The sequence below is a fragment of the Mycobacterium saskatchewanense genome, assembly GCF_010729105.1.
Classification (GTDB): Bacteria; Actinomycetota; Actinomycetes; order Mycobacteriales; family Mycobacteriaceae; genus Mycobacterium; species Mycobacterium saskatchewanense.
This window is the reverse complement of the sequence record NZ_AP022573.1, coordinates 396,396-511,738: the sequence shown is the minus strand read 5'-3', so window position 1 is coordinate 511,738 and position 115,343 is coordinate 396,396. Positions and strand designations below refer to the sequence as shown.

The window sequence follows — 115,343 nt, the reverse complement described above, 5'->3', positions numbered from 1 at the left end:
CTGGAATTGGCCGCCGAATTGGCTGAGACCAGCCCCTTGCCGCTGATGCTCACCGGTGGGATCACCCGCCGGGCGACCGCCGAGACAGCGCTGGCCAACGGTGTGTCGGTGGTCGGCATGGGCACGGCGCTGGCGGTAACCCCTGACCTGCCGAACCGCTGGCGCGCGGGCAAGCAAGCGACCGGCCAGCTGCGGCCCGTGAATTGGACGGACAAAACGATGGCCTCGGCAGCCAGCATGGCGCTAGTCCGCCACCAGCTACGGCGCATCGCCCGCGGGCGGCAACCCGCGCTAGGTACCCGCCCCGCTTACGCCATGGTTCGCGACCAACTACGCCGACGCCGCGCGCTGCGCCGCTACCGCTCCTGGCTGGCGACCTCGCCGCCAAGCCCACCACATGCGGCAGGCCAGCCGATCCTGAGCGCGAGCGGTGCCGCTCCGGCGAGCGAGATCGGTGTGTCGAAGCCATGACGAACGCGCCGAATCGCAACGGGGCTCGCGTTGTGCGAGTCGCGATCATCGGATCCGGATTCGCCGGCCTGGGCGCGGCCATCCGCCTGCGCCAAGCCGGCATCGACGACATCGTCGTCCTCGAGCGCGCCGGCGCCGTGGGCGGCGTGTGGCGGGACAACGATTATCCCGGCGCCGCATGCGACGTCGAGAGCTACCTGTACTCCTTCTCCTTCGCCCCCAACGCACGATGGCAGCACATGTTCTCTCCGCAGCCGGAGATCTTCGGTTACCTGCAGCGGGTGGCCGACGACTTCGGGCTGACGCACTACATCCGACTGAACTGCCCCGCCGAGGAAGCCCGCTGGGACGCTTCAGCCGCGAGGTGGCGGTTGACGACGCCACAGGGCGCGGTGGAGGCCGAGCACATGGTGGTCGCGACCGGCGCCCTCGCGGATCCGGCCATGCCCCGCCTGCCTGGCATCGACCACTTCGCGGGAAAGGTGTTCCACTCCTCCCGCTGGGACCATTCGTTCGACCTGCGCGGCAAGCGGGTGGCCGCGATCGGCACGGGCGCCTCGGCGATCCAGTTCGTCCCCGCGATCCAGCCCCACGTCGCACAACTCACGTTGTTTCAGCGCAGCGCACCCTGGGTCATGCCGCGGCACGACCGCGCCATCGGCCCAACCGAACAGCGCCTGCTCGAGAAGGTGCCCGGACTGCACTGGCTCTATCGGGCCCGGATCTATGCCCGACGTGAGCTGAACGTGCTCGCCTTCCGGCATCCCGTCCTGATGAAGTCGGCCGAGCGGACCTCCCTCAAGCACCTCCGCGCCCAGGTGTCCGACCCCGAATTGCGGGCCAAGCTGACGCCGACTTACCGCCTCGGGTGCAAGCGCGTCCTGATCTCCAACGACTACTGGCGCTCGCTTGACCAGCCGAATGCCGACGTGGTCACGAGCGGCATCCGTGAGGTCACCCCTTCCGGGATCGTCGACAATGACGGGACACTGCACGAAGTCGACGCCATCATCTTCGGTACCGGCTTCAAGACCGACCACCTGCCGCTGACCGACCGCATCTATGGCGAGGACGGCGCCAGCATGGCGCAGTCCTGGGGCCGGAGCCCACGCGCTCACTTGGGCACCATGGTCGCCGGCTACCCCAACGTCTACCTCATGCACGGACCCAATATCGGCTTGGCCCACACCTCAGTGATTCACATGTTGGAGTCCCAGATGGATGTCGTGGTCGACGCGATCCTGTACGCCGCCCACCGCGGCGCCACAACCATCGAGCCGACGGCGCAGGCCCAGGCGCGGTTCGTGGAGGCGGTGGACGAACTCACCGAAGGCAGCGTTTGGACCGCGGGCGGCTGCGACAACTGGTACCGCGATGCCACCGGGCGCAACAGCCACTTATGGCCGAGCGCGACGTTCGACTATCGCAGGCGCGCCCGCCACTTCATGCCCGAGGACTACGTCGTACACACCGCCCGTCCCCCCGCCGATGTGTTGTCGTGAAGCGAAAACCGGGACGTTGCGCTTGCCGATCGCGGCCGTGCGCCTGTCGGACAGTCCGGTGGCCACCAGCAGGTCGTCGTACAGCGCCACGCCGGCGTTGTTGATGAGGACGGCAACGCGTCGCTTCAGCCGCCTGACTGCGCTGTCGAATTGACACGGCCGCCGTGGCGGCGGGCGAGCGTTGCGGCGGTCCGCGGGTCGGCGGGCAGAAACGCTTCCAGGCGCAGCTCCGACACACTGACGTCGAGGGCCGTGGCGAACGTCGCGATCGTCGCCACCAGCCGTACGTCACCGTCGGGGCAGCACAGGTGCAGCGGCACCGCGAAGCCCAGCGATTCGACGGGCCGGCCGCCCGGCGCCGGCAGGCCGTAACCCTCGAGTTCCTCCGTCAGCGCGTCGATGCGCGGGTGCGGGCCGCGTTCGCGCAGGCCGTGCAGGATGTGGCGCCGCCAGTCGTCGAGATTCACGATGCGCGGCGCCATGCCCTCCGGGTGCAACGCGACGCGCAGCACGTTGACCGGCGCCTCCAGCAGCGACCCGGCCACCCCGTCGGTCAGCACTCCCAGTGCAGCGTTGGCGGCGACCAACTCGCCGAAGCCGTCCATGACCAACGCCGGATACGGCAGGTGGCCGTCGAGAACATGCTGCAGCGCCTCGCGCACGGGCTGCAGCAGCGGCGCGTCGGGCGGTGATTCCGGATACGCCGGAGCGAAGCCCGCCGCCGACAACAGCGCGTTACGTTGCCGCAGTGTCAGCCCGAGTGAGTCGGCCAGTCGGCTGACGATCTCGCGCCGGGGCGCCGATCGGCCCTGCTCCAGAAAGCTCAGGTGCCGTTGGGTGGTGCCGGCGTCGTTGGCCAGGTCGATCTGGCTGAGCCGGCGCCGAATGCGCCAATCCCGTAGCACCGTGCCGAAGTCCGCCTGCGTCGCAATGGACATGCACACAGTCAACCCGCCCACGATTCTGGGCGCTATTCCTTGCAGGGAATTGCCGACCATCCGTACGGGCGACACGATCGCGATGTGAATCAGCCACTCCGCCTCGGTGTCATGCCGCCCCTGGCCGCCGAACCCTGGGCCGGTGCCGATCTGCGCCGGCTCCTCGACTTCGCCCGCGCAATCGAAGATCTCGGGTTCGACTCGGTGTGGGCAAACGACTCGTTGGTGCGGCCCCGCATCGAAGCGCTGACGTTTCTGTCGGCCGCGGCCGCGGTCACGGACCGCATAACCTTGGGCACCGCCGCCTTGCAGCCGGCGCTCCGCCGGCCGGTGCAGACCGCGCAGGTCCTCGCCTCCATCGACCGGCTGTCGGGCGGACGGTTAACCGTGGCGGTCGGCGCGGGCTTCCCGGGGCTGTCCGAGGTCGAATACGCCGCCTCGGAGGTGGCGTGGAGCCGACGGTTCGCGCGCCTCGACGACACCGTCGCCCTGTGGCGTCAGCTCTGGAAAGCCCAGGAGCCCAGCTTCTTTCACGGGGCCGTACTGCATCTCGACGAAATCCCGGCCGGCATCACGCCGTTCGACGCGTCCGGGCCGCCGGTGTGGCTGGCCGGCGACACACCGGGCGCCCGAGCCCGTGCCGGCAGGTTGTACGACGGGTGGCTCCCCTATCCGCCTGTGCCGGAAAGCTATCGGTCGGGTCTGAGCGAGGTGCGCGCCGCCGCCGATGGCACCGGCCGCGGGGCCGACGCCGTCGTGCCCGCGTTGTTTGTCACCGTCCTCGTGACGGAGGATGCCGATGGCGGCCGGGCCGCGCTGGACCACTTCGCCACCAACACCTATGGATTCGGCGTCGACACCGTCGAGCAGATCCAGACTTTCGCCGCGGGCACACCCGACGCTGTCACCGCGCGGCTGGCAGGTTTCATCGACGCCGGGGCTCGGCATATCGTCTGCCGGCCCGCGGTCCTCGGCCCTGACGGGTTCGTCGAGCAGCTGCACCAGCTGCGGGCCGTGAAGGAGGCGCTGCAGTGACCGCGACGTCGGCACGCCCGCACCACGATTCACGCCCGGGTGGAAGCTGACAGCATGAACACTGCAGATCGGACTGCCGGCATTCCGCACCTCCCGTTCGCTGACACGCTGCAGATCGGCGTTGAGAAGGTGACCGCCGCGCAAGTCACCGCCACGATGGCCTGGGCCGAGCATTTGTGCACCGCGGGTGGCATTCTGCACGGCGGGGCGCTCATGGCCTTCGCCGACACAGTGGGCGCCCTGTGCGCGGTCGCCAATCTGCCGGAGGGCGCGGGCACCTCCACCATCGAGTCGAAGACCAATTTCTTCCGCGCGGTCCGCGGCGGCATTGTGACTGCGACGTGCAACCCCTTGCACGTCGGCCGCAGCACCATCGTCGTCCAGACCGACTTGAGAGATGATCGCGGCAAGCGAGTCGCTCAAGTCACCCAAACCCAGGCCGTGTTGGGCAATCGAGGGCCTTGACCGGCCTGGCGGCCGCTGACCGTGTCGTGGGCTGGTGTCGGGCGCCCACCACGGCAGCATCACCATCTAGCCCGGGAGCCGATTGGACAGCAGCGGCGCCAGCACCGCCGGGCAATACGTGGCGATCGCGACGACCGTGAACGCACCGGCCGCGCTCTCGGACATCCCGGCGGCGTCGGCCGTGCTGGCGACCACCGCGTCGAACGAGCCCCCGGGCGCCACCAGCAGCGGGCAGACCCGTTGCCCCAGCGCCATCGTGGTGTCCGGCTGCGAGACCGGGACCCCGGCGTTCGTCAGCGCCCGCAGGAACGCGTTGCCCATCAGGTCGGCGTGGACCGGGGGCGCGAGCGCCGCGGTCACGCCGGCCGCCCACGCGGTCGCACCCAGCAGCCGCATCACCCGTGTCGCGGAAGTCACCGTGACTACCCTGGCCACCCACTGTCACGTCGAGGGCACGACGCGGTCACCGTTCGGGTGTGGCGTCAGACCTTTTCGACCCCGGCGATGTTGCGCTTGCCGCGGCGCAGCACCAGCCACCGGCCGTGCAGGAAGTCGGCGGGCTGCGGGGCCCATTCGTCGCTGTCGATGCGGGTGTTGTTGACCGACACGCCGCCCTCGCCGATCGTGCGGCGCGCGGCCTTGCGGCTGTCGGAAAGGCCCGTTGCCACCAGCAGGTCCACGATCGAGTCGGGTCCACCCGGCTTGAGCTCGGCGACCGACGTCTCGCGCAATGCGGCGGCGAGGGTGGCTTCGTCCAGGCGGTCGAGTTCACCCTGCCCGAACAGCGCCCGGCTCGCGTGCTCTACGGCCTCGGTGGCCGCCTCGCCGTGCACCAGCACCGTCAGCTCGCGGGCCAGCCTGCGCTGGGCGGCGCGTTGCTGCGGGCGCTCGGCCGTGGCCTGTTCCAGCTCGGCCAACTCGTCGGCGGACAGGAACGTGAACCACCGCAGGTACCGGATGACGTCCGCGTCGGCGGTGTTGACGAAGTACTGGTACCAGGCGTACGGCGTCGTCAGCTGCGGGTCGAGCCACAGGCTGCCGCCCCCGGTGGACTTGCCGAACTTGGTGCCGTCGGCGGCGGTGACCAGCGGCACCGTGAGCGCATGCACCGACGCGCCCAGCATCTGGCGGACCAGGCGGACGCCCGCGATGATGTTGCCCCACTGGTCGGAGCCGCCGATCTGCAGCGCGCAGCCGTGCCGGCGGTGCAGCTCGACGTAGTCGTTGGCCTGCAGCAGCATGTAGCTGAATTCGGTGTAGGAGATGCCTTCGCCCTCGAGCCGCCGCCGGACGGTGTCGCGGTCCAGCATCACGTTGACCGAGAAGTGCTTTCCGACGTCGCGCAGGAACTCGATCGCCGACAGCCGGCCCGTCCAGTCGAGGTTGTTGACGACGATCGCCCCGGTCGGCGATTCGTCGAAGTCGACGAAGCGTTCCAGCTGGCCGCGGATCTTCTCCGTCCAGTCGGCCACGGTCGCGGCCTCGTTGAGGCTGCGTTCCCCGACGTCGCGAGGGTCGCCGATCATGCCGGTGGCCCCGCCGGCCAGCACGATCGGCCGGTGCCCCGCGCGCTGAAACCGGCGCAGCGCGAGCAGCGGCACCAGGTGCCCGGCGTGCAGGCTGGGCGCGGTCGGGTCGAAGCCGGCGTAGACGGTCAGCGGGCCACGCCGGGCCTCGGCGGCCAGCGCGTCGAGGTCGGTGGACTGCGCGATCAACCCGCGCCAGCCGAGCTCGTCGAGAATCATGGCGTCGATCCTTCCAGAGCGGCGCCCCGCGCCGAGCGTCGACGTGTGGCGGGGATCGTCGGGGTTTTGCCGCCATGACTCGACGTTGGGCGCCACGGGGTCAGTCGCTGGCGCCCGGTACGGGCGCACGGGGACTGCGCCGGTATGCCGAGACCTCGGGTCGCCCCGCGAGCCACAACCGCCACGGCCGGTCGGCGGCCTGGCTGACCCCGACGCGCGGGCCGGCCGCTGCGGTCAGGGGTTCGTGCAGCTGCAGGGCCACCGGGCCGTCGGCGGCGAAAAGGTCAATGCCGTTGTCCTCCATCGTGATTCCCAGGGCCGAGCACAGGTTGCCGGGGCCGCGGGCGAGCGCCGCGGTGCGGACCAGCTCGCCGCGGCGGGCGCGGGCCACGTCGGTGCCGTCCTCGAGGGCCGCCGCCCGGAGCAACACGGCCGCGGCGGTCCCGTCGGGCCCGCACGAGACGTTGGCGCAGACGTGGATCCCGTGGCTGCGGTAGGTGTAGAGCCGCCCGGGCGGCCCGAACATGACCGCATTCCGGCCGCTGCGACCGCGGTACGAGTGCGCGGCGGCGTCCGGCCAGGGCCCGTCGGGCACCCCGCCGTAGGCCTCGACCTCCACGACGACGGCCCGCACCCCCCGGCCGGTGAGGGTGGCGCCGAGCAGCCGGCGCGCGGCCTCGACCGGGTCGACTAACAATTGCCCGGCCGTCACGCTTCGGTAACCTACCGGCACTGTTGGAAGGAGCTCACCCGATGCCTGCGATCGACCCCGCCGCTACCGCGTGGCTCCTGGCCAGCACCGCCCTGGTCCTGCTGATGACGCCCGGCCTGGCGATCTTCTACGGCGGCATGGTCCGCACCACCGGCGTCCTGAACATGATCATGATGAGCTTCATCTCCATACCGCTGGTCACGGTGGCCTGGCTGCTGGTCGGTTACACCCTGGCGTTCTCCGAGGACGGGGCGGGCGGCCTCATCGGCAATCTCAGCCATGTCGGGATGCTCGGCATCAACCCCGACACCCGCCACGGCGCGGTCCCCGAACTGCTGTACGCCACGTTCCAGCTGACGTTCGCGATCATCACCGCGGCGCTGGTCAGTGGCGCGATCGCCGACCGGGCCAAGTTCGCCGCCTGGATGGCGTTCGTGCCGGTGTGGGTCATAGTCGTGTATTCCGTTGTCGCGCATTGGGTATGGGGGCCAGGCGGTTGGCTCTCCAAGCTGGGCGTGCTCGACTACGCGGGCGGCCTGGTGGTCGAGATCGTGTCCGGCTCATCGGCCCTGGCCCTGGCGCTGGTCCTGGGGCCCCGCATCGGTTTCAAGAAGGACGCCATGCGGCCGCACAACCTGCCGCTCGTCCTGCTCGGTGTCGGGCTGCTGTGGTTCGGTTGGTTCGGGTTCAACGCCGGTTCCGCGCTGGCCGCCAACGGAACCGCCGCGGCCATCTTCCTCAACACGCTCGTCGCCGGCTGCCTCGGGATGCTCGGCTGGTTGTCGGTCGAACAGATCCGTGACGGTAGGCCCACGACGTTCGGCGCGGCCTCCGGGGTGGTGGCCGGCCTGGTCGCCATCACCCCGTCCTGCGGCACGGTCAACACACTCGGCGCGGCGGTGGTCGGGCTGGCCGCGGGAATCGTCTGCTCGTTCGCGGTGGCGGCGAAATTCCGCTTCGACTATGACGATTCGCTCGACGTGGTCGGCGTGCACTTCGTCGGCGGGGTGGTGGGCGTGTCGTTGATCGGGTTGCTCGCCACGGCGGCCATGACGGCCGGGCCGCGCGGGCTGTTCTACGGGGGCGGCTTCGCCCAGCTGGGCAAGCAGGCGCTCGCGGTCGTGGTGGTCGCCCTCTACGCGTTCACGGTGTCGTTTGCGCTCGCCAAGGTGATCGACCGGTTGATGGGCTTCCGGTTGAGCCCGGAGGACGAAACCACCGGCGTCGACTTCACCCAGCACGCCGAGACCGCCTACGCCGAAGGCGTCCAGGGACACCTGCCCGTGCGCCGCCCGGGCTTTGGCGCGCCCGACTAACGCGGGCGCCTGTCACAGGCGTCACAGCGGTCACCTCTTTCGGGCGCCGCCTGTGGCCCCCGGAAGCGCTAGCACCGGCGCTATCACTTGAGCCGCTTCAGCCGAGGGGCCAACCGGTCTCGCCCCCTTGACAATCGACGCCCGCCGGCGGATATTCATCACATGATGAGTTCATCGTGTGATGAATTATCGTCGCGCGCCGGACAGCCCGCCGTCGAGATCGAGCACCTGCGGGTGGTCCGCTTCAAAAGCCCTGCGCTGCACGACTTCTCGATACAGATCGGCCGCGGCACCATCACCGGCCTGCTCGGCCCGTCCGGGTGCGGGAAGACGACGCTGATGCGCAGCATCGTGGGGACCCAGATCGTGACGGCGGGGGACGTCACCGTGCTGGGCCACCGCGCGGGCAGCCCCACCCTGCGCAGCCGGGTGGGCTACATGCCGCAGGACCCCACCATCTACAACGACCTGCGGATCGTCGACAACGTCCGGTACTTCGCCGCGCTGTACGGGTATGACGGCCGCGCCGCCGACGCCGCGATCGAGCGCGTGGGGCTCACCGATCACCGCGCCGCCCCGTGCGGCAACCTTTCCGGCGGCCAGCGCACCCGGGTGTCGCTCGCCTGCGCGCTGGTCTGCCGGCCGGACCTGCTCGTCCTCGACGAACCGACCGTGGGACTGGACCCCGTCCTGCGCGCCGACCTCTGGGAACAGTTCACCGGCCTCGCCCGCGGCGGGACCACGCTGCTGGTCTCCAGCCACGTGCTGGACGAGGCCGACCACTGCGACGATCTGGTGCTCATGCGCGACGGCCGTTTGGTCGCGCACACCACCCCGACCCGACTACGAGAGGACACCGGATGCACGTCACTCGAGGAGGCGTTCCTGTCCATCATCAGGCGCAGCACCGCGCGGAACACCAGCCCCCAAGCCGGGTAGGGCTGAGCGCCTCACTGCAGCCCTACGCGGCGACCACCGTACGGATTCTGCGCCAGCTGGCCGCCGACCACCGCAGCGTCGCGTTGATCCTGCTGGTGCCCGTGCTGGTGATCACGTTGATCTACTTCATGTTCGAGAACGCACCGCACCGCCCGGGCGGCCCGACCCCGTTCAACGGCGCCTGCCTGATCCTGCTGGGCCTGTTCCCGCTCTTCGTGATGTTCATCATCACGTCGATCACCATGCAGCGGGAACGGGCGTCGGGCACGCTGGAGCGCATCCTGACCACTCCCCTGCGCCGGCTCGACCTGTTGGCCGCGTACGGCACCGCGTTCTCGATCGCCGCCGCGGTGCAGGCCGTCGTGGCGTGCGGCGTGTCGTTTTGGCTGCTCGGGCTCGACACCGCGGGCAGCCCGGCCTGGGTGTTCGTCATCGCGATCGCCAACGCCGTGCTCGGGGTCGGGCTGGGGCTGCTCTGTAGTGCGTTCGCGCGCACCGAGTTTCAAGCCGTTCAATTCATCCCGCTGGTGATGGTCCCGCAGTTCCTGCTGGCCGGGATCATCGTGCCCCGGGCCTCGATGGCGCACTGGCTGCAGTGGCTCAGCGACGTGATGCCGGCCAGTTACGCGCTGGAAGCGCTGCAACAGGTGGGAGCACACCCGGAACTGACTGGCGTCGCGGTGCGCGACATCGTCGTCGTCATGGGTTTCGCGCTCGCGGCGCTGTGCCTGGCCGCGGCCACGCTGCGGCGACGGACGCCTTAGGCTGACCTGGCGTGCCCCGAACCAACACCGGGCGCCGGCGCCCCGGGCGACCCGCCGGCACGTCCGACACCCGGGAACGCATCCTCGCCAACGCCCGAGAGTTGTTCGCGCGTAACGGGATTGCGAACACCTCAATCCGGTCCGTCGCCGCGGCGACCGGCGTCGACCCGGCGCTGGTCCACCACTACTTCGGCACCAAGGAGCAACTGTTCGCCGCGGCCGTCCGCATTCCGATCGACCCGATGGAAATCATCGGCCGGTTGCGGGAGGTGCCCGTCGAGCAACTCGGTCACACCCTGCCGTCGATCCTGTTGCCGCTGTGGGACTCCGAGATCGGGGCGGCGTTCGTCGCCGCACTGAGGTCGATGCTGGCCGGGTCGGAGATCAACCTGTTCCGGTCGTTCATCCAGGACGTGATCGGGGTCGAGATCGGCCCGCGCGTCGACCACCCCGCGGGCAGCGGCGTCGTCCGCATCCAGTTCGTCGCCTCACAGTTGGTGGGCGTGGTGATGGCCCGCTACATCCTGCAGCTGGAGCCGTTCGCCTCACTGCCGCCCGAGCGGATCGCGGCGACGATCGCGCCGAACCTGCAGCGCTACCTCACCGGGGATCTGCCGGACGGCCTTGCGCCATGATCCGGGCGTGCTCATGCTCGTCGACGTCGCGGGCCTCGTCGATCAGTAGCACCGGGATGCCGTCCTCGATGCGGTAGGCGCGGCGCAGCCGCGGGTTGTAAAGCAGCTCGTCGTCGAGGAGCACCAGCGGCCCGCGGTCGGCCGGGCAGACCAGAATGCTCAACAGGGAATCGTCAACCATTGTCGCGACCACTCAACTCAGCACGCACCCCGGAAGTCAAGCGATGGAACTCGTTGCTGCCCGCGTCGAAGTGCCACACCTGGCGTCCCGGCTTGGGGATGCCGGCCGCGCGCAGGGCGCTCACGGTCGGGCGGTAGGTCGCGCTGAACGTCATGTCCGGGCACACGTGCACGATGTCGGGGCCCAGCCCGACGGGAATCCGTGCGACGGCCTCGGTCAGGTCGGCCGCGGTGATGCTTGCCCCCGGCAGCAGCGTCACCGCCGACACCGCGACCTGCTCGTCCCCCACCGGCACGTTGTACGTCACCGCGAGGTCGACTCCGTTGATGCAGCCCAGCGCGTCGGTGACCGGCTCGGCGTACACCAGCCCGCGGGCGGTGCGGATCACCGTGCCGCGCCGGCCCATCAACCAATAATCGCCGTCGCTGTCCCGGCGGAACAGGTACTCCGTCGAGATCCAGGTGTCGCCCGCGGCGAATACCCCACGCTTCACCGAGGCGGTCGGGTCGATCGGACCGTTGGACGCGGCGAGCAGCACGCCGACCTGATTAGCCTCGGCGACCTGCACGAAGCCACGGTCGTTCTCCAGGATTCGGTCGTGCTCGACGTCATAGGCGCCCAGCTCGATGCGCCCCGCGCCCGGCAACGGACGGCCCTTGCTCCCGATCTTCGCCCCCGACACGTTGGCGAGCACGGCCTGGCCGTCCGCGGTGGCGAAGAATTCGACGACCCGGGCGGGCGAGAACGCGTCGATGACCCGCGCCCAGAGGCCGGTCGGCATGCCCGAGCCGATGAAGAGCCGCACCGGATGGTTCCCATGCAGCACGAACGCGGGATCGTCGACGATCTCCCGGAGCATGGCCCAGGTGTAGGACACCACGGTGACGCCGTACTGCCGGACCTCGCGGACGAACCGGTCCCGGTCCAGGCCCCGGGATAGGGCGATGCGGGTTCCGCCGACCACCGAGCCGCCCAGGCTGACCAGCAGCGCCGACTCGTGGTGCAGCGGCGTCAGGCAGTACACGGTGTCGCTGCGGTCCAGTGCGGCCGTCGAGGCCGTCCCGAAGGCCGACACCGCCCACCGGTAGTTGGTGATCTGCTTGGCCACCAGCTCGCCGCCGGCCGACGTGAAGGCGATGAACGCCAGATCGCGGGCCAGGCCCGGATTCGGCCGGTACCACGCCGGCAGCTCGACCGCGTCCGGGTCGATCTTTTCCATGTCGATGACGTCGGTGTCCTGGGGCAGGTGCAGGTCGCGCGCCTCGCCTCCGCCCAGCACCAGGGTCTGCACGGGCAGGTCCCGCGCCGCATCGAGGTTGGTGGGGTCGGTGAGGATCTCGGTCACCCCGCCGAGCCGCACGGACGCGACCAGGTCGGCGTCAGGCTTCATCACCACAGCGACCGCGCCCAGCCGGGACAGGGCGGCGATCGCTACCAGCGCGCTGGGCCGCGTCTCCATCAGGACGCCGACGCGGTCGCCCTGCCGCACCCCGACTTCGATGAGGCCGCGGACGACGTTGTTGATGCGCCGGTTGACGGCCTCGTAGGTGTGCACCCGCCCGTCGAACAACAGGAATTCGCCTTGCGGCGCGTCGTGCGCCTGCTCCTCGATGATGCGGCCGAGCGAGACGCGGGTGTGGTCGTTGATCTGCCCCAGCCGGACCAGCCGCGGCAGCGTCCGGATCGTCTCCACGGCCAGGGTGCGCATGGACTTGTTGGCCGCCACCACCGCGTCGGCGGTGCCGCGCACCAGCCCCAGCGCCGCCCCTGACACCTCCCCGATGCCGTGGACGAGCCGGGAGCTCAGGGCGACGCCGCTGTCCGTGTGCTCGGCCGGCTGATCGGCCATCAGGTCGATGCTGCCCGGCTTGTCGCCGCCGGTGGACAGCCACTTGACCCACTCCGCGACGGTGGGCCAGCTCTGCTGAGCGGCCTTTGACCCGACGACCAGGCCGAAATGTCCCGTGCGGATGTCACTTTCGTACACTTCCGCGTTCGGCGCCGCCCGCCGGATGCCGCGGACCGACGCCGGCTGGCCGATGTCGTCGACCTCGCCGACGAACGCCAGCACCGGGCAGGTGATGTCGGTGAGCGTGACCAGCTGCCCGTTGATCGCGAACCCGCCGGTCATCATGCGGTTGTGCGCGATGAACTGCTTCAGCAGCTCGGAGACGGCGGGCCCGGACCAGGCGATCCAACCCTCGCGCTCGAGGAACCGGCGCTGCTGCTCGCGCGGCAGGAGCGCTTCGCGGTCGTGCAGCTGCCGCACGAAGTCGACCCGCGCCTTGGCCGTCTTGAGTGGGTCGAGCAGCTGAAAGCCCGTGCGCGCCATCCAGCTTGGGATGTCCAGGTGGTTGAAGACGTGGTCGGCCATGAAGTTGGCGACCGGCGCCGCGAAGTTCGCGGGAATGCCCATCGGCAGGGCGGCCAGGGTGTCGACGGGCGAGCCGAACGTCACGATGCTGGCGAGGTTCTTGGACCGCCGGTAGGCGGCGACCTGATAGCACCACATCCCGCCCTGCGAGTAGCCGACGAGGTGGACGTCCTGGCCCGTGGTGTCCTTGACCGTGTCGATGGCCTGGTTGAGCGCGACGATGTGGTCGGCGAGGTTGCGGCGCATGCCGCCCTCCACCTTGTCCGGAGAGCCGAAGTCGATGACCCAGGGGTCCAGCCCGTGGGCGTGCAGGATGCCGACCGCGCCCTCCTGGCGGGTGACGTCCCACATGTCGGCCGACATCATCATCGGGTGCACCATCAACACGGGCGGACCCACCCGTGGCTTCCCGGGCCGGCTGTCCGGCGGGAAGTACCGCCGCAGCTTGTACATCGGGACGCTCTCGACGGTCTGGGACGGCGACGGGACGCTGCCGGTCTCCAAGCCCCCCAGTCGCAAGACCTCCAGCCCGTTCTGTGCCGTAGCGATCAGCCGCTCGACCGGTCGTGTGACCATCGCAAAATTGAGATCCACTGCTGCTCCCTGACTCTTGACAGCCTGGTCATCATGGCACACCGGGGAACGCGGCGGTTCTGGTCAGGGCGTTTGCCCGCCGGGCGGCGCGGGCGTGGCCCGACGGCGCACTCGTGCGGGTCATTCCCGGTTCGCGAGCGTGCGATCAGGGGCCCCGTCCGGGCACCGGGTCACGCGTGCGGGCAGAACATCCCGAGGATTTGCTGGCCGTTGTCCGTGGGGTAGTAGGCGTGGCATACCGACATGTCCCAGCCGCGGAACGGGTCGGTGACGTGCTTACCGGTCGGCGAGGCCGCCCGAGAGCAATGCCCCGGCGATGACTTTCTCGGAGGGTGCGGGTGGTGCGCATCGAGGTTCATTTCGCTGTGCGGGCCGAGGGTTATGGCCGGCGCCCTGCGAAATGTTTGCGTCACCGGGCGGCTGCCGATCCCAGGCAGCCCGGGAGCGAGGTTTAGATCCGGGCGCGGCTGGGTAGCACCCCTTATGTACGCCTCGCAATTGCACACAAGCCAGTACTCCGACGCCGGTCAGCGGCGCGAGAGGCGCGCGAAGGTCGCCAAGCGCACGGTCCGGGCCCTGGCACCGATGTTGATGGCCGGCCTGCCGTGGTATGGCGCCGCAATCGGCCACGCGGACACCAACCGCGAACGAGAGGCTTGTGCGCTGATGGACGATCACGCCACGGCGATCCGCCTGGGCTACTCCTCGACTCCGGTGCAATATGCGCTCGCGGTGCTGTCCACCGAGATGCCGCCGGAGGACGCGGGGCACGTCCTGCTTGCCGCCACCCAGGACGCCTGCCCGAACCACGCGGCCGACCTGCCGCCCGGCTGGCGCTAGGCGGGCGCCCACCCGTCATCGGCAAGGGCTCACCCGAAACGCAGAGCCACGTCGACCAGGCCCTGCTCACCCTCCAGTAGCCGCCGCGCTACCGTCGGGCAGGTGGCACACCTGCTGGGGGCCGAGGCCGTACACCTGCAATACCCGACGCAAGTCGTCTTCGAGTCGGTCACGCTCGGCGTGAACGACGGCGCGCGCGTCGGCATCGTCGGGCGCAACGGCGATGGCAAGTCCAGCCTGCTGGCCCTGCTGACCGGTCAGCTGCGACCGGACTCCGGGCGGGTCACCCGCCGCACCGGATTGCGGGTCGGCTCGCTCAGCCAGGCGGACACCCTGGACCCCGGTCGCACGGTGGGCTGGACGCTCGTCGGCGAGCAGCCCGAACACCAGTGGGCCGGTGACCCGCGCGTGCGCGACGTGGTCGGCGGGCTGGTGTCCGACATCGCCTGGGACGCGCCCGTCTCGACGCTCAGCGGGGGCCAGCGGCGGCGGGTGCAGCTGGCCCGGCTGCTGATCGGCGACTGGGACGTGATTGCCCTCGACGAGCCCACGAACCACCTCGATATCGAGGGCATCACCTGGCTGGCCGGCCACCTGCAGCAGCGCTGGCCCCGCAACACGGGCGGCCTGCTGCTGGTGACCCACGACCGCTGGTTTCTCGACGAGGTCGCGACCACGACGTGGGAGGTGCACGACGGGATCGTGGAGCCGTTCGAGGGCGGGTACGCGGCCTACGTGCTGCAGCGCGTGGAGCGCGACCGCATGGCGGCGGCGTCGGAGGCCAAACGGCAGAACCTCATGCGCAAGGAGCTGGCCTGGCTGCGCCGGGGCCCCCCGGCCCGGACGTCGAAGCCCAGGTTCCGCATCGAGGCCGCGAATCAGCTGATCGCCGACGTACCGCCGCTGCGCAACACCGTCGAGCTGGCCAAGCTGGCCTCCGCCCGGCTGGGAAAGGATGTCGTCGACCTGCTCGACGTGTCGGTCTCCTATGGCGGCCGGCCCGTGCTGCGCGACGTCGAATGGCGTATCGCGCCAGGTGAGCGCACCGGCATCGTCGGCGCCAACGGCGCCGGGAAGTCGACCCTGCTCGGCCTGATCGCCGGCACCGTCACGCCGGACTCCGGGCGTGTCAAGCGCGGCAAGACCGTGCGCCTGGCCGTGCTCGACCAGCAGGGCGAGCGGCTGGCGGCCTTCGCCGGCGACCGGATCGCCGATGTGATCGGCGGGCTGCGCGCCGGATACGAGGTCGAGGGCGGCGAGGTCACGCCGACCCAGTTGCTGGAACGGCTCGGGTTCGGCCGCGGGCAGCTGTCCGCCCGCGTCGGTGAGCTGTCGGGCGGCCAGCGCCGGCGGCTGCAGCTCATGCTCACGCTGCTCGACGAGCCGAACGTCCTGCTGCTCGACGAGCCCACCAACGACGTCGACACCGACACCCTGACCGCCATGGAGGACCTGCTCGACTCCTGGGCCGGCACCCTGATCGTCGTCTCCCACGACCGCTATCTGCTCGAGCGGGTCACCGACCAGCAGTACGCGATCCTCGACGGCCGGTTGCGGCACCTGCCCGGCGGGGTCGACGAGTACCTGCGGCTGGCCGCCCAGCGGGAACCCGCGGCCGGGCGGGTCGAGCCGGCCGCCCCCGCCGAGGGCATGTCGGGTGCGCAGCGACGCGCCGCCGAGAAGGAGCTGGCGTCCGTCGACCGCCAGCTCGGCCGCCTGGCCGACCGGATCAAGGCCAAGCATCGGGAGCTGGCCGAGCATGACCAGTCGGACCATGTCGGCATCACGCGGCTCACCGGCGAGCTGCGCGCGCTCGAGGACGAGGTCGCCAAGCAGGAGAGCCGCTGGTTGGAGCTGTCCGACCTGCTCTAATGATCCGTTGTGGTCGGCGGCCGAACCGAAACGGTGGCGTGCGTGGGTTCCAGCACCACCGCGTCCAGGGGAACCTACCGATGGATTCCCGAGTCCATCTCAACGCCCGGGGCGGCCGGATTCTGGTGGAAACCGCTCAGCGGTTCCTGGACTCCCCCGGCCGGCCGACCACGCCGGGGGGGAACCCGATGAGAGAAACCTCCAAGCCCGGGTTCTCGTAAAGGTCGCCGGCTCAGTGCCAGCGCAGCAACACCAGCTCGGAACAGAAGCCGGGTCCCATCGCCAGCATCAGGCCGGGACTTCCGCTCGGCGGCGGTTTGGCGATGGTGTCCCGCAGGATGTGCAGCACCGAGGCCGACGACAGGTTGGCGATCTCGCCCAGCGAGCGCCAGGTCAGCTCGAGCGCGTCCGGGGGTAGGTCGAGGCTCCTGGCGATGGCATTGATGACCTTCGGGCCCTCTGGGTGGCTCACCCATGCGCCGATGTCGTCCTTAGTCAGCCCGTGCGTGGCCAGGAACCCGGCGACGTCGTCGGCCAGGTACCGGTCGATGAGGTCGGGGAGTTCCGGTGACAGTACGAGCTGCAGCCCCGACGAGCCGACGTTCCAGCCCATGATGTGCAGCGATTCCGGGTAGAGGCGGCTGCGCGAGTCGAGGACGTCGGGACCGCCGGGCCGCAGCTGTTCGGCGCGGCGTTCGCCGACGGCCACCACCGCGGCGGCACCGTCCCCGAACAGCGCGCTGCCGACCAGGCCCGACACCGTCGGCTTCACCGCGGGATAGGTGAGCGAGCAGAGCTCCACCGAGATCAGGACCGCCACGTCGTCGGGCGCGCCGCGCAGGTAGTCGTTCAGCCTGGCCACGCCGGCCGCGCCGGCCACGCAACCGAGGCCGAACAGCGGCACCCGGCGCACGTCCGGTCGCAGCCCCAGCCGCCCGGCGATCCGGGCATCCAGCGACGGTACGGCAACACCGGTGACCGTGGTCGTCGCGATCATGTCGACGTCCTGCGGCTGCAGGCCCGCCTCTTCGAGTGCGCCGAGCAGCGCCGCGCAGCCGAGGTCCACGGCGGCTTCGATGAAGATCTCGTTGGCCTCGCCGAAGTCGGTCAGCGAGGGGTAACGCTCCAGCGGCAGGACGAAGTGGCGGCTGTTCACCTTCGCGGCGGCGTGCAGCCGCCGAACGATGTCCTCGTGCTCCTTCAGCCCCGGAAACTCGACAAACCGATCGGTGATCTCGCTTTGGCTGTACCGGTGCGGCGGCAACACCCCGAACACACCCGCAATGACGCTCATGGTCTTATCCTTCGGGGGGTCGTTACCGGGCGAACAAACGAAATTCGATCCGCGCCGCGGCCCGGTATGCCTGATCGAGGGAAGCTTAAAAGTTTCGGTTCCGCGAGGCAAAGCGAACGATATTCGACATCTGTACAATTATTGCGGCGGAATACGTCAGTTCGAACATGGGCGGCATCGTTTTTCATTCCGCATCATTCGCGTCGTCGCCGTTGAGCGCCAAGGCGATTAACGCGTCGGGGCTCAGCGAGTCGATGGCGTCGTCCCCGACAACCGGGTTGACAAATGACCCGTCTCGGCCGCCGCCCAGCAACAACAGTTTGTCGAGTAATCCGGTGTCCCGGAGATCACGTATGGGAATGCTCAACAGCAAATCGCGAATCTTCTCGTCGTCGGTCTCCGGCGCGCGGCCGTGCAGCAGTTGCTGCCCGAGATGCTCGGCCAGCGCCGTGGGATTCGGATAGTCGAAGATGACCGTCCGGGACAGGGTCAGCCCGGTCACGGCGGTTAGGCGGGTGCGCAGCTCGACCCCGGCCATCGAGTCGAACCCGAGGTCCTGGAACGCACGCCCGGCGTCCACGTTGCTGACGTCGGGGTGCCCGAGCACCGCCGCGGCGTGGGCGCGGACCAGCCCGATGAGGTGCCGCCGCCGTTCGTCGGGTTCGGCGTCGCGCAGGCGCCCCGCCAGGCCGGCGGCTTCGGGCGTCCCGGGATCCGGCTGGTCCCCCAGCCAAAAGCGTTGGCGCGCAAACCCGTATGTCGGCAGCGCGACCCGCTTTCCGCCTCCGAGGGCCGCGGCCCAGTCGATGTCGGCGCCGGCGACGAAGAGGCGCGCCGCCGCCGCGAGCACCGCCTCCGGCTCAGGCAGGTCGTTGGGCATCGCGGCCACCGCCACCGGCCCCGGCGCGGTCAGCGCCTGCTCCACGGCCGCACCGAGACCACCGCCCGGGCCGACTTCGAGGAACAGCCCGGCGCCCAACGACTCGGCGGCTCGAACGCCGTCGGCGAAGCGCACGGCGGCGCGCGCGTGCCGCGCCCAGTACCGCGCCGACCCGTAGTCCGGGCCCGCCGGGTCGCCGGAGACATTGGACATCAGCGGGATGCGCGGTCGGCCGGGCGTGATGTCGGCCGCCACCGCCGCGAAGTCGTCGATCATCGGCTCGACCAGCGCGGAATGAAAGGCGTGTGAAACGGCAAGCCGGTGCACCCGCCGGCCGCGCCGCGCCAAGCGCTCGGCGACGGCGCCCACGTCGGCCTCGGCGCCGGACAGCACCACCGCGTCCGGGCCGTTGACCGCCGCGATGCTCACTCCGTGCGGCAGCAGCGGGGTCACCTCGGCTTCACCGGCGGCCACCGCCACCATGGCGCCGCCGGCGGGCAGCCCGGCCATCAGTCGGCCCCGCGCCGCCACCAGCTGGGCCGCATCGGGCAGCGACAACACGCCGGCCACGTGCGCGGCGGTGAGCTCGCCGACCGAATGACCCAGCACCGCATCCGGGACCACACCCCAATGCCGCAGCAGCGCCGTCAGCGCCACCTCGACGGCGAACAGCGCCGGCTGGGCGAACTCGGTGTTGTCCAGCGCCGCCGCGTCGCCGGCCCACATCACGTCGCGGACGGGCCGACGCAGCTGGCCGTCCAGCGCCGCTGCGACTTCGTCGAAGGCGCGCGCGAATTCGGGGAAACGGGCGTACAGCCCGGCCCCCATCCCCAGCCTCTGCGCGCCCTGGCCGGGAAACACGAACACGGTCCTGCCCGCGTCGTGCGCCACGCCGATCGCCGAGTCCGCGGCCGGCCGCCCGGACGACAAATCCGCCAGCCCTCGTGCGAGTGTTTGCCGGTCGCGGCCCACCAGCACCGCGCGGTGATCGAACCGCGCGCGGGTGGTCGCCAGCGACCACGCCACGTCTCCGGCGCGCAGCGCCGCGTCGCCGGCCACCCGCTGCGCGAGGCGTTCGGCCTGGTTGGCCAGCGCCCGTTCGCAACTCGCCGTCACCACCCAGGCGATCGCGGGTTCCGAATCATCCTGCGCGGCGGGGGTTTCGGCTCGGGCGGGGGCATCAGCGACGATCACGTGCGCGTTGGTGCCGCCCATGCCGAACGAGGACACCCCCGCGCACCGGTGCGCATCGCCAGCCGGCCACGGCGCGAGCGCGGTGACGACCTCCAGGCCCGGGCCGTCGAGACCGGCCAGCGGGTCGGCGAAGTTGAGGGTCGGTGGGATGGCGGCGTTTTCGAGCGCGAGGACGGCTTTGAGCAGACCCGCGACTCCGGCTGCGCCCCCGGCGTGACCGATGTTGGTCTTGACCGACCCGAGCCGCAGGGGGCGACGTCGGCGCCCGACGAACACCCGCCCCAGCGCCTCGATTTCGGCCGGGTCACCGGCCCGGGTGCCGGTGCCGTGGGCCTCCACGTAGTCGACGGCGTCGCTGTCGATTCCGGCGTCGGACAGCGCGCGCCGGATGACGTCCGCCTGCCCGGAGACCGAGGGCGCGGTCTGCCCGCCCGCGTTGTGCCCGGCATTGCCGACGGCGCTGCCGCGGATGACCGCACGGATCCGGTCCCCGGCGTCGAGGGCGTCGCGCAGCGGCTTGAGGAGGACCAGGCCGCCTCCTTCGCCCCGCACGTAACCGTCCGCGCGCCGGTCGAATGCGAAGGTGTGACCGGACGACGACAACGCGCCGAATCGGCCTTCCAGCGCGGCGGTTTCGCCCGCGAGGTTCAGGTGCACGCCGCCCGCGATCGCCAGCGTCGACGTGCCCGCCCGCAGTCCCGCGCAGGCGAGGTGCACCGCGACCAGGGACGAGGATTGGCCGGAATCGACGGTCATGCTCGGGCCGTGCAGCCCGAAGGCATATGAGATCCGGTTGGCGATCATCGCCCGGCTGATGCCGGTGAACGAGTGATGGTCGAGGCCGTCGGGGTCACGCAGCGTCAGGACGGCATAGTCGTCGGTCATTGCTCCGAGGTGAACGGAAACCCGTTGTCCTCGAACAGTTTCCGGCAGCACGAAGGCGTCCTCCAGCAGTTCCCACGCCAGTTCGAGCGCCAGTCGCTGCCGGGGGTCCATCGCGCGGGCTTCGCGGGGCGACACGTTGAAGAAGTCGGCGTCGAACTCGGCCGGATCCACGGGCAGCCGCGACGCTTCGCGCCCATCGCGGATCAGCTGCCAGAACTCGCCGGGGCCGGCGGCGCCGGGAAACCTGCAGGCGATGCCGACGATGGCCACGTCCTCCGGTCGGACGTCGCTGGGCATCAGGGGCCGACTTCCTCGTCGAGCAGGGCGAACAGCTGGCTGTCCGTGGCGGTGGCGATGTCGTCGTCGAAGCCGTCCGGCGGTGGTTCCCGGGCAGGGACCGTCAGGGCGGTGAGCAGGGCCTGCAGCCGGGCGGTCAGCCGGCTCTTGTCGGCGGGTTCCCAGCCCGGTTCGTCGATGAGTGCCTGCAGATCGCGGGCGATGTCGTTGAACCGGGCCACGCGATCGGGGGGCTCGTCGGCGGTGGGCGACGTGGCCAATTGGGTGTCGATATGCCCGGCCAGCGCGGCGGGCGTCGGGTGGTCGAAGATCACGGTCGGCGACAGGGTGAGCCCGGTCGCGGCCTTGAGGCGGTTGCGCAGCTCGACAGCGGTAAGCGAGTCGAACCCGAGCTCCTGGAACGGCTGCTCGGCGTCGACGTCCAAAGAACTGTGGCCGAGGACGGTGGCGGCGTTACCGCACACGAGGTCGACGAGCTCGCGGTGACGCTGCTCGGCGGTGAGTCCCCGCAGGCGAGCCCGCAGGCCCGAGATCGAGGCCGCTCCGCCGGCGTCGGCCGCGGCACGCCGCACCCGGCGGCTCGCCAATTCCCTGAGCAGGGGCGGCAATTCGGGGGCATCGCCGGGCAGGCCCGCCGGGTTGAGCCGCGCGGCCACCAGCACCGGTCGGTCGGCCGGCAGCGCGTCGTCGAGGAGCGCGAGCGCCGCCGGGGTGGGCAGGGGCGCCAGCCCGACGCGGTTCATGCGGGCGCGGTCGGTCTCGCCGAGGTGCCGCGTCATGGCGCTGTCGTCTTCCCAGAGCCCCCAGGCCACCGACAGGCCCGGCAGCCCGCGGCCGCGCCGGTGCGCGGCCAGCCCGTCGAGGAAGCTGTTGGCCGCCGCATAGTTGCCCTGGCCCGGCGCGCCCACGAGGCCGGCCATCGACGAGAAGAGCACGAACGCGGCCAGATCCAGGTGCCTGGTCAGCTCGTCGAGGTGCCGGGCGCCGTCCACCTTGGCCCGCAGCACCGCGTCGACCCGGTCGGGGGTGAGCGACGCGATCAGCCCGTCGTCGAGCACGCCCGCGGCGTGGAACACGCCGCGCAGCGGATACCGCTCCGGGATCTCGGCCAGCAGGGCGGCCACCGCGTGCCGGTCGGCGATGTCACACGCGACAACCGTCACCGAGGCCCCCGCGTCGCGCAGTTCGGCGGCCAGATCCGCGGCGCCGCTGGCCTGCTCGCCGCTGCGGCTCACCAGAAGCACGCGCGGGACCCCGTACCGCCGCACCAGGTGACGGGCCAGCGCCGAGCCGGCCATGCCGGTGCCGCCCGTGATCAGCGAAGTACCGCCGGCGAGCCCACCCGGGCCGTCGGGCAGGGTGAGCACCACCTTGCCGATATGCCGGGCCTGGCTCACGAACCGGTAGGCCTCGACCGCGCGGCGCACGTCGAAAGCCTTCACCGGCAACGGCGTCAGCGCGCCGGAGGTGAAAAGCCCGGTCAGCTCACGCAGCATGTCGGCGATCCGGTCCGGCCCGGCCTCCATCAGATCGAACGCCCGGTACCGCACCCCCGGATGCTGTTCGGCGACGGCCTGCGGATAGCGCAGGTCTGTCTTGCCCATCTCGATGAAGCGGCCGCCGCGGGCCAGGAGCCGCAGCGACGCGTCGGTGAACTCCCCCGCCAGCGAGTTGAGGACGACGTCGACGCCGGCCCCGCCGGTGACCGCCAGGAACTTGCCCTCAAACTCCAGCGTGCGCGAGTCGGCGATGTGGTCGTCGTCGAATCCCATGGCCCGCAATGTCTCCCACTTGCCGCGGCTGGCGGTGGCGAACACCTCGGCACCCCAGCGCCGGGCCAGCTGCACCGCGGCCATACCCACGCCGCCGGTGGCCGCGTGCACCAGGACGCGCTCCCCGGCCCGCAGGCCCGCCAGGTCCGACAGCCCGTACAGCGCCGTCAAGAACACCACGGGCACCGCGGCGGCGTCACGCAGCGACCAACCCGGCGGCACGCGCGCCAGCAGCCGCTGATCGACGATCGCCTCGGAGCCCGCCAGGCCGAGGATCCCCAGCACCGCGTCCCCGACCGCCAGGCCCGTCACCCCGGGCCCCGTCTCGACCACCAGCCCGGCCCCCTCGGCGCCCAGTTCCGCCGCGCCCGGGTACATGCCCAGCGCCACCAGCACGTCCCGGAAGTTCACGCCGACGGCGGCCACCGCGACCCGCACCTCACCCGCGGCCGGCTCGCCCGGCGGACAGGGCTGCGCCGTCAGGTCCTCCAGCGTGCCCCCACCGCCCGCGGCTAACTGTCGTGACCTGACACGTTGTTGTCAGGCAGCGAGTCGGCTGATCGGTGGTTGTCCGCCGAGGGCGGAGTGGCCTCGTCGAGTGTTGTAGTGGCGAAGGAATTGGTCAAGGCCGCGTCTGCGCAGGGTGTTGTTGGTCCAGGGGCGGGCGTAGGCCCATTCGTTGAGCAGGGTGCGGTTGAAACGTTCTGCTTTGCCGTTGGTCCAGGGACAGCCGGGTTGGGTGAATCGGCGTTTGAGTTGCCAGGCCGAACAAACCCAGCCCCAGTCGGTGCCGCGTCGGTAGACCAATGCGTTGTCGGTCAGTAGCCGACGCACGCGCACGCCGTGGGCGGTGAACCAGGCCAGTGCCCGGTGGAGAAACCCAGCGCACGTCGGGTCCTTCTCATCGGGGAGCACTTCGCTGTAGGCCAGCCGGGTGTAGTCATCGATGGCAGTGTGGACGTAGTCGTAGCCGATCTTGGTCTTCTTGTGCCGGTGGGCTACTGAGACCGCGGCGTGGCGGCCGTGCAGCCGCCACCCACCACCGGGGGGGATGCGGCCGAGCTTTTTGACGTCGACATGAACCATGGCCCCCGGCGTGGGGTGTTCGTAGCGGTTGGGGCTGCGTCGAGAGCAGCGCACCGCCTCGCCGGTGATCGGGTCGATCGCACTCAGATGCGGCATCTGGTGGCGCGCCAGGATCCGCCCAACCGTCGAAGGAGTCAGACCGAGTTCGGCGGCCAGCACCACAGCGCCGCGCTTACGGCGTCGGCGGGCGGCGAGCACCTTCTGCTCGACCTGATAGCTCGTGCGGTTGGGCATCCGGATCGGCCGTGACGAACGGTCGGCCAACGCAGGATTGCCGCCCTGGGCATATCGGCGCAGCCACTTGTACACCGTTGCCCGCGAAATCCCCAGTTGCTCAGCCACACGCGCGGCCGGCCACCCAGCGGCGACACGCTCAACGATCAACCGACGAGCGAACACATTGGTACGGGCGTTAGCGTGAGACACAAGGACCTCCTACGGGTGAATGCCAGACACATCCACTCCGTCAGGAGGTCCTCCCACTTTCAAGCAGGCACGCCGTTAACAACCTCCCGGGTCACGACAGCTAACCGCCACACCGTCGGCCGGTCCGGCAGCCGCAGCATCGGATGCGGGCGCAACGGCCGCAGCCGGGCGCGGTGGGCGACGCCGTCGCGTACCACCACTTGCGGCTCGCCGCAGGCGATCACGGCGCGGAGGTCGACTGATCCGTCGGAGTCGACCAAGATCACCCGGCCGGGATGCTCGGCCTGCGCCGACCTCGCCAGCCCCCACACCGCCGCGCCCGCCGGGTCCGTGACGTCCTCGCCGGCCAATCCGGTGGCCCCGTGCGTCAGCACCACCAGTGGGCCGGCGCCACCCGCCGACAACCGGGACTGCAACACGCCCAGCGCCTCGTGCACGGCCGCGCGGACCGAACCGGCCGGCCCCAGCTCCCACACGTCCGGGTCCGCGCCGTCAGAAGCGCGGTCCGGCAACGCAACCGGCGACCACTCGACCTCGAACAGCCCGGCGCCCCCGTGGCCGACGGCCGCCGACAACTGCTCGGCCGACACCGGGCGCGTCACCAGCTCGCGCGCCGAGAGCACCGCCGACCCGGCCGGGTCGGCGATGTCCACCGACACCGCCCCCGCACCGGCCGGTGCCAGCCTCACCCGCACCCGCGTCGCGCCCGTCGCGTGTAGGCACACCCCCTGCCAGGAGAACGGCAACGCCGCCCCGGCCCCCTCGTCGACCACCCCCAGCGCGTGCAGCGCGGCGTCCAGCACCACCGGATGGATGCCGAACCCGGCGGTCGTCACGCCGGCGTTCCCGGGCACCTCCACCTCGGCGAAAACCTCGTCCCCACGGCGCCACACCGCCCGCAGGCCCCGGAACGCCGGGCCGTACCCGAAGCCCCGGTCCGCCAGCCCGTCGTAGGCACCGGTCAGGTCCACCGCCTCGGCGCCCGCCGGCGGCCACACCGACAAGTCGGCGCCCGGCGCCCCCGGGCCCGGGCGCAAGACGCCGACCGCGTGCAGCACCCATTCCGAATCCGATTGCGCCGCGGACGAGTACACCGACACCGGGCGCGACTGGTCCTCGCCCGCGCCGTCCACCACGACCTGCACCCGCACCGCACCCGACGCCGGCAGCACCAACGGCGCCGACAGCGTCAGCTCCTCGATCACCGCGCAGCCGACCTCGTCGCCGGCGCGCAGGACCAACTCCACGAATCCCGCCCCCGGGAAGAGCGCGGTCCCGGCGACGGCATGGTCCGCCAGCCACGGCTGGGCGGCCACCGACAGCCGGCCCGTCAGCACCACCCCGCCCGAATCGGGCCGCTCCACCACCGCGCCCAGCAGCCCGTGCGAGGCACCCGCCAGGCCGACGACGCCGACGTCGCGCAGGCCCACCGCCTCGGGCGGAAGCCAGTACCGGCGCCGCTGGAAGGCGTACGTCGGCAGATCCGCGCGTTTCGCGTCCAAGCCGGTGAACGTCGCGGCCCAGTCCACGCCGACGCCAGCGGCGAACACCTGCCCGGCGGCCAGCAGGACGGACTCGGCCTCGGGGCGGTCCTTGGCCATGGAGATCACCGCGGTCGTCTCGGCCGCCTCCCGGATCGACGCCGTCAGCGCCGCCCCGGGCCCGACCTCCACGAACAGCCCGGCTCCCATCGACCCGGCGGCCTGCACGCCGTCGAAGAAGCGCACGGGCCGGCGGACATGCTCGACCCAGTACGCCGGCGTCCCGTACCCGGGACCGGCCGCTTGCCCGGTCAGGTTGGACACCAGCTCGATTCGGGGTTCGCCGGCAGAAACCGCGGCCGCCGCGGCGGCGAACTCCTCGAGCATGGGGTCCATCAGCGGGGAATGAAACGCGTGGGAGACCGCCAACCGATGCACCCGGCGGCCCTGGTCCGCCAACCGGTCGGCCGCCGCGTTCACCGCGGAGCGTTCCCCGGACAACACCACGGCCCGCGGCCCGTTGACAGCCGCGAGGGCGACACCCTCGCCCAGCAGCGGCAGCACCTCGGCCTCGCCGGCGGCCACCGCCACCATCACGCCACCGTCCGGCAGCCCGGCCATCAGCCGGCCGCGCGCGGCGACCAGGCGCGCCGCGTCGGCCAGGGACAGCACCCCGGCGACGTGCGCCGCGGCGATCTCCCCCACCGAATGGCCCAGCACCACGTCGGGCACCACGCCCCAGGACCGCCACAACGCCGCCAGCGCGACTTCGATCGCGAACAACGCCGGCTGGGCAAACTCGGTGCTCTGCAACAGCTCCGGGTCGGTGCCCCACATCACCTCGCGCAGCGGCAAGCGCAGGTGCGGGTCCAGCTGCTCGGCGGCCTCGTCCAGCGCGCGGGCGAACGCGGGGAAGCGTTCGTACAGCGCCGCACCCATCCCCAGCCGCTGGGAGCCCTGGCCGGGGAACGCGAACACGATCTTGCCCGTCGGCCGCGCCCGCCCCAGCACCACGGCCCCGCCCGGCTCCCCGGCGGCCAGGCCGGCCAGCGTCGACGTCAGCGCGTCGGCGTCGGCGCCCACCAGCACCGCGCGGTGCTCGAACACCGCCCGGGTGGTCGCCAGCGACCAGCCCACATCGACGGGGTCCGGATTCGTTCCGAGGTGGGCCACCAGCCGCCCGGCCTGCGCGGCCAGCGCCTCGGCGGAGCGGCCCGACACCACCCAGGCCACGTCCGGCGCCGCGGTGCGGCGTTGTGGCACGGCGGCTTCCGGCTCCGAGGCGGTCTCCGGCGGGGCCTCCTCCACGATCACGTGCGCGTTGGTCCCGCTGATGCCGAACGACGACACCCCCGCGCGCCTCGGGCGCTCGCCGGTGGGCCACGGCCGGGCCGCGGTGAGCAGGCCCACCGCGCCCGCGGACCAATCCACGTGCGGCGAGGGCGAATCCACGTGCAGCGTCGCCGGCAGGACGCCGTGCCGCAGCGCCTGGACCATCTTGATGACGCCGGCCACCCCGGCGCCGGCGGAGGTGTGGCCGATGTTCGACTTGATCGATCCCAGCCACAGCGGCCGGTCCGCCGGCCGATCCTGACCGTAGGTGGCCAGCAGCGCCTGGGCCTCGATCGGGTCGCCCAGGACCGTCCCGGTGCCGTGTCCCTCCACCGCGTCGACGTCGGCCGCGCCGAGCCCCGCGCTGGCCAGCGCCGCCCTGATGACCCGTTGTTGGGACGGGCCATTGGGGGCGGTCAAGCCGTTGGAGGCGCCGTCCTGGTTCACCGCGGACCCGCGCAGCAGCGCCAGCACCGGGTGCCCGAGGCGCCGGGCGTCGGCCAATCGCTCCAGGACCAGCACTCCCGCGCCCTCCGACCACGACGTCCCGTCCGCGGCGGCGGCGTACACCTTGCAGCGACCGTCGGCGGCCAGCGCCCGCTGCCGGCTGAACTCGACGAATGCGGCGGGGGTGGCCATCACGGTCACACCGCCGGCCAGTGCCAGGTCGCACTCGCCGGAGCGCAGCGACTGCGCCGCCAAGTGCATCGCCACCAACGACGACGAGCAGGCCGTGTCGATCGACACCGCCGGGCCCTCCAGCCCCAGCACGTATGCCACCCGGCCGGACGCCACGCTCAGCGTGGAGCCCGTGAGGCCGTAGCCTTCCAGCTCGCCCTTGACCTCACCGCCGTAGCCGGCGTGGATGACCCCGGCGAACACGCCGGTCGCCGAGCCGCGCAATCGGGTCGGGTCGATTCCGGCCCGCTCCAACGCTTCCCAGCAGATCTCCAGCATCAGGCGCTGCTGCGGATCCATGGCCAGCGCCTCGCTGGGTCCGACGCCGAAGAAGCCGGCGTCGAAATCCCCGGCGTCCTGCACGAAGCTGCCGCGGCGGGTGTAGGTCTTGCCCGGGGCGTCGGGGTCGGGATCGAACAGCGCGTCGACGTCCCACCCGCGGTCGGCGGGGAAGTCCGATACCGCGTCGCGACCGTCGGCGACCATCCGCCACAGCGCTTCCGGAGAATCCACCCCGCCCGCGTAGCGGCAGCCCATGCCGACGATGGCCACCGGCGCGGATTGCCGGCCTTCGAGCTCCGACACGCGTCGCCGGGTGCGCCTGAGGTCGGCCGTAAGGCGCTTCAGGTAATCGAGATGCTTGTCGGTGCCCGGCATGTCAGGATCCCAGTTCCTCGTCGAGGATCGCGAAGAGTTCGCTTTCGGTGGCGGCCTGCAGGTCGTCGTCCAGGTGGTCGGCCGCCGGGGTCCCCAGGAGCTGCTGAACGCGCGCCCGGGCCGCCGCCTTTTCGGCCGGGTCCCAGCCGGGGCTGTCGAGCAGCGCGCCCAGTTCGGTTGCGACGTCGTTGAACCGGGCCATCGGGCCGGGCGCGGCGGCGGCATGGGCAAGGTGGGTGTCGAGGTGCCCGGCCAGGACGGACGGCGTCGGGTAATCGAAGATCAAGGTGGGCGAAAGGGTTAGTCCGGTGGCTGTTTTCAGCCGGTTGCGCAGCTCGACGGCGGTCAGCGAGTCGAAGCCCAGCTCCTGGAATGAGCGGCCGGGGTCGACGTCCGCGTCCGGCAGGCCCAATACGGTGGCGGCGTTGCCGCGGACCAGGTCGACCAGGTGCCGCTGCCGGGCGTCAGGGCTCATCGCGTGCAGGCGCGCGGCCAGGCCGGTTGTGGAGGCGGCGGCCGTGTCGGCGACGACCCGCCGGGCCGGGCGAGCTGACAGGTTCCGCAGCAGGGGCGGCAGCCCGTCGGCGTTGGCGGCGAGCGCCGCGCGGTCCAGGTGCGCGGCCACCAGCACGGGACGGTCCACCAACATTGCGGTGTCGAACGCGTCCAGCGCCTGCGCGGTGGTGAGGGGGGCGAGCCCGATCCGGCCCATCCGCGCCTTGTCGCGATCACCCAGGTGCGCAGTCATCGCCGACGCCTGTTCCCAAAGCCCCCACGCCAGCGACAAACCGGGCAGACCATGCGCGCGGCGGTGGGCGACGAGGCCGTCAAGGAAGCTGTTCGCCGCCGCGTAATTGGCCTGCCCCGCGGTGCCCACAGTCCCGGCCATCGACGAGAACACCACGAAGGCCGACAGATCGTGCTGCCGGGTCAGCTCGTGCAGATACCATGCGCCGTCGACTTTGGCCCGCAGCACCGCGTCCACCCGATCCGCGGTCAACGAGGAGATCAGCCCGTCGTCGAGGACACCCGCGGCGTGCACCACCGCCCGCAGGGGGTGCTCCGCCGGGATCCGGGCCAGCATCCCCGCCACCGCGTCGCGGTCGGCGACGTCGCAGGCCACCACCGACACCCGCGCCCCGGCATCGGTCAGCTCGGCCACCAGCTCGCTGACCCCGCGCGCGTCAGCGCCGGCCCGGCTGGCCAGCACCACGTGAGCCACCCCATACCGCTCGACGAGGTGGCGGGCCAGGGCCGAACCGGCCATGCCGGTGCCCCCGGTGATCACCGCGCTGCCCCCAACCAGGCCGCCACACCCGCTGAGCACACCGTCCGGGCCGTCCGGGAAGGTGAGCACGACCTTGCCGATATGCCGCGCCGAACCGACGTACCGATACGCCGCGGGCGCGCACCTGACGTCAAACGCCCTCAGAGGCAACGGTTTCAGTGCACCGTCGGCCATTAGCCGCAGCACCTCGGCAAGCATGTCCGCGGTCCGGTCGGGGCCGACCTCGATGAGATCGAACGCCCGGTACCGCGCGCCCCGGTACTGTTCGGCGACAGCCTGTGGGTCGCGGGGGTCGGTCTTGCCCATCTCGACGAAATGCCCGCCGGGGGCCAACAGCCGCAGCGACGCATCGGTGAACTCGCCGGCCAGCGAGTTGAGTACGACGTCGACGCCGGCCCCGCCGGTAACGGACCGGAACTTCTCCTCGAAATCCAGCGTGCGGGAGTCGCCAATGTGCTCCTCGTCGAAACCCATGGCGCGCAACGTGTCCCATTTGCCCCGGCTGGCCGTGGCGAATACTTCGGCGCCGCAATGCCGGGCCAGTTGCACCGCCGCCATGCCGACCCCGCCGGTCGCGGCGTGCACCAGCACGCGCTGCCCGGCGCGCAGGCCCGCCAGGACCGACAACCCGTAGAACGCCGTCAGGAACACCACCGGAACGCTCGCGGCCCGCGCCAACGACCACCCCGCAGGCACCGGCGCCAGCAGACGCGCGTCGACCACCGCCTCGGACCCGACCACCCCGAGCAGCCCCAGCACCGCGTCGCCCACGGCCAGCCCCGTCACGCCCGGCCCGACCTCGAGCACGCGTCCGGCGCCCTCGGCGCCCAGCTGACCGCCCCCGGGGTACATCCCCAACGCCACCAGCACATCACGGAAGTTGACGCCGACCGCGGCCACCGCGACCCGCACCTGCCCCGGCGCCAGTACGGCCCGCGGGCATCGGCGCACCACCAGGTCCTCGAACGTGCCCGCACCCCCGGGCCCCAACCGCCACTCCGGTGGCAACCTCAGCAGCGGCCGCGCCGCCAGGGGCGCCAGCCGGGCCGCGTACGCCGCGCCGTCGCGGATGATCACCTGGGGCTCGCCGGAGTCGAGGACCCCCGCCACATCCAGCGAGTCGTCGGAGTCGACCAGCACGACCCGGCCCGGATGCTCGGCCTGCGCGGAACGCACCAGCCCCCATACGGCCGCCCCCGCCAGGTCCGGGACGTCATCGCCGGCGAGCGCGACAGCCCCGCTGGTCCGCACCACCAGCACACCGGACGCCTCGCCGGTCAGCCAGGACTGCAGCACCTTCAACGCCTCGGTGGTCGCCGCGTGCACCGACCGCACCACGTCAGGTGCGGCGCTCGGCAATTCCCACACCACCACGCCGTCGCGAACATCGTTTTCCACCAATGGAATCGGGGCCCACTCCAGGCCCAGCAGGCCCGCCAGGTCGTCCCCGGACGTCGCGGCGCTTGGCAGCCGCCCGGACGCGAGGGGCCGCATCGCCAGCGACCGGACCGACAGCAGCGGCAGCCCGCGCGCGTCGGTCAGGTCGACCGACACCGCCCCGTCACCCGCGGGCGCGATGCGGACCCGCGCCCGCCGTGCGCCCGCCGCGTGCAGCGACACCCCTTGCCACGAGAACGGCAGGACCGTTTGCTGGTGTTCGCTCGCGACCCCGAGCGCGTGCAGTGCGGCGTCGAGCAGCACCGGGTGCACGCCGAAGCCGCCGCCCTGCACCCCGTCGTCGGGCACGGCGACCTCGGCGAAGACCTCGTCGCCGCGCCGCCACAGCGCCCGCAGGCCTCGGAACGCGTGGCCGTAGTCGTACCCTCGCTCCGCCAGCCGCTCGTAGGCCCCGATGACGTCGACCGGCGAGGCACCCACCGGCGGCCACACCGACAGGTCACCGGCCGGCGGCACGGGCGCCACGCTCAACGTCCCCTGCGCGTGCCGCGCCCAGGCCGAATCGTCGTGTGCGGCGCACGAATACACGGACACATCGCGGCGCCCCGATTCGTCGGGGCCCACCACCACCTGGATCCGCACCGAACCGGCCGCGGGCAGGACCAGCGGGGTCGCCAGCGTCAACTCCTCGATCGCCGCGCACCCGACCTCGTCGCCGGCCCGCACGGCCATCTCGACGAACGCCGCCCCCGGCAAGATCACGGTCCCGCTCACCGCGTGATCGGCCAGCCATGGCTGCGCGACCGTCGAGATCCGGCCCGTCAGCACCACCCCGCCCGAGTCCGGCCGCCGGAGGATTGCGCCCAGCAGTCCGTGCCCGGCGGCCGCCAGGCCCATGCCCGCGGCGTCGGAAGAACCCGCAAAACCGCCGGGAAGCCAGAACCGTTGCCGGGCAAAGGCATAGGTGGGCAGGTCAACGCGCCGCCCACCGAACCCCGCGAGGGCGGACCGCCAGTCGACACCCACCCCCGCCACGTGCGCCTGGCCGACCGACGCCCAGAAGCGTTGCAGCCCTCCGTCGTCGCGGCCCAACGACGGGATGACGACGGGCTCGTCGCCGCCCCGGCAGTCCGCCCAGATCTGCTCGATCCCGGCGGTCAGGATGGGGTGCGGGCTGCATTCGACGAACGCGCCGTACCCGGCGGCGCAGGCCGTGCGTACGGCGCGCTCGAACTGCACCGTCTCCCGGATGCTTTGGTACCAGTACGCGGCGGTCAGGCCGGCGCCGTCCATGCGCTCACCGGTCACGGTGGAGAAGAACGCTACCGACGACGACCGCGGCGCGAGGCCGGCCAGCGCATCGGCCAGTTCCGCGCCAATCGCCTCGACCTGTGCCGAATGTGATGCGTAGTCGACGTCGATGACCCGGGCCCGGACGCCTTCGGCCTCGCAGCGGCGCATCAGCTCCGCCAGGGCGTCCGTCGCCCCGGAGACGGCGACCGCCGAGACGCCGTTGACGGCCGCGACGTTGAGCCGATCGCCCCAGGGAGCGATCAGCTCCCGGGCCTGCTGCGCCCCGCACGCCAGCGACACCATGCCGCCCGCGCCCGATAATCGCAGCAGCAGCCGGCTCCTGAGCGCCACGACCCGGGCGGCGTCCTCCAGCGACAGCGCCCCGGCCACGCAGGCGGCGGCGATCTCGCCCTGCGAGTGCCCGATAACCGCGTCGGGTGTCACGCCCACCGACCGCCACAGTTCGGCCAGCGACACCATCACCGCCCACAGCGCCGGCTGCACCACGTCCACCCGGTCCAGGCCGGGCGCACCCGGCGATCCGCGGAGCACGTCCACCAGCGACCACTGCACGTGCTCGGCCAGCGCCTTCTCGCAGCGATGCAGGTGCTCGGCGAAAACCGATGACGCGTCGAGCAATTCGGCCCCCATGCCGGCCCACTGGGAGCCCTGGCCGGGAAACACGAAGACCGTCCTGCCGACCGCGCCCGCCCGGCCGACCACCACGCCCGCGCCGGGCTCACCGGCCGCGAGGCCCGCCAATTCGCCCTCGCGGTCCCCGCCGACCAGCACCGCGCGATGCTCGAACTGGGGTCGCGTCGACACCAGCGACCAACCCACGTCGACCGCGCGCGACTCCGGGTGGGCTTGCACGTGTTCCAGAAGCCGCTCGGCTTGGCGGGCCAGCGCGTCCGCCGATCGTGCCGACACCACCCACGGCACGGGCACGTCGTCGCCATCGGCGGCGGCAACGTCCGAGGGCGGCTCCTCCAGGATCACGTGCGCGTTGGTCCCGCTGATCCCGAACGACGACACGCCCGCGCGGCGCGGCCGGTCCCCCGCGGGCCAGGGTCGCGGTTCGGTCAGCAACGACACCGCCCCGGCCGACCAGTCGACGTGCGGCGTCGGCTCGTCCACGTGCAGGGTCTTCGGCATCAGCCCATGCCGCATGGCCTGCACCATCTTGATGACGCCGCCCGCGCCAGCCGCCGCCGAGGTGTGGCCCATGTTGGATTTGATCGAGCCCAACCACAGCGGCCGGTCGGCCGGTCGGCCCCGCCCGTACGTAGCCAGCAGCGCCTGGGCCTCGATGGGGTCGCCCAGCGTCGTCCCGGTCCCGTGCCCCTCGACCACGTCCACGTCGGCCGTGTTCAGGCGCGCGTTGGTCAGCGCCGCGCGGATCACCCGCTGCTGCGACGGCCCGTTGGGCGTCGCCAGCCCGTTGGAGGCGCCGTCCTGGTTGACCGCCGACCCCCGGAGCAGCGCCAGGACCTGATGCCCCGACCGCCGGGCGTCGGCCAGCCGCTCGAGGACCAGCACCCCGACGCCCTCGGAGAACCCCGTCCCGTCGGCGGCGCCCGCGTACGCCTTGCACCGGCCGTCGACGGCCAGCGCCCGCTGGCGGCTGAATTCGACGAACATGGCCGGGGTGGCCATCACGGTCACACCCCCGGCGAGCGCCAGGTCGCATTCTCCCGAGCGCAGCGACTGCGCCGCCAGGTGCAGGGCGACCAACGACGACGAGCACGCCGTGTCGACCGACACCGCCGGGCCCTCCAGCCCCAGCGCGTAGGCCACCCGGCCCGAGGCCACGCTCAGCGTCGAACCGCGCAGCCCGTACCTCTCCAGGTCCCCCGGCACGCGCCCCTGGCCGCCGTACGAGCCGTGAAAGATGCCGGCGAACACGCCCGTCTGTGAACCGCGCAACGCGAACGGGTCGATGCCGGCGCGCTCCAGCGCCTCCCACGACACCTCCAGCAGCAGGCGCTGCTGGGGATCCATCGCGAGCGCCTCACTGGGCGCGATGCCGAAGAACGCGGCATCGAAATCAGCGACGTCCGCCAGGAATCCTCCGCAACGGGTGTAGGACTTCCCCACCGCGTCGGGGTCGGGATCGAACAGCCCCGCCAGGTCCCAACCGCGGTCGGCCGGGAAGTCCGACACCACGTCGCGGCCGCGCACCACCATCTCCCACAGGGCCTTCGGCGAGTCCACGCCGCCGGGATAGCGGCAGGCCATCCCCACCACCGCGACCGGCTCCGGTGCGGCCTCCGCGATCACCGACAGGTACTGGCGGTTCTCCCGCTTCAGACGCTCGTTTTCCTTCAGCGTTTTGCGGAGCGCCTTGACGAGCTCATCGTGATTGCCGTTCACATCTTCAGGCCCAACAGGCGGCGCCTCACGGCCAGCGCAGCAAGACGAGTTCGGAGCAGAAGCCGGGTCCCATCGCGATCATCAGCCCGGGGCTGTCGGTGGGCGCCTTTTTGGCGATGGTGTCGCGCAGCACGTGCAGCACCGACGCCGACGACAGATTGCCGATCTCGCCCAGCGACCGCCACGTCAGCTCCAACGCCTGCGGAGACAGGTCCAGGCTCGCGTTGATGGCCTCGATCACCTTCGGACCGCCGGGGTGGCTGACCCAGGCGCCGATGTCGGTGGTGCTCAGGCCGTGCGCGGCCAGGAATCCGGTGACATCGTCGTGCAGGTATTGCTCCACGACGGCCGCAACGTCCTTCGACAGCACCAGCTCGAATCCGGTGGCGCCGACGTCGTAACCCATGGTGCGCAGCGAGTCGGGGTAGAGGTGGCTGCGCGAATCGACGATCCCGGGCCCGCGGGCGTCCACCTCCTCGGCGCGCCGATCGCCGACGGCCACCACCGCTCCGGCCCCGTCGGCGAACAGGGCGCTGCCGACGAGCCCCGCGAGCGACGGCTTGTAGCCGGGGTACGTGAGCGAGCACAGCTCTACCGACACCAGGGCGGCGGCGCCGTCGGGGGCCCCACGCAGGTAGTCGTGCAGGCGGGCCACCCCGGCCGCCCCGGCCACGCAGCCCAGGCCGAACAGCGGGACCCGGCGCACGTCGTCGCGCAGACCCAGCCGGCCTGCGATGCGCGCGTCCAGTGAAGGCACCGCCAGGCCGGTGACCGTCGTGGTGATCAGGACGTCCAGGTCCTGGGGCCGCAGCCCGGCCTCGTCGAGGGCGCCCGACAGCGCCTCGCAGCCGAGGTCCACGGCGTTGTCGATGAAGATCCGGTTGGCCATCCCGAAGTCGGTGAGCGCCGGATACCGCTCCAGCGGCAGCACCAGGTGGCGGCTGTTGACCTTGGCGCTGGCGTGCAGCTGCCGGACGATGTCCTCGTAACCCTCGAAGTCGGGAATGCTGATGAAGAAGTCGGTGAGCTCGCGCTGCGAGTAGCGATAGGGCGGTAATGCACCGAAGACTCCGGCGACGACGCTCATTCAGCCCACCCCTTGGCGACGAAGATCCGGACCGAAGGATTCTGCCGGACGCTCAGACCGGCTATTTTAGCCCGCTCAGGCCGCCCGGCACCCAGACCGCCGTCACGTGAGCCGTACCCGGAGCGCCTCGCCCCTGGCCAAGACCCCCTCGAGCTGCTCGGCGACCCGCTGCGGCGCGGTGCCGCCCCTGGCGTCCCGCGACGACACCGACCCCTCGATGGTCAGCACCTCCCTCACCCGCGGCGTCAGCGCGGGGCTGATCGCGGCCAGCTCGTCGTCGGTCAGCTCGTCGAGCCCGACGCCGCGCCCCTCCGCGGTGCGCACGGCGGCGCCGGCGGCCTCGTGCGCGGAACGGAACGGAACACCTTGCCGGACGAGCCATTCGGCGATGTCGGTGGCCAGCGTGTAGCCGGCCGGGGCGAGGGCCGCCATGCGTTCGGTGTCGAATGTCAGGCTGGCCACCAGGCCCGCCATCGCCGGCAGCAACAGCTCGAGCTGGGCCACCGAGTCGAACACCGGCTCCTTGTCCTCCTGCAGGTCGCGGTTGTAGGCCAACGGCTGGGCCTTCAGCGTGGCCAGCAGTCCGGCGAGGTTCCCGATCAGCCGGCCCGCCTTTCCGCGGGCCAGCTCGGCGATGTCCGGGTTCTTCTTCTGCGGCATGATCGAGCTGCCCGTCGACCAGGAGTCGTGCAGCCGGACATATCCGAATTCGGTCGAGCTCCACAGGATGATGTCCTCGGCCAGCCGGGACAGGTCGACGGCGATCATCGCAAAGACGAACGCGGCCTCGGCGGCGAAGTCGCGGGCGGCGGTCGCGTCGATCGAGTTGTCGGCGGCGGCGGCGAACCCCAGCTCCGCGGCGATGGCGTCCGGGTCGAGGCCGAGTGACGAGCCGGCCAGCGCGCCCGAACCGTACGGGGAGACCGCGGCCCGCTTGTCGAAGTCCAGGATGCGGTCGACGTCGCGCAGCAATGGGTGGGCGTGGGCGAGCAGGTGGTGGGCCAGCAGGACCGGCTGGGCCGACTGCAGGTGCGTCTTGCCGGGCATGATCGCGGCCGGGTGTGCGGCGGCCTGGGCGGCCAGCGCGCCGACGACGTCCAGCGCGCCGGCCGCGACCCGGCGGACCGCGTCGCGCAGCCACATCCGGAACAGGGTGGCGATCTGGTCGTTGCGGGACCGGCCCGCCCGCAGCCGCCCGCCCAGGTCGGTACCCACCCGGTCGATCAGCCCCCGCTCGAGCGCGGCGTGCACGTCCTCGTCGCTGGGCAGGGGGCCGAAGCTGCCGTCGGCGATGTCCGCCGCGAGGCTGTCCAGCCCGGCGAGCAGGCCGTCGCGCTGCTCCTCGGTGAGCAAGCCGGCCCGGTGCAGGATCACGGTGTGGGCCCGTGACGCCGTGATGTCGTAAGGCGCCAGCACCCAGTCGAAGTGGGTGGACTTGCTGAGCGCGGCCAGCGCGTCGGACGGGCCGTCGGCGAATCGCCCACCCCAGAGCGACCCCTCGCGGGTGCTCACTTTTTTAGGCCGAGCAGACACAAAAGCAGGTGTGCGCCCGGCGTGTCGTGTCCTTTTGCGTCTGGTCGCCGGGCCGGGCCCGGCGAACACCGCTGGACGAACGTCACTGGTGGTCCCGGCGGGCGGCGATCTTGGACGACAGCCCGTGCACGTAGACGAAGCCCTTGGCCGCCGACTGGTCGAAGTTGTCGCCCTCGTCGTAGGTGGCGAGGTTGAAGTCGTACAGGGATTCGGCGCTGCGCCGGCCGTTGACGGCGATGTGGCCGCCGTGCAGCACCAGGCGGATCTCGCCGGACACGTGCTCCTGCGTGGTGGCGACGAAGCTCTCCAGCGCCACCTTCAGCGGCGAATACCACAGCCCGTCGTAGACCAGCTCGGCCCAGCGCTGATCGGTGTGGCGCTTGAACCGGCCCAACTCCCGCTCGAGGGTGACGTGCTCGAGCTCGGTGTGCGCGGTGATGAGGACCATTGCGCCCGGCGCCTCGTAGATCTCGCGGCTCTTGATGCCGACCAGCCGGTCCTCGACCACGTCGAGGCGCCCGACGCCCTGCGCGCCGGCGCGGTGGTTGAGCTCCTCGATGGCCTGCAGCACGGACACTCCCCTGCCGTCGATGGACACCGGCACGCCGCGCTCGAACCCGATGATCACCTCGTCGGGGGTGCTCCAGTTGACGGTGGGGTCCTCGGTATAGGCGTAGATGTCCTTGGTGGGGGCGTTCCACAGGTGTTCCAGGAAGCCCGTTTCCACCGCACGGCCCCACACGTTCTGGTCGATGGAGAACGGCGAACGCTTGGTGACGTTGATGGGGATGCCGTTCTCCTCGGCGAACGCGATCGCCTTCTCGCGGGTCCAGGCGTAGTCACGGACGGGCGCGAGCACCTCGAGATCCGGTGCCAGGGAGGCGAATCCGACCTCGAACCGGACCTGGTCGTTGCCCTTGCCGGTGCAGCCGTGCGCGACGATGCCGCCGCCGTGCTCACGGGCGGCCGCGACCAGGTGCTTGGCGATGAGGGGCCGGCTGATCGCCGAGACCAGTGGGTAGCGGTCCATGTAGAGCGCGTTGTTCTGCACGGTGGGCAGGCAGTAGCCCTCGGCGAATTCGTCGCGGGCGTCGACGACGACGGCCTCCACGGCGCCGCAATCCAGGGCACGCTGGCGGACGACCTCCATGTCTTCGCCGCCCTGACCAAGATCGATCGCCACGGCCACCACCTCGCGGCCGGTCTCTTTGCCGATCCAGCTGATCGCCACCGAGGTGTCCAGGCCGCCGGAATACGCCAGGATGACGCGCTCTGACATCAACCAATCTCCTTCTTAGGTAAGGCTTTCGAGGGTGCGGGCCAGCTCTGCGCCGGTCATCGGGTCCCGGGCCGCGACGAAGACGGTGTCGTCACCGGCGATGGTGCCGACGACGTACGGTAGTGCCGCCCGGTCGATTGCGCTCGCCAAGTAGTTGGCACCACCGGGCGGGGTGCGCAGCACAGCGAGGTTCGCGCTCGCGTCGGCCGACACCAGCAGCTCGCCGAGCAGCCGGGACAACCGCGCGGTGCCACCCGATACGCCCCGCACCGGGCTGCCGTCCTCAGGTACGACGTAGACGCCGACCCCGCCGTCGGCGCCGCGCAGCTTCACCGCGCCCAGCTCTTCGAGGTCGCGGGACAGTGTGGCCTGGGTGACGTCGATGCCCTCGCCGGCCAGCCGGGCCGCCAGTTCACTCTGGCTGCTGATCGAGGCCGACGACAGGATCGCCACGATGCGGTCTTGCCGGCCGGCCCGCGTGATGTCGTGGGTGGTCTTCGCGCGGGTCATCGGCGCCGCTCCAGCAGCCACGCCAGCAGCGCCTTCTGGGCGTGCAGCCGGTTCTCGGCCTCGTCCCAGACGGCGCTGGCCGGCCCGTCCATCACCTCGTCGGTGATCTCTTCGCCGCGGTGTGCCGGAAGGCAGTGCAGCACAACGACTTCGGGGTCCGCTAGGCCCAGCAGCCGCTCGTTGACCTGGAACGGCCGGAACGGTTTGACGCGATCAAGCCCGTCGCCCTCCTGCCCCATCGAGGTCCAGGTGTCGGTGACCAGTACGTCGGCGCCGCGGGCGGCGGCATCCGGGTCGGCGGTGAGGGTGACCGAGCCGCCGGTGGTCTCGCCGCGCCGCTCGGCCGCGGCCACCAGCGCCCGGGCGGGCGCGAACCCGGTGGGAGCGGCGACGGTGACGTGGATGCCCGCGGTTACCCCGCCCAGCATCAGCGAGTGGGCCATGTTGTTGGCACCGTCGCCCAGGTAGGACATCCGAAGTCCCGCAAGCGAACCCTTGCGCTCGGTGAGGGTCTGCAGGTCGGCCAGCACCTGGCACGGATGGAACTCGTCGGACAGCGCGTTGACCACCGGAACCGTCGCCGTCTTAGCCATCGCCTGCAGCCGGTCCTGGCCGAACGTCCGCCACACGATCGCGTCGACGTATCGGGACAACACCCGCGCCGTGTCTTCCAGGGTCTCGTCGCGGCCCAGTTGGGTGCTGCGGGCGTCGACCACGACGGCGTGCCCGCCGAGCTGCGCGATGCCGAGCTCGAACGAGAACCGGGTGCGGGTCGAGTTCTTGTCGAACAGGACCGCGACGCCGCGCGGCCCCTCCAGCGGGCGAGCGCTGAACGGGTCCTTCTTCAATTCGGCGGCCAGCTGCAGGATCTCGGCCTGTTCGTCGGGCGACAGGTCGTCGTCGCGCAGCAAGTGCCTAGGCATCTGCGGCCTTACCCAGGATGCCCGGCAGCGCGTCGGCGAAGCCTTCGATCTGCGCTTCGGTGACGATGAGCGGGGGCGCCAACCGGATGACGTCGGGTGCGGCGGCGTTGATGAGGAATCCGGCCTCCCGTGCGGCCGCGTCGGCCTCCTTCGCTCGTGGCGCGCTCAGCACCACGCCCCAGAGCAGGCCCCGTCCGCGCACGTGGTCGATCAGCGGGTGGTTGAGCGCTTCGATGCTGTGACGCACCGACTTGCCCAACACCTCGGCGTGCCGGACCAGGTCTTCGGCGGCGATCGTGCGCAGCACCGCCAGCGCCGCCGCGGTGCAGATCGGGTTTCCGCCGAAGGTGCTGCCGTGCGACCCCGGCGTCAGCAAGTCGGCCGCCGGGCCGGTGGCCAGGCAGGCCCCGATCGGCAGCCCGCCGCCGAGCCCCTTGGCCAGCGTCACGACGTCCGGGGTGATCCCGTCATGCTGGTGCGCGAAAAAGGCGCCCGTGCGGCCCATTCCGGTCTGCACCTCGTCAAGGACCAGCAGGGCGCCGTGGCGCGTTGTGACTTCGCGGGCGGCGGCCAGGTACCCCTCTGGAGGGACGACGACCCCGCCTTCCCCCATGATCGGCTCGAGGAACACCGCGGCGGTGTCGTCGCCGACCGCGGCGGCCAAAGCATCGGTGTCACCGTACGGCACGAAAGTGACGTCGCCCGGCAGCGGTTCGAACGGCGCACGCTTGGCCGGCTGGCCGGTCAGCGCCAGCGATCCCATCGTTCGGCCATGGAAGGCCCCTTGTGCGGCAACCAGTTTCGTACGACCGGTGAGCCGGGACAGCTTGAACGCCGCCTCGTTGGCCTCGGCGCCGGAATTGCAGAAGAACACCCGCGTCGGCGTGTCGGCGGCCAGCAGGGCGACCAGCTCCTCGGCCAGCGCGATACCGGGTTCGGTCGCATACAGATTCGAGGTGTGGCCCAACGTCGCCATCTGGTGCGCGACGGCCTCGATGACCGCGGGATGCCGATGGCCGAGCACGTTGACCGCGATGCCCGCGAGCAGGTCGAGGTAGGTCTTGCCGTCGACGTCCGTGACCAGGGCGCCCTCGCCGCTGGCCAGCGCGACCGGCGGCGTGCCGTAGTTGTTCATCATCACGGCTTCCCACCGCCGCTGGAGGTCTTCCGTCGCCGTCACGCGCTCACCACCTTGGTGCCGGTGCCCGCGTGCGTGAAGAGCTCGACCAGGACGCAATGCTTGACCCGGCCGTCGATGACATGCGCGCTCGGCACCCCGCCGGTGACGGCACGCAGGCACGCTTCGACTTTGGGAATCATGCCCGCCTCCAGCGTGGGTAGCAGTTGGGACAGTGTGGCAGTGTCGATTTCGCTCACGAGCGAGTCCGTGTTGGGCCAGCTGGTGTACAGGCCTTCGACGTCGGTGAGCATCAACAGCTTCTCGGCTCGCAGCGCCTCGGCCAACGCCGCGGCCGCGGTGTCCGCGTTGATGTTGTAGACGACGCCTTCGGCATCGGGCGCGAGGGTCGACACCACGGGGATGCGGCCCGCGGCGATCAAGTCGAGAACCGCCGCGGTGTTGACCAGTTCGACGTCGCCGACCAGGCCGATGTCGGTGGCCACCCCGTCGACGATGACGCTGCGCCGGACGGCGGTGAACAGCTGCGCGTCCTCACCGGTGATACCCACGGCGTAGGGGCCGTGGGCGTTGATCAGATTTACCAGTTCGCGGCCCACGTGGCCGAACAGCACCATCCGCGCGACGTCGAGCACCTCGGGCGTCGTGACCCGGAAGCCGCCCTTGAAATCGCCCTCGATGCCCAGCCGGCGCAGCATCGCACTGATCTGCGGTCCGCCGCCGTGCACGACGACGGGATGGATGCCGCAGTTCCGCAGGAACGCCATGTCGGCCGCGAAGGCGTGTTTCAGCGTCTCGTCGGTCATGGCGTTACCGCCGTATTTGACGACGACGATCTTGCCGTGCAGCTGCTTGAGCCACGGCAGGGCCTCGGCCAGCACCTCGGCCTTGATCTGCGTCGGCAGGTCTTCGGTGGCGCGGGTCATGAGCTGTAGGCCGAGTTCTCTTCGACGTAGCCGTGCGACAGGTCGGTGGTGCGGATGGTGGCCGAGGCGGCGCCGACACCCAGGTCGACGGTGATGTCGACGTCGGCCGCCGACAGGTCCACGTCGCGGGCGCCGGGCGCCCCGGCCCCGTCGATGCACACTGGAAAGCCGTTGAAAGACACGGCGATTCGGTTGGGGTCGAGCGTAACGGGCGCCATCCCGACGGCGGCGAGGACGCGTCCCCAGTTGGGGTCCGAGCCGAACACGGCCGTCTTGACCAGGCTGTCGCGGGCGACCACCCGCGCGGCGGCCAGGGCGTCGTCCTCGGAGGCGGCGCCCGTCACGGTGACGGCGACCCGTTTGGTGACGCCCTCGGCGTCGGATTGCAGCTGGGCGCACAGGTCGTCGCACACGCGCAGTATGGCCTCGTCGAGGTCGGCCTGGGCAGGGGCGATCCCGCTGGCGCCGGACGCCAGCAGCAGCACGGTGTCGTTGGTCGAGCAGGCACCGTCGATGTCGAGCCGGTCGAAGGTGCGGGCGGCGGCGTGCCGCAACGCCCGGTCGAGGGCACCCGAGTCGGCGACCGCGTCGGTGGTCAGCACGCACAGCATGGTGGCCAGCGAGGGCGCGAGCATGCCGGCGCCCTTGGCCATCCCCCCGACGGTCCAGTCCCCGGGGTGGTGCAGCGCAACCTGTTTCGGCACCGTGTCGGTGGTCATGATCGCCTGGGCGGCCTCGTCTCCGCCGCTCAGTCCGCCGGCCATGTCCTGGACGATCTGCCGCACGCCGGCGAGCACCTTGTCCATCGGCAACCGGTCCCCGATCAGTCCGGTGGAACAGACCGCGACTTCGATGGCCCCGGTTTCGGTGCCCCAGTCCGACAATGCCGCCGCGACGGCCTCCGCGGTGGCATGGGCGTCCTGGAAGCCGCCGGGCCCGGTGCAGGCGTTGGCACCCCCGGAATTGAGGATCACCGCGCGCAACTCGCCGGTCGTCAGCACCTGCTGCGTCCACAGCACCGGCGCGGCCTTGACCTTGTTGCGGGTGAACACGCCGGCGGCCGCGTAGTCGGGTCCTTCATTCAAGACCAGGGACAAGTCGCGGGCCCCCGACGCCTTGATGCCCGCGGCGATGCCCGCGGCCCGGAACCCCGCCGGGGCGGTGACGCCCTGCTCGCGCACCAGGCGCATGGCGCTGGCCACTTCCGTCATGGCGCCACCCCGACGACCGAAAGTCCTTCCGTTTCAGGCCAGCCCAGCGCGAGGTTCATCGACTGGACGGCAGCACCGCCCGTGCCCTTGACCAGGTTGTCGATCGCGACGATCGCGACGAACGTCTCGGCCGCCTCGTCCACCGCGACCGCGATGTGCGCGGCGTTGCTGCCTATCACCGCACCGGTGCGGGGCAACTGCCCCTCGGGCATCAGATGGATGAAGGGCTCGGCGTGGTAAGCCTTCTCGTAAGCGCCGCGCAGCTGTGACAGCGGTGATCGGGTGCGCGCGGTGCAGGTCGCCAGGATGCCGCGCGAGGTGGGAATCAGCACCGGCGTGAACGACACCGTGACGTCGCGGTCCGTGACCATTTCCAAGCCCTGGGCGATCTCTGGAGTGTGCCGATGCGCTCCGCCGATGTTGTAGGCCCGCGCCGACCCGATGACCTCCGAGCCGAGGAGGTCGGTCTTGGGGGTGCGACCGGCTCCCGACGCGCCGCTGACGGCGACGACGGTGACGGCGGGCTCGATGAGGCCCTCCGCCATGGCGGGCCACAGGCCGAGCAGCGCCGCGGTCGGGTAACAGCCCGGCACCGCGATGCGGCGCGCGCCGCGCAGCCGCTCCCGGCCGGCGGGCAGCTCCGGAAGCCCGTAGGGCCAGCTACCCGCGTACGGGGACCCGTAGTACCGCTCCCACGCGGCGGCGTCGGTGAGCCGGAAGTCGGCGCCACAGTCGATGACCAGCGTTTCGTCGTCGAGCTGGTCGGCCAGGGCCGCCGAATGTCCGTGCGGCAACGCCAGAAAGACCACATCGTGACCGGCGAGCACGGACAGCTCCGTGGGCTCGAAGACCCGTTGCGCCAATGGCGTCAGGTGCGGGTGATGCTCCGCCAGCGTGCTGCCGGCGCTGGCCGCCGCGGTCACCGCACCGATCGTGATGCGGCCGTCGCCGTAGCGCGGATGCCCCAGCAGCAGTCGCAGGATCTCTCCACCCGCGTAGCCGCTCGCACCGGCGACTGCCACCCTTGTTTCGTCGGCCATTTCGACGATTCTGCATGCTTATGCAGAAGATTGCAAATCCATTCGACTGCGGCTCGTGCCTGGCATGACAGCGCCGCGGAGCGCCGTGTCGGTCGAGGTCTCGCTTGGGGACGAGACCGGCGCCGACAGGGCTCCGGGGCGCTGGGGCTTACCCGCGGATCAGGCGGCTATGCCGATGCCCAGGCTGGCGTTGATGGCGGCCTGGAGGGAGGCCCCCAGGTCGGTCAGCGCGGCTTCCAGGGAGGCCGTCAGACCACCAGTCGTCTGAGCCAGCCCGCCGACGGCGTCCTCGAGCCCGAGCGCGAGGGTCTCACCGGTCTGGAACAGACCCGGGAAGGCAACCCCGACGCTCGCCTCGAGGCCCGTGCCCAGGGCGTCCGCCACGGCCTGGGTGGTGTCCACCCAGATGGTGGCCAGCGTGCCACCGGTCTGCGCGAGACCGCCCAGTCCGGCGCCGAGGCTCGCCCCGAGGGTCTCGCCGGCGTTGACCAGGCCGGCCAGACCACCGGTGAGGCCGCCTGCCAGCGACCCAGTGGCATTCAGCAGGCCGTTCAGGGCCCCGCCGAGGCTGGCGCTCAGTGCCGCGTTGATCGTCAGCCCCAGGTTGGGGAGCGACAGGGTCGGCAGCGCGGCGAAGAAGTCGGCGGCCAGGTTCGCCCCCGTCTGGATCGCCGTGTTCAGGCCCGCCGTGATGTTGGTGGCCAGGTCACCCAGGCCGGTGACGAAGTTACCGGCCAGCGTCGCACCCGTCTGGATCAACCCGTTGAGATTGGCACCCAGGTTCAGGCTGCCGCCCAGCATCGCGTTCAGCGATGCACTCAGCCCGTTAAGCGAAGCGCTCAGTGAGCCGCTGATCCCGTTGAGCGCGGCGCTCAGCTCCACACCCAGGTTGCCCAGGTTCGGCAACGCGAACGGCGGGAGGGTGATCGGCGGCAGACCCGGCAGCGCCAGGTTCCCCGACAGCAGCGCGTTCAGGGCGGCGTTGATGTCAGCACCGATGTCCGGCAACGCAATCGGCGGCAACGCCGGGAACGTAATCGGCGGCAGACCCGGCAACGCCAGGTTCCCCGTCAACAACGCATTGAGCGCCGCATTGATGTCAGCACCGATGTCCGGCAACGCAATCGGCGGCAGCGCCGGGAACGTGATCGGCGGCAGGCCCGGCAACGCCAGGCTGCCCGACAACGCCGCGTTCAACGCCGCGTTCAGCGACGCACCCAACCCGTTCAGCGACGCACTGAGCGAACCACTGATCCCATTGAGCGCCGCACTGAGCTCAACACCCAGACTGCCCAGGTCCGGCAACGCCGGGAAGGTGATGGGCGGCAACGTGATCGGCGGGAAGCCCGGCAACGCCAAGTTACCGGTCAACACCGCATTAAGGGCCGCGTTGATGTCAGCACCGATGTCCGGCAACGTCAGCGGCGGCAGGGCCGGCAGCGTGATCGGCGGCAGACCCGGCAACGCCAGGCTGCCCGACAGCAACGTGTTAATCGCCGCATTGATGTCAGCACCGATGTCCGGCAACGCAATCGGCGGCAACGCCGGGAACGTGATCGGCGGCAGACCCGGCAACGCCAGGCTGCCCGACAACGCCGCATTCAACGCCGCGTTCAGCGACGCACCCAACCCGTTCAGCGACGCACTGAGCGAACCACTGATCCCATTGAGCGCCGCACTGAGCTCAACACCCAGATTGCCCAGGTCCGGCAACGTCAACGCCGGCAACGTGATCGGCGGCAAGCCCGGCAACGCCAAGCTCCCCGACAGCGCCGCGTTGATCGCCGCATTGAGGTCGGTACCGAGCGCCCCCAACGACAGGGTCAGCGACGGCAGGCCCGGCAGGGTGATCGGCGGCAAGCCCGGAATCGTCAAGCTGCCCGTCAACAACGCGTTGAGGGCGGCGTTGATGTCGGTACCGAGCGCACCCAGCGACAGGGTCAGCGACGGCAGGCCGGGCAGGGTGATCGGCGGGAAGCCGGGGATCGTCACGCTGCCCGTCAACAACGCGTTGAGGGCGGCGTTGATGTCAGCACCGATATTCGGCAGCGTCAACGGCGGCAGCGCCGGGAACGTGATCGGCGGCAGGCCCGGCAACGCCAGGCTGCCCGACAACGCCGCGTTCAACGCCGCGTTCAGCGACGCACCCAACCCGTTCAGCGACGCACTGAGCGAACCACTGATCCCATTGAGCGCCGCGCTCAGCTCAACACCCAGACTGCCCAGGTCCGGCAACGCCAACGGCGGCAAGGCCGGGAACGTGATCGGCGGGAAGCCCGGCAGCGCCAGGTTACCGGTCAACACCGCATTGATGGCGGCGTTGATGTCAGCACCGATGTTCGGCAACGAAATTGGCGGCAGGGCCGGGAACGTGATCGGCGGCAGACCCGGCAACGCCAGGTTGCCCGACAGCAGCGCGTTGAGCGCCGCGTTGATGTCAGCACCGATGTCCGGCAACGTCAGCGGCGGCAACGCCGGGAACGTGATCGGCGGCAGACCCGGCAACGCCAGGTTCCCCGTCAACAACGCATTGAGCGCCGCGTTGATGTCAGCACCGATGTCCGGCAACGCAATCGGCGGCAACGCCGGGAACGTGATCGGCGGCAGACCCGGCAACGCCAGGCTGCCCGACAACGCCGCGTTCAACGCCGCGTTCAGCGACGCACCCAACCCGTTCAGCGACGCACTGAGCGAACCACTGATCCCATTGAGCGCCGCACTGAGCTCAACACCCAGACTGCCCAGGTCCGGCAACGCCGGGAAGGTGATGGGCGGCAACGTGATCGGCGGGAAGCCCGGCAACGCCAAGTTACCGGTCAACACCGCATTAAGGGCCGCGTTGATGTCAGCACCGATGTCCGGCAACGAAATTGGCGGCAGGGCCGGCAGCGTGATCGGCGGCAGACCCGGCAACGCCAGGCTGCCCGACAGCAACGTGTTAATCGCCGCATTGATGTCAGCACCGATGTCCGGCAACGCAATCGGCGGCAACGCCGGGAACGTGATCGGCGGCAGACCCGGCAACGCCAGGTTCCCCGACAACAACGCGTTCAGGGCGGCGTTGATGTCAACACCGATGTCCGGCAACGCAATCGGCGGCAACGCCGGGAACGTGATCGGCGGCAGACCCGGCAACGCCAGGCTGCCCGACAACGCCGCATTCAGAGCCGCGTTCAGCGACGCACCCAACCCGTTCAGCGACGCACTGAGCGAACCACTGATCCCATTGAGCGCCGCACTGAGCTCAACACCCAGATTGCCCAGGCTCGGCAACGTCAACGCCGGCAACGTGATCGGCGGCAGACCCGGCAACGCCAAGCTCCCCGACAGCGCCGCGTTGATCGCCGCGTTGATGTCCGCGCCAAGTTGGGGCAGCGTCGGCAGGGTGAGCGGCGGCAGGCCTGGGAAGGTGAACGGCGGCAGGCCCGGCAGCGTCAGGCTGCCAGTGAGCAAGGCATTGAGCGCACCGCTGAGGTCAGTCCCGAGGGCGCCGAGCGACAGCGTGATCGGCGGGAGGCCGGGTAACGTGAAGGCCGGCAGCCCGGGGATCGTGATCGGCGGCAGACCTGGCAGCGCCAGGCTGCCCGACAGCGCCGCGTTGAGCGCCGCGTTGATGTCAGCTCCGATGTCCGGCAAGGAGATCGGCGGCAGGGCCGGGAACGTGATCGGCGGCAGACCCGGCAACGCCAGGCTGCCCGACAGCGCCGCATTCAGAGCCGCGTTCAGCGACGCACCCAACCCGTTCAGGGACGCACTCAGCGAGCCGCTGATGCCATTGAGTGCCGCGCTCAGCTCCACGCCCAGGTTGCCCAGGTTCGGCAACGCAATCGGCGGCAGCGCCGGGAACGTGATCGGCGGCAGACCCGGCAACGCCAGGTTGCCCGACAGCAGCGCGTTGAGCGCCGCGTTGATGTCAGCACCGATGTTCGGCAACGCAATCGGCGGCAACGCCGGGAACGTGATCGGCGGCAGACCCGGCAACGCCAGGTTGCCCGACAGCAGCGCGTTGAGCGCCGCGTTGATGTCAGCACCGATGTTCGGCAACGCAATCGGCGGCAACGCCGGGAACGTGATCGGCGGCAGACCCGGCAACGCCAGGTTGCCCGACAGCAGCGCGTTGAGCGCCGCGTTGATGTCAGCACCGATGTTCGGCAACGCAATCGGCGGCAACGCCGGGAACGTGATGGGCGGCAGGGCGGGCAATGCCAGGTTGCCGCTCAACAAGGCATTGAGCGCGCCGTTGAGGTTGGCCCCGAGGTTGCCGGCCAAGTTGGCGCCGGTCTGGAACAACCCGGCGAGACTGCCGTTCACGCCGGCGTTGAGTGCCGCGCTGATGTTGGCGGCGAAGTCTGCGTTGAGCAGCGCGGCCAGCGCGGCGTTGGCCTGGGCGACCAGCGGACCACCGAGGGCCGACAGGCTTGCGCCGGCGTTTTCCAGAGCGAGCCCGGCCTGCGTGATTGCATTGCCCGTCGCGACCAGACCGCCACCGATGCTCGACAAGATGAATCCGCCGGTCTGGGCGGCGACTCCGCCGATGCCGGCGCTGAGCAGCGTCCCGATGGTGGGCCCAAGGCTTGCCCCGAGGCTGGTGCTCAAGCCGCCCGACAGCGACGCGCCGAGCGAGGCGCCAAATCCGGACAGCGCGGCGCCGAGGTCCGCGGCCAGATTGCCGCTTCCGGAGAGGAACGCCGCCGAGTTGGCCACCTCGGCACTCGCATATGCGGCCGCGCCACCACCCAACGCGTTGACGAACGCGTTGTGGAACGCCCCGACTTGGGCGTTGAGGGCCTGGAATTCCTCACCGAAGTTTCCGAACAGCGAGGCGATCGCGGCCGACACCTCGTCGCCGGCCGCCGGCACCAGTCCGGTTGTCGGCGCGACGACCGCTTGCGCGACCTCATCCAGCGCCGAGCGGATGCCCGCCAGGTCCTGCGCTGCAATCTCGACTACATCTGGTACCGCGAATACGAATGACATGTCCATCTCCCCACGACAAATGAACGACTAGGGCCCGACGAGTCGAGGCAGACTTGAGGGTAATTACGCCGAGTGGAATTGATCCGAAAACCATAGTTTTCAGATACACCGGTTCGGACGCCTGCGTTCCGGAATGTCGCTGTGCGAGCGCATCCGTCGTGCTCTGTACGTGGGTTCGGTGCGGGGTCCCTCAGGACTGAAAATAGCGGTCCGCTGGCGAAATCGGAAGCCGTTCTTAGAGCTTTTTTGTACGAGCGTCTTGTTCCGCTCGTACAGGCCGCGATTCCGCTCCGCGGCCGCCGGCATACAGAAAAACGAAGCCGACGGGCACCGGCCGAAGGAACGACACCGAAATACGGTCGTATGACTAGAAGGTGAAGAGCGGCAGTGAAAGCAGGGGCGGCGGCGACGCGGGGGCGCCGATGGCCTGGGCCAGCTGTTGCGGCGCGTAGTTGATGAGGAAGGGCAGGAGGCCGCTGAACGGCGTCGTGCCCGCCCCGATGTTCACGTTGACGGGGCCGACGGCATTGCCGGGCACCGACAGCGTGGCGGTCACCGGGTAGTAGCCCGGCGGATGCAGCAAGCCGTCGAGCGGGAAGTTGCCGACCACACTGAGGTCCGCTATCTCACCGAGGTTGATCCCTGACGCTCCGGTCACACTTGACAGGCTCAGGGCGTAGGGGAAGGTCACCTGGCCGTTGAGGAAACCGTTGGCGATGACGGCGGGCGCGTCGAACAGGGCGGCAAAGGCGCCCGCGGGGTTGCCGGCCTGTACCGCCGCCATGAATGCGGACGCGCTGGAACCCGCCGCCTCGAGGGCCGCGACCGGGGGGCCCAGTACGCTCGCACCGAAGACCAGGGGCAGCCCGACCGCGTTCTGGATACCCAGACTCGGCGGGGGGAGCAGCTGTGACACGACCAGTGCGGACGTGATGTTCGTATTGGTGAGCGTCGCAAAGACATTGGTGAAGTTGTGCGCAATTTCACCGGGTATCGCGGCGACGGGTGCGAAGTTACCCGATTGCAGGGCGGCCCCGATTGTCTGCGCATAGCCGATTTGGTTGGCGACGAACTGGCGCAGGAACGGGAAGGGATCGGCCAACCAACCGGCGCCGAGGCTCTGCAGGTTGGTCCAGGTGTTGTAGAAGAGCGCTTCGTACGGCCCCCACAAACCGGTGAAGTACGGGCCCGCGCCGACTTGCATGTTGACCAGACCCGGAAGCAGCGAATTCACCACGCCCGTCAGCGAATTCTCAAGCCCCGAAAGAGCGCCGGACAGGCCGGGCACGCCGGAGAGGAGCGAGCCCAGGTTGCCTCCGAGCGAGTTCAGGCCGCCAAGTAGCCCACCGCCCCCGGTCAGACCCCCGAGAAGCCCGGTCAGGCCGCTCGTTCCGCCGGTCAGACCGCCGAGGAGGCCACCGAGATCAGTCGCGCCAGTGGTCAGACCCCCGAGGAGCCCGGTGCCGGAACCCAGGCTGGCCAGAATGCCGCCGACGCCGCTGCTTCCGGTGAGGCCCGTGAGGAGGCCACCGACACCGCTTCCGCCACCGGTGAGGCTGCTGATCAATGCGCCCCCCGACGTGCCGCTCCCGCCAAGGAGTCCCCCGAGGAAGCCGCCCGAGGCGGCCGAGGTCGCCGCGCCGCCTGAGCCGAGAGACGCCGCACCGCCGAACAGCGCCTGCGCCGGAGCACTGACCGCATTGGCCAGCGCCTGCTCGGCGTTGGTGACCTCGGCGCTGAGGTAGGCACCGGCGCCGGCGTTCATCAAGTTGACGAATTCGGCGTGGAACGCCTGCGCTTGCGAGCTGAGCGCCTGGAACTCTTGTCCGAAACTGCCGAACATCGATGCGATCGCGGCCGATACCTCGTCCGCCGCGGCCGGCACGACCCCGGTCGTGGGGCCGACGACGCTGGCCGCAGCCTCGGCGAGTGCGTCCTGTATTCCTGCCAGATCCTGTGCCGCGCCTTGAACCAGCTCCGGCACCGCGACGACAAACGACATGTCAGTCCCCTTTGACTGAGTTACGGCGATTCATCTAATGGTCATCCAGGCGATACACGAGCCTAATAGGGATTTACTTGCGTGCGGACAAAATCCGGCGGTTTGCCGTCCACCAAGCGAAAAAAGCCGCGCAATGCGAAACGCGCGGGCGGACGCCAAGGTTCGGTTGGTTCCCCCGACGGGTCAGCCCGTCAATGCGGTTGCCAGCAACTGGGGCACGTAGTTCAGTAATGCCGGAACCAGGCCACCCACAGGAGGCCCCGTCACAGTGACGGTATTCATCAGGGGCAGACCGGGACCGGTCGCGGTGGCCGTCCAGGGCTGAAGAGGTGCGAAGAGTCCGGTGAAGGGAACGTTGGCCGTCAGCGACAATCCTGGTAGCGGCAGGTTCACCGCGACGGTCTCCTGCCCGTTGAGTAGTCCGTTGGCGATGTTGGCCGGGGCATCGATGAGTGCGATGGCCGCGCCGACCGGGTTGCCTGCCTGCACCGCGCTAAAGAACGCCGCGCTGCTGGCCGCCGCCGCGGACGCTGCGTTCACTTGTGCTCCCAACGCATCGAAGGCCAACAGGGTCGGCAGCCCGAATCCGACCGCGATCGATGCACCCGACGGACTCAAAGACGTGAGCGACACGGATATCGGCGTGGTCAGCTGCTGCGCCAGGTTCGCGTAGCCGAGGCCGCTCTGCCCGGTCACATTCAACAGCGACGACAGGTTTCCGCTGCCGAATGCCGCAGCGATCCGTTGCGGGACGCTGACTTGGGTGGCGAACGCCTGCAGCAGTGCCGGCTCCGTAACATTCACCCACGTGTTGCCGATGCCGCTCAGGTTGGCTGCGGTGTTGGCGAACAGGCTCTCATACGCGCCGAGGACCGCGCCGAGCGAGCCGCCGATGTCGGTTGGTGCGGCCGCAGCCGCGTTGACCGCGTTCGACACCGCCTGCTGGGCGCTCGCGGCCTCGGTGCTGAGGTAGGCGGCCGCGGACCCCGCCAACTGGTTGACGAATTGCCCATGAAAGGCCGCGGCTTGAGCGCAAAGCGCTTGATAGTCCTGACCCAACCCCCCGAACACCGACGCGATCGCGGCCGATACCTCGTCCTCGGCCGCTGCCACCACCGCCGTGTTGGGACCTGCGGCCGCCGCAGCGGCTTCGCTGAGCGCCGAATGAATACCCGCCAAGTCCTGGGCAGCGGTCGTCACCAGATCCGGAATTACAACCACAAAAGACATATTCATCTCCCATTGCTGTCCCGAAGCCGCCCGATAGACATCGGCCGAAATTAGCGTAAGGGCAATTCAGCCGAGCACGAGGGAAAATGGTCGATTCGTTATGTTGGTTGGGTCGCTTCGGCCTAGGCCAGCTCAGATGCGCGCAGCCCCTGTGCCGATGTAGTCATTCAAGAAGGCGCGATGGACTGGCGTCATAGTCGCCCGACAAGCATCTCGCCGGGAATTACGACCCCGCTTATCGCATCAGCGAGTTGCACGGACCCGCTATAGAGGCCCGGAATCAGGCCGCCGAACTCGGTTCCCGCGAGCGGAATCGTCGTCGGAATACCAGCAACGACGGCAGTCGCGTTGACCGGTTGGAGCGAAACCAGAAGTCCCCCAAGCGGAACGGTCGCCGTCAATGAGGACGTGAAGGGAATCGGTGACAAAGACGTAGGCAATTCGAGCGTCAACGACTGTTCCCCGTTGAGGAAGCCATTGGCAACAACCGCGGGCGCGTCGATGAGGGCAGCCGCGGCGCCCAGCGCGTTGCCGGTCTGTACCGCTTCGGCAAAAGCATTCGCACTGCTCGCAAACGCGCTCAACGTTGTAACCGGCGCGCCAATGGCATCAAGAGCCAGGGCTAAAGGCAATCCGACCGAGAATGACGGCGGTAAGAAAGAAAACGAGATATTGGAGTCGGTAAGGGTTCCGACCACATTGCTGAAGTTCAACGCGACATCACCCGGAACGGCGGCAATGGGCAACAGGTCGCCCAGCGCACCCAGTACTGTCACGGTCCCATTGGTGTTGAACTCGAGACCCGAGAAAAATAAGTTGGCGAATCCCTTGCCGATGTCGGTGACCGCCCCGGTCGCGTCGCCCGTCAAGAGGGCTTGAAACGCGGCCTGGAAAGAAGATGGCAGGGCAACCACCCCGGCTGCGAAGCCGGTGGCCGCGTGCTGGAAAGAAGTGGCGACCAATTGTCCGTAGGCGATTTGGTTGTCGATGAACTGGCGCAATAGGGGCGCAGGGTTGGCGGACCATAGACCGCTGACGGCTTGCAGGTTGGCGGCCGTGTTGTTGTAAAGCGTCTGATACGGTCCCGCGATGTCGGGCACGCCCGGGCTCGTCCCGGCATTGAATAACTGTGGCAGCAGCGCACTTTCGAGCGACTGAAGGGTTGCCGGCAGCCCTGGGATGCCCCCTAACACATTCGGCGGGGCCGCCCCGGATAGGAACGAGAGGGGGTTGCCACTCTCGAGGGCGCTCACCACGCCGTTGATGCTCGCGCCCACCGATCCACCGCCGAGACCGCCCAGGAGCGAACCCCCGATTGTCCCCCCGCCAACGATTGGATCGAGGAGGGCCGCGGGCTGCGCGGCAGCGGCACCGAGGGCGGCGCCGTTTGCTGCTGCCGCCGCGCCGGCCTGCCCGAGGATTCCCTGGACGGGTGCGCTCACCGCGTTCATCAGACTTTGCTGCGCGTTGGCGACGTCGCTGCCGAGGTATGCGCCGGCGCCCGCGTTCAGCAGGCCGACGAACTGGTCGTGGAAGGCCTGGGCCTGGTTGTTGAGAACCTGATATTCCTGGCCGAAGGTGCCGAACATTGCGGCGACCGCCGCCGATACCTGGTCCTGGGCCGCCGCGACGACTCCGGTGGTGGGTCCCGCGATCGACGAACTGGCCTCTGCTATCGCTTCCCGGATGTTCGCCAGGTTCTGCGCCGCTCCTTGCACTTCATCCGGCACCGCGAAGACGAACGACATATCGATCTCCCATCGGCCAATACGACGGTTACCGGATGTTCACCCAGGCCATGTGAGCGTAATCACACGTCGCGACGGACGGCGGGAAATTTGGAGAATTGTTATTTTCGCCGGTCAGGCGCCTCAGCGATCGACCTGCGAACGCACGCGCTGCTGCGCCTCGGGCTGAATTTGCAGCCGAACCACGGCCGCACAGTCGGACGATCGCACTAGTCGTGCTAGAGCCGACGCGGCGGGACGCCTGCTCACCCAAACGCCCCGCCCGCCAGCACCTACTACATGGTGGACATGATTGCCGCCGCCAGTTGAGGCCCGAAGCCGATCAGGCCGGGGATGATTCCACCGACTCCGGTCCCACCGAGAAGCGGCAGCGGCGTGTCGGTCCCCAGGATGTTGATCACGAGAGTCGGAAGGGTTAGGGGAGTGAGGATCCCGCCGAAGGGGATCTCGACAGCCGAGCTGAGACCACCGCCGAGGTCGGCCGACGGCAACAACAGGTTCGTGGTGCCGTTGAGGAAGGCGTTCGTGACGTTCGCCGGAGCGTCGAGGAATGCGGTCAACGCGCCCGTCAGGTCACCGGTTTGCAGCGCGCTTCCCAGCGCCACCGCGGTGGAGTTGAATGCGCTCAGCCCGTTGATCGGTCCACCGATACCATCCAAAATCAACTGCAGCGGCAGCCCGAAGTTGATGTTCAATGCATTCAGGTCAAGCGTGGTACCGAAATTCGTGAATGCCTCGACCAGGTTCGTTGCGTTCTGTGCCATCATGTGCGGGACCGTCCCAAGGGGCAGCAAGTCGGCGAAACTTTGCGCGATCTGGCCGGGGATGTTGAATATCGGCGCCAGGTCTCCCAGGGGTCCCAGCGGCGTCACGCTCATAATCCCGGACGGCAGCGTGGCCAGGCTGAATCCCGGAAGGAAAGCGGTCTCGAGGGCGGAACTGAGGGCGGAGAATGCGGATGAGGGGTCACCTGCCAGCAGGGCCTGGAAGGCTGTCGCCAGGCCCGCGGGCAGGGTCTGGATGCCGGTGACGAGGTCTTGTGCGGCACTTTGCAATCCGGTGGCGATGGTTTGGGCGTAGCCGATCTGGGTGTTGATCAGCTGCTGCACGAACGCACCGGGGTTGAAGTTGGCGATCTGTTGGATGCCGGCCTGGATCGCCGCCGGCAGGTTGGCCAGCTCGGTGGGCAGGTTCTGAATGCCGGTCGCAAGCTGGGTGGCGATCGTCTGACCGTAGAAGATCTGGTTGTTGACCAGCTGATGCAGGAACGGGAACGGGTTGGACACCAAGGTGTTCCCGATCGAACCCAGGTTGTTGACGGTGTTGGTGAACAGGGCCTGATACGGGCCGGCCACCGTGGCGCCAAACGAACTCAACCCGTCGAGCACCCCCGCAGCCCCACCGGTCTGCAGGCCCCCCACCGTGAGCTGCGCACCGGCGATCGCATTCGAAATCGCCTGCGCCCCACTCTGCAGCTCACCACCCACAAATGCCCCGATGCTGCCATTACCCAGCGCCGTCACCGCACCATTGACACCCACACCCAGGTTCCCGGCCAACTGCCCGAGGGCCGCCTGACCACCCGACACGACCCCACCCAAACTCTGCCCCACCCCACCAAGCACGCCGCCATCAAGACCACCCAGAATCGTCTGCGCGGCGTTGGCCGCTTCCGCGCTCCCATACGCCCCCGCACCGGCATTCATCAACGACACGAACTGCGCGTGAAACGACTGCGCCTGAGCACTCAGCGCCTGAAACTCCTGCCCGAAATTGCCGAACAGCGATGCGATCGCAACCGATACCTCGTCCTGCGCCGCCGCGACGATGCCCGTGGTAGGACTGGCCGCAGTCGCCGCGGCCTCCGCCAACGACGAACGAATACCCGCCAAACTCTGAGCTGCACTCTCAACCAGGTCCGGCGTTGCGATCACAAACGACATTTCCAACCTTTCCTCGCGCCGCTAAAGCGGTGACCGGCGGCCGCCACTATTCAACATGAGTACAATAAGGCCTCGCGCACGATTTGCGCGAGGCCCCCTCGTACTCCCCTAGCTCCCGGTTACCGACCGGGAACTTACCCCAGAGTAACCAAGACTGACATGAGCCTAATAACGAACCTCCAAAGAACAAAATGACCACGCGCGTTTTCACAGGTTTCGCTTAAGTCCGACGCACATCGCTATGTGTGGTGCAGACGGACCCCGGCCGTTTGCGCAACGGCAGGTGCGAATCCGGGACCTGTGCGAAGTCCGCGAGCGTAACGGGGTTGCGATTCTTGAGCCGTATTTTCGCAGTGCGGTTACGCTCGCGGCTCGGGACCGTCGCCTAGGCGCGCAGCTCGGCGCCGACCACTTCGGCGGCGCGTTGCACCGCAGCGTCGCGAGCGGCGCTGGCGTCGTCCTCGGTGAGGGTGCGGTCGGGCGCGCGGAACCGCAATGCGAACGTCAGCGACTTGCGGTGCTCCCCGATCTGCGGGCCGGTGAAGACGTCGAACAACTGGATGTCCTCGAGCAGTTCGCCGGCGCCCTCGCGAACCGCGTCGGCCACCGCCTGAGCCGGCACGTCCGCGGACACCACCAGGCTGACGTCCTGAAAGACGGCGGGGTATGGCGAGACCCGTGGCGCCGGAAGCAGATCGGTGAGAGGGATCGCGTCGAGGTTGAGCTCCATCGCGCACGTGTCTCTGGGCAGGCCAGAGCGTTCGATCACCGCGGGATGCAGTTGACCTGCGTGACCGACGGTGGTCTCGCCGACCAGCACTTCGGCGCACCGGCCGGGATGCCAGGGCAGGTATTGCGCCGCGCGGAGCTGCACCTCGACTCCGCTGGCACGGGCGACGATTCGCACCGCCTCGAACGCATCGGCGGCTTCGAAGCGGCGGCCGGGTCCCCACGGACCACGCCGTTCACTCAAGCCCGCCATTACCGCGGCGACGTGCTGGGGTTGCCGAGGCAAGGACGCGTCGAGCAGGGCGATCTCGTCGTCGGTCGGGCGGCGGTGCACGGGAATCAGCTCGACGCCCCCGGTTTCCTCGGTCGGCTGCACCACCTGCGCCAGCGAATACAGCGCGACGTCGACGAGGCCGCGGGATACGTTGCGTGTCAGCGCTTCCAACAAGGCGGGCAGCAGCGTGGTGGCCAGGTGCGGGCGGTCGGCTTCCAGCGGGTTGAGCACGTGAGTCGTGCGGCGTCGCGAGTCATCGGCGGGCAGGCCCCACAGCTCGAACACCCCGGCCGGCAAGAACGGAGTGGGCAGGATCTCGACGAACCCGGACTGGGCCAGCGACTTGCCGACGGCGCGGCGGCGCTTCTGCACCGCGGTGAGCCCCCGGCCCGCGGGCGCGGACGGCAGCACCGAAGGGATCGCCTCGAGCCCCTCCAGCCGCAGCACCTCCTCGACGAGGTCGGCTGGCTGCGACAAATCCGGTCGCCAGCTCGGCGGCGTCACGGTCAGCGTGTCACCCTCGCCGGCCACCAGGACCCCGATCTGCGCCAGCCGCTTGGCGGTCGTGCCCGGGGCGTACGCGATGCCGGCGAAGCGGTCCGGCAGGTCGGCGGCGATGCGGATCGGCGGAAAGGCCCAATCGTCACGCGGCGGGTCGCCCCGCCAGTCGGTGAGTTTGTCCGACACCGCTCCCCCGGCGATGTCGACGAGCAGTGTGGCACAACGGTTCAGCGCGGCCACCGAGATGGCCGGATCCACGCCACGCTCATACCGCCGGGCTGCCTCGCTGGGCAGGTGCAGCCTGCGCTGGGTGCGCGATACCGCAGCCGGGTCCCACACGGCGGCCTCCAGCAGCACGTCAGTGGAATCGGCGCGCACCTCGGTGCTCGCCGCCCCCATCACGCCGCCGATCGCGGCGGTCGCCGCGTCGTCGACGATGAGGACGTCGGCCGGATCGAGCTTGCGCTCGATGTCGTCGAGGGTGACGACGGTCTCGCCGGGCCGGGCGAACCGCACCTCGAGACCGCCGGTGATGCGGTTGGCGTCGTGGGCGTGCATGGGGTGGCCCAGTTCCAGCATCACGTAGTTCGTGACGTCCACTGCCGGCGACGTCGCCCGAATTCCGCAGAGCAGCAACCGGCGTTGCAACCACCATGGCGACACGGCGTCGGGGTCGATCCCGGTGACCGGCCGCAGGGAAAACCGGCGCACACCGGTGTCGGCGTGCACGGTCAGTGGCCAGGCTTCGCCGTCGGCCGGCAGGGGCTTGACGTCCGCAGGGTCGACGAAATTCAGGTCGTAGGCACAGGCGATCTCGCGCGCCAAGCCGCGCACCGACATGCAATACCCGCGATCGGGGGTGATCGCCAGGTGGAAGACGACGTCGTCGAGTCCGAGCACCGCGGCTGCATCCGCCCCGGGTTCGGCGGTCCCGGGCGGTAGCACCAAGATCCCCGAATGGTCTGCACCCAAGCCGAGTTCGGCCGCCGAGCAAATCATCCCGTCGGATTGACGCCCATAGGTCTTACGTGCGGCAATAGCGAATCCGCCAGGCAATATGGTCCCGGGTAGCGCCGCCACTATCAGATCGCCGACGGCGAAATTCGTCGCACCACAGATGATCTCGCGCTGCTCTTCCGCGCCGACGTCGACGAGGCAGGCGCGGATCGGCTTCTTGAAGCCGGTGAGCTCCTCGATGTCGGTGACGCGTCCCACCGTTAGCGGGCCGTCGACCGGGCCGAGGGTCTGGACCTCCTCGACTTCGTGGCCGATCCGCACGAGCGCCTGCTCGAGGTCCTTTGGTGCGACATCCCAATCCGGGGCGCCCGCCGCGACGACTTCCCGCAGCCAGCTGTACGGAACGCGCATCAGGCACCCACCCCGAACGGCAGCGAGAACCGGACGTCGCCCTCGACCATGTCGCGCATGTCCGGAATCCCGTTGCGGAACTGCAGGGTTCGCTCCAGGCCCATCCCGAACGCGAAGCCCGAGTAAACGTCCGGGTTGATCCCGGCCGCTCGCAACACATTCGGATGCACCATCCCGCAGCCGCCCCACTCCACCCAGTCGGCGCCGCCCTTCTTGTTGGCGAACCAGACGTCGACCTCGGCCGACGGCTCGGTGAACGGGAAGAAGTGCGGCCGGATCCGCGTGCGCGCGGAGGGCCCGAACTCGGCGCGCGCGAACGCGTCCAGCGTTCCCCGCAGGTGCGCCATCGACAGGCCGCGGTCCACCGCCAACCCTTCCACCTGGTGGAAGACCGGCGTGTGGGTGGCGTCGAGCTCGTCAGTACGGAACGTCCGGCCGATCGAGATGATGTAGACGGGCAATTCGTGCGCCAGCAGGGTGCGCACCTGCACCGGTGAGGTGTGCGTGCGCAGCAGTTGACGGGAATTCTCCGGCGCGATGTAGAAGGTGTCCTGTTCACTGCGCGCGGGGTGGTCGGCGGGAAAGTTGAGGGCGTCGAAGTTGAACTGCTCGGTTTCTACCTCCGGGCCCTCCGCAAGCTCCCATCCCATCGCGACGAAAGTATCGGCGATGTGCTCGGCCAAGATCGTGATTGGGTGCCGAGCCCCGGCCGGATGCCGCGTCGACGGCAGGGTGACGTCTATGCCTTCGGCGACCAGGACCGCTGCGTCGCGCTCGGCGCGCAGTGTGGCCAGCCGTTCGTCGTAACTGCGTTGGACCTCCGAGCGTGCGACGTTGACCCGCTTGCCGGCATCGGCGCGCTCGTCTTTCGGCAAGGCGCCCAGCGCTTGGCGCGCCAGGGCCAGCGGCGAGCGGTCGCCCAAATGCTCGGTTTTGACGCGCGCCAGGGCGTCAAGGTCCGCGGCCTGTTCGATGGCCTGCTGGGCGGCGGTGACGGCTCGGGCCAAGGCGTCGGGCGACAGGTCGACGGGTTGATCACCCACGCGGCGGCATTCTCCTTGCTGACGATTCTGGACGGCTCGACGTGCCGATCATAGTGACCCGCGGCGCGCCGCTGACCGCGCGCTTCATTTGGGTGGGCGCACCCGTCCGTCCGGACGGGTTAGCCGACGACGACCGCTTGGGGATTGGCCGGCGCGTCGTCTTCCGCAGGCAACTGTGGGCCCGCTTTGCGCGCTGCGACGAACTGGACGGTCGTGTAGGCGACCAGCGCGCCCAGCAGACCGAATACCGGCGCCGCGGCCATCGTGATCCAGTGGTGCGCTAGCACCAGGAATCCGAATCCCGAGGACGCCACGAGCATCAGGCGGCGCACCCATGTCCAGTGGATCGGTTGCTGGAATCTTGCCGATACCAGCACGCCCAACACCACGGCGACGGTATGACCGGCGTCGGTGAAGTCCCCACCGATGATGGCCGCCGCCAGCCCCGCCGACACCCACCAGCCGACCCAGGCCGCCCGCCAGCGCGGGGGAATCACCGCCGTCATCGCCCCGAGCACCGCGAGGGCGCCGTAGCTCATCCCCACGTCGCTGACCCGGGTAATGGACACCGGCAGCCAACCGACTTCGACCGCCGCGGCTAGCGCCGCGGCAACCAGCAGCGTGGCGCCGATGTGGCCGACGACGAACGCGATCATCAGCCGGATCGTGCGTAGGTGCAGCTCAGCGAGCGCGAGCAGGCACGTCAGGAAGGGCAGCCAGAAGTAGAGCGGGCCGGCGTCGACCACCAGGGCGCTGCCGATCAGGGTGCCCAGGTGGCCGTGCGCTAGGTTGTGCAGGTTCGTGCTGGCCCGCTCGACGATGACGTCGTGTGCGTGCGGACCCAACGCCAGGATGACGCAGCTGATGGCCAGAAGAACCGCGGCGTATGCCAGCGTGAACTGGACCCGGGCAAGCCGGGAAAATATGCCCCCCATCATTGCCATCCATTATGGCTGGGACTGTGTTTCGGCCGTGTCATCGGAGGCTGTCAACTCCCTATGAGTCTTGAGGCGGTAAATCGCCAGGTCCGCGGGAATGCCGGCGCTCTTGTGTGGGAACACCGGCTTGCGTGCACGCTTGGCGACGATGCCCATTGCGTCCAATTCGCTCTGCGATATCAGATCTAACGTCGAACTCGACACCATGATTCCACCCTTGGTGGCCCGTTCCATCACCCGCGCGGCGACGTTGACGTCAACACCGAGCCAGTCGGCGGCCAGTCGCTGCGGGCGCCCGGTGTGGATTCCGACCCGCATGCGGGGGGTGTAGCCGGCCACCTCGACCGATTTCAACGCCGCTTTGGCTTCCAGCACCGCACGCACGGCGACCGTCGGATCGCGGAACACCGCCATGATCCCGTCGCCCATCCGCTTGACGATGTGCCCACCGGCGTCGAGCAGGGGCGGTTCGACCGCGCGCGCCACCTGCCGCAGCAGCGAGAGGGCCGCCTCGTCACCCGCGTTCAGGGACCAGGTGGAGAACCCCACCAGATCGGTGAAAACGAGGGTGACCTCTGTGTTTGCCGGCCTTCGGGACACCGCTTCGGTAAGCGCCTGCCACACCTGCAACACGCCCAGACTGACTTCCCGTGACACCGCGTCGCGGTCCCCCAGCAGCCGGTCGGCGGCGCGCGCCGCGGCCCTCGGACCACCATCACCCGCGGTGGACAGCGGGTCCCCGAACTCCGGATCGCCCGGCAAGAGCCGCCGCGCGCGGCGCAGAAAGGCCACCGCGCCGGGGTTGTGGTTCCTGCCCTTCAACCACTGCGTCGCGGTGTGCACCGACGCGGGTGGCAGCCGGCGCGGGGTTGGCTGCGCCTGCGTTTGCACCGCGTCGTCGGGCTCGCCGGAATCCGGATCGCGACGCGCCACCTCCACCTTCGCCAGGTTAGGTGGTCTTCGCAGAGCCCGGCAATTACGGCCGGGCCCGATGTGTCACATCTCGCAGCAAAGGGCCTGATCACGGCGCCGCCACGCGCGGGTCGACGCCCGGTAACACTCTTCGCGCCGCGGCGCCGAAGTCGTAGACAACGTACGTTGTCAAAGTTATCGTGAGCTCAGTCACAGTAGGAGGCCGCGATGACTGCCACGGGGACTTATGGCACTCCTTCCGAGGATCCGCTCGGGCCCGATTCGCTCACGTGGAAGTACTTCGGGGACCTGCGCACCGGAATGATGGGGATCTGGATCGGCGCCATCCAGAACATGTATCCCGAGCTGGGCGCCGGCGTCGAGGAGCACTCGATCCTGCTTCGCGAGCCCCTGCAGCGGGTGGCACGGTCGGTGTACCCCATCATGGGCGTCGTCTACGACGGCGACCGGGCCGCCGAGACCGGCCGGCAGATCAAGAGCTACCACCACACGATCAAGGGGACGGACGCGACCGGGCGCCGCTATCACGCGCTCAACCCGGAAACCTTCTACTGGGCGCACGCCACCTTCTTCATGCTGATCATCAAGGTGGCCGAATACTTCTGTGGGGGCCTGACCGAGGCCGAGAAGCGGCAGCTGTTCGACGAACACGTGCGGTGGTACCGCATGTACGGCATGAGCATGCGGCCGGTGCCCGAGTCCTGGGAGGACTTCCGAAAGTACTGGGACCGGGTCTGCCGCGAGGAGCTGGAGATCAACCAAGCGACGCTCGACATCTTCCGGATCCGCATCCCCAAGCCCAGTTTCGTCCTCATGCCGACTCCGCTCTGGGATCAGTTGTTCAGGCCGCTGGTGGCCGGCCAGCGCTGGATCGCGGCGGGCCTATTCGACCCCGCGGTGCGCGAGAAGGCCGGAATGCGGTGGACCCTTGGTGACGAGGTCCTGCTGCGCCTATTCGGCAAGCTGGTCGAGCTGGCGTTCCTGGCCGTTCCCGACGAGATTCGGCTGCACCCGCGCGCCCTGGCCGCCTACCGCCGCGCGGAGGGGCGGGCCCCGGTCGACGCGCCGCTGGTCGAGGCTCCGGCGTTCATGGCACCCCCGCGCGACCGCCGCGGGCTGCCGATGCATTACTTTCCGCCGCGCCCACGTTCCGCGCTGGACCCGGCCCTCCAACCCGCGCGAGCCATCATGGAACGTGCCGGCTCGATCGTGCACACCACGCTCTCCCTGGCCGGATTGCGGCCGGCGAGGGGCCGCGGCAGAAACGCCGCTTGACGAGGCGTGCCGCCAAGGCCCGCTCAGCTCAGGATGCCCAGGGCCTGTGCGCTTTGGTAGAGGCAGATCGCCGCCGCCGCGGCCACGTTCAGGCTCTCGGCCCCGCCGGACATCGGAATGCGCACCCGATGGTCCGCAGCATCGGCGAGTTCCGCCGCCAAGCCGTGCGCCTCGGGACCCAGCACCCACGCCGTCGGCGCGGCGAGGTCGGCCGTGTCGAGGCGCGTCTCGCCGTCCACCGTGGTGGCCAGCACCTGCAGGCCGGCGGCGCGCACCGCGGCGACGGCCGCCGGGGCATCGGGCGCGGTGACCACGGGGATCGAGAAGATGCTGCCGGTCGAGGCGCGCAGGCACTTGCCGTTGTACGGGTCGACGCTGTGACCGCCCAGGATCACCGCGCCCGCCCCCATGGCGTCGGCGATCCGAATCAACGTGCCCGCGTTGCCCGGCTCGCTGATCTCGACGGCCACCACGATCAGCCGCGGCGACCCCGCCAGGACGTCCTGTAGGCGGGTCTCCGCCATGTCGCACACCGCTACCAGCCCCGTCGGGGTGACGGTATCGGAGAGGGCCTTGGCGGCCCGCTCGGTGACCGGATGGACGGGACACCGCAGCGTGGCCAGTAACGACGCCTGGCGCTCGGCCGCGAGCTCGGTGACGAACACCTCCCGGACCAGCCCCCGGGCGGAGGCGGCCTCGACCAGGTTCGGCCCTTCGGCGAGGAATTGTCGCGCCCGCCGACGGCCGACGTGACGATGCAGCTTGACCGCCGCCGCCACCCGGGCTGAGCGCTCGGTGAGCACGAACCCGCCGGGTTAGGCGGCCTCTCCGGAGTCCGACGGCGCGTTGACGTCCTCGGGCAGGGCGGCGCGGGCCACCTCGACGAGCGCGGTGAAAGCGGCCGGGTCGGTGATCGCGATGTCGGCGAGGTTCTTGCGGTCCACCTCGACGCCCGCGGCCTTGAGGCCCTGGATCAGCCGGTTGTAGGTGATGTCGTTGGCGCGGGCGGCCGCGTTGATCCGCGAGATCCACAACTTCCGGAACTCCCCCTTGCGCGCACGGCGGTCACGGAAGGCGTAGTTCAGTGAGTGCAGCTGCTGCTCTTTGGCTTTCCGGTACAGCCGGGACCGCTGGCCGCGATAGCCCTTCGAGGCCTTGAGGACGGTGCGCCTCTTCTTCTGGGCGTTGACTGCCCGCTTCACGCGTGCCATGGATGTTCCTACTCTCGTTCAGGCAGTGAATGGTTCTGCAAGTCTGGAGCCGGGACCGAACGGTCGTCCGGCGCGATGGTCAGCCGTTCAGCAACGACTTGACGCGCTTGGTGTCGTTGGCCGCCACGATCGTGCGGCCGGCCAGCCGCCGGGTCCGTTTGGTGGGCTTGTGCTCGAACAGGTGCCGCCGATTGGCTTTCTCGCGCGCGATCTTTCCGGTCCCGGTGCGGCGGAACCGCTTCGACGCGCCACTGTGGGTCTTGGCCTTGGGCATGTTTCCTCTAGTCCTCGTTAGTTCGATGAAGGTGTGCTGTCGCCGGCCGCATCGGCGTCGGTTGCCGGTTCGGCTCCCGGTCCCTCGGGATGCCGCGCCCTGGCGCGAGTCTTCGCGCCGCGATGCGGTGCCAGAACCATCGTCATGTTGCGGCCGTCCTGCTTGGCCGACGTCTCGACGAAGCCGTATTCGGCCACGTCCGCTCCGAGCCGCTGCAGCAGTCGATAGCCCAGCTCGGGCCGCGACTGCTCACGTCCGCGAAACATGATGGTGACCTTGACCTTCGACCCCGCTTCGAGGAAGCGGATGACGTGACCCTTCTTGGTCTCGTAGTCGTGATCATCGATCTTGGGGCGCAGCTTCTGTTCTTTGACGACGGTCTGTTGCTGGTTCCGGCGGGATTCGCGCGCCTTCTGCGCCGCCTCGTATTTGAACTTGCCGTAGTCCATGATCTTGCAGACCGGAGGTCTGGCGTTAGGGGCTACTTCGACAAGGTCGAGATCGGCGTCCGCGGCAACGCGCAGCGCGTCTTCGATGCGCACGATGCCTACCTGCTCCCCTCCCGGACCAATCAATCGGACTTCAGGTACGCGGATGCGCTCGTTGACGCGGGTCTCAGTGCTGATGGGGCCTCCCTTGTTGGGCTTCTGAGTCGTACTGCAATCGCCACCAGAGCCCGGCCCGTCCTAGATTCGGTGGAGACACCGCTCCACCAGCAAAAAAGCCCTGCATCAGCAGGGCCCAATGCCGACCGATCGCGGCCACGAGAGAAATCTCAGGCCGCCCGCGCTTGCCGCGGAACAGGCGTGCATGACGCCCGTGACCGGACCGTTTCGCCGTGAGTTGATCGTGGCTAGCGGTGGGAGTGGGACTCCACTTAACTATTCCTGGCCTTCGCCGGGATGGTCGCGGCCAACAGTTTAGCAGGCGTGAGGGGTCTTTCCGCACTTCGGCGACCCGCCCCCGCACCCGCCTGCTCGGCAAATCAGTTCGACGGCTCTTCGCGACTCTCGCCCTGTCGTCAGGAATTTCACGGGTTGAAGGCATATCCTCGCGGTCTGTGACTCTCGCTTCACATCGCCCGGGCATCCGGTCCCGGTCCCGGTTCCGCTGGGTGCCGGCGGCGGCCGGCTGGACCGTCGGCGTCATCGCCACCCTGTCGCTCGTCGCCAGCGTGTCGCCCCTGGTCCGCTGGCTGATCAAGGTTCCGCGGGAGTTCATCAACGACTACCTGTTCAACTTCCCGGACACCAGCATCGCGTGGTCGTTCGTGTTGGCGCTGCTGGCCGCGGCCCTGACGGCCCGCAAGCGCATTGCCTGGCTGCTGTTGCTGGGCAACATGATCCTGGCCGCCATCCTGAACGCCGCCGACATCGCCGCGGGCGACAACACCGCGGCGGAGACCTTCGGCGAAAACCTCGGTTTCGCCGTGCACGTCGTCGCGATCGTGCTGCTGGTCCTGTCCTACCGGGAGTTCTGGGCGAAGGTCCGCAAGGGCGCTCTGTTCAAAGCGGCGGCGGTGCTGGTGGTCGGCGACGTCATCGGGATTCTGGTGTCCTGGGCTCTGGTCGAGATGTCCCCGGGCACCCTGGCGCCGGACTCCCGCTTCTGGTACGTGGTCAACCGGGTCGTCGGGTTCTCGATCGTCGATCCGGACGCCTTCACCGGCAAACCGCACCTCATCCTCAACGCGTTCTTCGGTCTGTTCGGCGCTCTCGCGCTGATCGCGGCGACGATCGTGCTGTTCCAGTCGCAACGCGCCGACAACGCCCTGACGGGCGAGGACGAGTCCGCCATCCGCGGGCTGCTCGAGCTGTGGGGCAAGAACGACTCCCTCGGATACTTCGCCACCCGCCGCGACAAGTCGGTGGTCTTCGCCCACAGCGGCCGCGCAGCCATCACCTACCGGGTCGAGGTCGGCGTCTGCCTCGCCAGCGGGGACCCGGTGGGCGACCCGCGGGCGTGGCCACAGGCCATCGACGCGTGGTTGGCGCTGTGTCAAACCTACGGTTGGGCGCCCGGCGTCATGGGCGCCAGCTCGCAGGGCGCTCAGGCCTATCGCGAGGGCGGTCTGAACGCCTTGGAGCTGGGCGACGAGGCGATCCTGCGCACCGCCGATTTCAAGCTGTCCGGCCCCGACATGCGCGGGGTGCGTCAGGCCGTCACGCGAGCCCGCAGGGCCGGCCTCACGGTGCGCATTCGGCGGCACCGTGACATCTCCGCGGAGGAGATGAGCGACACCATCACACGCGCCGACGCCTGGCGCGACACCCAGACCGAGCGCGGTTTTTCCATGGCGCTCGGCCGGCTCGGCGATCCCGCCGACGGCGACTGCCTGCTCGTAGAGGCGCTGGACCGCGGCGGTGAAGTCGTCGCCATGCTGTCGCTGGTCCCGTGGGGGACCACCGGCGTCTCCCTGGACCTGATGCGCCGCTCCCCGCAGTCCCCCAACGGCACCATCGAGCTGATGGTCAGTGACCTCGCGCTCAACGCAGAAGCCCTTGGCATCACAAGAATTTCGCTGAACTTCGCCATGTTCCGGTCCGCGTTCGAACAGGGCGCCCAGCTCGGCGCCGGCCCGGTCGCCCGGTTGTGGCGGGGGTTCCTGCTGTTTTTCTCGCGGTGGTGGCAGCTCGAGACGCTGTACCGGTCGAACATGAAGTACCAGCCCGACTGGGTGCCTCGGTACGCCTGCTACGAGGACGCCCGGCTGATCCCCCGCGTGGGTGTCGCGTCGGCCCTCGCCGAGGGATTCCTCGTGTTCCCCTTCAGCCGGCGCAAGACGCACACCGGGCACCACCCCGCGGTCCCGGCCAGGCTCGCCGAGTCGGGGTTGCTGCACCCCGACGGGTCCGCGCCCGACGTGAGCGAGCTGCAGCAACGGCGCGACACGGCCGAACGGGAAGAGGCGCGATCCCGCCTCCCCGAGCAGGTGCGCGTGCGCCTGGCCAAGCTGAAGGGATTGCAGCGCAGGGGCATCGACGCGTATCCGGTCGGTTCCCCGCCCAGCCACACCGTCGCCGGGGCGCTTGACGCCGACGACCGGGACAACGTCTCGGTGGCCGGCCGCGTCCTACGGATTCGCGACTACGGCGGGGTGCTGTTCGCGCAATTGCGCGACTGGTCCGGTGACATGCAAGTGCTGCTGGACAATTCGCGGCTGGAGAAGGGCTGCACCGCCGATTTCACCGCGGCCATCGATCTCGGCGACCTGGTCGAGCTGACCGGGCAGATGGGCTTCTCCAAGAATGGGACGCGCTCGTTGATCGTGGCCGAATGGCGAATGATCGGTAAGTGCCTGCGGCCGTTGCCGAATAAGTGGAAGGGACTGACCGACCCCGAGGCCCGGGTGCGAACCCGCTATGTCGACCTCGCGGTCAATACCGAGTCGCGCGATCTCCTCAAGGCCCGCAGCGGCGTGCTGCGGTCGGTCCGGGAAACGCTGTTCGCCAAGGGGTTCATCGAGGTCGAAACGCCGATGCTGCAGCAAATCCACGGCGGTGCCACGGCCCGCCCGTTCGTCACGCACATCAACGCCTACGACATGGACCTGTTTCTGCGGATCGCACCCGAGTTGTATCTCAAGCGGTTGTGCGTGGGCGGCGTGGAGCGGGTGTTCGAACTGGGCCGGGCGTTCCGCAATGAGGGGGTGGACTTCAGCCACAACCCCGAATTCACGCTCCTGGAGGCGTACCAGGCGCACGCCGATTACAGGGTGTGGATCGACGGCTGCCGCGAGCTCATCCAGAACGCCGCGCAGGCCGCGCACGGTCAGCAGACCGTGCTGCGACCCCGCTCCGACGACTCGCGCCTCGAACCGGTTGACATCTCCGGGGAATGGCCCGTGAAAACCGTGCACGACGCCGTCTCCGAGGCGCTGGGGGAACGCATCGACCCCGACACGCCGCTGTCCGCGCTGCGCAAGCTGTCCGACGCCGCCCACATTCCCTACCGCGCGCACTGGGACGCCGGTGCGGTGGTCCTCGAGCTGTACGAGCACCTGGTCGAGGACCGCACCGAGCGACCGACGTTCTACATCGACTTCCCGACGTCCGTATCGCCGCTGACGCGCCCCCACCGCAGCATCCGCGGTGTCGCCGAGCGGTGGGACCTGGTGGCCTGGGGCGTCGAGCTGGGTACCGCCTACAGCGAGCTCACCGATCCGGTGGAGCAGCGGCGGCGGTTGCAGCAACAGTCGCTGCTGGCGGCGGGCGGCGATCCGGAAGCGATGGAACTCGACGAGGATTTCCTCCAGGCGATGGAATACGCGATGCCGCCGACGGGAGGGCTCGGGATGGGCATAGATCGGCTCGTCATGCTCATAACCGGACGCAGCATCCGCGAGACGCTGCCATTCCCGCTGGCCAAGCCCCACTAGCGGAGGCATCGCCGGCCTCGGGAGCCGCGGCGAACATTCGGTGAATATGTTCCAGAGCGGTTAACGATAGATCACAATTGATCGCGTGACCGCCTCCGACGTGCTGGCTAGTAGTCACACCTCGCTGATGCATGGCTGGGTGCCCAACACTGTCCAGATCGTTGCCGCCGTCGCAGTGCTCCTGGCGGTCGGCCGGCGGTCGCGGCGCTGGCGGACGGTGTGGCTGCCCGCGGCCGCGTTGGTCGGCGGCTCTGCGGCATACGCGACGCACTGGTACATCGTCGATCGGGGGCTCTCCGACGAGCCGGCGCCGCCCACGCTGTGGCTGTGGATCGCGTTGACGGGCGCGGCGTCGGCCGTGCTCGTCCTCGGCTGGCGCAGCGCCCGCACCTGGCGGCGCGGCGCCGCCCTGCTCGCCGTGCCGCTCTGCCTGCTGAGCACCGCACTGGTGCTCAATCTCTGGGTGGGTTACTTCCCCACCGTGCAGGCGGCGTGGAGCCAGCTCACCTCCGGTCCACTGCCGGATCAGACCGACCAGGCGACCGTCACCGCGATGTCCGCCAAGGGCGCCCGGCCGCCGCACGGCAGCGTGGTGCCGGTGGTGATCCCCTCCGATGCCTCGCATTTCAAACATCGCGGGGAGCTCGTGTACCTGCCGCCCGAATGGTTCACGAGCAACCCGCCGCCGCGGTTGCCGACGGTGATGATGATCGGCGGGCAGTTCAACACGCCGGCGGACTGGACGCGCGCGGGCAACGCAGTCAAGACGATCGACGATTTCGCGGCCACGCACGACGGCAAGGCGCCCGTTTTGGTGTTCGTCGACTCCGGTGGCGCGTTCAACAACGACACCGAGTGCGTCAACGGCGTGCGGGGCAACGCCGCCGATCACCTCACCGAGGACGTTGTCCCCTTCATGGTTTCGACCTTCGGCGTCAGCCCGAACCGGGCCAGCTGGGGAATTGCGGGCTGGTCCATGGGCGGAACGTGCGCCCTCGACCTGACCGTCATGCATCCCGACATGTTCAGCGCATTCGTCGACGTGGCCGGCGACTTCTACCCCAACGCGGGAACGAAGGCGCAGACCATCGTCAGGCTGTTCGGCGGCAACGCCGCTGCGTGGGCCGCGTTCGACCCATCCACGGTCATCGCCCGGCACGGCACCTACGACGACGTGGCGGGCTGGTTCGCCATCTCGTCCGACGGCCCCCCGCCGCCGCGCCGCGACTTCGCTATGGGTGACAGCGGCGCCGTGCGTCTGGCCGGGCGCGAGGCCGCCGCCAACCCCAGCAACCAGACTGCGGCCGCGTATTCACTGTGCTCGCTGGGCCGGGCCAACGGGATCGACTGCGCGGTCGTCGCCCAGCCGGGCAAGCACGACTGGCCGTTCGCCGACCGGGCCTTCGCCGCCTCGCTGCCGTGGCTGGCGGGCCGGTTGGGCACCCCGGGGGTCACCCGGATCCCGTTGCCGCCGGCGGCGCCCCCCGCCCCGTCCTCGGGATCCGTCGTGGTGCGGGCCGAGCATTCCAGCCCTGCCGGGAAGTAGCCCGCGCGTCATGGCGCCGTCGGTTCGATCCTGACGGGAACGGAACCTCGGCCAGCAGCCGCCTTGTCGCCTCGGCACTGATCGGTTCGCAGAACGGGAACCACTGATGGTGCCGTATCTGGAGCGCGGTGGGCAGTAGCGTGTCGGCTATGCCCGACGAACCGACCGAATCCGACCCCGGGTACGACAGCGCCGGCGTGCCGACCTTCGACTCGGTCCGCGAGAAGATCGAGACCCGCTACGCGACGGCTCAGGGTGGGGGCGAACTCGACGCCGAGTCGCCGGAGGGCCGGTCCGTCGAGAAAGAGTACGAAGATCGGCAACGAGCCGCGGCCGAGCGGTTGGCGCAGATTCGCGAGGCCATGCGCTCTGACGAGCGGTGACCCGTGCGAATCGTCGAGCTCGTGGGTCTGACGTCTGACGTGTGATCTCGCCATCGATTCTGCGGCCACAACGTGAAAGGCAGAAAATGACACGCGGAGCGCAGACTCGACGCGCTCGGCGCGGAATCGACGCGCTCAGGCGGTGACTTTGCGGCGACGGCTGGGCCGGGACGGCGCACCGGATGGGGACCCGGAACGGGCGACCACCTCGGCGAGGAACTTGCCCGTGTAGCTTTCCGGCACCGCCGCGATCTCTTCCGGAGTGCCCTGGGCGACAACGGTTCCGCCGCCGGCGCCACCCTCCGGACCCATGTCGACGATCCAGTCCGACGTCTTGATCACATCCAGGTTGTGTTCGATGACGATGACCGTGTTCCCTTTGTCGACAAGCCCGTTGATGACGTTCAACAGCTTGCGGATGTCGTCGAAGTGCAGACCGGTGGTGGGTTCGTCGAGGATGTAGATGGTCCGCCCGGTCGACCGCTTCTGCAGTTCCGCGGCCAGCTTCACCCGCTGCGCCTCGCCACCGGACAGCGTCGGCGCGGGCTGACCGAGCCGGACGTACCCCAGGCCTACGTCCACCAAGGTGCGCAGATAGCGGTGAATCCCGGTGATCGGTTCGAAGAATTCCGCCGCCTCCTCGATCGACATGTCGAGCACCTCGGCGATGGTCTTGCCCTTGTAATGCACCTCGAGGGTTTCCCGGTTGTAGCGGGCGCCGTGGCACACCTCGCACGGCACATACACATCGGGCAGGAAGTTCATCTCGATCTTGATGGTGCCGTCGCCCGTGCACGCCTCGCAGCGGCCGCCCTTGACGTTGAAAGAGAACCGACCGGGTTGGTAGCCACGGACCTTCGCCTCTGTGGTGGCCGCGAACAGGGTCCGGATCTTGTCGAACACACCGGTGTACGTGGCCGGGTTCGAACGCGGAGTACGGCCGATCGGCGACTGGTCGACGCGCACCAGCTTGTCCAGGTGGTCGAGCCCGGTGACCCGAGTGTGGCGCCCCGGGACCTGCCGGGCGCCGTTGAGCCGGTTGGCCAGCACCGCGGCCAGGATGTCGTTGACCAGTGTGGATTTACCGGAGCCCGACACACCCGTCACCGAGGTCAGTACCCCCAGGGGGAACGACACGTCGATGCCCCGCAGGTTGTGCTCGCGCGCGTCGACGACGGTGAGTTGGCGCTTGCGGTCGACGGGGCGCCGGATCGCCGGAACATCGATGCGCTCGCGGCCCGACAGGTAGGCGCCCGTGAGCGACTCCTTGTTCTCCAGCAGTTCCCGATAGGTGCCGCTGTGCACGATGTGGCCGCCGTGCTCGCCCGCCCGGGGGCCGATATCGACGACCCAGTCGGCGTGCGCGATGGTGTCCTCGTCGTGCTCGACGACGATCAGAGTGTTGCCCAAATCCCTTAGCCGGGTGAGGGTTTCGATGAGGCGGCGGTTGTCGCGCTGATGCAGGCCGATCGACGGCTCGTCGAGCACATAGAGGACGCCCACCAGACCAGACCCGATCTGGGTGGCCAGCCGGATGCGCTGCGCCTCACCGCCGGACAACGTCGCCGCGGCCCGGGACAGCGACAGGTATTCGAGGCCGACATCGAGCAGAAAGCCCAGCCGCGACTGGATCTCCTTGAGCACCTGCCCGGCGATCGCCTTCTCGCGCGGACCCAGAGTGAGCGCGTTGAGGAAGTCGGCGCAGTCGTTGATGGACAGTTCGCACACCTCGGCGATGGACTTCGCGCCGCGCTCCCCCGCAGTCAGCGTGACCGCCAGGATCTCCGGCTTGAGCCTCGTGCCCTCGCACACCGGGCAGGGCACGTCCCGCATGAAGCCCTCGTAGCGCTCCTTCATCTGCTCGGACTCGGTCTGGGACATCTTGCGCTGCAGAAACGCCAGCACACCCTCGAAATCGGCGTAATACGAACGGGTCCGGCCGTAGCGGTTGCGGTAGCGCACGTGGACCTGATGGTCCGAGCCTTCGAGGATCGCCTTGCGGGCCTTGGCCGGCAGCTTGCGCCACGGCGTGTTGACGTCGAAACCCAGCTCGTCGCCGAGCCCCGCCATCATCCGGGTGAAGTACTCCGCGGTGTGTCCCGTCGACCAGGGCGCCACCGCGCCCTCGGCGAGCGTCCGGTCCGGGTCGGGCACGACGAGGTCGGGGTCGACCTCCTTGCGGATCCCCAGGCCGCTGCACTCGGGGCAGGCGCCGTAGGGCGAGTTGAAGGAGAACGACCGCGGCTCCAGGTCGTCGACCGCCAGCGCGTGCCCGTTGGGGCAGGCCAACTTCTCGGAGAACCGCTGCTCGCGGTTGTGCGCGTCGTGCTCGTGGTCGACGAACTCGAGCACCACGATGCCGTCGGCCAGGCTGAGCGCGGTCTCCACCGAATCGGTGAGCCGCTGCTTGGCGGAGGCCTTGACCGTGAGGCGGTCCACCACGACCTCGATGTCGTGCTTCTCCTGCTTTTTCAGCTTCGGCGGCTCGGTCAGCGGGTGCACCACGCCGTCGACCCGCACCCGGCTGTAACCCTGCGCGTTCAGCTTCTCGAAGAGGTCGGCGAACTCCCCCTTGCGGGTGCGCACCACGGGGGCGAGCACCAAAAACCGGGTGCCCTCCGGCATCGCCAGCACCTGGTCGACGATTTGCTGGGGGGTCTGACGCGCGATCCGCTCGCCGCAGACCGGGCAGTGCGGCGAGCCCGCGCGGGCGTACAGCAGCCTCAGGTAGTCGTAGACCTCGGTGATCGTCCCGACCGTCGACCGCGGGTTGCGGTTGGTCGACTTCTGGTCGATCGACACCGCCGGAGAAAGGCCCTCGATGAAGTCCACATCCGGCTTGTCCATCTGCCCGAGGAATTGGCGGGCGTAGGCCGACAAGGACTCCACGTACCGGCGCTGCCCCTCGGCGAAGATGGTGTCGAAGGCCAGTGACGACTTGCCCGACCCGGAGAGCCCGGTGAAGACGATCAGGGAGTCGCGCGGCAGGTCCAGGTCGACGCCCCGCAGATTGTGCTCACGGGCGCCTTTGACGATCAGGCGGTCGGCCACGCTGTCCCTCTCAAGTGGATGCTTCGCCGGTGCATAAAGCGGATACTGCGCTCGGCGCATTCCATGCTATGTGCCCATACCGACAAGTTTTTCCGGACCAGTAACGTGGCGCACATGACTGCCTCGGACGCGTCCCCCATCGAGCCAAGCGACGACTACACCGGACACGTCGACCCTGGTACCGCGGCCCGCCGGACCCTACCCGGCGCAACGATCCTAAAGGTTTCGGTGGGACCGATGGACAATAACGCCTACCTGGTGACGTGCTCGGCCACGGGTGACACCCTGCTGATCGACGCCGCCAACGACGCCGACCTCCTCATCGACCTGGTGCGACGCTTCGCGCCGAAGCTGTCGCTCATCGTGACCACCCACCAGCACTTCGACCACTGGCAGGCGCTCGAGGCCGTCGCCGCCGCCACCGGGGCGCCGACCGCCGCCAGCGAGATCGACGCCGAGCCGCTGCCGGTCAAGCCCGACCGTTTGCTGGCGGGCGGCGACACGGTGCGGATCGGCGAGCTGGCCTTCGACGTCATCCACCTGCGGGGGCACACGCCCGGATCGATCGCGCTGGCGCTCGATGGACCGGCGACCGGCGGGGTCACCCAGCTCTTCACGGGCGACTGCCTCTTTCCGGGAGGCGTCGGCAAGACATGGCAGCCGGGTGATTTCGCTCAGCTGCTCGACGACGTCACCGCGCGGGTTTTCGACGTCTATGGGGACGACACCGTCATCTATCCCGGCCACGGGGACGACACCGTGTTGGGCCGAGAACGCCCACATCTGGCCGAGTGGCGAGAACGAGGCTGGTAGCGGCACTAATTGGTGGTGTGCACGATCAGCACGTCGACCTTGGCGCGGCGTGAGACGTTGGCCGGCACCGACCCGAGCAGCCGGCCCGCGATCGTGCTCAGACCGACGTTGCCGACCACCAGCAGGTCGGCCTTGACCTCCTCGGCCAGGTTCACGAGGGCGTCGACCGGAGCGCCGACGATGGGCCGCTCTTCGATGTTCTTGGCGCCCGCAGCGTGGGCCCGGTCCTTGGCGTCTTGCAGGATCGCGTAGATGGGCGCGGTGCCCGAGACTTTGTAGCTTTCCGAACCCAGCGCGTCGGCGGCCCGGGTGTCCTCGTGCTGCGGCAGATACGCCGACGCGACGATCAGCTTGGCGTCCGCTCCGGCGATCTGAGCCGCCTTGTCCACTGCGCGCATCGACGAGTCCGAGCCATCGGTCCCTACCACCACCGTCCGATAGGCGCCCATTTACCCTCCCAGTTTCGGTTGGTCAGCCAACCCAAGACAGTATCGCGTTTGCCGGACACTGAGGAGTAGCTGGCGGACACAGCGTGGCGCGGAGCGTTCTGCATTTGCGGAGCCGCGGTGCAGCGACGGACAATTATCGCGATGGCAAAATACCCGAACGCTCGCCCCGAACGCGGAAACTGTTGTTTGACCGCCATTTTCGCGAATTGCGGTTGTGCGGCCGAAAAGAATTGGACGGATATTGGCGGGTAACCACAGTAACGCCGGCGTGACCGGATCCGTCGGCGCGGCCCTACAGTGACAGGCATCATGCCCACCACCGTTGAGCAGCTCGCTACCGCCGAGGTCGGCGAGCCCGCGCCCGCGCGCCCGCGCGGCAGCAGGCTCGACCCGTGGGCGATCGGCGCCCTCGCCGCCGTCGTCAGCGCGGCGTGGGCCTGCCGGCCGTCGCTCTGGTTCGACGAGGGTGCGACGATCTCCGCCTCGGCCAGCCGCACCCTGCCCGAGCTGTGGCACCTGCTCAGCCACATCGACGCCGTCCACGGCCTCTACTACCTGGTGATGCACGGCTGGTTCGCGATCTTCCCCCCCACCGAGTTCTGGTCCCGGCTGCCCAGCGCCCTGGCGATCGGTATCGCCGCCGCCGGCGTCACCGTGTTCACCAAGCTCTTCTCGACCCGCGTGACGGCCGTGTGTGCGGGAGTGGTGTTCGCCATCCTGCCCCGGACCACCTGGGCGGGCATGGAAGCGCGGTCGTACGCCTTCGCGGCGGCCGCGACCATCTGGCTGACCGTGTTGCTGCTCGCCGCCCTCCGGAGCAACAGGGCCCGGCCGTGGGTGTGTTACGCGCTCGCCTTCGCGCTCACGATTTTGCTGAACATCAACTCGATCCTGCTGGTGCCCGTCTATGCCGTGATGGTTCCGCTGTTGGCGCCCAACGGCATCCGTAAGTCCGCGATCGTTCGGTGGGTTGCCGCGTCCGCCGTCGCCATCGGGATCATGACGCCGTTCATCATGTTCGCGCATGGCCAGGTATGGCAGGTGAACTGGATCTATCCGGTCAGCTGGCATTACGCGTTCGACATCATCCAACGCCAGTACTTCGACCACAGCATTCCGTTCGCCGTGCTCGCGGGCGTCGTCGTCGCCGCCGCGGTCGTCGCGCGGCTCGCCGGAGCGCCGGCCCCCGAGGGCGACATGCGCCGCCTGCTCGTCGTCTGCGTCGCGTGGATCGTCGTCCCGACCGCCCTCGTCGTCATCTACTCCGCGATCGACGAACCGATCTACTATCCGCGCTACCTGATCTTCACCGCCCCGGCCGCGGCCATCGTCCTGGCCGTGTCGATCGTGACGGTCGCCCGCAAGCCGTGGCTGATCGCCGGCCTCGTCGTCGCGTGCGCGGCGGCCGCGCTGCCGAACTACCTGTTCACGCAGCGCTGGCCGTACGCCAAGGAGGGCTGGGACTACAGCCAGGTGGCCGACCTGATCGGCTCGCACGCCGCACCCGGCGACTGCTTGATGGTGGACAACACCGTGCCGTGGCGGCCGGGCCCGATCCGAGCCCTGCTGGCGACCCGGCCGGCCGCGTTCCGGGCGCTGATCGACGTGGAGCGAGGCGCCTACGGGCCCAAGGTCGGCACGCTATGGGACGGCCACGTCGCCGTCTGGCTGACGACCGCCAGGATCAACAAGTGCCCGACCATCTGGACCATCACCGACAAGGACAAATCGCTACCGGATCATCAGACCGGACAATCGCTGAATCCTGGGGTCTTCGGACGATCGCCCGCCTACCGATTCCCGGGCTATCTCGGGTTCCACATTGTCGAGCGGTGGCAATTCCACTACTCGCAAGTGGTCAGATCGACGCGGTAATGGGCGCGTGAAATGTCGACTGGGGGGTAATTGAGGGCATGCACACCTGGCTGGCCAACCCGCTGTTCGGCGGCGACGTGCAGGGCCTGCGCCACGTCGTCAAGCTGTTCGCCGCATTTGGGTTGACGGCGCTCATCGGCCTGGAACGGACCATCCAGGGCAAGAGTGCAGGCCTGCGCACCCAGACCATCGTCGGCACCGCGGCCGCGCTGATCATGCTGATCAGCAAGTACGGCTTCGACGACGTCCTGGCGCCCGGACGGATCGTGCTGGACCCCTCCCGGGTCGCGGCCCAGATCGTCTCCGGCATCGGCTTTCTGGGAGCGGGGATCATCATCACCCGGCGCGGCGCGGTGCATGGCCTGACGACCGCGGCGGCCGTTTGGGAATCCGCCGCGATCGGCATGGCGGCCGGCGCCGGTCTGCTCCTGCTCGGCGCCGCCGTCGTGGCGCTGCACTTCGTCAGTGCGCTCGCCTTCAACGGGGTCGAACGCCAGCTGACGGCCCGGCTGCGCGGCACCGTCCGGCTGCAGATCATTTACACCAACGGACGCGGGGTGCTGCGCGAAGTGCTCCGCCTCTGTGGGCAACGAGACTGGCAGCTCACCGAGCTCGATGCCGATCCCCACGACATCGACAACGGTGAAGTCGCGGTGACGATGACGCTCTCCGGGCAAAAAATCGCCAACGCGAAGGACATCTTCTCCGATGTCGACGGGGTGGTGGCGGTCATTCACGCCGAGGACGACTCCGACTGATTCAGCGGCATGTCGACGCGCTCCGCCCGGCCGCTGCCGCGGGTCGCAAGGTAGCTGGCGACCGCTCCCGCGGCGGTCAACGCGCTGAACACGGTGAACAGCCAGCGGGCCGCCACCGCGTCACCGCCATGGGCCGTGTTGACGACGACCCCCGCCAGCCCGGCGCCGAAGGCCGCGGAGATCAGCTGCACGGTATTGATGGCCGCCGCGGCGGCACCGCCCTCGTCGGGGTCGTCGACGGAACCCATCGCGCGCGCCGACAAGTGGGGCCACGCCATCCCGATGCCGATCCCGTCGACCAGCAGGGCCAGCGCCCATAGCGCGACGGTCCACGCCGAGGCGTTGTCGCGCTGCGTGAGGGCTCCGAGGGCCAGCCCCGACGCCACCACCAGCGGCGCCGCCGCGATGACCCGCCCGACGGTGCGCGGGTTCTCCAGCGAAGCGCTCACGATCTCGCTGACCGTCCAGCCGATCGCTACCGCCGCGCCCAGGAACCCGGCCCCGACCGGCGTCAGGTGCGCCAACTCCTGGCCGAACAGCGGCACGTAGATGTCCACCATCGCCCCGGCCATCAGCACCCCGAGGGTGAGGTAGATCCACTTCAAGGGGCCGCGGTTGAAGACGCTAGGCGGCAATACCTCGGCGCGCGTCCGCCAGTCGACCGCCACGAACAGCCCGACCAGCGCCACACCGACGGCCAGGAGGCCGGCGGTCGCGGCGGTGGCGTGCGGCACCTGGGCGGCGCTGATGGCCAGCGCCGCGGCGCCGACCAGCACCAATGACAGCACCGGCACTTTGCGGGCGGGGGCCGCGGCGGTCGGGTCGCCCTGGCCGGCGGGCAGCGCGACCGGAACCAGCAGGGCCATCGCCGCCGCCAGCAGGGTCATCACGCCGAAGGCCCAGCGCCACAGGCCGAACTCGGCGAACAAGCCGCCCGTCGCGGGGCCGACCACGGTGGCGACGCCCCACATCGCCGACACCACCGCCGAGCCGCGCGTCCACAGCGCGCGCGGCAGGGCGGCATTGATCACGGCGTACCCGAGGCCGGCGAGGAGCCCGCCCGCCACGCCCTGGAGGGTGCGTCCCGCGATCAGGACCTCCATGGTGGGCGCCGCCCCGCACAACAGGCTGGACAGCCCGAAGAGCGCCAACCCCGCCAGGTATGACGATCGCGCCCCGACGCGCAGCAGGACCGGATTGACCAACGTCGCCGCCACCACCGACCCGACGAGGTACAGGGTGGTCACCCAGGCGTAGAGGCGGCTGCCGCCGATCTCGGCGACGGTATTAGGGAGCAGGCTGCTGGTCAGGAACTCGTTGGTGGCATACAGCGCGACCCCACCGGCCAGCACGACCGAAGTTCCCAGATACCTGCCGTCGAGCAGCTCACGCCAACTACCGGACGGATGCGTCACTTGAGGCCGGCCGCGTCCATCCCGCGCAGTTCCTTCTTCAGGTCGGCGATCTCGTCGCGGAACCGGGCGGCGAGCTCGAACTGGAGGTCCCTGGCGGCGGTCATCATCTGCTCGGTGAGGTCCTTGATCAGGTCGGCCAACTCGGCGCGCGGCATGCTCGCCGTGTCGCGGCCCTCGAAGACCCCCGCGCTGACCGCGCGGCCGGGCTCTCCCTGGGCGCGGCGCCCGCGGGACGCGTTGCGGCCGGACCCGCCGATCCCGACGGTCTCCGTGTCGTCGGCCTCGCGGTAGACCTGGTCGAGGATGTCGGCGATCTTCTTGCGGAGCGGCTGCGGGTCGATGCCGTGGGCCTCGTTGTAGGCGACCTGCTTGGCCCGGCGCCGCTCGGTCTCGTCGATGGCCTCCTTCATCGAGTCGGTCATCGTGTCGGCGTACATGTGCACCTCGCCGGAGACATTGCGGGCGGCGCGGCCGATGGTCTGGATGAGGCTGCGCGTCGACCGCAGGAAGCCCTCCTTGTCGGCGTCGAGGATCGCCACCAGCGACACCTCCGGCAGGTCGAGGCCCTCGCGCAGCAGGTTGATGCCGACCAGCACGTCGTACTCCCCCAGCCGCAGCTGGCGCAGCAATTCCACCCGGCGCAGGGTGTCGACCTCGGAGTGCAGGTAGCGCACCCGGATGCCCATCTCCAGTAGGTAGTCGGTGAGGTCCTCGGCCATCTTCTTGGTCAGGGTGGTCACCAGCACCCGCTCGTCGGCCTCGGTCCGCTTGCGGATCTCGCCGATCAGGTCGTCGATCTGTCCCTTCGTCGGCTTGACCACCACCTTCGGGTCGACCAGGCCGGTCGGGCGGATCACCTGCTCGACGAACTCGCCGGCGGACTGACTGAGCTCGTAGGGGCCGGGAGTGGCCGACAGATACACCGTCTGCCCGATCCGGTCGGCGAACTCCTCCCACGTCAGCGGGCGGTTGTCGCACGCCGACGGCAGCCGAAACCCGTACTCCACCAGGTTGCGCTTGCGGGACATGTCGCCCTCGTACATGCCGCCGATCTGGGGCACGGTCACGTGCGACTCGTCGATGACCAGCAGGAAGTCCTCCGGGAAGTAGTCCAGCAGCGTTGCCGGGGGCGAGCCCGGGCCCCGCCCGTCGATGTGCCGCGAGTAGTTCTCGATGCCCGAGCAGAAGCCGACCTGGCGCATCATCTCGATGTCGTAGTTGGTGCGCATCCGCAGCCGCTGGGCCTCCAGGAGCTTGCCCTGGCTCTCGAATTCGGCGAGCCGCTCGGCGAGCTCCTCCTCGATGGTCGAGATCGCGTGCGCCATCCGCTCGGGACCGGCAACGTAGTGGGTAGCCGGGAAAATACGCAGCGAGTCGACCTGACGGATCACTTCGCCGGTCAGCGGGTGCAGGTAGTAGAGCGCCTCGACCTCGTCACCGAAGAACTCGATGCGAACCGCCAGCTCCTCGTAGGACGGAATGATCTCCACGGTGTCGCCGCGCACCCGGAACGAGCCGCGGGTGAAGGACAGGTCGTTGCGGGTGTACTGGACGTCGACCAGCAGGCGCAGCAGCCCGTCCCGGGGCACCTCTGCACCCACCTGCAGTTCGACGGAGCGGTCGAGGTACGACTGCGGCGTGCCCAGGCCGTAGATGCACGACACCGAGGCCACCACCACCACGTCTCGCCTCGACAGCAGGGCCGACGTCGCCGAATGCCGCAGCCGCTCGACGTCGTCGTTGATCGAGCTGTCCTTCTCGATGTAGGTGTCGGTCTGCGCGATGTAGGCCTCGGGCTGGTAGTAGTCGTAATACGACACGAAGTACTCGACGGCGTTGTGCGGCAACATCTCCCGCAGCTCGTTCGCCAGCTGGGCGGCCAGCGTCTTGTTCGGCGCCATCACCAGCGTGGGCCGCTGCAGCCGTTCGATGAGCCACGCGGTGGTCGCCGACTTCCCGGTGCCCGTAGCGCCGAGCAGCACGACGTCTCGCTCCCCCGCCTTGATCCGACGCTCGAGTTCGTCGATGGCCGCGGGCTGGTCGCCGGCGGGCGGGTACGGGCTGACGACCTCGAAGCGGCCGCCCGCGCGCACGACCTCGTCGACCGCGCGGTATTCCGAATGCGCGAGCACTGGATGTTCGGTGGCGAAAGCCATGGCACCAGGGTAGAGCGACTCACCGACAAGTGCTTCCGGGCCGGTCGGTGGAGCGCAGCGGTCCCACCGACCGCCCGCGAGCGTGCGCAAATGTACGCGGCCAGCGGCGTGCCGCCGTGCGGACACGCACGCTCGCGGGGGGAACACGCGAAGAGCCCCGCAGGAAGGAAAGCCCCTAGCCCGCCGGGCGCGTCCAGGTCCGGGTGACGGGATCGCATTCGAGCAGGTGCCCGTCGTTCGACGTCGACATGGCGAACACCGGAAGCCCGGGCCGGTCGCACGAGCTGCCGGACGCGTGCACCCCGGTGGTGATGGGCGCGCGGGCCCAGCTGTTGCCCTCGCAGACGATCTGCTCGTTGTTGGTCGGGTCGTAGGACAGCTTGTCGATGTCGCTGCACAGGCCGCCGAGGACGGGCGGCGAACCCGGAGTCGTCGGCGGGTTGGTCGTCGCGATCGCCTGGGCGGGGTCGGCCATCTTCAGGCCCGCGGGCACATCACCCGCGCGGGTGGCGACCACCGGAACTCGAACCACCGCGCCCTGCGCGCCGCACTCGTTGCTCAGCACGGTCTCGGTGACTGTGCCGCGCAGCGTGCCGTCGGACTGCGGGGCCAGCGACCATGCGATGGTCTCCTGCTGGGTCGCCTGAACCTGCCCGTTCGGCTGCGTGCAGCCCACCCGCTGCTGCTGAGGCGTGCCCTGCCAGTAGCCGCCGACGAATCTCAGCGTGTCGGTGTGCCCGCCGTCGGCGGTGCTGGCCACCTGGTGGTTGCCGTCGTCGAGTTGGACCGCCGTCGCGGCACAACCATTGGTCGTGGTGCAGACGGAGCGGAAGGCCCACCAATCGCTCTTGATTCCGTCGTGCCGGATCGGGATGCCGTTGGCGGTCTGCTTGCTGCGGTCGTACGTCAACTGGTAGGTGCCGTTCAGCGCCGGGCCCCCAGATCGCACGGCGGCGCTGGGCGCCGGGACGGACGGCTTCGAGGCGAGCGCGGGATTGCTCGGCGAGCCGTCGGGCTGGAAGGAGTACAACAGCGACCACGTCGTGGCCACCGCGATGAGCACCGCGCACACCAGCGCCGCGGCCCACCGCGCCCGCGACGAGAAGCGGCGGCTCAAAGCGGAGAGGGCACCGCGCGACCTCGGCGCCGCGACAACGGCTGCCTCGGCGTCTGGTTCGACGTCGCCCATTGCCTCGACGCGTTCGTTGAACGCGGCGGCGAAGGCCCGGCACCGTTCGAACCTGTCCTCGGGCTGCTTGGCCAGGGCCTTGGCGAACACGTCGTCGAGGTCCGCCAACTCCGGGCGGAAGTCGCTGAGCAGCGGCGGGTCCTCGTGCAGGTGCTGGCTGATCACGGCGATTGGGTTGGAGTGCTGGAACGGTGGTGCACCGGTGAGAAGGTGGAAAGCCGTTGCGGCCAAAGCATATTGGTCCGCCCGCCCGTCGATCTTGCCGCCCGTCAGCTGTTCCGGCGCGGCGTAGGCCACAGTTCCCACGGCGACGTTGGTCTCGGTGATTCCACTGATGTCGCCGAGGTGGCGCGCGACACCGAAGTCCGCCAACACGATTCGGCGCTCACCGTCTTCTGGGTGGGTGAGCAGGATGTTGGCGGGCTTGACGTCGCGGTGCAGCAGGCCGCGATCGTGGGCGTAGTCGAGCGCGCCGGCAACCGCCTGGAGGATGGCACAGACGTCCTCGATCGCCATCCCGTCCTGAAAGCGCTCCTTCACCAGCCGGGCGGCGTCGGTGCCCTCGACGTAGTCCATGGAGATCCAGAGCTGACCGTTGAACTCGCCGCGATCGTGGACGCCGACGATGTGCGGGTGCCACAGCGTCGCGGCGAGATCGGCCTCCCGGTTGAACCTTTCGCGGAACTCTCGGTCCGCCGTGACGGCCTCGGCGAGCACCTTGATGACGTCGCGACGGGGCAACCTGGGATGCAGAGCGAGGTACACCTCGGCCATCCCGCCTGCGCCCAGCTGCCGCAAGATTGTGTAGCCCGCGAACGGCGCGCCGTTGGCCACCGCGAGCCGGGACCCACTCACGTCGCCCTGCGGGTGCGGCGCCTCCGGCTCCGCGGCCGGGATAGAGCTCACCGGGGGCACACGACGGAAGAGATGCGCGACCGTCGCCGAGGGCAACGACTGGAAGCCCGCGCGTAACGCCTCACGGGCCTGCCGCGGGTTGCTCAGCAGTCGCCGTCCGGCGTCCAGGCGCCGCGTAGTCCCCTTGTGGTCATCCATCGATGGTCGTCCCCTCCTCTCCCGGCTCTACCCGTCAAGCATCGCCGCACCCGACCGCGTGCGGATCGGGGCCCACCCCTTCGTCTCGACGCCGGCGGCCGGCGTGGACGCGGACCGCGCGTCCGGCCGCACGTGTGCCGGCAGCCCCACGTTCGAATGATGCCGGATGGCCGTAGGCAATTGGTCTCCGCGAGCTATGAGATAGCTATGAGTCGCCAAATCGAGATAAAACCAAATCACAGGCGGGTCCCATGGGGAGCACTCGCCGCGCGGACCGATAATCGAAGGGTGAATCGACCCGCCCCGCCTGTCCTGACAGTTCGGTACGACGGGTCCCAACGTTCCTTCGCGGCCGGGTACGAGGTCGTCATCGGGCGCGACGTGCACGCCGACGTGCGAGTCGCCGACCCGCGAATCTCGCGGGCGCACCTGCTGGTGCGATTCGACCAGGGCCGATGGCTGGCAATCGACAACGGCTCACTGAACGGGACCTACCTGAACGGATATCGGATGCCCGTCATCGACATCCATGATGGCCAGAGCATCCACGTCGGAAACCCGCAGGGACCGCGGCTGACCTTCGCGATCGGTCCGCCGCAGGGCCCGATCAGCCGCCCGCGCCAGACCCGGTTGACCCACGACTCCGGGCCGCCCACCCAGTCCTGGTCCGCGCCGCCCGAGCAAACCAATCCCACGCAGCCCCCGATGCCGGGGCGGGGCCGGCCCGGCGGCCGGGCCCCCGGCCCCGCCCGCAACGGGCCGCACGGGGCGCCGCCGCGCGCTGCGCCACGCGGCCGGCCGGACAACCAGCCCGGGCGGCCACCAAGTGCGCCGCCGCGGCAGCCGGTTCCGCCGCCACGGCCGGCGCCGCCGCCACGCCGAGCGCCGACGTCATCGACGCCAATGCCGTCCGAGACACCGCCCGACCAGCTGACCGTGGTCAACGCGGACCAGGCGGCGAGGTCATATGCGGCAGCGTCCGAGGCAAGCGACACCCCGGACCCCACGCCGGCCGCCGAGTTCACCGTCATCGACGCCAAGACGGCCGACGTGTCGAACCTCGCGACCAGAATGGTGAAATTCCTCTCACCCCGGGCGGCGCCAACCGATCAAGCCGGCGCCGTCACGATCGGCCGCGCCGCCGACAATGACATCGTCGTGTCCGACGTGTTGGCCTCGCGCGAGCACGCGACGTTGGTGCCGACGCGGCTCGGCACCGAGATCCGGGACAAAAGCGTCAATGGCACATTCGTCAACGGCACCAGGGTGGGATCGGCGATCCTGTCCGAGGACGACGTCGTCACCATCGGCAACGTCGACCTGGTGTTCCGCAACGGCACCCTGATCCAGCGCAGCGAAGCCGCAACGCGCAGCGGCGGTCTGGAGGTGCGCAACGTCAAGTACGTCGTCGACAACGGCAAACAGCTGCTCGACAACATCTCGCTGACCGCCAGGCCCGGCACCCTCACCGCGGTGATCGGCGGCTCGGGCGCCGGGAAGAGCACGCTGGCCCGGTTGATCGCCGGCTACGCCCGCCCGACGTCCGGATCGGTCAGCTTCGAGGGCCACGACGTCCACTCCGAGTATGCGTCGCTGCGCAGCAGGATCGGCATGGTGCCGCAGGACGACGTCGTGCATCGGCAGTTGACCGTGAATCAGGCCCTCGGTTATGCGGCCGAACTGCGGTTGCCGCCGGACACCGGCAAGGCCGACCGCGCCAAGGTGGTCGCCAGGGTGCTCGAAGAACTCGACCTGACCAAGCACGCCGAGACCCGGGTGGACAAGTTGTCCGGCGGTCAACGCAAACGCGCTTCCGTCGCGCTCGAATTGCTCACCGGCCCTTCGTTGTTGATCCTCGACGAGCCGACGTCCGGCCTGGACCCGGCGCTGGACCTGCAGGTCATGACGATGCTGCGCCAGCTGGCCGACGCCGGCCGCGTCGTGCTCGTCGTGACCCACTCGCTGTCCTACCTCGACGTCTGCGACCAGGTGCTGCTGATGGCCCCCGGCGGCAAGATCGCCTACTGCGGCTCTCCCGACCAGATCGGCGAGGCGATGGGCACCACCAACTGGGCCAAGATCTTCACCAACGTCGGCGCCGACCCCGAGGAAGCCAACCGGCGCTTCCTGGCCCAGACGGAGGCTCAGGAGCGGTCCCAGAAACGGGCGCCGGCGAGGGCCGACGCGGCGGAGGACCTGGGAGAACCGGTGCACACCAGTGTGCGGCGGCAGATCTCGACCATCGCGCGGCGGCAGGTCCGCCTGGTGATCGCCGACCGGGCCTACTTCATCTTCCTGGCGCTGTTGCCGTTCATCCTGGGCTCGCTGTCGCTGACGGTTCCGGGCAGCAACGGATTCCACGCTCCCGGCCCGAACGCCGGCACCCCGGACGAAGCCGCCCAGATACTCGCGCTGTTGATGCCGGCGGCCGCCTTCATGGGGACGGCGCTGACGATCCGCGACCTGGTCGGCGAACGTGCGATCTTCCAGCGCGAGCAGGCGGTCGGGCTGTCTACCACGGCGTACCTGCTGGCGAAGACCGCGGTCTTCTGCGGCTTTGCCGTCGTGCAGTCGGCGATCGTCACGGCGATCGTGGTGATCGGCAAGAGCGCGCCTACGCGGGGCGGCGTCCTGCTGGGTCACTCGACTGTCGGCGCGACCGCCGAACTGTTCGCCACCGTCGCGGCGACCTGCGTCGCCTCGGCCATTCTCGGACTGGCGATTTCGTCGCTGGTGCGGTCCAGTGAGCAGATCATGCCGCTGTTCGTGGTGACTGTCATGGCGCAGCTCGTGCTGTGCGGCGGGATGGTGCCGGTGACCGGCCGCCTCGGGCTCGACCAACTGTCTTTCGAGATGCCGGCGCGGTGGGGCTACGCGGCGGCGGCCTCGACGGTCGACCTGCGCAACCTGGTGCCGGGTTCGCTGGTATCCCAGGACCGATTCTGGGAGCACACGTCCAAGACCTGGCTGCTGGACATGGGCATGCTCGCCGCCCTGTCGCTGCTCTATGCCGGCTTCGTGCGGTGGAAGATCCGGTTGCGTAGGTAAGAGGGACAGCATTCACCCGCCCAAGCGCGAGACGTTCGATCTCACGACCCGCACCAACACCGATCCGAAGGGCATCGTGCGGGCCGTCGACGAGTACGTGCGGCGGCCGTGGGGTCTCTACATGGCCCGGCCGACCCCGGGACGGGCGCAGTTCCACTACCTCGAGTCGTGGCTGTTGCCCTCACTCGGGCTGCGCGCCACGGTGTTCCACTTCAATCCCGGCCACGAACCCGACCACGACTATTACCTGGATGTCGGAGAATTCACCCCCGCCGCCGACGCGTGGCACTCCGAGGACCATTACCTCGACATCGAGGTTCGCACCGGCACGAGAGCGGCGCTGACCGACATCGACGAGTTGCTCGAGGCCGTTCGGCACGGGTTGCTGCCCCCGGACGTGGCCGAGCGGGCGGTGCGGCGCGCGGTGGCGGCCGTGGACGGCCTGGCCCGCAACGGCTATGACCTGTCGCGGTGGCTGGCGGGCGAAGGTGTGACGCTGTCGTGGCGGGGCGTCAGCGGCTGAGTGCCAGTCGATCCGCCCCGCATGCGTCCGGCCGGCCCCAGGGTCGACGACACGACGGACGGTCGCGGGGCGCCGACGCTCGGCGTCGGGAACCAAGGTCTAACGGCCCTACAGGTCGGGACGCCGCCGCCCTAGTTTCGGCTGAGACACATCGGCATTTGGGCAAGGGAGAAACGCATGACCACTGCGCGCGACATCATGCACGCCGGCGCTGCCTGTATCGGTGAACACGAAACACTGACCGCCGCCGCCCGGCAGGTGCGCGATCTCGGGGTGGGCGCCCTGCCGATCTGTGGCGACGACGACCGCCTACACGGCATGATCACCGACCGCGACATAGTGGTCAGATGCATTGCCGCCGAACGTGATCCGAATTCCGTCCACACAGGTGCACTGGCACAGGGCAGCGCCTACCACGTCGACGGGAGTGCCGGCATCGAGGAGATGCTCACCGTCATGGAGGAGCATCAGGTTCGCCGGCTGCCCGTGATCGACAACCACGGGTTGGTCGGCATAGTCACCGAAGCGGATATCGCACGTCATCTTCCGGAACACGCCATCGCCCAGTTCGTCAAAGCGGTCTGCGCCCAGCCGGCCATCACCAGCCGCTGACCGCGCTACAGGCCGTTCTCTGTGGCGTTTTTCCAAGTCGTGGCTGTCGATCTCGACGGCACATTGACATCGCGGGATCGGCTGTCGCACGAGGCGCTGGACGCCATCTCCGATGCTCGGCGCAAAGGGCTGACGGTCGTCCTGGTGACGGGCCGCATCGAAGCGGAGCTGCAGGCCGATTTCCCGGGCATTGCCGACTACTTCGACGCCGTAGTGCTCGAAAACGGGTCGGTGATGGTGATCAGGGGATGCGCGCGCGTGCTGGCGGAGCCGGTGGACGGCGCCCTCGACGATGCGCTCCTCGAGCGCCGGTTGCCATTCCGCCGAGGCGAGGCGCTGGTGGCGATTGACGGTGAGCACGCCACGATCGTCGTCGACCTGATCGGCGAACTGGGACTGGACTGCCAGATCATCCGGAACCGGGATGCGCTCATGGTGCTGCCGGCGGGCGTCACCAAGGGCACCGGATTGCGCGCCGTGCTATCCGAGGTCAATCTCTCGCCGCACAACGCCCTGGCGGTCGGCGATGCGGAGAACGACTTGTCGATGTTCGGTGTCGCCGAAGTTGGCGTGGCGGTCTCCGATGCCGTCCCATCGGTGCTGCGGCACGCCGATCTCGTCCTCGACGACGCGGACGGCACCGGGCTGGCCGGCTTGTTGACCGGCCCGTATCTCACCGGAGCGCGACGGTTCTGTCCACGGCGGCGGTGGGTCGACATAGGCACCTTCGATGATCAATCACCGGCCCGCATTCCGGGGAGCCAGGGCCGCATCCTCGTCACCGGCCCGGCGGGTTCGGGGAAGAGCTACCTGGTTGGCCTGATGGCCGAGCGATGGATTCAGGCTCACTACTGCGTGCTGGTGATCGACCCGGAAGGCGACCACGTGCAGCTGCAGCAGCTCAACGGCGTGCGGGTGGTGGACGGGGGCCACCACCTTCCCGAGCCGACCGAGCTCGTCACCAACCTGGATCCGCGCACCAGCCTCGTGGTGGACCTGTCCGGGGTGCCGGACCCAACCAAGATGGAATACCTGCACCGCCTGCGGTCCACGGCCGAGGCGCACCGCGAGCAGCATGGCTTCCCGCACTGGGTCATCTACGACGAGGCGCACCTCCTGGGCATCGACGAGGAGGCGCACTGGGCTCGGCGCGGCGGCTACGTGTTGTGCTCGTTCGCCCCTGCCGCGTTGCCCGCCGGCGAAATCGACAGCAGCGACGTGTCGTTGACATTGGCCGACAACGAAAACGACAACAACGGGACCGAGATGGGCGCCCTGCGGCGGGCCGTGATGCGTCTGGGCTCCGGGCCGGCGCGCCCTTTCGCCGTCGCCGACCGCCAAACCGAACACGTGCGGCACCGCCGGAAGTACGCCGACGTCCGCCTTCCCGACGAACGCCGATTCTATTTCCACGGCGTTGACGGGCAATTCGTGCGACCCGCCGCAACGATGGACGAATTCCGCTCTGCCATAAGCCATCTCGATCAGCGAGCACTGCAATACCATCTCGATCGCGGTGACTTCTCCCGCTGGTTGGAGGGCACCATCGCCGACCGGGACTTCGCCAGGCAGGTCGCGGCCTGGGAGGACGAGGTCATGGCGCGGCACGCCGCCGACGTGGAGCGCGTGCGGCGTCAACTCGTCCATGCCGTGCAGGAGCGGTACCTCTTGTCCGAGCGATAGGTCTCCGTCGTCCGCGGGACGGCGCCGCCCCGTCGGGTACCTTATCTCCATGGGCGCGAGCGACCCTGCGATCGATCCGGACGAATTGTCATGATGGACTTCACCGGTCTGCCCGCGCCGGTCCGCGCGGTGTTGCGCGACGAGCCCGTCCCGGACTGGTCCGCCCCGACGCTGGCCACCCTCACCGACAAGCGGTTCTCCGATCCGAAATGGATCTTCGAGCGCAAGTTCGACGGCATGCGCTGCCTGGCCTTCCGTGACGGCGACCGGATGCGGCTGCTGTCACGAAACCGCTTGTCGCTCAACGGCACGTATCCCGAGCTAGTCGACGCGCTCGGCACCCAGCACACGACGCGGTTCGTGGTCGACGGCGAAGTGGTGGCGTTCGACGGGCGCCGCACGAGCTTCGAGCGGCTGCAGGGCCGGCTGGGCATCACCGACCCACAGGTGGCCCGGGCATCGCCGGTTCGCGTCTACTACTACCTGTTCGACCTGCTGCACGTCGACGGGAAGTCAACTGTCGACGTGCCGCTGGTCTGGCGAAAACGGTTGTTGCGTAGATCCATCGAATTCGGCGGCCCGCTTCGCTACACGCCGCACCGCATCGCAGACGGTCTCGGGGCCTACCGGGCCGCGTGCGAACGCGGCGACGAGGGCGTGATCGCCAAGCTCGCCGATTCCACATACGACGGTCGCCGCTCGCCGAATTGGCTGAAGTTCAAGTGCGTCCGCGACCAGGAGCTGGTGGTCGGGGGCTACACCAGCCCGAAAGGCAGCCGGGTCGAGCTGGGGGCGCTACTGCTCGGTTATTACGACGGCCCCGACCTGGTGTATGCGGGCAAGGTCGGCACCGGCTTCGACGAGCCGACGCTGCACCGTCTGCACGACCGGCTGTCAACGATCACCCGGGACACCCCGCCGTTCACCCGCGGCCTCGGGCGCGCGCCGGGCGCCCACTGGGTGCGCCCGGACCTGGTGGTCCAAATCGGTTTCACCGAGTGGACCCGCGACGGGAAGCTGCGCCACCCGCGCTATCTGGGGCTGCGCACCGACAAGGACGCCGCCGAGGTCGTGCGGGAGTCCCGCTGATGGGCCGGACCGCGGTCGAGGTCACCCACCCGGACCGGGTGTTGTTTCCGGCCGACGGCATCACCAAGAGCGACCTCGTCGACTACTACGCAGCAGTGGCCGGCGCCATGCTCCCACACCTGAAGGGGCGGCCGCTCAACGCGCAGCGATTCCCGCGCGGCATCGCCGAACCAGGCTTCTTGCAACAAGATTTCGCCGATTCGCTGCCGGACTGGATGGGCCGTGTGGAGGTCGTCAAAGAACAGGGCACCGTGGTGCATCCGGTGGCCGAAAGCCCGGAGGCGTTGCGCTGGCTCGCCAACCAGAACTGCATCACCTTGCACGCCTGGCAGTCCCGCCGAAACGGGCTGAATCACCCCGATCGGCTGGTGTTCGACCTGGACCCGTCCGACTCCGACTTCGCGGTGGTGCGGGCGACGGCCCGCACGGTGGCCGGAGTGCTGCAAGACCTCGGGCTTGTCGCCTATGTGCAGGTGACCGGGTCCCGCGGGGTGCACGTGGTGGCGCCGGTGCGCCCGGACACCGACTTCGACACCGCCCGCCAGTTCACCCGCGACGTCGCGGAGCTGGTGGCGGCCGACGACCCCGTGCACCGGACCGTCGAAGTCCGCAAGCAGAAGCGGGGCGGCCGGGTGTACCTCGACGTCATGCGAAACGCCTACGCGCAGACGGCGGTAGCGCCCTACTCCGTGCGGCCCCGGGCCGGTGCCCCGGTGGCGACGCCGCTGGAGTGGGACGAACTGGACGTCCCAGGCCTGCGGGCGGACCGCTTCACCGTCCGTGACGTCTCCAAACGTCTGACACGACAACCCGATCCGTGGGTGGGCATGTCCCGGCACGCCCGCTCACTGGCCGGCCCGATGCGGCGGCTGGCGAAGCTGCGTGCCTAACGGGGCGGTCCGTGTTGCCGATGCGCGGGGCCGAGTGGAGAACCAAGGCCGCCCGGGAAGTGACGGCATCCTCCCGATCTTTCGTTTGCTTACATAACGATTGTCGAACAATCCACTAAGGCCTACCGATTGACTGGCCCACCCCGAAATCTCTCCTATCAGCCGTGATACGGCGAAATCCGGTCGTCCCACAGGTGGCGATCGTATCCGATCGAGAGCTGACCGATACATACGTTCAATAGCGTCAGGTCCGTTGGGGGCGGAGGCCCGAAGGATTCTCGAACAGACAGGCAAGCAGATGAAACTGAAACAACTGGTCGGCGGGTTGACACTCGCCGGCGCGGTTGGCGCCGCGGCCATGGGTGTGGGAGCCGGCGTTGCAAACGCCGATCCGGCATCCGCACCGCTGGCCCCCGGACCGCATGATCCGGGGGGGCCGGCCGGACCGCCGCCGGGCGGACCCGGCGGACCCGGTGGGCCACGCGGACCCGGCGACCATGGCCCGGACGGGCCCGCCCCGCGCGGACCGGGCGAGCCAGGCGACCGTGGGCCGGGCGGACCGGGCGGACCCGGCGAACATGGCCCGGGCGGCCCTGGCGGACCGGCGCCCCGTGGGCCGGGAGGGCCCGGTGGACCCGCGCCCCGTGGGCCGGGCGGGCCCGGCGGACCGGCAGGGCCGTGGCACGGGGACGCCCAACGCGGCTACTTCCACGGCGCCCCGTGGGGAGATGGCGCCGCCCCGTGGGGTGCGGGCGAACCGCCGCGGCCCGCATGGGGCAGACCCCTACCCCCGCCCGGAGGGCAGTGGACGGGTGGCCCCCTCAACTACTACGGATACCAAGAAACCCCCACGTGGAATCAAGGATTCAACCAGTGGGGCTTCAATTTCTTCGGGGTTTGGGTCCCGCTGTAACGGCAGGCTCAGCAGTGCCCGCTGTGCCGGTTGGCGCGGCGGGCACTGCGCCCATGCCGGGCGGCGGCGCGGAGAGCCCGGCGGAGGCGCCGAAGGCCTGCGGTCGAGCCATCGCCGGCGGTGCGGGGCGCCGCAGAACCGGTTAGGGCTGCCATCCGGTTGAATCGGCCCACTGCCACGCCCGGCGGTAGGCGCCGGGATACCACGGCTCCTTGGCCTCGACATAGGGCGAGGTGTCACCGCCCGCACCCCGTTCGGCCTCGCGCTTGACGGCCAGGTACTCGGCGCGCGCATCGGAGTTGGCCCTCAGCCAGTCGGCGAACAGCAGCGCGAACTGCTGGTTGGGCCAACCGCCCACCCGGATGTGCACGTTGGTCGGCCGGCCTGGGTCCGCAGACGCATGAATCCGCTTGTGCCACAACGATGCGTCCGCGTTGTGGTCGTAGCGCTCGACGCGGCTGCGGGCGTCGGGCTTCGCTACGTCCTGCGTGATCCGATCGATGCGCGGGTAGCCCACCGCGAGCAGCGGCTCGGCGAGTTCGTCGGCGACCGCGAGTGATTCGACGGTGATCTGCATGTCGATGACGTCCTTGGCCGGAAAGTCCGGCACAGCGGTCGAGCCGATGTGATCCACTCGAATCGCCCGGTGGCCGCACGCCGTCTTCAACCGGTTGACGATCCGCCGCGCCTGCGCAGGCCAACTCGGGTCGGCCGGCACCAGTCGCGCTGGCGCCCTGGCGAACTCGCGCGCGCTCAGGTTACGGGCGAACGGCACGATGCGGTGGTCCCACACGTCGTGGGCCCGCCGCACCAAGTCCTCCGGGCTGCCCGAATTGTCCAGCCAGATGTCGGCGACGGCGCGGCGCTGCTCGTCGCTGGCCTGCGCGGCGATCCTCGCGCGGGCGTCCTCCTCCGGCATGCCGCGCTGGTCGACCAACCGCCGCAGCCGGACCTCGACGTCGGCGTACACGATTACCACGAGCGGGAAAAATGGCGCCATCCCCGACTCCACCAGCAATGGAATGTCTTCCACGACAACGGAATCGTCGGGCACCGACGCGATGATCTCGGCGCGGCGTTTGCCCACCAGGGGATGCACGATCCCGTTGAGTTTCGCACGGGCCTCGTCATCCCGAAACGCCTTGGCGGCCAGGGCCGGCCGGTTCAGCGACCCGTCGGGGAGCAGGATGTCCGCACCGAACGCCTCGACGAGCGACGCCAGCCCCTCGGTCCCCGGCTCGACCACCTCGCGCGCGATGACGTCGCCGTCGACGACGACGGCACCGCGTTGCGCGAAGGTGGCCGAGAGTGCCGACTTGCCGGCGCCGATGCCGCCGGTCAACCCGATGCGCAGCATGGGAGAACGCTGTTAAGCGTTGCCGGCGAGCTTCTCCCGCAGGGCGGCCAGTTGAGCGTCGCTGGCCAGGGACCCACCGGCCGCCTTCTCCTCGCGTGCCCCGCCGCTGCCCGACGACTGGTCTCCGGCGCCGTGCCCGGCGGCCTCGGCCGCGGCGAACTTCTCCATCTGCGCGGTGTGCATCTTGTGCCGGCGCTCGGCCTCCGCGTAGCGGGCCTCCCACTCGTTGCGCTGAGCGTCGAACCCTTCCATCCACTCGTTGGTCTCGGCATCGAAACCCTCGGGGAAGATGTAGTTGCCCTGCTCGTCGTAGCTGTCGGCCATGCCGTACTTCGCCGGGTCGAATTCCTCGGTGTAGTCCTCGTTCGCCTGCTTGAGCGACAACGAGATCCGGCGGCGCTCCAGGTCGATGTCGATGACTTTGACCATGGCGTCGTCGCCGACGGCGACCACCTGGTCGGGAACCTCGACGTGCCGCTCGGCCAGCTCGGAGATGTGCACCAGGCCCTCGATGCCCTCCTCGACGCGGACGAACGCGCCGAACGGCACCAGCTTGGTGACCTTGCCCGGGACGATCTGGCCGATCGCGTGGGTACGGGCGAAGTGCCGCCACGGGTCTTCCTGAGTCGCCTTGAGCGACAACGACACCCGCTCGCGATCCATGTCGACGTCGAGCACCTCGACGGTCACCTCGTCGCCGACCTGGACGACCTCGGACGGGTGATCGATGTGCTTCCAGGACAGCTCGGACACGTGCACCAGGCCGTCGACACCGCCGAGGTCGACGAACGCGCCGAAGTTGACGATGGACGAGACCACGCCCTTGCGGATGGCGCCCTTCTGCAGCTGGTTGAGGAACTCGCTGCGCACCTCGGACTGGGTCTGCTCCAGCCAGGCGCGGCGCGAGAGCACCACGTTGTTGCGGTTCTTGTCCAGCTCGATGATCTTGGCCTCGATCTCCTTGCCGATGTACGGCTGCAGATCGCGGACGCGGCGCATCTCGACCAGCGAGGCGGGCAGGAAGCCGCGCAACCCGATGTCGAGGATCAGACCACCCTTGACGACCTCGATGACCGTGCCCTTGACGGCCTCGTCCTTCTCCTTGAGCGCCTCGATGGTGCCCCAGGCGCGCTCGTACTGCGCGCGCTTCTTGGAGAGGATGAGCCGGCCCTCTTTGTCCTCCTTGGTGAGAACCAGGGCCTCGACCTCGTCACCGACGGTGACGACCTCGCTGGGGTCGACGTCGTGCTTGATGGAGAGCTCGCGGGCGGGGATGACGCCTTCGGTCTTGTAGCCGATGTCGAGGAGCACCTCGTCCCGGTCCACTTTGACGATCGTCCCCTCGACGATGTCGCCATCGTTGAAGTACTTGATCGTTTTGTCTATTGCGGCAAGAAAGTCCTCGCTGGAGCCAATGTCGTTGACGGCTACTTGCGGCGAGGTGACGGTGGGACTCGGCATGTGGTGGGTTGCTCCGGACAGGTTGGGTCGTAGGGACAAATCTGGGATTTACCCATTGAGGCTACTCGACTGGGTACACGCAGGCCAAACCGGTCGTCGGCGCGCGCCGCGCCACGTTAAGCCCGCGCGAATTCCGGGCCAAATTTTGGCGATCGCCTCAGAACTTCGCGATGAGCGCGACCCCGCCGACCATGAGCGGCCCGCGAGGCATCGCCCCAGGCTGATCGGGTGGGCATCGACCCGAAGCCAGCCGAAATGGTCGATGAGCAGCGACATGACGAGCGCTGCCGTGACGGTGAAAGCCATGAAGGATCATCCACGCTGCGTCCACGGCGCTCCTCACGGTTTCGGGACGGTCACAGCCCCCGATCGCCGCGCTAGTGTGCGGCCGCGTCCCAGGAGCGACCGTAACCCACCGAAACCTCGAGCGGGACGTCGAGCGGGTAAGCGCCGCCCATCTTTTCGCGCGCCAGCGCCTCGACCCGCTCCCGTTCGCCGGGCGCGATCTCGAACAGCAGCTCGTCGTGGACCTGCAGCAGCATCCGCGACGCCAGCCCGGCCTCCTTGATCGCCTTGTCCACCTCGATCATGGCCACCTTGATGATGTCGGCGGCGCTGCCCTGGATGGGCGCGTTGAGCGCCGCCCGCTCGGCGGCCTCCCGGACCTGACGGTTGCTGCTGTCCAGCTCGGGGAGGTAGCGGCGGCGGCCCAGCACCGTGGACGTGTAGCCGTCCTTGCGGGCCTGCTCGACCACTGCCATCAGGTAGTCGCGCACCCCGCCGAACCGGGCGAAGTATTGGTCCATCTGGACTTTCGCCTCCTCGGTGGAGATCTTCAGCTGGGTGGACAGCCCGTAGGCGCTGAGGCCGTAGGCCAGCCCGTACGACATGGCCTTCACCCGGCGCCGCAACTCGGGGGTGACCTCCCCGATCGGCACGCCGAACGCGCGGGAGGCCACGAACGAGTGCAGGTCCTCCCCCGTGTTGAAGGCCTCGATGAGGCCCTCGTCCTTCGAAAGGTGCGCCATGATCCGCATCTCGATCTGGCTGTAGTCGGCGGTCATCAGCTCCGAGTAGCCGTCCCCCACCACGAACGCGTCGCGGATCTGACGGCCCGCGTCCGTGCGGATCGGGATGTTCTGCAGGTTGGGTTCGGTCGACGACAGCCGGCCGGTCGCGGCGATCGTCTGGTTGAAGGTGGTGTGGATGCGGCCGTCGTCGGCCACCGAGTTCAGCAGCCCGTCCACGGTGACTTTCAGCCGCGTCACGTCGCGGTGGACGAGCAGGTGCTGCAGGAATGGGTGCCCGGTCTTGTCGAACAGCGACTGCAGGGCGTCGGCATCGGTGGTGTACCCCGTCTTGGTCCGCTTGGTCTTCGGCATGCCGAGTTCGTCGAACAGCACCGCCTGCAACTGCTTGGGTGAGCCGAGGTTGATCTGCTTGCCGATGACGGCGTATGCCGCCTCCGCGGCGTCGCGGATCTCGTCGCCGAACTGGCTCTGCAGCTCGGTCAGCAGCGGCAGATCGACGGCGATACCGGCGCTTTCCATGCTCGCCAGCACCCGCTGCACGGGCAGTTCCATGTCGCCCAGTAGCGCGGTGGAGTCGATGCGATCCAGCTCGCCGTCCAGCGCGTCCGCGAGGTCCGCGACGGCGCGGGCCCGCAGGACAAGCGTCTGGACGGCCTGCTCGTCGACGCCCTCCATGTCGTCGAGAAGCGAAAGTTGTTGCTGCTCAGCTTTTTCCGCACGCAGCTCGCGCCGCAGGTAGCGCAACGACAGGTCGTCGAGGGTGAAGCTGCGCTGCCCCGGCCGCACCAGGTAGGCGGCCAGCGCCGTGTCGGAGGTGACGCCGTTCAGTGTCCAGCCGCGCCCCGCCAGGTCGTGGATGGCCAGCTTCGCCTCGTGCAGCGCTTTGGGTTGCGCCGGATCGGCAAACCAGGCCTGCAGCGCGGCCTCGTCGTCGGGCGTCAACGTCGCCGTGTCGACGTAGGCGCCCTCCCCGTCGGCCGCGGCGAACGCCAACGCCGTCGCATCCCCGCCGTGGGGCAGGTGCGTCCCGACGACGGCCAGCCCGGCCCGGCGACCGTCGCCGGCGTGCTCGGCCAGCCACCGCCCGACGGTGCCGGGCTCGAGCGCGCCGCCGCGCACGTCGAAACCCTCGTCGACCTCCGGCTCGACGGCGGCCAGCGTGTCGAACAACCGGTCCCGCAACACCCGGAACTCCAGGTCGTCGAAGAGCCGGTGGATCTGGTCGCGGTCCCAGGGCTGCATCCGCAGCGTGTCCGGCGTCTGGGCCAACGGCACGTCGCGGATCAGCTCGGTGAGGTCGCGGTTGCGGATCACGTTGGCCAGGTGCGCGCGCAGCGCGTCGCCGACCTTGCCGCGCACCGAGTCGACGTTGTCGACCAAGGACTGCAGCGAGCCGTACTCGATGATCCATTTCGATGCGGTCTTCTCCCCGACGCCGGGAATGCCGGGCAGGTTGTCGCTGGGATCGCCACGCAGCGCGGCAAAATCGGGGTACTGCGTGGGCGTCAGGCCATACTTCTCGACGACGGCCTCGGGGGTGAAGCGGGTCAGTTCGCTGACGCCTTTGCGCGGGTAAAGCACGGTCACGTCGTCGCTGACCAGCTGCAGGGAATCGCGGTCACCGCTGACCACCAGCACGCGGTAGCCCTCGTTCTCGGCCTGGGTGGCCAGCGTCGCGATCAGGTCGTCGGCCTCGAATCCCGGCTCGGCGAGCACCGTGATGCCCAGCGCGGCCAGGACTTCCTTGGTGATGTCGATCTGGCCGTGGAACTCGTCGGGCGTCGTCGACCGGTTGGCCTTGTACTCGGGGTAGCGCTCGGAGCGGAATGTCTGCCGCGACACGTCGAACGCCGCCGCGATGTGCGTGGGCGCCTCGTCGCGCAGCAGGTTGATCAGCATGGCGGTGAAGCCGTAGACCGCGTTGGTGGTCAGGCCGCCGCGGGTCTTGAAGTTCTCGGTGGGCAGCGCATAGAACGCCCGGAACGCCAGCGAATTGCCGTCCAGCAACATCAGCGTGGGCTTGGCGGGTTCCGCTTCGATAGACCCGGGGGCCTTACTGGCGGTTTTCGCGGCAGTCACGGCTCTCACTCTAGGCATCCGGTACGACGCCTCACTCGCTGCCGCGAAACTGCAACACGTTTCAGTTTTGCTCGACGGCTGGGTACGCTGGCCCGGTGCCAGAGGTCACCAGCCACGAACCCGCGATCGACGGGTGGTTCGCCACCGACGAGGGCGGCCGCCCCCATCTGATCGGCAGCAAATGCCCCGAGTGCGGCACCTACGTGTTCCCGCCGCGCGAGAACAATTGCCCCAATCCGGCCTGCGCCAGCGACACGCTCGACGCCGTCGCGCTGTCGACCCGGGGCACGCTGTGGAGCTACACCGAAAACCGCTATCCCCCGCCCGCGCCCTACCCGGCGGCGGATCCCTTCGAGCCGTTCGCCATCGCCGCGGTCGAGCTCGCCGACGAGGGCATCATCGTGCTGGGCAAGGTGGTCGAGGGCACCCTGGCCGCCGACCTGAAGGTCGGGATGGAGATGGAACTGACCACGATGCCGCTGTTCACCGACGACGACGGCGTGGAGCGCATCGTGCACGCCTGGAGGATCGCATCATGAGTCCCGAACCGCTGTACATCCTGGGCGCGGGCATGCACCCCTGGGGCAAGTGGGGCCGCGACTTCACCGAATACGGCGTGGTCGCCGCGCGGGCCGCGCTGGCCGAGGCCGGGCTCGACTGGCGGCAGATCCAGCTGGTCGCCGGGGCGGACACCATCCGCAACGGCTACCCGGGCTTCATCGCCGGGTCGACGTTCGCCCAGAAGCTCGGGTGGAACGGCGTGCCGGTCAGCTCCAGCTACGCTGCCTGCGCCAGCGGATCCCAGGCGCTGCAGAGCGCGCGGGCGCAGATCCTGGCCGGGTTCTGCGACGTCGCGCTGGTGATCGGCGCCGACACGACACCGAAGGGGGCGTTCGCCCCGGTCGGCGGCGAGCGCAAGAACGACCCGGACTGGCAGCGGTTCCACCTGATCGGCGCGATGAACCCGGTGTACTTCGCGCTGCTGGCGCGCCGCCGGATGGACCTCTACGGCGCGACGTCCGAGGACTTCGCCAGGGTCAAGGTGAAGAACTCACAGCACGGGCTGCAGAACCCGAACGCCCGCTACCGCAAGGAGGCCTCGGTCGAGGACGTACTGGCCAGCCCGGTGGTCTCCGACCCGCTGCGGCAGCTCGACATCTGCGCCACCTCCGACGGCGCCGCGGCGCTGATCGTCGCCAGTGCGGACTTCGCCCGCAAGCACCTGGGCTCGCTCGACGGCGTGCCATCCGTGCGAGCGGTCAGCACGGTCACCCCGCGCTACCCGCAGCACCTGCCCGAATTGCCGGACATCGCAACGGATTCCACCGCCGCCGTGCCGGCCCCCGACCGGGTGTTCAAGGACCAGATCCTGGACGCGGCCTACGCCGAGGCGGGCATCGGGCCCGAGGACGTCAGCCTGGCCGAGGTGTACGACCTGTCCACCGCGCTGGAGCTCGACTGGTACGAGCACCTCGGCCTGTGCGCGAAGGGGGAAGCCGAGGGGCTGCTGCGCAGCGGCGCGACCGCCCTCGGCGGCAAGGTGCCTGTCAACCCGTCGGGTGGGCTGGCGTGCTTCGGCGAGGCCATCCCCGCGCAGGCCATCGCGCAGGTCTGCGAGCTGACGTGGCAGCTGCGCGGACAGGCCACCGGCCGGCAGGTGGACAACGCCACCGTCGGCGTCACCGCCAACCAGGGGCTGTTCGGGCACGGCTCGTCGGTCATCGTGGCTCGCTAGCGCGGCGCTTGGCGGCTGCTTGCCTGTCGCCTTTCGAGCCTGAACCCTGCGCCCGAATCGCGATCCGGGCGCAGGCTCGGCGTCCCGCCTACTCGTCCTTGCCGGTGTCGAGGGTCTCCAGGACCACTTCCGCGACCCGCTTCATCGTGGTCCGGCGGTCCATGGCGGCGCGCTGGATCCACTTGAACGCCTCGGGCTCGGTCATGCCCTGCTGCGTCTGTAGCAGGCCCTTGGCGCGCTCGACGAGCTTGCGGGTCTCCAACCGGTCGGACAGGCTGGCCACCTCGCGCTCGAGCGCGCTGAGCTCGCCGAACCGGCTGACGGCTAGTTCGATCGCCGGGATCAGGTCGCTGATCGTGAACGGCTTCACCAGATAAGCCATCGCCCCGGCATCCCGCGCCCGCTCAACCAGATCGCGCTGGCTGAACGCAGTCAGCACCACGATCGGCGCAATCCGTTTGCTGGCGATCTCCGAGGCCGCGTCGATCCCGTCGCGGCGCGGCATCTTCACATCCATGATGACGAGATCGGGCTTGTGGCGTTCGGCGAGCTCGACGGCCTCCTGGCCATCGCTGGCCTCGCCGACGATGTCATACCCCTCCTCTCGCAGCATCTCGGCTAGGTCCATTCGGATGAGCGCTTCGTCTTCAGCGATCAGGACCCGGCGCGGCACAGCGGCGTCGGTGTCGGTCGTGGGGCCTGTCATGACGGATATTCTGTCCTGAATGGCTGCGACCAGCGACCTCGGGGGCGGTCAGCGGGGGCAGGCCACCTCATCCTCTATGGTGGGATGCCTCCTCTAACCTAGGAGGCCGAGCGAAAGCCCTCGTATCCCAACTGGCAGAGGAAACGGATTCAAAACCCGTCCAGTGTGAGTTCGAATCTCACCGAGGGCACGTCAAGCCCCGCGCGGGCACACGGCGTCACCCCGCGGAATCGCCTTCAACGAGACCGCGGGGATGATTTCACCCCCTCCACGACCTCCGAGTTAGCTGCGCGGCAGCAAACAGTCCGCGACGTACGCATATAACAGTCATCGTGAATTCAATCGTTGGATTTCCCTTCTTTAATCGATCTTTGGGTTGCCTTTGCAGCCTTCCCCACCCGAATATTTCGGCATACAGTTCGGCGCACAATGCAATAGCCTCGGCAGGGGTGAAGTTACGACGGCTTTTAGCGGGAAAATAGGACTCGTATCAATTCTCCGCCCGCACGGCGGCGCCGACGGACGCATGCGCTTCCGGCTGCGCTCGGGCATCATCGTTGCTGCTGGTGACCGGTGACTCCATCCACGGCAGCGATCAGGACTGCTTCAACGCGATACCCGGGGACCAGGTGTGCGTCGAGCGCTCGGTCGGGTTGGGAGACAAGCACTTAATAAAATGCGTGATCGGCACGCCCGCATTTCGTTAAAGACATATTTCGCCTATATCGAATTTCAGGCCATGAGCACACGGCGTGAGCGCCCCGTTCGCTCGGAAAAGAACATCTCGATAAATTCTCGTTCCCATAACGGGGCGCCGGGTTAAGACGCGCGGCCCTCGGGCTCGGCTCGCACGACGACAAACGCCCAGGTCCGCGGTTACGCTGTGTTCGTGGCGGCGAAGAAGTGCGGTGCCCCACCGAAACGGCAAGACGACGGGACGCGCCCTGACTGTGTAGCGGCGGTGCGGGCACAAAGCCGCGACCGCAACCAGCATTACGCCGACGCCGCGGCCCGCCGCGCGCGGATCCTCACCATCACCGCGTGGCTGGCGGTGATGGTCAGCGTGAGCTTCGTGCTGGTGCAGATCCTCAGCGGGTCCTGGCTGTGGCAGGTCAGCTCGATCAACGTCGCCGCGGCCATGATGTTCGCCTTTGTCCCCTGGATGCAGCGATTCGGGGAACTCGTCGCGCCGCTTACCTTCGTGGGCGCGGCCTACGCCTCGATCGTCGCCAGCTGTGTCGCCGTCGGCACCGGATCGGGGTCGCAGTTCTTCTTTTTGGTCGGCGCTTGCATCGTCGTGCTGCTGCTGGGCATCGAACACATCGTCCTGGCGTCCGCGCTGGCGGCCGTGGCCGCCGGCCTGATCATCGCGGTCGAGTTCCTGGTCCCGCGCGACACCGGGCTGCAGCCGGCCTGGGCCCAGTCGGCGGGCTTCGTCGTGACGACCGTCTCCAGCGTGGTGATGGTGGTGGTGACCGTCTGGTTCGCCCTGCGCGACACCGCGCGCGCGGAGGCCGTCATGGAGGCCCAGTACGACCGCTCCGAAGCGCTGCTGGCCAACATGCTGCCCGCCAGCATCGCCGAACGGCTCAAAGCCCCCGATCGCAGCGTCATCGCCGACAAGTTCGACGAGGCGTCCGTGCTGTTCGCCGACATCGTCGGCTTCACCGAGCGCGCCAGCACCACCGCGCCGGCCGAGCTGGTGCGGTTCCTGGACCGCCTCTATGGGGCCTTCGACGAACTGGCGGACAAGTACGGACTGGAGAAGATCAAAGTCAGCGGCGACTCCTACATGGTCGTCAGCGGCGTGCCGCGCCCGCGGCCCGATCACGCCCAGGCTCTTGCGGACTTCGCGCTCGACATGACCAAGGTCGTTGCCGGCCTTGAGGATCCACACGGCCAACCGGTGCCGCTGCGCGTCGGAATGGCCACCGGGCCGGTCGTCGCGGGCGTCGTGGGTTCGCGCCGCTTCTTCTACGACGTGTGGGGCGACGCGGTCAACGTCGCATCCCGCATGGAATCCACCGATTCGGTGGGACGAATCCAGGTACCCGAGACGATGCGGGAACGCCTGCGGAACGAGTTCCTATTGCAGGAGCGCGGTCTCATCGAGGTGAAAGGCAAAGGCCTGATGCGCACGTGGTACCTCCTCGGCCGTAAGCCGGCCGAGGAGCCGCGCGGCGCGCTCGCCGACGAATCGCGCACCGCCCGGGTCTGAGCCGAATGGCCCTACCCCGGGACCTCGATTTTGTGTCAGACTGCGCCCATGACAACCACTCCTGGGACCCCTGTTCCAAGCTTGTTGCCGCATCTCTGGAAATCCACTCTGGTATCCGGACTTCTCTCGCTGATCCTCGGCGTCCTGGTGCTCGCGTGGCCGGGAATATCCGTCGTGGTCGCCGCCATCGCGTTTGGCGTCTACCTGTTGATCACCGGAATCGCGCAGGTCGCATTCGCCTTCGCCCTGCACGTCTCGGCGGGCAGCCGGATCCTGTTGTTCATCAGCGGTGCGGCGTCGCTGATCCTGGCGCTGCTCGCCTTCCGGCATTTCGGCCAGGGATACGCAATCCTGTTGCTGGCCATCTGGATTGGCGTCGGGTTCATCTTCCGCGGTGTCGCCACGACCGTTTCGGCCATCAGTGACCCAAACTTGCCCGGGCGCGGCTGGTCGATCTTCGTCGGGGTCATCAGCCTGCTCGCCGGCATCGTCGTCTTGGCGTCGCCGTTCGAATCCATCGTCACGCTGGCCCTCGTCGTGGGTGTCTGGTTCGTGGTGATCGGCGTCTTCGAGATCGTGTCCTCGTTCGGCATCCGCAAGGCGTCGAAGACACTCGGCGTCTGACCGCGGCCGCTGGTGGCACGGCACAGAAGCATCTACTACACTGTGTCGTAGCTGCTCGGCAGCCCCGCATCCTTGGGAGATGACAGATGAATGTCGTCGATATTTCGCGGTGGCAGTTCGGTATCACCACCGTCTACCACTTCATTTTCGTACCGCTCACCATCGGTTTGGCGCCCTTGCTCGCCGTCATGCAGACGGTGTGGGTGGCGACCGGCAATACCGCGTGGTACCGCCTCACCAAGTTCTTCGGCAAGTTGTTCCTGATCAACTTCGCCATCGGTGTGGCCACCGGGATCGTGCAGGAATTCCAGTTCGGCATGAACTGGAGCGAGTACTCCCGGTTCGTCGGCGACATCTTCGGCGCCCCACTGGCCATGGAGGGCCTGTTCGCATTCTTCTTCGAATCCACGTTCATCGGGTTGTGGATCTTCGGGTGGGGGCGCCTGCCCAAGCTCGTGCACCTGGCCTGCATCTGGATCGTCGCCCTCGGAGTCAACGCGTCCGCGTTCTTCATCATCGTGGCGAACTCGTTCATGCAGCACCCCGTCGGCGCCCACTACAACCCGACCACACACCGCGCCGAGCTCGACAGTATCGGCGCCCTGCTCTCCAATAACACTGCACGCGCGGCCTTTACGCACACGGTGACGGGAGCCTTGCTCACCGCCGGCGCCTTCGTCGCCGCCGTCAGCGCGTGGTGGCTGGTTCGTTCCCGCACGCCCGCCTCCGCCACGCCGGTGGCCGAGTCGGACGCCCGCACCATGTTCCGCCCGGCGACCATCCTGGGCTGCTGGGTGGTGCTGCTCGCCGCGGTCGGCTTGTTTTTCACCGGCGACCACCAGGGCAAGCTCATGTTCGTCCAGCAACCCATGAAAATGGCGTCGGCCGAAACGCTCTGCGACACCGAAACGGATCCGGATTTCTCGATCCTCACCGTCGGCCGGCACAACAACTGCGACGGGGTCAAGGGCGTCATCGAGGTGCCCTATGTGCTGCCGTTCCTCGCCGAAGGGCGCACCAGCGACGTGACGTTGCAGGGCGTGCGTAACCTTCAGCACGACTACGAACAGCGTTTCGGCCCAAACGATTACCGGCCGAACATGTTCGTCACGTACTGGTCGTTCCGCGCAATGATCGGCCTGCTCGCGATTCCGGTGTTGTTCGCGCTGGCGGCGCTGTGGCTCACCCGGGGCGGACGCGTTCCCGATCAGCGATGGTTCTCCCGGTTCGCGCTGGTGACGATCCCCGCCCCCTTCCTCGCCAACATCGCCGGGTGGGTGTTCACCGAGATGGGCCGCCAGCCGTGGATCGTCGCGCCGAACCCGACGGGTGACCAGCAGGTCCGGTTCACGGTGCACGAAGCGGTCTCCGACCACGCGCCGGGGATGGTGATCACGTCGCTGGTGACGTTCACGCTGGTCTACGCGCTGCTGGCAGTCATCTGGTTCTGGCTGCAACGGCGCTACATCGTCGAGGGGCCGCAGGAACACGACGCCGAACCGGCCCCACCCAAGGCGCCCAGCGACGACGAGGTCGCCCCCCTCTCCTTCGCGTACTAAGGCCCACCGACCCGGAAAGGAGCTGACCGATGCAACTGCAGGAGTTGTGGTTCGGGATCATCGGGATGCTGTTCCTTGGCTTCTTCGTCCTGGAGGGCTTCGATTTCGGCGTGGGCATGTTGATGGAGCCACTCGCCCGCATCGGCAGCGGCGACCCGGAGCCCGACCGCCGCACCGCCCTGAACACCATCGGGCCGGTCTGGGACGGGAACGAGGTCTGGCTCATCGTGGGCGGGGCCGCGATGTTCGCCGCCTATCCGGGTTGGTACGCCACGGTGTTCTCGACGCTGTACCTGCCGCTGCTGGCGATCCTGTTCGGGATGATCGTGCGCGCCGTGGCCATCGAGTGGCGCGGCAAGGTCGACGACACGAAGTGGCGCGGCTGGGCCGATGTCGGCATCGCGGCCGGCTCCTGGCTGCCCGCGGTGCTCTGGGGTGTCGCGTTCGCCATCCTGGTGCGCGGCCTGCCCGTGGATGCCACCGGCCACGTGCACCTGTCGATCACCGACGTGCTCAACGCCTATACGCTGCTGGGCGGCCTGGCCACCGCCGGGCTCTTCGGGTTCTACGGCGCGGTGTTCATCTCGCTGAAGACCTACGGCGCCATCCGCGACGACGCGCACCGGTTCGCGGTGTGGTTGTCCCTCCCGGTCACGGGTGTGGTTGCGGCCTTCGGGCTGTGGACGCAGCTGGCCTACGGCAAGCCCTGGACCTGGTTGGTGCTGGGCGTCGCGGTGGTCGCGCAGCTCGCGGCGGTGCTGTTGGTCTGGCGGCGGGTATCCGACGGCTGGACGTTCGCCTGCACCGCCGTCGTGGTGGCCGCCGTCGTGATCCTGCTGTTCGGCTCCCTCTACCCGAACCTGGTGCCCTCCACGCTTAACAAGCAGTGGAGCCTCACCATCTACAACGCATCGTCGACCCCGTACACCCTCAAGGTCATGACATGGGTGACGTTGTTCATGGCCCCGTTGACGGTGGTGTACCAGGCGTGGACGTATTATGTGTTCCGCCAACGGATTTCGGCCGACCGGATACCGCCGTCCATCGGTCTGGCCAGGCGTCCGTCCTGAGTGCAGGCGACTCCACCCGGCGGGCGCCCCTGGACCCGCGGCTGTGGCGGGCGTCGACCGCGTTGCGGCGATATCTGCTCGCCTCGGTGGGCTGCGGGGTCGTGATCTCCGGTTGCGCGATCGGCTCGGCGATCGTGCTGGCCAACATCGTCGCGGGCGTGGTCGGTGACCCCGGGGCACGAAGCCTGCGCGTCTGGTCGGCGCCCCTGGCAATCCTGCTGGCAGTCTGGACGATTCGGACGGCCGCGCACTGGCTTCAGGCGCGGTTGGGTCAGCGGGGCGCCGGCGCCGTCATCGCCGAACTGTCCGGTCAGGTGCTGGCGGCGGTGACCGCGCGGCAGCCGCGCGAGCTGGCGGCGCAACGCGATGCCGCCGGCGTGGTGGTCACGCGGGGCCTCGACGGGCTGCGCCCGTATTTCGCCGGTTATCTGCCGACATTGCTGCTGGCGGCGATCCTGACCCCGGCGACGGTCGCGGTGATCGCGCTCTACGACCTGAAATCGACGGTGATCGTGTTGATCACCCTGCCGCTCATTCCCATCTTCATGGTGCTGATCGGGCTGGCGACGGCCGAGCGCTCGGCCGCGGCCCTGACCGCCATGACCACGTTGCAGGCGCGATTACTCGACCTCATCGCGGGCATCCCCACGTTGCGGGCGCTGGGGCGCGGGCGCGGCCCGGAAAAGCGGATCGCCGAACTTTCGGCAGCGCACCGCCGTTCGGCGATGGCGACCCTGCGGATCGCCTTTCTGTCGGCGCTGGTGCTCGAGCTGCTCGCCACCCTGGGCGTGGCGCTGATCGCGGTCAGCATCGGCCTGCGCCTCGTGTTCGGCGAAATGACGCTCGCAACCGGTCTGACGGTGCTGCTGCTGGCGCCCGACGTCTACTGGCCGCTGCGCCGGATCGGTGTGGAATTCCATGCCGCACAGGACGGTCGCACCGCCGCCGACAGCGCGTTCGCCCTCATCGGAGACCCGTCCTCCCCCACGCCACGCCACCGGACCGTCCCGGCGCGCGGCGCGGAGATCCGACTGGAAAGCCTCAGCGTCGCCGGGCGGGACGGTCGCGCACCGCACGCGCTCAACGCGGTGATCTCCCCCGGATCCGTGACCGTGCTGACCGGGCCGAACGGCGCCGGGAAGAGCACGGCGCTGCAGGCGATCGCGGGGCTCACCCCGCCCTCGTCGGGCCGGGTCACCGTGGCGGGCGCGGACGTCACCGAGCTCGAGCCGACCGCCTGGTGGCGACAGTTGTCGTGGCTGCCGCAGCGGCCGGTGCTGGTCCCCGGCAGCGTCGGCGACAACCTTGCGCTGTTCGGCGAGCTGCGTGACGTGGAATCCGCCTGCCGCGCATCGGGGTTCGACTCCGTGCTGGCCGAGTTGCCGGACGGGATGGACACCCAGCTGGGGCGGGGCGGCGTGGGGCTCTCCCTAGGGCAGCGCCAACGCCTCGGCCTGGCCCGGGCTCTCGGATCGACCGCCGCGGTCCTGCTGCTCGACGAGCCCACCGCGCACCTGGACGCACAGACCGAGGAGCGGGTGTTGCGGGCCGTCGTCGAGCGCGCGCGGGCCGGCGCGACGGTGGTCGTCGTCGGCCATCGCGAGCCCGTCGTCGCCATCGGCGATCGGGTGGTCGAGGTGGCCTTCGAGGGTGCGGTGCGGTATGTGGCCACCTGAGCTTCAACCCCTGCAGGCGGCCGCAAGTCTGCTGCGCCCGCGGCTGTCCCGCATTCTGGCGGCCATCGCGCTGGGCGTGCTGTCGCTGGGCAGTGCCCTGGCCCTGGCCGGCGTGTCGGCATGGCTGATCACGCGGGCCTGGCAGATGCCGCCCGTCCTGGACTTGTCGGTCGCGGCCGTCGCGGTGCGCGCCTTCGCGATATCTCGCGGGGTACTGCACTACTGCGAGCGGCTGGCCACTCACGACGCCGCGCTGCGCGCGGCGGGCACCGCCCGGGCGCAGATCTATCGCCGGCTCGCGCGGGGGCCGGCGGCTACCGCCGTCCGGTTACCCAGCGGCGAGTTGGTGGCGCGGGTCGGCGCCGACGTCGACGAACTGGCCAACGTTTTGGTGCGCGCCCTGGTACCGATCGGGGTCGCCACGGTGCTGGGGGTGGCGGCAGTCGCCGTCGTGGCGCTGATCTCGGTGCCGGCCGCGGCGGTCCTGGCGATCTGCCTGCTGCTCGCCGGCTTCGTCGCGCCCCGGCTCGCCGCAAAGGCGGCCGCCACGCAGGAAGAGGTTGCCAGGCAACATCATTCGCAGCGCGACGCCGCGGCGATGACCGCCCTGGAACACGCGCCGGAGCTGCGCGTCGCCGGCGTCCTTCCCGAGGTCATCGCCGAAGCGCAACGCCGGCAGCGCGCGTGGGCCGGTGCGCTCGACGCCGCCGTCAGGCCGGCCGCGATCGCCGAGGCGATCCCGACCGCCGCGATCGGGGCGAGCGTGATCGGCGCCGTGGTGGCCGCGCTCGCGCTGGCGCCCACGGTCGCGCCGACCACGCTGGCCGTACTGATGTTGTTGCCCCTCTCGGCCTTCGAGGCGACGACCCCGCTGCCGGGCGCCGCCGTCCAGTTGACACGCTCGCGGATCGCCGCGCGTCGCCTCCTGGAGCTGGCCCCGCCCCAACGGGCCAACCGGGCCCCGAAGCCAACCGCGCGGCCGCCCGACGGCACCGGCCGGCTGGTGGCCGACGTGCGCTCCGGTCACGACGATTCGACGCGGTCGACCCGGGTGGCGCTGGACCTGCCCCCCGGCGCGCGGCTGGCCGTCACCGGCGCGAGCGGCTCCGGGAAGACGACGTTGCTGATGACGCTTGCCGGGCTCGTCGCGCCGCTGGACGGCCGCGTGACGCTGGACGGGACCGAACTAAGCAACTTCGACGAAGACGAATTGCGTTGCGCCGTGAGCTTCTTCGCCGAGGACGCGCACGTTTTTGCCACCACCGTCCGCGACAACCTGCTGGTGGCCCGCGGGGACTGCTGCGACGACGAACTGGCCGTCACCCTCGACACGGTCGGGCTGGGCGGCTGGGCCGCCACATTGCCCGACGGCTTGTCGACGGTGCTGACCGGCGGTGCGCAAGCCCTGTCGGCCGGCCAGCGCCGCAGGTTGCTGCTGGCCCGGGCGGTGCTTTCACCCGCGCGGATCGTCCTCCTGGACGAGCCCACCGAGCACCTCGACGCGGCCGACGCCTCTCGTCTCCTCGCCGACCTGCTGGGGCCGGGGGGCGGACCCATGGGAGCCGACCGCACCGTGGTCGTGGCCACCCACCACCTCCCCGCGAGCCTCGGCTGTCGACTACTGCACGTCGGCCCGCCATCCGCGACCTGAGCCGGCCCGGCGTCCCGTCACACGGAGGCGGCAAGCCGCCAAAGCGCCTCTCGGTCAACCGATTCCGAGCGGTCCACCGGGTTGATCACCACGTCGGTCGCGCCCGCATCGAGGTAGCGGCGCAACTGATTGCGCACGGCGACCTCGGACCCGATCGCGGCCAGGTCGGTGATGCTGGTGACGGCCTCGCGGGCGATCACTTTCCGGTACGAGGGGATGTTCGCGTAGAAACTCAGGTGCTCGGCGGCGAAGGCCCGCCCGGAGTCGACGTCGTCGGTCAGCAACACGGGCACCGCCGCGATGATGCGCGGCGCCGGGCGGCCCGCCGCCGCGGCCGCCGCGGTGATCGTCGGGGCGATGAATTCGCTGATGGTGCGCGGCCCGGCAAGGTAGGGCAGCGTGCCGTCGGCCAGTTCGCCGGTGACTTGCAACGCCTTCGGACCCATCGCTGCCACATAGACCGGCACCGGGGAGCCCCCCCGCGACGCGCACCGGCCAGAAGGGCCTGGCGGTCAGCTCGGTGCCGTGAACGTCGACGCCCCCGGTGTCGAAGACGGAGTTCAAGATCGTCAGATGTTCGCGCAGCCGCTGAATGGTGTTGGTCCAGTCGACGCCGAACATCTGCCGTTCGAGCGCCCGCGCACCCAGGCCGAGCCCGAGGCTGAAATTGCCGTGCGCGGCGGCCTGCGCCGTCTGTGCCAGTGCGGCGACGATCAACGGGTGGCGCGGGTTGATCGGCACGACCGAGGTGCCGACCCCAAGCCCGGGCACCGCCGCCCCGATCAGCCCGGCCAGCGCGATCGCGTCGTACGTGGATTGCTGGGCCAGCCAGATCTGGCGCACCCCGAGTTCGTTGGCGCGCCTGGCTTGTTCGATCGCGTCGTCGACGAGGTTGAGGGCGTCGGGACGGGGCATCAGGAAGGTTCCGGTGGGCATGCCGCAACCAACGCGCCCCGGTCGGCGGCCATTCCTGCCGGATCGCGGTGATCAGAAAGCCAACCGGCCGCCTAGAGGTGTCGCCGGCGCGGCATGAACTCCACCGACAGCAACACGAACAGCAGCGGAATCAGCTGGGTCATCGAGATCAGCGCGTACCGCCGGGAATCCAGAGCGTGGAACTTGCGGACGTACCGGTACAACGACTCCAACGCGATCAACGGGTCCAGCACATGGATCAATCGGTAAAAGACGTGCTGGATGCGGCTGCGGTTCCGCTCGTCGAAGATCTCCGGAAAGGCCGCAAACGACAGCGAAACGCGCCGCGCGCCGGCTTCTTTGGCCGCCATCGCCATGTCGACGCTGAGCCGTTCGTCGATGCCGTTGGGTGCCCCGCGGCGGCGCCACGGCACGTCGAGGCTGACGTCGCTGCCGCCGCCGGCGGTGGCGTAGCGGTGGAAGCCCTGCGCCCGACCCGAGGAGTCCCTGGCGATGATGAGCTGAATCCCGGGGAACCGGCCCTCCAGCACGCCGTCAAGGTTCATGAAGAAGCCACGCTGCGTCCCCGCCCCCCGGGACGATGCCCGCACCACGTCGGTCAGCTCGGCGAGAAGCCCGTCATCGAGCGCCTGCTCCGAGACGATCTCGGTGGTGATGCCGCAGTTGTGGGTGCGCTTGACCGCCTGGCGCAGGTTGCGGAACTTGCGCCCCGCCATGTCGAAGCCCGACACGTCGATCACGACGTCGCGGCCGATCGGCACCGGCCGCAGCGACTGCCCGATCACCGCCGGGTCGGTCCACAGCCCGAGCCGGCGCTCGCCGCAGCCCACGACCGCGATCCGCCAGCCGTGCGCGTGGCAGGTGGCCGCGAAGTCGGCGACCAGCTCGGGGAATTTGTCCTCGTCACCGATCGGATCGCCGCCGACCACGGCGAATCCCAGCCGAGTCCGGTACGCGAGCGCGGCGGCACCGTCTGCGGTGAAGTGGTAGCACTTGCCCGTCTGCATCGCGAACGGTGCCAGCGGATCGTCCCGAGTGGCCTCGATCAGGGCCCAGGCCCGGCGTAGGTCGTCGGGCCGCGGGCGGGCCGACGTCGGCCACATCAGCGCCGGGCCGGACCCGACGACCAGCACGGCACCGAGCAGGTCGAACGACAGCACATGGGCGCCGAGTCCGCCCAGCACGAAGGCCGCGGCCGTCGCTGCGTGCGCGGCGGTCACCGGCCGGCCCAGGAAGATGCCGCGGGCGATGAAGGCCACCGCCCCGAGGACCGTCAGCGACCACCCCAGCCGGTCGGCGCAGTGCCAACCGGGGTTGTGGTGGTGGCGGACGAGTATGACGACGAGCCAGCCAGCGGCGCACAGGAGGGCCAGAGCGCCGATCCAGCGGGCCGCGAGCGTGTCGACGTGAACGACCACCCGTTCGCGGGCGCGGGGCCTCGCCGCGACGTCGACCGGTGATTGGTTCAACTCTCACCTCCCGATGCGCTGAAATCAGCTGGGCGGCCAGTCGCCGCCTCTGCACCGCGTACCCGGCAAGCTGCAACTTACGCCTGCTGAGGGCCCGATGAACGGGCTTTCGTGAGGCTCTCAGACCTCTCTCCCGTGCCTGCAGTGCCTCTCAGCGCCTCTCAGTGCCTGTCACAGTGCCTGTCAGTGCTCCTCAGTGGCGCTTGGTGGGCGCTCCGCACCCCGTCTATCGGCGCGGCGGCGGGAAGTATTTCAGGACACCCTCCTGCACGACGGTGGCGAGGAGCTGCCCGGCCGGGTCGAAGAAGTGGCCCGTGCCCAGCCCGCGGGAATCGGCGGCCACCGGGGACGACGTCGAGTACAGCACCCAGTCGTTGAAGTCCACCTGCCGGTGGAACCAGACGGAGTGGTTGGCGGACGCGGCGAAGATGCGGTCGAAACCCCACGACAGCCCGTGCGTGGTGATCACCGAGTCCAGGACGGTGGTGTCCGAGGTGTACACCATCACCGCGGTGTGCAGCATCGGATCGTCGGGCACGGTCCCGAGCGCCTTGACCCACACCCGGTTGTATGGGAGCCGCTCGCCCTTGTCTCGCATCACCCACGCGGGGTCGTTGGTGTAGCGCCACTCGATCGGCTGCAGGGCGTTGACGAAGTGCGGGACGGTGTCTTCGTACCCGCGCAGTAGCTCGGCGATCCGCGGCTGCGTGTGCGGCCCGGGCACCGTGGGCGGGTCGACGGCGTGCTCGAGTCCGGGACCACCGGACATATAGGAGATCAGCGCGGAGGACAGCAGCACGCCGTCCTGCACCGCGTCCACCCGCCGGTTGGCGAAGCGCCGCTCGTCGCGCAACCGCGTCACGTGAAACTCGATGTCCCTGCCGGTGTCGCCCCCGTTGACGAAGTGCACCGACAGCGCGCCGGGCGGCAGGCCCTCGCGGGTCAGCGTGCGGGCGCTGGCGACGAATGACTGGGCCATGAGCTGACCACCGAACGTCCGCATCGGGTTCTTGCTCGGGTGGCTACCGACGAACCGGTCATCGCCGACGCGCTCGAGGTCGAGTATCGCCAGCAGTTCCTCGAAATCCGAGTAGGTGTCCTCCCGGACATTCGGCTCATCGCCTGCCGGCACGGGCTCTCCTCAGGTCTCGATTGCGCGCCTCTTTTCCACAGGAAGGGAACCCCGGACCGGGCCGGACGATCGGGCGGCTAGACGTCGTCCTCCCCGATCCGGTGCACATGGATCAGGTTGGTCGACCCTACTGTGCCAGGTGGCGCGCCGGCCACGATCACCACCAGGTCACCGCGCTTGTAGCGACCGAGTTCCAGTAGCGACTTGTCGACCTGACGGATCATGCCGTCCGTCGACGTCATCATCGGGACGATGAATGTCTCGGTGCCCCACGTCATGGCGAGTTGGCTGCGCACCTCGGGCCACGCGGTGAACGCGAGCAGCGGCAGGGGGGTGTGCAACCGCGCCAGCCGCTTGACCGTGTCGCCGGACTGGGTGAACGCGACCAGCGCCTTGGCGTCCAGCCGCTCGCCGATGTCGCGGGCCGCGTAAGAGATCACCCCGCGCTTGGTACGCGGCACATGGGTCAGCGGCGGCGCGGCCGTGGAGTTCTCCTCGACGGCGCAGATGATGCGTGACATCGTGCGTACGGCCGCCAGCGGATACTTCCCCACCGAGGTCTCGCCGGACAGCATCACCGCGTCGGCGCCGTCGAGCACCGCGTTGGCGACGTCGGAGGCCTCGGCCCGCGTCGGCCGCGAGTTCTCGATCATCGAGTCGAGCATCTGCGTGGCCACGATGACGGGTTTCGCGTTTTCCCGGGAGATCTGGATGGCGCGCTTCTGGACCAGCGGGACCTCTTCGAGCGGCAGCTCGACACCCAGATCGCCGCGCGCCACCATGATGGCGTCGAACGCGAGCACGATCGCTTCCAGGTTGTCGACCGCTTCGGGCTTCTCCAGCTTGGCGATCACGGGAACCCGCCGACCGATCCGGTCCATCACCTCGTGGACCAGCTCGACGTCCGACGGCGAGCGCACAAAGGACAGCGCGACCAGGTCGACGCCGAGGTCCAGCGCGAAGGTGAGATCGTCGATGTCCTTCTCCGACAGGGGAGGCGCGGACACGTTCATGCCGGGCAGCGACATGCCCTTGTTGTTGCTGACTGGCCCACCCTCGGTGACGGTGCAGACGACGTCGTCGCCCTCGATGGCATCGACCATCAGGCCGACCTTCCCGTCGTCGATCAGAACCCGGTCGCCGACGGCGGCGTCCTTCGCCAGCGTCTTGTAGGTGGTCGACACGCGGTCGTGGGTGCCCTCGCACTCGGCGACGGTGATCCGCACCACCTCGCCGTCGGCCCAGTAGGTGGACCCGGTGGCGAAGCGGCCCAACCTGATCTTGGGGCCCTGCAGGTCGGCGAGCACACCGACCGCGCGACCGGTGGCATCGGAGGCGGCCCGCACTCGCTCGTAGGCGGCCTTGTGATCGGCGTAGTCACCGTGACTGAAGTTCAGTCGGGCGACGTCCATTCCGGCATCGACAAGCGCTGTGATCAGCTCATCTGAGGCGGTGGCAGGACCAAGGGTGCAGACGATCTTCCCGCGTCTAGTCACGCCGACCCAGCATAGTCGCGTGCGCAGCCCGGGGCGCTTGTTGACCGCCGGGCTTAACGCCCGGGCTACCCACTGTTGGTCGGAATCAACGGGAATCCGGGCAGATTTCGCAGAATCGTCCACAGAGTCGCCGCGACAGCGATCGCCAGCACCGCCGGCATCGGCAGCGACGACCCCTTGTTTCGGCGGCCGAACAGCACCCAACCGGCCAACAGCGGGAGGCCGACCACCAGGAAGGCGTTGTCGTTGATGCCGGCCAGCAGGTCGCCGTGCAGCAGGTCGTGGGTCATTCGCAGCCCGCCGCAGAACGGGCAATTCCAGCCGGTGAGCCATTTGAATGGACACAGCGGGTAGACGGAACTCGCGTTGTGCGGGTCGACGAGACCGATGTAGACCAGCGCGCCCCCCAGAAGCGCTCCGGTGCCGACGGCCGGGAAGAGGCGCTGACCAACCGCGCCGCGCTCGTGCATCACCGGCTCAGGTCCCCTCACGCAGGGGGCGACCGTGCG

Annotated in this window: 77 protein-coding genes, 1 tRNA gene and 4 pseudogenes (2 of these 82 cut by a window edge); 32 read left to right on the top strand and 50 right to left on the bottom strand. The window is 69.4% G+C overall.

Annotation, left to right across the window (positions count from 1 at the left end; genetic code table 11):
* A protein-coding gene (locus tag G6N56_RS02280; RefSeq protein WP_085256870.1) for an NADH:flavin oxidoreductase/NADH oxidase family protein crosses the window boundary here: on the top strand, nucleotides 1-471 show its end. It extends 849 nt beyond the left edge of the window; the window shows 471 of its 1,320 coding nt (coding positions 850-1,320); its start codon lies off the left edge, out of view; it ends in the stop codon at nucleotides 469-471.
* A 32-nt stretch (nucleotides 472-503) separates the two neighbouring features.
* The gene (locus G6N56_RS02275) at nucleotides 504-1,973 is read left to right on the top strand and encodes a flavin-containing monooxygenase (protein ID WP_232069191.1); all 1,470 of its coding nucleotides are present in this window, start codon (nucleotides 504-506) and stop codon (nucleotides 1,971-1,973) included.
* A 125-nt stretch (nucleotides 1,974-2,098) separates the two neighbouring features.
* Here G6N56_RS02275 and G6N56_RS02270 read toward each other — a convergent pair whose 3' ends face one another.
* Entirely contained in the window at nucleotides 2,099-2,911 is an 813-nt protein-coding gene (locus G6N56_RS02270; protein ID WP_085256872.1) for a helix-turn-helix domain-containing protein, read from the bottom strand.
* A gap of 84 nt (nucleotides 2,912-2,995) precedes the next feature.
* On the opposite strand from G6N56_RS02270, the gene G6N56_RS02265 reads away from it, so the two are divergent.
* Both G6N56_RS02265 and G6N56_RS02260 read left to right on the top strand, forming a co-directional pair.
* Nucleotides 2,996-3,946: an LLM class flavin-dependent oxidoreductase gene (locus tag G6N56_RS02265; RefSeq protein WP_232069190.1), complete on the top strand. Its 951-nt coding sequence runs from the start codon at nucleotides 2,996-2,998 to the stop codon at nucleotides 3,944-3,946.
* A 54-nt stretch (nucleotides 3,947-4,000) separates the two neighbouring features.
* Complete coding sequence (locus tag G6N56_RS02260) at nucleotides 4,001-4,411, top strand: PaaI family thioesterase (protein WP_085256929.1); 411 nt, start codon at nucleotides 4,001-4,003, stop codon at nucleotides 4,409-4,411.
* A gap of 66 nt (nucleotides 4,412-4,477) precedes the next feature.
* Here G6N56_RS02260 and G6N56_RS02255 read toward each other — a convergent pair whose 3' ends face one another.
* The 3 genes from G6N56_RS02255 to G6N56_RS02245 all read right to left on the bottom strand — a co-directional run bounded on the left by G6N56_RS02255 (nucleotide 4,478) and on the right by G6N56_RS02245 (nucleotide 6,868).
* Nucleotides 4,478-4,807 carry a DUF732 domain-containing protein gene (locus G6N56_RS02255; RefSeq protein ID WP_085256930.1) on the bottom strand — a complete coding sequence of 110 codons (330 nt, stop codon included), beginning with the start codon at nucleotides 4,805-4,807 and terminating at the stop codon, nucleotides 4,478-4,480.
* 86 nt (nucleotides 4,808-4,893) lie between these two features.
* Nucleotides 4,894-6,165 (bottom strand): tyrosine--tRNA ligase, encoded by a 1,272-nt coding sequence (gene tyrS / locus G6N56_RS02250; protein WP_142280710.1) that lies wholly within the window; start codon nucleotides 6,163-6,165, stop codon nucleotides 4,894-4,896.
* Nucleotides 6,166-6,256: 91 nt separating this feature from the next.
* Entirely contained in the window at nucleotides 6,257-6,868 is a 612-nt protein-coding gene (locus G6N56_RS02245) for a DNA-3-methyladenine glycosylase (RefSeq protein WP_085256874.1), read from the bottom strand.
* Between the two features lie 41 nt (nucleotides 6,869-6,909).
* Between G6N56_RS02245 and G6N56_RS02240 the strand changes: the two genes are divergently transcribed.
* The 4 genes from G6N56_RS02240 (at nucleotide 6,910) to G6N56_RS02225 (ending at nucleotide 10,522) form a co-directional block, all read left to right on the top strand.
* Nucleotides 6,910-8,184: an ammonium transporter gene (locus tag G6N56_RS02240; protein ID WP_085256875.1), complete on the top strand. Its 1,275-nt coding sequence runs from the start codon at nucleotides 6,910-6,912 to the stop codon at nucleotides 8,182-8,184.
* Between the two features lie 162 nt (nucleotides 8,185-8,346).
* Nucleotides 8,347-9,123, top strand: a complete 777-nt coding sequence (locus tag G6N56_RS02235) for an ABC transporter ATP-binding protein (protein ID WP_085256876.1) — start codon at nucleotides 8,347-8,349, stop codon at nucleotides 9,121-9,123.
* Entirely contained in the window at nucleotides 9,045-9,887 is an 843-nt protein-coding gene (locus G6N56_RS02230; protein ID WP_197746651.1) for an ABC transporter permease, read from the top strand. Before G6N56_RS02235 ends, G6N56_RS02230 begins: the two co-directional genes overlap by 79 nt.
* An 11-nt stretch (nucleotides 9,888-9,898) precedes the next feature.
* A complete protein-coding gene (locus G6N56_RS02225) occupies nucleotides 9,899-10,522 on the top strand; it encodes a TetR/AcrR family transcriptional regulator (protein WP_085256877.1) in 624 nt (207 codons plus the stop codon).
* Here G6N56_RS02225 and G6N56_RS02220 read toward each other — a convergent pair.
* Together G6N56_RS02220 and G6N56_RS02215 are read right to left on the bottom strand one after the other, a co-directional pair.
* Entirely contained in the window at nucleotides 10,488-10,703 is a 216-nt protein-coding gene (locus G6N56_RS02220) for a Trm112 family protein (protein ID WP_085256932.1), read from the bottom strand. The genes G6N56_RS02225 and G6N56_RS02220 overlap by 35 nt on opposite strands.
* Nucleotides 10,696-13,653 carry an acyl-CoA synthetase gene (locus G6N56_RS02215; RefSeq protein ID WP_232069421.1) on the bottom strand — a complete coding sequence of 986 codons (2,958 nt, stop codon included), beginning with the start codon at nucleotides 13,651-13,653 and terminating at the stop codon, nucleotides 10,696-10,698. Before G6N56_RS02215 ends, G6N56_RS02220 begins: the two co-directional genes overlap by 8 nt.
* A gap of 516 nt (nucleotides 13,654-14,169) precedes the next feature.
* On the opposite strand from G6N56_RS02215, the gene G6N56_RS02210 reads away from it, so the two are divergent.
* Nucleotides 14,170-14,511, top strand: a complete 342-nt coding sequence (locus G6N56_RS02210) for a hypothetical protein (protein WP_142280701.1) — start codon at nucleotides 14,170-14,172, stop codon at nucleotides 14,509-14,511.
* A gap of 102 nt (nucleotides 14,512-14,613) precedes the next feature.
* Nucleotides 14,614-16,383 carry an ABC-F family ATP-binding cassette domain-containing protein gene (locus G6N56_RS02205; protein WP_085256880.1) on the top strand — a complete coding sequence of 590 codons (1,770 nt, stop codon included), beginning with the start codon at nucleotides 14,614-14,616 and terminating at the stop codon, nucleotides 16,381-16,383.
* A gap of 232 nt (nucleotides 16,384-16,615) precedes the next feature.
* On the opposite strand, the gene G6N56_RS02200 is transcribed toward G6N56_RS02205, so the two are convergent.
* The 24 genes and pseudogenes from G6N56_RS02200 to G6N56_RS02085 all read right to left on the bottom strand — a co-directional run bounded on the left by G6N56_RS02200 (nucleotide 16,616) and on the right by G6N56_RS02085 (nucleotide 62,056).
* Nucleotides 16,616-17,677: a type III polyketide synthase gene (locus G6N56_RS02200; protein ID WP_085256881.1), complete on the bottom strand. Its 1,062-nt coding sequence runs from the start codon at nucleotides 17,675-17,677 to the stop codon at nucleotides 16,616-16,618.
* Nucleotides 17,678-17,861: 184 nt separating this feature from the next.
* The gene (locus tag G6N56_RS02195; protein ID WP_085256882.1) at nucleotides 17,862-20,933 is read right to left on the bottom strand and encodes a type I polyketide synthase; all 3,072 of its coding nucleotides are present in this window, start codon (nucleotides 20,931-20,933) and stop codon (nucleotides 17,862-17,864) included.
* Nucleotides 20,933-23,224: pseudogene (locus tag G6N56_RS02190) on the bottom strand (SDR family NAD(P)-dependent oxidoreductase); the annotation flags it as partial. The gene G6N56_RS02195 and the pseudogene G6N56_RS02190, both read right to left, overlap by 1 nt.
* A 21-nt stretch (nucleotides 23,225-23,245) precedes the next feature.
* Nucleotides 23,246-24,217, bottom strand: a complete 972-nt coding sequence (locus G6N56_RS02185) for an IS481 family transposase (protein ID WP_085255190.1) — start codon at nucleotides 24,215-24,217, stop codon at nucleotides 23,246-23,248.
* Between the two features lie 101 nt (nucleotides 24,218-24,318).
* Nucleotides 24,319-28,365 (bottom strand): annotated as a pseudogene (locus tag G6N56_RS02180) (type I polyketide synthase); the annotation flags it as partial.
* Nucleotide 28,366: 1 nt separating this feature from the next.
* A complete protein-coding gene (locus G6N56_RS02175) occupies nucleotides 28,367-34,717 on the bottom strand; it encodes a type I polyketide synthase (protein WP_085256884.1) in 6,351 nt (2,116 codons plus the stop codon).
* 25 nt (nucleotides 34,718-34,742) lie between these two features.
* Nucleotides 34,743-35,804 (bottom strand): type III polyketide synthase, encoded by a 1,062-nt coding sequence (locus G6N56_RS02170; RefSeq protein WP_085256885.1) that lies wholly within the window; start codon nucleotides 35,802-35,804, stop codon nucleotides 34,743-34,745.
* Nucleotides 35,805-35,906: 102 nt separating this feature from the next.
* Nucleotides 35,907-37,316, bottom strand: a complete 1,410-nt coding sequence (argH, locus tag G6N56_RS02165) for an argininosuccinate lyase (RefSeq protein WP_085256886.1) — start codon at nucleotides 37,314-37,316, stop codon at nucleotides 35,907-35,909.
* A 103-nt stretch (nucleotides 37,317-37,419) separates the two neighbouring features.
* Complete coding sequence (locus tag G6N56_RS02160) at nucleotides 37,420-38,616, bottom strand: argininosuccinate synthase (protein ID WP_085256887.1); 1,197 nt, start codon at nucleotides 38,614-38,616, stop codon at nucleotides 37,420-37,422.
* A 15-nt stretch (nucleotides 38,617-38,631) separates the two neighbouring features.
* Nucleotides 38,632-39,126 (bottom strand): arginine repressor, encoded by a 495-nt coding sequence (locus G6N56_RS02155; RefSeq protein WP_085256888.1) that lies wholly within the window; start codon nucleotides 39,124-39,126, stop codon nucleotides 38,632-38,634.
* Nucleotides 39,123-40,049, bottom strand: coding sequence for an ornithine carbamoyltransferase (gene argF, locus G6N56_RS02150; protein WP_085256889.1), 927 nt, complete (start codon nucleotides 40,047-40,049; stop codon nucleotides 39,123-39,125). The genes G6N56_RS02155 and argF overlap by 4 nt, the downstream gene beginning before the upstream one ends.
* On the bottom strand, nucleotides 40,042-41,187 hold the full coding sequence (locus G6N56_RS02145) for an acetylornithine transaminase (protein ID WP_232069420.1): 1,146 nt from the start codon (nucleotides 41,185-41,187) through the stop codon (nucleotides 40,042-40,044). Before G6N56_RS02145 ends, argF begins: the two co-directional genes overlap by 8 nt.
* A gap of 38 nt (nucleotides 41,188-41,225) precedes the next feature.
* The gene (gene argB / locus G6N56_RS02140) at nucleotides 41,226-42,113 is read right to left on the bottom strand and encodes an acetylglutamate kinase (RefSeq protein WP_085256891.1); all 888 of its coding nucleotides are present in this window, start codon (nucleotides 42,111-42,113) and stop codon (nucleotides 41,226-41,228) included.
* A complete protein-coding gene (gene argJ, locus G6N56_RS02135) occupies nucleotides 42,110-43,324 on the bottom strand; it encodes a bifunctional glutamate N-acetyltransferase/amino-acid acetyltransferase ArgJ (RefSeq protein WP_085256892.1) in 1,215 nt (404 codons plus the stop codon). Before argJ ends, argB begins: the two co-directional genes overlap by 4 nt.
* A pseudogene (gene argC, locus G6N56_RS02130) lies at nucleotides 43,321-44,380 on the bottom strand (N-acetyl-gamma-glutamyl-phosphate reductase). Before argC ends, argJ begins: the two are co-directional and overlap by 4 nt.
* Nucleotides 44,381-44,523: 143 nt before the next feature.
* The gene (locus G6N56_RS02125) at nucleotides 44,524-49,341 is read right to left on the bottom strand and encodes a PE family protein (protein ID WP_163645076.1); all 4,818 of its coding nucleotides are present in this window, start codon (nucleotides 49,339-49,341) and stop codon (nucleotides 44,524-44,526) included.
* Between the two features lie 367 nt (nucleotides 49,342-49,708).
* Entirely contained in the window at nucleotides 49,709-51,343 is a 1,635-nt protein-coding gene (locus G6N56_RS29375; protein ID WP_085253810.1) for a PE family protein, read from the bottom strand.
* 183 nt (nucleotides 51,344-51,526) lie between these two features.
* Nucleotides 51,527-52,573 (bottom strand): PE family protein, encoded by a 1,047-nt coding sequence (locus G6N56_RS02115; RefSeq protein WP_085253823.1) that lies wholly within the window; start codon nucleotides 52,571-52,573, stop codon nucleotides 51,527-51,529.
* Between the two features lie 191 nt (nucleotides 52,574-52,764).
* Nucleotides 52,765-54,321: a PE family protein gene (locus G6N56_RS02110; protein ID WP_085253809.1), complete on the bottom strand. Its 1,557-nt coding sequence runs from the start codon at nucleotides 54,319-54,321 to the stop codon at nucleotides 52,765-52,767.
* 275 nt (nucleotides 54,322-54,596) lie between these two features.
* The gene (locus G6N56_RS29370) at nucleotides 54,597-56,264 is read right to left on the bottom strand and encodes a PE family protein (protein WP_085253808.1); all 1,668 of its coding nucleotides are present in this window, start codon (nucleotides 56,262-56,264) and stop codon (nucleotides 54,597-54,599) included.
* Between the two features lie 385 nt (nucleotides 56,265-56,649).
* Complete coding sequence (gene pheT / locus G6N56_RS02100) at nucleotides 56,650-59,136, bottom strand: phenylalanine--tRNA ligase subunit beta (protein ID WP_085253807.1); 2,487 nt, start codon at nucleotides 59,134-59,136, stop codon at nucleotides 56,650-56,652.
* Nucleotides 59,136-60,179: a phenylalanine--tRNA ligase subunit alpha gene (gene pheS, locus G6N56_RS02095; RefSeq protein ID WP_085253806.1), complete on the bottom strand. Its 1,044-nt coding sequence runs from the start codon at nucleotides 60,177-60,179 to the stop codon at nucleotides 59,136-59,138. Before pheS ends, pheT begins: the two co-directional genes overlap by 1 nt.
* Nucleotides 60,180-60,298: 119 nt before the next feature.
* The gene (locus G6N56_RS02090) at nucleotides 60,299-61,117 is read right to left on the bottom strand and encodes a rhomboid-like protein (RefSeq protein ID WP_085253822.1); all 819 of its coding nucleotides are present in this window, start codon (nucleotides 61,115-61,117) and stop codon (nucleotides 60,299-60,301) included.
* A gap of 9 nt (nucleotides 61,118-61,126) precedes the next feature.
* Nucleotides 61,127-62,056, bottom strand: a complete 930-nt coding sequence (locus G6N56_RS02085) for an adenylate/guanylate cyclase domain-containing protein (RefSeq protein ID WP_085253805.1) — start codon at nucleotides 62,054-62,056, stop codon at nucleotides 61,127-61,129.
* A 201-nt stretch (nucleotides 62,057-62,257) separates the two neighbouring features.
* Here G6N56_RS02085 and G6N56_RS02080 point away from each other — a divergent pair, with 201 nt between their 5' ends.
* Nucleotides 62,258-63,325: an oxygenase MpaB family protein gene (locus G6N56_RS02080; protein WP_085253804.1), complete on the top strand. Its 1,068-nt coding sequence runs from the start codon at nucleotides 62,258-62,260 to the stop codon at nucleotides 63,323-63,325.
* Nucleotides 63,326-63,348: 23 nt separating this feature from the next.
* Here G6N56_RS02080 and G6N56_RS02075 read toward each other — a convergent pair whose 3' ends face one another.
* From G6N56_RS02075 to infC, 4 genes are all read right to left on the bottom strand, one after another.
* On the bottom strand, nucleotides 63,349-64,128 hold the full coding sequence (locus tag G6N56_RS02075; protein ID WP_085253803.1) for a TrmH family RNA methyltransferase: 780 nt from the start codon (nucleotides 64,126-64,128) through the stop codon (nucleotides 63,349-63,351).
* A gap of 12 nt (nucleotides 64,129-64,140) precedes the next feature.
* Nucleotides 64,141-64,536 carry a 50S ribosomal protein L20 gene (gene rplT / locus G6N56_RS02070; RefSeq protein WP_085253802.1) on the bottom strand — a complete coding sequence of 132 codons (396 nt, stop codon included), beginning with the start codon at nucleotides 64,534-64,536 and terminating at the stop codon, nucleotides 64,141-64,143.
* A gap of 79 nt (nucleotides 64,537-64,615) precedes the next feature.
* Nucleotides 64,616-64,810, bottom strand: a complete 195-nt coding sequence (gene rpmI, locus G6N56_RS02065; protein WP_085253801.1) for a 50S ribosomal protein L35 — start codon at nucleotides 64,808-64,810, stop codon at nucleotides 64,616-64,618.
* A 17-nt stretch (nucleotides 64,811-64,827) separates the two neighbouring features.
* Entirely contained in the window at nucleotides 64,828-65,436 is a 609-nt protein-coding gene (gene infC / locus G6N56_RS02060; protein ID WP_085253800.1) for a translation initiation factor IF-3, read from the bottom strand.
* A 434-nt stretch (nucleotides 65,437-65,870) separates the two neighbouring features.
* Between infC and lysX the strand changes: the two genes are divergently transcribed.
* The 3 genes from lysX (at nucleotide 65,871) to G6N56_RS02045 (ending at nucleotide 71,117) form a co-directional block, all read left to right on the top strand.
* Complete coding sequence (lysX, locus tag G6N56_RS02055; protein ID WP_264019393.1) at nucleotides 65,871-69,188, top strand: bifunctional lysylphosphatidylglycerol synthetase/lysine--tRNA ligase LysX; 3,318 nt, start codon at nucleotides 65,871-65,873, stop codon at nucleotides 69,186-69,188.
* Between the two features lie 127 nt (nucleotides 69,189-69,315).
* Complete coding sequence (locus G6N56_RS02050; RefSeq protein ID WP_085253820.1) at nucleotides 69,316-70,734, top strand: alpha/beta hydrolase; 1,419 nt, start codon at nucleotides 69,316-69,318, stop codon at nucleotides 70,732-70,734.
* Nucleotides 70,735-70,883: 149 nt separating this feature from the next.
* Complete coding sequence (locus G6N56_RS02045) at nucleotides 70,884-71,117, top strand: hypothetical protein (RefSeq protein ID WP_085253799.1); 234 nt, start codon at nucleotides 70,884-70,886, stop codon at nucleotides 71,115-71,117.
* Nucleotides 71,118-71,252: 135 nt separating this feature from the next.
* Here G6N56_RS02045 and uvrA read toward each other — a convergent pair whose 3' ends face one another.
* Nucleotides 71,253-74,168: an excinuclease ABC subunit UvrA gene (gene uvrA, locus G6N56_RS02040; RefSeq protein WP_085253798.1), complete on the bottom strand. Its 2,916-nt coding sequence runs from the start codon at nucleotides 74,166-74,168 to the stop codon at nucleotides 71,253-71,255.
* 114 nt (nucleotides 74,169-74,282) lie between these two features.
* Here uvrA and G6N56_RS02035 point away from each other — a divergent pair, with 114 nt between their 5' ends.
* Nucleotides 74,283-74,981: an MBL fold metallo-hydrolase gene (locus G6N56_RS02035; protein WP_085253797.1), complete on the top strand. Its 699-nt coding sequence runs from the start codon at nucleotides 74,283-74,285 to the stop codon at nucleotides 74,979-74,981.
* Between the two features lie 5 nt (nucleotides 74,982-74,986).
* Here the strand turns inward: G6N56_RS02035 and G6N56_RS02030 are convergent, their stop codons facing one another.
* Complete coding sequence (locus G6N56_RS02030; protein WP_085253796.1) at nucleotides 74,987-75,430, bottom strand: universal stress protein; 444 nt, start codon at nucleotides 75,428-75,430, stop codon at nucleotides 74,987-74,989.
* A 309-nt stretch (nucleotides 75,431-75,739) separates the two neighbouring features.
* On the opposite strand from G6N56_RS02030, the gene G6N56_RS02025 reads away from it, so the two are divergent.
* On the top strand, nucleotides 75,740-77,305 hold the full coding sequence (locus G6N56_RS02025; RefSeq protein ID WP_085253795.1) for a mannosyltransferase: 1,566 nt from the start codon (nucleotides 75,740-75,742) through the stop codon (nucleotides 77,303-77,305).
* A 38-nt stretch (nucleotides 77,306-77,343) separates the two neighbouring features.
* On the top strand, nucleotides 77,344-78,063 hold the full coding sequence (locus tag G6N56_RS02020) for an MgtC/SapB family protein (protein WP_085253794.1): 720 nt from the start codon (nucleotides 77,344-77,346) through the stop codon (nucleotides 78,061-78,063).
* Here G6N56_RS02020 and G6N56_RS02015 read toward each other — a convergent pair.
* The 3 genes from G6N56_RS02015 to G6N56_RS02005 form a co-directional block, all read right to left on the bottom strand.
* Nucleotides 78,039-79,478 carry an MFS transporter gene (locus tag G6N56_RS02015; RefSeq protein ID WP_180150460.1) on the bottom strand — a complete coding sequence of 480 codons (1,440 nt, stop codon included), beginning with the start codon at nucleotides 79,476-79,478 and terminating at the stop codon, nucleotides 78,039-78,041. The genes G6N56_RS02020 and G6N56_RS02015 overlap by 25 nt on opposite strands.
* The gene (gene uvrB, locus G6N56_RS02010) at nucleotides 79,475-81,634 is read right to left on the bottom strand and encodes an excinuclease ABC subunit UvrB (RefSeq protein WP_085253793.1); all 2,160 of its coding nucleotides are present in this window, start codon (nucleotides 81,632-81,634) and stop codon (nucleotides 79,475-79,477) included. The genes G6N56_RS02015 and uvrB overlap by 4 nt, the downstream gene beginning before the upstream one ends.
* 175 nt (nucleotides 81,635-81,809) lie before the next feature.
* Entirely contained in the window at nucleotides 81,810-83,876 is a 2,067-nt protein-coding gene (locus G6N56_RS02005; protein ID WP_085253792.1) for a serine/threonine-protein kinase, read from the bottom strand.
* A 288-nt stretch (nucleotides 83,877-84,164) separates the two neighbouring features.
* Between G6N56_RS02005 and G6N56_RS02000 the strand changes: the two genes are divergently transcribed.
* The 6 genes from G6N56_RS02000 to ligD (G6N56_RS01975) all read left to right on the top strand — a co-directional run bounded on the left by G6N56_RS02000 (nucleotide 84,165) and on the right by ligD (G6N56_RS01975) (nucleotide 91,721).
* Entirely contained in the window at nucleotides 84,165-86,924 is a 2,760-nt protein-coding gene (locus G6N56_RS02000) for an ATP-binding cassette domain-containing protein (RefSeq protein WP_232069189.1), read from the top strand.
* 76 nt (nucleotides 86,925-87,000) lie between these two features.
* Nucleotides 87,001-87,447, top strand: coding sequence for a DUF402 domain-containing protein (locus tag G6N56_RS01995; RefSeq protein ID WP_085253790.1), 447 nt, complete (start codon nucleotides 87,001-87,003; stop codon nucleotides 87,445-87,447).
* 177 nt (nucleotides 87,448-87,624) lie between these two features.
* A complete protein-coding gene (locus tag G6N56_RS01990) occupies nucleotides 87,625-88,059 on the top strand; it encodes a CBS domain-containing protein (protein WP_085253789.1) in 435 nt (144 codons plus the stop codon).
* Nucleotides 88,060-88,098: 39 nt separating this feature from the next.
* Nucleotides 88,099-89,742, top strand: coding sequence for an HAD hydrolase family protein (locus tag G6N56_RS01985; protein WP_232069188.1), 1,644 nt, complete (start codon nucleotides 88,099-88,101; stop codon nucleotides 89,740-89,742).
* A 90-nt stretch (nucleotides 89,743-89,832) separates the two neighbouring features.
* The gene (ligD, locus tag G6N56_RS01980; protein WP_085253787.1) at nucleotides 89,833-90,831 is read left to right on the top strand and encodes a non-homologous end-joining DNA ligase; all 999 of its coding nucleotides are present in this window, start codon (nucleotides 89,833-89,835) and stop codon (nucleotides 90,829-90,831) included.
* The gene (gene ligD / locus G6N56_RS01975) at nucleotides 90,831-91,721 is read left to right on the top strand and encodes a non-homologous end-joining DNA ligase (protein ID WP_085253786.1); all 891 of its coding nucleotides are present in this window, start codon (nucleotides 90,831-90,833) and stop codon (nucleotides 91,719-91,721) included. The genes ligD (G6N56_RS01980) and ligD (G6N56_RS01975) overlap by 1 nt, the downstream gene beginning before the upstream one ends.
* 1,055 nt (nucleotides 91,722-92,776) lie before the next feature.
* Here the strand turns inward: ligD (G6N56_RS01975) and coaE are convergent.
* From coaE to polA, 4 genes are all read right to left on the bottom strand, one after another.
* The gene (gene coaE, locus G6N56_RS01970) at nucleotides 92,777-93,991 is read right to left on the bottom strand and encodes a dephospho-CoA kinase (protein WP_085253784.1); all 1,215 of its coding nucleotides are present in this window, start codon (nucleotides 93,989-93,991) and stop codon (nucleotides 92,777-92,779) included.
* Between the two features lie 12 nt (nucleotides 93,992-94,003).
* Nucleotides 94,004-95,452, bottom strand: a complete 1,449-nt coding sequence (gene rpsA / locus G6N56_RS01965) for a 30S ribosomal protein S1 (protein WP_085253783.1) — start codon at nucleotides 95,450-95,452, stop codon at nucleotides 94,004-94,006.
* A gap of 48 nt (nucleotides 95,453-95,500) precedes the next feature.
* Nucleotides 95,501-95,728, bottom strand: a complete 228-nt coding sequence (locus G6N56_RS28700) for a DMT family transporter (RefSeq protein WP_232069418.1) — start codon at nucleotides 95,726-95,728, stop codon at nucleotides 95,501-95,503.
* A 101-nt stretch (nucleotides 95,729-95,829) separates the two neighbouring features.
* Entirely contained in the window at nucleotides 95,830-98,493 is a 2,664-nt protein-coding gene (gene polA, locus G6N56_RS01955; RefSeq protein WP_142280406.1) for a DNA polymerase I, read from the bottom strand.
* Nucleotides 98,494-98,657: 164 nt separating this feature from the next.
* On the opposite strand from polA, the gene G6N56_RS01950 reads away from it, so the two are divergent.
* Nucleotides 98,658-99,101: a Zn-ribbon domain-containing OB-fold protein gene (locus G6N56_RS01950; RefSeq protein ID WP_085253781.1), complete on the top strand. Its 444-nt coding sequence runs from the start codon at nucleotides 98,658-98,660 to the stop codon at nucleotides 99,099-99,101.
* Nucleotides 99,098-100,297, top strand: a complete 1,200-nt coding sequence (locus G6N56_RS01945) for a lipid-transfer protein (protein ID WP_085253780.1) — start codon at nucleotides 99,098-99,100, stop codon at nucleotides 100,295-100,297. The genes G6N56_RS01950 and G6N56_RS01945 overlap by 4 nt, the downstream gene beginning before the upstream one ends.
* Nucleotides 100,298-100,385: 88 nt before the next feature.
* Here G6N56_RS01945 and G6N56_RS01940 read toward each other — a convergent pair whose 3' ends face one another.
* The gene (locus tag G6N56_RS01940) at nucleotides 100,386-101,003 is read right to left on the bottom strand and encodes an ANTAR domain-containing response regulator (RefSeq protein ID WP_085253779.1); all 618 of its coding nucleotides are present in this window, start codon (nucleotides 101,001-101,003) and stop codon (nucleotides 100,386-100,388) included.
* Nucleotides 101,004-101,119: 116 nt separating this feature from the next.
* Between G6N56_RS01940 and G6N56_RS01935 the strand changes: the two genes are divergently transcribed.
* From G6N56_RS01935 to cydC, 7 genes are all read left to right on the top strand, one after another.
* Nucleotides 101,120-101,193, top strand: a tRNA-Leu gene (locus G6N56_RS01935).
* Between the two features lie 699 nt (nucleotides 101,194-101,892).
* Nucleotides 101,893-103,221: an adenylate/guanylate cyclase domain-containing protein gene (locus G6N56_RS01930; RefSeq protein ID WP_085253818.1), complete on the top strand. Its 1,329-nt coding sequence runs from the start codon at nucleotides 101,893-101,895 to the stop codon at nucleotides 103,219-103,221.
* Between the two features lie 30 nt (nucleotides 103,222-103,251).
* Nucleotides 103,252-103,845 carry an HdeD family acid-resistance protein gene (locus tag G6N56_RS01925; RefSeq protein ID WP_142280401.1) on the top strand — a complete coding sequence of 198 codons (594 nt, stop codon included), beginning with the start codon at nucleotides 103,252-103,254 and terminating at the stop codon, nucleotides 103,843-103,845.
* Between the two features lie 86 nt (nucleotides 103,846-103,931).
* On the top strand, nucleotides 103,932-105,404 hold the full coding sequence (locus G6N56_RS01920) for a cytochrome ubiquinol oxidase subunit I (RefSeq protein ID WP_085253777.1): 1,473 nt from the start codon (nucleotides 103,932-103,934) through the stop codon (nucleotides 105,402-105,404).
* Between the two features lie 29 nt (nucleotides 105,405-105,433).
* Nucleotides 105,434-106,474: a cytochrome d ubiquinol oxidase subunit II gene (cydB, locus tag G6N56_RS01915; protein ID WP_085253776.1), complete on the top strand. Its 1,041-nt coding sequence runs from the start codon at nucleotides 105,434-105,436 to the stop codon at nucleotides 106,472-106,474.
* A 62-nt stretch (nucleotides 106,475-106,536) separates the two neighbouring features.
* Nucleotides 106,537-108,150 carry a thiol reductant ABC exporter subunit CydD gene (gene cydD / locus G6N56_RS01910; RefSeq protein ID WP_085253775.1) on the top strand — a complete coding sequence of 538 codons (1,614 nt, stop codon included), beginning with the start codon at nucleotides 106,537-106,539 and terminating at the stop codon, nucleotides 108,148-108,150.
* On the top strand, nucleotides 108,137-109,801 hold the full coding sequence (cydC, locus tag G6N56_RS01905) for a thiol reductant ABC exporter subunit CydC (RefSeq protein WP_085253774.1): 1,665 nt from the start codon (nucleotides 108,137-108,139) through the stop codon (nucleotides 109,799-109,801). Before cydD ends, cydC begins: the two co-directional genes overlap by 14 nt.
* Nucleotides 109,802-109,818: 17 nt before the next feature.
* Here the strand turns inward: cydC and G6N56_RS01900 are convergent.
* The 6 genes and pseudogenes from G6N56_RS01900 to G6N56_RS01875 all read right to left on the bottom strand — a co-directional run.
* Nucleotides 109,819-110,737, bottom strand: a pseudogene (locus G6N56_RS01900) (TIGR03564 family F420-dependent LLM class oxidoreductase).
* Between the two features lie 71 nt (nucleotides 110,738-110,808).
* Nucleotides 110,809-112,206, bottom strand: coding sequence for a bifunctional lysylphosphatidylglycerol flippase/synthetase MprF (locus G6N56_RS01895; RefSeq protein WP_085253773.1), 1,398 nt, complete (start codon nucleotides 112,204-112,206; stop codon nucleotides 110,809-110,811).
* Nucleotides 112,207-112,432: 226 nt separating this feature from the next.
* Nucleotides 112,433-113,338: an acyl-CoA thioesterase II gene (locus G6N56_RS01890; RefSeq protein WP_085253772.1), complete on the bottom strand. Its 906-nt coding sequence runs from the start codon at nucleotides 113,336-113,338 to the stop codon at nucleotides 112,433-112,435.
* Between the two features lie 77 nt (nucleotides 113,339-113,415).
* Nucleotides 113,416-114,834 (bottom strand): pyruvate kinase, encoded by a 1,419-nt coding sequence (pyk, locus tag G6N56_RS01885; protein WP_085253771.1) that lies wholly within the window; start codon nucleotides 114,832-114,834, stop codon nucleotides 113,416-113,418.
* Between the two features lie 65 nt (nucleotides 114,835-114,899).
* Entirely contained in the window at nucleotides 114,900-115,304 is a 405-nt protein-coding gene (locus tag G6N56_RS01880) for a DUF2752 domain-containing protein (protein WP_085253770.1), read from the bottom strand.
* Nucleotides 115,305-115,311: 7 nt separating this feature from the next.
* Nucleotides 115,312-115,343 carry the 3' end of a TM2 domain-containing protein gene (locus tag G6N56_RS01875; protein ID WP_085253769.1) on the bottom strand. It continues 364 nt past the right edge of the window, so 32 of the gene's 396 nt are visible here — the last part of the coding sequence; its start codon lies off the right edge, out of view; its stop codon occupies nucleotides 115,312-115,314.

What these genes read in the sequence shown, in the direction of transcription:
- cydC (WP_085253774.1), top strand. Translation starts at nt 108,137, where the DNA reads ATGTGGCCACCTGAGCTTCAACCCCTGCAGGCGGCCGCAAGTCTGCTG.
- G6N56_RS02035 (WP_085253797.1), top strand. Translation starts at nt 74,283, where the DNA reads ATGACTGCCTCGGACGCGTCCCCCATCGAGCCAAGCGACGACTACACC.
- G6N56_RS02030 (WP_085253796.1), bottom strand. Translation starts at nt 75,430, where the DNA reads ATGGGCGCCTATCGGACGGTGGTGGTAGGGACCGATGGCTCGGACTCG.
- G6N56_RS02230 (WP_197746651.1), top strand. Translation starts at nt 9,045, where the DNA reads ATGCACGTCACTCGAGGAGGCGTTCCTGTCCATCATCAGGCGCAGCAC.
- polA (WP_142280406.1), bottom strand. Translation starts at nt 98,493, where the DNA reads ATGTTGCTGGACGGCAATTCGCTGGCGTTCCGGGCGTTCTATGCGCTG.
- G6N56_RS02260 (WP_085256929.1), top strand. Translation starts at nt 4,001, where the DNA reads ATGAACACTGCAGATCGGACTGCCGGCATTCCGCACCTCCCGTTCGCT.
- argJ (WP_085256892.1), bottom strand. Translation starts at nt 43,324, where the DNA reads ATGACGGAAGTGGCCAGCGCCATGCGCCTGGTGCGCGAGCAGGGCGTC.
- G6N56_RS02115 (WP_085253823.1), bottom strand. Translation starts at nt 52,573, where the DNA reads ATGTCTTTTGTGGTTGTAATTCCGGATCTGGTGACGACCGCTGCCCAG.
- ligD (WP_085253786.1), top strand. Translation starts at nt 90,831, where the DNA reads ATGGGCCGGACCGCGGTCGAGGTCACCCACCCGGACCGGGTGTTGTTT.
- G6N56_RS02220 (WP_085256932.1), bottom strand. Translation starts at nt 10,703, where the DNA reads ATGGTTGACGATTCCCTGTTGAGCATTCTGGTCTGCCCGGCCGACCGC.
- G6N56_RS02090 (WP_085253822.1), bottom strand. Translation starts at nt 61,117, where the DNA reads ATGATGGGGGGCATATTTTCCCGGCTTGCCCGGGTCCAGTTCACGCTG.
- G6N56_RS02270 (WP_085256872.1), bottom strand. Translation starts at nt 2,911, where the DNA reads ATGTCCATTGCGACGCAGGCGGACTTCGGCACGGTGCTACGGGATTGG.
- G6N56_RS01880 (WP_085253770.1), bottom strand. Translation starts at nt 115,304, where the DNA reads ATGCACGAGCGCGGCGCGGTTGGTCAGCGCCTCTTCCCGGCCGTCGGC.
- G6N56_RS29375 (WP_085253810.1), bottom strand. Translation starts at nt 51,343, where the DNA reads ATGTCGTTTGTCGTCGCGGTGCCGGAGCTGGTTCAAGGCGCGGCACAG.
- argF (WP_085256889.1), bottom strand. Translation starts at nt 40,049, where the DNA reads ATGCCTAGGCACTTGCTGCGCGACGACGACCTGTCGCCCGACGAACAG.
- argB (WP_085256891.1), bottom strand. Translation starts at nt 42,113, where the DNA reads ATGACCCGCGCCACCGAAGACCTGCCGACGCAGATCAAGGCCGAGGTG.
- G6N56_RS29370 (WP_085253808.1), bottom strand. Translation starts at nt 56,264, where the DNA reads ATGTCGTTTGTGATCGCAACGCCGGACCTGGTTGAGAGTGCAGCTCAG.
- G6N56_RS02025 (WP_085253795.1), top strand. Translation starts at nt 75,740, where the DNA reads ATGCCCACCACCGTTGAGCAGCTCGCTACCGCCGAGGTCGGCGAGCCC.
- G6N56_RS01990 (WP_085253789.1), top strand. Translation starts at nt 87,625, where the DNA reads ATGACCACTGCGCGCGACATCATGCACGCCGGCGCTGCCTGTATCGGT.
- G6N56_RS02050 (WP_085253820.1), top strand. Translation starts at nt 69,316, where the DNA reads ATGCATGGCTGGGTGCCCAACACTGTCCAGATCGTTGCCGCCGTCGCA.
- G6N56_RS02005 (WP_085253792.1), bottom strand. Translation starts at nt 83,876, where the DNA reads ATGGATGACCACAAGGGGACTACGCGGCGCCTGGACGCCGGACGGCGA.
- G6N56_RS02155 (WP_085256888.1), bottom strand. Translation starts at nt 39,126, where the DNA reads ATGACCCGCGCGAAGACCACCCACGACATCACGCGGGCCGGCCGGCAA.
- G6N56_RS02195 (WP_085256882.1), bottom strand. Translation starts at nt 20,933, where the DNA reads ATGCCCAGCGACGTCCGACCGGAGGACGTGGCCATCGTCGGCATCGCC.
- G6N56_RS02045 (WP_085253799.1), top strand. Translation starts at nt 70,884, where the DNA reads ATGCCCGACGAACCGACCGAATCCGACCCCGGGTACGACAGCGCCGGC.
- G6N56_RS02200 (WP_085256881.1), bottom strand. Translation starts at nt 17,677, where the DNA reads ATGAGCGTCATTGCGGGTGTGTTCGGGGTGTTGCCGCCGCACCGGTAC.
- G6N56_RS02020 (WP_085253794.1), top strand. Translation starts at nt 77,344, where the DNA reads ATGCACACCTGGCTGGCCAACCCGCTGTTCGGCGGCGACGTGCAGGGC.
- G6N56_RS02145 (WP_232069420.1), bottom strand. Translation starts at nt 41,187, where the DNA reads ATGATGAACAACTACGGCACGCCGCCGGTCGCGCTGGCCAGCGGCGAG.
- G6N56_RS01940 (WP_085253779.1), bottom strand. Translation starts at nt 101,003, where the DNA reads ATGACAGGCCCCACGACCGACACCGACGCCGCTGTGCCGCGCCGGGTC.
- ligD (WP_085253787.1), top strand. Translation starts at nt 89,833, where the DNA reads ATGATGGACTTCACCGGTCTGCCCGCGCCGGTCCGCGCGGTGTTGCGC.
- G6N56_RS02215 (WP_232069421.1), bottom strand. Translation starts at nt 13,653, where the DNA reads ATGGTCACACGACCGGTCGAGCGGCTGATCGCTACGGCACAGAACGGG.
- G6N56_RS02240 (WP_085256875.1), top strand. Translation starts at nt 6,910, where the DNA reads ATGCCTGCGATCGACCCCGCCGCTACCGCGTGGCTCCTGGCCAGCACC.
- G6N56_RS02125 (WP_163645076.1), bottom strand. Translation starts at nt 49,341, where the DNA reads ATGTCATTCGTATTCGCGGTACCAGATGTAGTCGAGATTGCAGCGCAG.
- pheT (WP_085253807.1), bottom strand. Translation starts at nt 59,136, where the DNA reads ATGCGCGTTCCGTACAGCTGGCTGCGGGAAGTCGTCGCGGCGGGCGCC.
- rpsA (WP_085253783.1), bottom strand. Translation starts at nt 95,452, where the DNA reads ATGCCGAGTCCCACCGTCACCTCGCCGCAAGTAGCCGTCAACGACATT.
- rplT (WP_085253802.1), bottom strand. Translation starts at nt 64,536, where the DNA reads ATGGCACGCGTGAAGCGGGCAGTCAACGCCCAGAAGAAGAGGCGCACC.
- cydB (WP_085253776.1), top strand. Translation starts at nt 105,434, where the DNA reads ATGCAACTGCAGGAGTTGTGGTTCGGGATCATCGGGATGCTGTTCCTT.
- G6N56_RS02255 (WP_085256930.1), bottom strand. Translation starts at nt 4,807, where the DNA reads ATGCGGCTGCTGGGTGCGACCGCGTGGGCGGCCGGCGTGACCGCGGCG.
- G6N56_RS01920 (WP_085253777.1), top strand. Translation starts at nt 103,932, where the DNA reads ATGAATGTCGTCGATATTTCGCGGTGGCAGTTCGGTATCACCACCGTC.
- coaE (WP_085253784.1), bottom strand. Translation starts at nt 93,991, where the DNA reads ATGCTGCGCATCGGGTTGACCGGCGGCATCGGCGCCGGCAAGTCGGCA.
- G6N56_RS02160 (WP_085256887.1), bottom strand. Translation starts at nt 38,616, where the DNA reads ATGTCAGAGCGCGTCATCCTGGCGTATTCCGGCGGCCTGGACACCTCG.
- G6N56_RS02080 (WP_085253804.1), top strand. Translation starts at nt 62,258, where the DNA reads ATGACTGCCACGGGGACTTATGGCACTCCTTCCGAGGATCCGCTCGGG.
- G6N56_RS01945 (WP_085253780.1), top strand. Translation starts at nt 99,098, where the DNA reads ATGAGTCCCGAACCGCTGTACATCCTGGGCGCGGGCATGCACCCCTGG.
- uvrB (WP_085253793.1), bottom strand. Translation starts at nt 81,634, where the DNA reads ATGGCTTTCGCCACCGAACATCCAGTGCTCGCGCATTCGGAATACCGC.
- G6N56_RS02170 (WP_085256885.1), bottom strand. Translation starts at nt 35,804, where the DNA reads ATGAGCGTCGTCGCCGGAGTCTTCGGTGCATTACCGCCCTATCGCTAC.
- G6N56_RS28700 (WP_232069418.1), bottom strand. Translation starts at nt 95,728, where the DNA reads ATGTCGCTGCTCATCGACCATTTCGGCTGGCTTCGGGTCGATGCCCAC.
- G6N56_RS02110 (WP_085253809.1), bottom strand. Translation starts at nt 54,321, where the DNA reads ATGTCGTTCGTCTTCGCGGTGCCGGATGAAGTGCAAGGAGCGGCGCAG.
- G6N56_RS02235 (WP_085256876.1), top strand. Translation starts at nt 8,347, where the DNA reads ATGATGAGTTCATCGTGTGATGAATTATCGTCGCGCGCCGGACAGCCC.
- rpmI (WP_085253801.1), bottom strand. Translation starts at nt 64,810, where the DNA reads ATGCCCAAGGCCAAGACCCACAGTGGCGCGTCGAAGCGGTTCCGCCGC.